Origin of the sequence: Burkholderia sp. AcTa6-5, from assembly GCF_017815075.1 — a bacterium.
Classification (GTDB): Bacteria; Pseudomonadota; Gammaproteobacteria; order Burkholderiales; family Burkholderiaceae; genus Burkholderia; species Burkholderia sola.
On record NZ_JAGIQE010000004.1, the window covers coordinates 169615 to 280937 of the forward strand.

The window sequence follows — 111323 nt, forward strand, 5'->3', positions numbered from 1 at the left end:
CGCCTGATGGCGTCGCTCGGTTCGATGCTGCTGTACTGGTATCACTTCTCGCACAACGGCAAGCGCATCGAGACGGAAACCGACGACGACTCGATCGGCGGCCACTTCCTGCACCTGTTGCACGGCAAGACGCCGTCGAAGTCGTGGGTCGAGGCGATGCACACGTCGCTGATCCTGTACGCGGAGCACGAATTCAACGCGTCGACGTTCACCGGTCGCGTGATCGCGGGCACGGGCTCGGACATCTACTCGGCGATCACCGGCGCGATCGGCGCGCTGCGCGGGCCGAAGCACGGCGGCGCGAACGAAGTCGCGTACGAGATCCAGAGCCGCTACAGCTCGCCGGACGACGCCGAAGCCGACATCCGCCGCCGCGTCGAGAACAAGGAAGTCGTGATCGGCTTCGGCCATCCGGTCTACACGATCTCCGATCCGCGCAACAAGGTGATCAAGGGCGTCGCGCACAAGCTGTCGAAGGAAGCGGGCGACACCAAGCTGTACAGCATCGCCGAGCGCCTGGAATCGGTGATGTGGGACGCGAAGAAGATGTTCCCGAACCTCGACTGGTTCAGCGCGGTGTCGTATCACATGATGGGCGTACCGACCGCGATGTTCACGCCGCTGTTCGTGATCTCGCGCACGTCGGGCTGGAGCGCGCACATCATCGAGCAGCGCATCGACAACAAGATCATCCGCCCGAGCGCGAACTACACCGGTCCGGAAGACCTGCAGTTCGTGCCGATCGAGAAGCGCTGATCGTCCGCCGCATGCGCCGGCGCCCGTGATGCGGGCGGCCGGCGCACGCGGCACGTCTTACCCCGAATTCCGCCCCACACCATGAATACCGCCAACCGCAAACCCCTGCCCGGCACGTCGCTGGACTATTTCGACGCGCGTGCCGCGGTCGACGCGATCGCGCCCGGCGCGTACGACACGCTGCCGTACACGTCGCGCGTGCTCGCCGAAAACCTCGTGCGCCGCTGCGATCCGGCGATCCTCGCCGATTCGCTGAAGCAGATCATCGAGCGCAAGCGCGAACGCGATTTCCCGTGGTTCCCGGCGCGCGTGGTGTGCCACGACATCCTCGGACAGACGGCGCTCGTCGATCTCGCGGGCCTGCGCGACGCGATCGCGGACGGCGGCGGCGACCCGGCGAAGGTGAACCCGGTCGTGCCCGTCCAGCTGATCGTCGACCACTCGCTCGCCGTCGAATGCGGCGGCTTCGATCCGGACGCATTCGCGAAGAACCGCGCGATCGAGGATCGCCGCAACGAGGATCGCTTCCACTTCATCGAGTGGACGAAGAAGGCGTTCGAGAACGTCGACGTGATCCCGCCGGGCAACGGCATCATGCACCAGATCAACCTCGAGAAGATGTCGCCGGTGATCCAGGTGCAGGATGGCGTAGCGTTCCCGGACACCTGCGTCGGCACCGACAGCCACACGCCGCACGTCGATGCGCTCGGCGTGATCGCGATCGGCGTCGGCGGGCTCGAAGCCGAGAACGTGATGCTCGGCCGTGCGTCGTGGATGCGCCTGCCCGACATCGTCGGCGTCGAGTTGACCGGCAAGCGCCAGCCCGGCATCACCGCGACCGACGTGGTGCTCGCATTGACCGAGTTCCTGCGCAAGGAGAAGGTGGTCGGCGCGTACCTGGAGTTCCGGGGCGTTGGCGCGGCGAGCCTCACGCTCGGCGATCGCGCGACGATCTCGAACATGGCGCCCGAATACGGCGCGACGGCCGCGATGTTCTTCATCGACGGCCAGACGACCGACTATCTGCGCCTCACCGGCCGCAGCGACGAGCAGGTGAAGCTGGTCGAGACCTACGCGAAGGCGGCGGGCCTGTGGGCCGATACGCTCGCCAATGCGCAATACGAGCGCACGCTGACGTTCGACCTGTCGAGCGTCGTGCGCAACATGGCCGGCCCGTCGAACCCGCACAAGCGGCTGCCGACGTCCGATCTCGCTGCGCGCGGGATCGCCGGCCAGTGGGAAGAGAAGCCGGGCGAGATGCCCGACGGCGCGGTGATCATCGCCGCGATCACGAGCTGCACGAACACCAGCAACCCGCGCAACGTGATTGCCGCCGCCTTGCTCGCCCGCAACGCGAACGCGAAGGGCCTGACGCGCAAGCCATGGGTGAAGAGTTCGCTCGCGCCCGGCTCGAAGGCGGTCGAGCTGTATCTGGAAGAAGCGAACCTGCTGCCGGAACTCGAGAAGCTCGGCTTCGGCATCGTCGCGTTCGCATGCACGACCTGCAACGGGATGTCGGGCGCGCTCGATCCGAAGATCCAGCGGGAGATCGTCGAGCGCGACCTGTACGCGACCGCCGTGCTGTCCGGCAACCGCAACTTCGACGGCCGCATTCACCCGTATGCGAAGCAGGCGTTCCTCGCGTCGCCGCCGCTCGTCGTCGCGTATGCGATCGCCGGCACGATCCGCTTCGACATCGAGAAGGACGTGCTGGGTCACGATCAGGACGGCAAGCCCGTCACGCTGAAGGACATCTGGCCGACCGACGAGGAGATCGATGCGATCGTCGCGTCGAGCGTGAAGCCCGAGCAGTTCCGGAAGGTCTACGAGCCGATGTTCGCGCGCAGCGCCGACGCAGGCGAGCGCGCGGCGCCGCTGTACGACTGGCGTGCGCAGAGCACGTATATCCGCCGCCCGCCGTACTGGGAAGGCGCGCTGGCCGGCGAGCGCACGTTGAAGGGCATGCGTCCGCTCGCGGTGCTCGGCGACAACATCACGACCGACCACCTGTCGCCGTCGAACGCGATTCTGCCGAACAGCGCGGCCGGCGAATACCTCGCGAAGATGGGCCTGCCGGAAGAAGACTTCAACTCGTACGCGACGCACCGGGGCGACCACCTGACCGCGCAGCGCGCGACCTTCGCGAACCCGACGCTGATCAACGAGATGGCGATCGTCGACGGCGCAGTGAAGAAGGGTTCGCTCGCGCGCGTCGAGCCGGAAGGCGAGGTCATGCGGATGTGGGAAGCGATCGAGACGTACATGAATCGCAAGCAGCCGCTGATCGTCGTGGCCGGCGCCGACTATGGCCAGGGCTCGTCGCGCGACTGGGCCGCGAAGGGCGTGCGGCTCGCGGGCGTCGAGGCGATCGCCGCCGAAGGTTTCGAGCGGATTCACCGCACGAACCTGATCGGGATGGGCGTGCTGCCGCTCGAGTTCAAGCCGGGCACCAACCGGACGACGCTCGGCATCGACGGCACCGAGACCTTCGACGTGGTCGGCGAGCGCACGCCCCGCGCCGACCTGACGCTCGTGATTCACCGCAGGAACGGCGAACGCGTCGAGGTGCCGATGACGTGCCGGCTCGATACGGCCGAGGAAGTGTCGATCTACGAAGCGGGTGGCGTGCTGCAGCGTTTCGCGCAGGACTTCCTCGAATCGTCGCAGGCCGCCTGACCGGCGCACATTGGGAACACAGACATGGCTCACATTCCTCAAATCAGGATTCCCGCGACCTACATGCGCGGCGGCACCAGCAAGGGCGTGTTCTTCCGGCTGCAGGACCTGCCGGATGCCGCGCAGACGCCGGGCGCCGCGCGCGACGCGCTGCTGCTGCGCGTGATCGGCAGCCCCGATCCGTACGGCAAGCAGATCGACGGGATGGGCGGCGCGACGTCGTCCACCAGCAAGACGGTGATCGTGTCGAAGAGCACGCGGCCCGGTCATGACGTCGACTACCTGTTCGGCCAGGTCGCGATCGACAAGGCGTTCGTCGACTGGACGGGCAACTGCGGCAACCTGTCGGCGGCGGTCGGCCCGTTCGCGATTGGCGGCGGGCTCGTCGATCCGGCGCGCGTGCCGCGCGACGGCGTCGCGACCGTGCGGATCTGGCAGGCGAACATCGGCAAGACGATCGTCGCGCACGTGCCGATCGTGAACGGCGCGGTGCAGGAGACGGGCGACTTCGAACTGGACGGCGTCACGTTCCCGGCCGCCGAAGTGCAGCTCGAATTCATGGACCCGGCCGCCGAGGAAGAAGGCGCGGGCGGCTCGATGTTCCCGACCGGCAACCTCGTCGACGATCTGGCCGTGCCGGGCATCGGCACGCTGAAGGCGACGATGATCAACGCGGGCATCCCGACCATCTTCGTCGACGCGGAAGCGATCGGCTATACGGGCACGGAATTGCAGGACGCGATCAACGGCGACCCGAAGGCGCTCGAGAAGTTCGAGACGATCCGCGCGCACGGCGCGCTGCGGATGGGCCTGATCGACACGCTCGACGAAATCGCGACGCGGCAGCACACGCCGAAGATCGCGTTCGTCGCGAAGCCGGCCGACTACGTCGCGTCGAGCGGCAAGCGCGTGAATGCGGGCGACGTCGACCTGCTGGTGCGAGCGATGTCGATGGGCAAGCTGCACCACGCGATGATGGGCACGGCGGCGGTCGCGATCGGCACGGCCGCGGCGATCCCGGGCACGCTCGTCAATCTCGCGGCGGGCGGCGGCGAACGCAATGCGGTGCGCTTCGGGCATCCGTCGGGCACGCTGCGCGTCGGCGCGCAAGCGCGGCGCGAGAACGGCGAATGGACCGTCACGAAGGCGATCATGAGCCGCAGCGCGCGCGTGCTGATGGAAGGGTGGGTGCGGGTGCCGGGCGACGCGTTCTGAGCGTCGTCGTCGGGATCGACGCGGATGCGGGCGGCTTCGGCCGCCCGCGTCGTTTTGGTCAGCCGTGCAGGAAACGGCGCAGCGCGTCGTGGCTCAGGCGGCGCGCCGTTTCCGAGACCCGCGCGCCGGGTACGAGGTCGAATCCGTGTACGCCGCCGGGCAGCACGTGCAGCTCGGTCGGCACGCCCGCGCGCAGCAGGCGCTGCGCGTAGTCGAGATTTTCGTCGAGGAACAGGTCGAGCGAGCCGACCGACAGGAACGTGGGCGGCAGGCCGTCGAGTCGCGTGGCGCGCGCGGCCGCCGCGTACGGCGACACGCCGTCGATGCCCGGCGCGTGACCGAGCAACGCGGTCCAGCCGAACCGGTTGTTGGCCGCATGCCAGATGAATTCGCCGGCATGCGGATGCGGCGTGCGCGTGCAGGTGCGATCGTCGAGCATCGGATAGATCAGGTGCTGGAACGCGAGCGGGAATTCGCCGCGGTCGCGGGCCAGCAGCGCCAGCGCGGCGGCGAGCCCGCCGCCCGCGCTTTCGCCCGCCGCGCCGATCCGCGCGGCGTCGATGCCGAGCGTGTCGGCGTGACGGAACACCCAGCCGAGCGCCGCGTAGCAGTCCTCGATCGCACCGGGAAACACGGTTTCCGGCGCGAGACGGTAGTCGACCGAGATCAGCGCGCAGCCGAGCTGCGTCACGAGCGACCGGTGCACCGCTTCGAGCTCCTTCGCCGCGCCGCGCACGTAGCCGCCGCCGTGCAGGTGGACGACCGCCGGCAGCGGGCGCGCATGGCCGTCGGGCAAATAGACGAGGACCGGGACGTCCGGCGCGCCGGCAGGACCGGGTACCGTGCGGCGTTCGAGCGTGCTGCCGGCCGGGTCGGGCGGCGGCAGCGGCAGCACGCGCTGGCGCGACTGTGCGAGGTTGTCGGCGCTGAGCGTGACGGTCGGCCAGGTCTCGAGCAGCGGGCGGATTTCGGGATCGACGAGAGGCAGGGTGTTCAACGCAGGGCTCCATCGTGGAAGTGGGCGGCGCGCCGCGGTCAGAGCACGCTGCGCGCGACGACCCAACGGTGCACCTCGGTCGGGCCTTCGAAGATGCGCATCAGCCGCGCTTCGCTGGCCATCTGCTGCAACGGCATTTCCTTCGTCATGCCCATCGCGCCGAGCGTCTGCATCGCATGATCGATGACGGTCGACGCCATTTCGGTCGCGAACACCTTGACCATCGAGATCTGCGTGCGTGCATCCTGCCCGGCATCCACGCGCGCGGCCGCTTCGTAGGTCATCAGGCGGCACGCATGGATCTGCGTGAGCGCGTCGGCGACCCACCACTGGACCGCTTGGCGCTCCGCGAGCGGCACGCCGAAGGTCGTGCGCTGTTTCGCATGGTCGCACAGCAGCGCGACCGCGCGCTCGGCGCGGCCGATGCACCATGCGGCCATCTCCAGCCGCCGGTTCGCGAGCCGGGCCTGCATCGGCGCGAAGCCGGCGCCTTCCCGGCCCAGCAATTGCGCGGCGGGAATGCGGCAGTCTTCCAGCACGATTTCGTAGGTCGACAGGCCGCCGATCATCGGGATCCGGCGCTCGATGACGAAGCCCGGCGTGTCGCGATCGACGATGAACGCCGACATGCCGCCGCGCTTGCCCTTGCTGCGATCGGTCAGCGCCATCACGATCGTCCAGTCGGCTTCGGCCGCATGGCTGATCCAGATCTTCCGGCCGTTCAGCACCCAGGTGTCGCCATCGCGCACGGCCATCGTCGACAGCGCGCCCGGATCGGAGCCGGCGCCCGGCTCGGAGATCGCCATTGCCGCGCGCGTGGCGCCGCGTGCGTACGGGTCGAGATAGCGCGCACGTTGCGCCGCGTCGGCCGCATCGCACAGCATCCGCAGGTTCGGCGAGTCGGGCGGCAGGATGTACGGGGTCACGGTCGTACCGATCGCTTCGTTCACGCCGACCATCGCGACGGCCGGCAGGTCCGAGCCGCCCGCGTCGAGCGGCGCGTCGAGTCCCCACAGGCCGAGTTGCCGCGAGCGCTCGTCGAGGTGCGCGCGCTCGTCGGCGAGCAGCCCGAAACGCTGGCCGTCGGCCTCGCGCGCCATCACCGCCGCTTCGAGCGGAATCAGTTCGTCCTTCACGAAACGTGCGACGAGGTCCCGGATCATCCGGTGTTCGAGTTCGAGGTCGAAATTCATGAGGGTGGGTCCGTACAGGGGGGAAGAAGGCGTGCCGTCAGCCGGCGTTCGCGCGCGCCGCCGCGCGGGCGCGCAGCGTGCCGAGCAACGCGAACGCGCCGGCCGCCAGCAGCGCGGCATTGAAATAGAGGCCGCCGCGCATCGACCCGGTGGCCGTGTTGAGCACGCCCATCAGGAACGGGCTCGCGAATCCGCCGATCGCGCCGGTCATCGTGATCGCCGCGATCGCGACCGCCATCGAGCGCTTCGGCAGCGCGAGCCCCGGCAGCACCCAGAACGCGGGCAGCGCCGCGGCGTGCGTGGCGACCGCGATGCACAGCGCGATCATCAGGTGCGACGTGCCGGCGCTGCTCGCGAGGCCGGCGAGGGCCGCCGCGCACGCGAGCATCGCGACGGCGCCGTGCTTGCGCCATTCGCGCCGGCGCTCGGTGCGCCAGCCCATCGCGAGCATGCCGACGATGCCGCACAGGTACGGCAGCGCGGACAGCAGCCCGATCTGCATCGCGCCATGCAGGCCGCCGCGATGCAGGATCACGGGCATCCAGAACACGAGCGCGTAGCCGGCGGCCGCGATTGCGAAATTGGCCGCGCACAGCAGCCAGAAATCGCGATGTGCGAGCAACGGCCGCGCCGCGTTCGCGGCCGGCGTACCGGCTTCGGCCTGCGCGTGCGCGGCGCGCAGCGCGGCCTTGTCGGCGTCAGACAGCCAGCGTGCGTCGTCCGGCCGGTCGTCGAGAAAGCGCAGCGCGACGAGGCCGAGCGCGCTGCTCGGCAGCCCTTCGACGACGAACAGCCATTGCCAGCCGCTCAGGCCGGCCACGCCGTCGAAGTACGACAGGATCGCGCCCGACACGGGGCCGGCGATCAGCCCCGCGAGGTACAGCGCGGTCATGAACAGCGCGAACGCCTTGGCGCGCTGCCGCGGCGGATACCACGCGCCGAGATAGAACAGGATGCCGGGGAAGAAGCCGGCCTCGAACACGCCCAGCAGAAAGCGGCACGCGTAGAACTGCGCGGGCGTCGCGACGAACATCGTCGCGGCCGAGCCGAGGCCCCACAGCACCATGATCCGGGCGATCGTCCGGCGCGCGCCGATCCGCGCGAGCCACGCGTTGCTCGGAATCTCGAACGCCATGTAGCCGATGAAGAAAATGCCCGCGCCGAGCCCGTAGACGGCGTCGGAGAAGTGCAGTTCGGCGGCCATCTGTGCGTGCGCGAAGCCGATGTTGATCCGGTCGATGAACGACAGCGTGTAGCAGAGGATCAGGAACGGCAGCAGCCGGCGCGAGATTCGGCGGTAGAGTGCCTGCGTCGCGCCATCGTCGACGGCGGCCGGGTGGATCGAAAGGGTCGGGGTCATGGGCACTCCGTCAGAAGCGGTGAGTGACGCCGAGCGCAAACACCTGCTCGGTGCCGCCCGGTTGCGGTTGCAGACCGGCGACGACGGTATTGCGGGCGTCGCCGCCGTTCTTCATGCAGAGATAGCGTGCGTAGAGCGATGTCCGCTTCGACAGCGGATGGTCGTAGCCGACGCCGAGCGCGGTCGCATCGTTCGCCGAACCCTTCACGTCGCGGCGCACCACCGACACGAGCACGCGATCGAGCGCGCCGACGTTGATCGACGCACCGACGCTCGCGGTCGAGAACGCGGGCAGGCGCGCCGCCGTGCCGACGCCATACAGGAACGCGGCGTACAGCTTGACGCGCGCGAACGCGTAGTTGGCCGCGAACACGTAGTGGCGGGTCGTCGACGGGGAGACGACGGGCGCCAGGTTGCCGGCCGACGTATCGCCCTGGAAGCCGGCGCCGACGTAGAGCCCGCCGATCCGGTACTGAAGCCCGGCGCCGTAGTTGCGTCCGGCTTGCGTCGAGAGTGCGTTCGGCGTCGGAAAGCCGTACGTGGCCATCACGCGCAGGCCGTTCCAGTCGGGACTCAGATACGACGCCGCCTGGTTGAAGCGCGGAATCGGCGGGGTCGTGTTGCTCGTGATCGTGTCGGTCGACGTTGCGAGCAGCGCGAGCGGCGACATCCGTTCGTTGAGTCCGAACGGATCGCCGTCGTACACGACGTAGAACGCGGGCGTGTATTGCCGGCCGAGCCGCAGGTCGCCGTAGCGCGTGTTCTGCAGCGATACATAGGCCTGCCGGTAGAACAGCGTGCCGCCCTGGAACGATCCGTCGGCCGGCGAGAAGCCGCTTTCGAGCACGAATTTCGTCGATGTGCCGCCGCCGAGATCCTCGACGCCCGTCAGGCCGAAGCGGCTCGTCGACGCGCCGCCGCCGCTTTGCCGCAGGGTCGACAGGCTGCCGATGCGATCGAATTCGACGTAGCCGTCGACGATCCCGTACAGCGTGACCGACGACGCGTGCGCCGACGTCGCGCATAGCACGCACGCGCCGACCAGGAATGCTTTCCGTTGCATGAAGGTGTCTCCGTCCATGTTTTTTGGGCGCGCCCGCGTTCTGGGAGCGGTGCGCGCGGGTGCTGCGGTGCGGCGCCGGGCTCAGCGGCCCTTGAACACCGGCTTGCGCTTCTCGAGAAACGCGCGGGCGCCCTCGATCCGGTCCTCGCTCGCGTAGACGTCAGGGCCGACGTCCAGCCGCAGCGCGGCGGCCACCGGCAGCCCCTGGCTGCGCGTCGCGGTTTCCTTGATGCGGCGGATCGTGAGCGGCGCGTTCGCGGCGATCGTCTGCGCCAGCTCGCGCACGGTGTCGTCGAGTGCGGCGCCGGGCACGACGCGGTTCAGCAGGCCGGCGCGCTGCGCTTCGTCTGCGTCGAAGCGGCGGCCCGTGAACAGCAGCTCCATCGCGATCGCGTGCGGCAACATGCGCGGCAGCAGCACGCTCGCGAAGTTCGCGCCCATGCCGACCCGCGCTTCGGGCAGCGCGAAGGTCGCGTGAGCGGCAGCGATCCGCAGGTCGCACGCGAGCGCGATTTCGCAGCCGCCGCCGATCGCGTAGCCGTTGATGGCCGCGATGGTCGGCTTGCGCAGCTCCAGGATCAGCTCGTGCACGTTGCGTGCGAGCCCGCGCATCGGCTGCATTCCGCGGATCTCGGGGTCGCCGAGATCGACGCCCGCGCTGAATGCGCGTTCGCCCGCGCCGCGGATCACGACGACGCGAATCGACGGGTTGTCGTCGAGCGTGACGAGCGCGTCGCACAGGCGGCGGATCGCGTCGGCGGACAGCGCATTGGCGACGTGTGGGCGATGGATCGTCAGCCACGCGATGCCGTCGGCGTCGTCGCGCAGGATAGACGGGGCATCGTCGCCCGCCGGTGAAGAAAAGCGCTGGGTGGTCATGACGCGCTCCCGGCCACGTCCGCCCGCATGTCGTGCAGCACGCCGGCCTGCCGCAGCGCGTCGCGGCGCGCCGCGTCGATCCCGAACGCGTCGAGCACGGCGTCGGTGTCGGCGGCAAACGGTTGGGGCGGCCGGCGTATCGAGCCGGGCGTGCGGGACAGTTTGGCGGGAATGCCCGCGCCGGTGTACGTATCGGTATCGACGAACATCGCGTTGCGCGCCGCCTGCGGATGGCCGAACGCATCGGCCACGGTGTTCACCGGCCCCGTCGCGACGCCGGCGTGCATCAGCCGCTCGACGACCTCGTCCGCCTGCAGTTCGGCAGTCAGCTGGCCGAGCAGCGTGTCGAGCGCTTCGCGATGCGCGACGCGCTGCGCATTGGTCGCGAAGCGCGGATCGCGCGCCAGTTCGGGCACGCCGAGCGCCTCGACGAGCCGCGCGAACGTGCGGTTGTTGCCGGCGCCGGTCGCGACCGGCTTGTCCTTGCACGGATAGACGCCGTACGGCGCGATCGCGCCGTACACGTTGCCGGTCGCGACGGGCACGTCGCCGGTCGCCATCCAGCTCGTGCTGACCGGATGCAGCATCGACAGCGCGGTGCTGAACAGGTCGATGTCGACGTGCTGTCCGAGGCCGGAGCGCGTCCGCTCGACCAGCGCGACCAGGATGGTGGAGACGGCGCTCAGGCCGGCCGCATGATCGACGACCGGAAACGGCACCTTGAGCGGCATGCCGCCCGGCTCGCCGTTGATCGACATGAAGCCGGCGAGGCCCTGCGCGACCGCGTCGTAGCCCGGAAACCGCGCGAGCGGGCCGTCGGTGCCGTAGCCGGAAATCGAGCAGTGGACGAGGCGCGGAAAGCGTGCGCGCAGGCAGTGTTCGTAGTCGATGCCCCAGCGTTCGAGCGTGCCCTGCTTGAAGTTGTCGATCAGCACGTCGGCCGTTTCGAGCACGCGCAACAGCACGTCGCGTCCGTCGGGATGCGACAGGTCGAGCGCGAGATTGCGCTTGTTGCGGTTGAGCCCCCAGTAGTAGCTGGAGATGCCGTTCGGCATCGCGGGCCCCCAGTCGCGCGTTTCGTCGCCCTGCGGCGGTTCGATCTTGATGACGTCCGCGCCGTGGTCGGCGAGCGTCTGCGCGCAGAACGGCCCCGCGTAGACGCGGCTCAGGTCCACCACGCGCACGCCTGCAAGTGCGCCTTCGTTGCTGCTGGTCATGACGATGTCTCCTTCGATGTGGATTCGACGGGCCGGCAGGCCGGCATGCGTCGGCTGCACGGCCGCGATGCGTCGCGGGTTCAGCCGCGCGCGGCGAACAGCGCGGTGACCGCCGCGCGATGCTCGGGGCTGGCGTGCGCGAACGCCTGGTACGACGCCGACAGGTCGAGCAGCGTGTCGAGGCTCGCGTGGCGGCCTTCGCGCAGCAGCCGCTTGGTCAGGCGCAACGCGGTGCCCGAATGACGGGCGATGCGGCCGGCCAGTTCCTGCGCATGCGCGAGGAGGTCGCCGTCGGGCACGACGCGCGACACGAGCCCGCAGCGCAGCGCGGCCTGCGCGTCCAGCGCATCGCCGGTGAACGACATTTCCGCGGCGACCGCGGCGCCGACGATCTGCGGCAGGAACCACGCGCCGCCGTCGCCCGGCACGAGGCCGAGCGCGATGAAACTCTCCGCGAAGCGCGCGCTGTCGGCGGCGATGCGGATGTCGCACATGCACGCGAGGTCGGTGCCGGCGCCGATGGCCGGGCCGTTGACCGCCGCGATGGCCGGCACTTCGAGATGCTGGAACGCGTGCGCGAGCCGCTGGATGCCGCGCCGATAGCCGGTCCGGATCGCGGCAGGGTCGTGCGGGCCCGATTCCATGAACGTGCGCATCGTCTTCACGTTGCCGCCCGACGAGAACGTCGTGCCGGCGCCGGTCAGGACCAGCACGCGGATCGATTCGTCGCGGTTCGCTTCGTCGCAGCAGTCGGTCAACGCGTCGATCGCATCGGTGTCCGAAATGGCGTTGCGGGTGTCGGGACGGTTCATCGTGACGGTCAGGATCGCGCCCTGCCGTTCACGGTTCAAAAAAGCTGCCATGGTGTCTCCGTGTATTCGGTGCCGCGGGACTTCACGCCGCGGCCCGAAGCCTAGTATCGTCACGACGGTCGGCGGCGGGAAATTCCGTTCCACATACGTGGAAGGCCCGTGCCGGTCTCTGCGGAGAAGGCGGGATGAGCGGAAACGTGGTCAAGAGCGCGGCGCGCGTGTTCGAGGTGCTGGAACTCTTCAGCACCTTGCAGCGGCCGCTGAGCGTGCGCGAGATCGCCACGCGCTGCGGGTATCCGGGATCGAGCGCGGCGGCGCTGCTGACCAGCATGAAGACGCTCGGCTACCTCGCATACGACGACTCGACCCACGCGTATGCGCCCACCGCGCGGCTCGTCAATCTCGGCGAAGCGCTGGTCGATTCGGCGGCCGGCAGCCGTCGGCACTGGCATGCCGTCGCGAAGCGGCTGGCGGCGCGCACGCACGAGGCGGTCGTGGTCGCGGTGCAGAGCGACCTGTACGTGCAGTACATCGATGCGGTCGAAGGCTCGCATTCGATTCCGGTGCAGTTCTATGCGCCGATCGGCACGCGTCGCGAGATCTGCATGTCGGGCCTTGGCTGGGCGCTGCTGAGCCTCCAGCCGGACAGCACGATCCGCCGGCTCGTGTCGCGCAGCATCCGCCGGATCGGGAAGTCGGGCAGGACGATCGACGAGGACGTCGTGCTCGACAAGGTCGAACAGACCCGCCGGCTCGGCTATTCGTATTCGGCGCATACCGTCACGCAGGGCGCCGCGATGATTTCGATGGTGATCGCGGACGGCTGGAACGGGCTGCCGCTTGCGATGGGCGTGGCCGGGCCCGTCGAGCGGATCGACCCGCATCGGGACGCGATCGTGCGCGCGATGCGGGCGGCGCTCGCCGAGCGTGCGTGCGACGTGGTCGGCTAGGGAACATTCCGCTGTTTGGAGAAATTCATTCGTGAGGCCAGCGCAAGCCCGTTATTAGCGTGAACAGGTCCTAACCGCGCGAAACCGGCGCGCGCAGGCATTCACATAGAATCGGGACGTTTCGCCGCTCCTGTCCCGACTGCATTTCAGCGAGGCCGCCATGCCATTAAACGCGCCGCTTTCCGGCATCCACGTCATCGAATTCGAAGGTCTCGGCCCCGGTCCGCTCGCGGGCTGGATGCTTGCCGGCATGGGCGCGCGCATCACGCTGGTCGCGCGCCCGTCCGGCCGCACCAGTGCGCCGGACGCGTTGCGGGCCCGCGACGGCGACCTGCTGCGCGAAGGCAAGACGATCGTCGAACTCGACCTGAAGGCGCCAGCCGGGCGTGACGCCGCGCTCGACCTGATCGCGCAAGCCGATGCGCTGATCGAGGGCTTGCGCCCCGGCGTGATGGAGCGGCTCGGCCTCGGGCCCGACGCTTGCGCACGCCGCAACCCGGCGCTCGTCTACGGGCGCATGACGGGCTGGGGCCAGCACGGCCCGCTCGCGGCCGCGGCGGGGCACGACCTGAACTACGTCGCGCTGACCGGGCTGCTGTCGCTGTCCGCGCCGCGCGACGGTCGGCCGGGCGTGCCGCCGACCGTCGTCGGCGATGCGGGCGGCGCGCTCGGGCTCGCGTTCGGGATCGTCTGCGCGTTGCTCGACGTGCGCGGCGGCGGGCCGGGGCGCGTGGTCGACGGCGCGATCGTCGACATCGTGTCGATGCTTGGTTCGCTCGCGCTGTGGGCACGCGCGAACGGGCAGCTCGACGGCGCGCAGCCGAGCCTGTTCCACGACGCGCCGTTCTACGACGTGTATCGCTGCGCGGACGGCGAATGCGTGACGATCGGCGCGCTCGAGCCGCCGTTCTATGCGCTGCTGGTCGAACGGCTCGGGCTGACCGACGTCGATCCCGCGTCGCAGTACGACCGGGCGCGCTGGCCCGCGCTGAAGGCGCGTTTCGCCGAGGTGTTCGCGCAGCAGCCGTCCGCGCACTGGCGCGCGCTGCTCGAAGGCACCGACGCGTGTTTCGCGCCGCTGCTGAGCGTGGCCGACGCGGCCGTGCATCCGCACAACGCGGCGCGCGGCATCTATCGGACGGATGAGCACGGGAACGTGCGGGCGCGGGTGGCGCCGCGGTTTTTGCCGTTGGTGGGGGATGACGCCGACTAGGGCCGTCTTTCAGGAGGCTGCTTCCGCTCCTCGACGGTCGAGTACCCAGCGCATCCGAGAACTAATTTTGATGCTAAATTTAGTATCAAATGAAGTGCAATCGACGCTCGATCGAAAAAGGAGCAGACATGCCCCACACCATTCTGGCGAGCGTGACGGCGAGCGTCTCGGAGCTGAAGCGGAATCCGATGGGAACCGTTGCCGCAGGCGAAGGTTTTCCGGTCGCGATCCTGAATCACAACGAACCCGCGTTCTACTGCATTCCCGCGAAGACGTGGGAGGCGATGGTCGAACGTTTGGAAGACATCGAAGCCAATGCGTTGGCCGATTCGCGCGCCAAGGAGAAGGTCGTCAAGGTCAAGCTGAATGACCTTTGAACTCGCCTTTCTCGAACCTGCATTGAAGGAGTGGAAGAAGCTCGATCGCACCGTGCGCGATCAATTCAAGGCCAGGCTCGCGGAGCGGCTGGAGCATCCCCGCATCCCGTCAGCCAAATTGCATGGCCACCCGGATCGCGACAAGATCAAGCTGCGTGGTGTCGGCTATCGCCTCGTCTACGAAGTGCGCGACGCGGAAGTCATCGTGCTGGTGGTCGCGGTGGGCCGCCGCGAGCGTGATGCGGTTTATCTGGCTGCGATGAAACGCTAGCGCGGCATCAACGCTCGGCCTCGGCAACTCACGCCGTTTCCGCCGGCGCATCCGGCATCTTGCCGTCGCCGACGCGGTTGATCGTGCCTTGCGCGATCGCGACGAGCCGTTCGTGGTCGCCGTCGATGACGAACACGTGGCACTGGCAGGTCGCCTGGTGCCGGCCCGCGTAGACGAGCTTCGCGCGGGCGACCAGCGTGCCGTTCACGGCCGGCCGCAGGTAGTTGATCTTGTATTCGGCGGTGATTACGCGCGGGCCGAGCACGAGCGCGCCGGCGAACGTCAGCGCGTTGTCCGCGAGATAGCTGATCACGCCGCCGTGCACGAAACCGTGCTGCTGCCGCAATTCCTCGCGCACCGGCAGACACAGCGACACTTCGTTGTCGCCGATATGCATCAGCTGCGTGCCCAGCAGCATGCTGAACGGCTGCGCGCGCAATGCGCCGCGCGCGTGGTCCGTGATGTCGGTCATTGAACGTCCTTGGAAATGAGTGCCCGCTTGCGCTGAACTCTAGGAAGGGGGCTCCGGATAAGCAAGGAAATTCGTCCGCGTTTCGTGCAAATCCCGGCGCGATGCGACGCGATTATTGTGCCGAATACCGAAGATCTCCGCGTTTGCGGGCGATTCGACGCGAATGCGCCAGCGAAGCGCGCGATTGGCCCGCGTTTCCGGCCGTTCCGCCTAAAGTCCGACGAAGAAATGCCGCTAATGCCGGGGCATTGCCTCATCGTCCGCTTTCCAGGAATCCCCCATGTTCGGAAAAATCAAGCTCGCGTCGGGTCTGCTCGGCGTGTTGACCGTGTTCTGTCTCTTCCTGTTCGCGATCGAAGCGCTCGGTTTCTGGACGCTCGCGTCGACGCGCAGCGGCGTCGACGATCTGTCGAACGTCGCGATCGCACAGGTCGACGCGGCCAGCCGGGCGACCGAGCAACTGCTCGACGCGCGCATCAACCTGTCGCGCGCCGGCACGCGGATGGTGCGCGGCGGGCCGAAGCCCGAAGACATCATCCGCCACGCCGGCGCATCGCTCGCGGAAGCGGACAAGGCGTTCGCCGTGCTGACGGCCGCGCAGCCGGTCGACGAGACCAACCGCGCGCGCGTCGCGGCGCTCACCGAGCGCTATCGCGCGCTGCGCGGCGCGTTGGGCGAACTCGTGCAGTTCCTCGACGCCGACAACATCCAGGCGTTCCTCGACCAGCCGACCCAGGGCTTCCAGGACGCGTACATCGCCGAGCTGCATCGCTTCACCGACTATGGCGGCACGTCGAGCCGCGCGGCGCTCGACACGATCGACGGCGGCATGCTGTGGTTCAAGTCGGTCGGCATCGTGCTGCTGGTGGCGATGCTCGCGGCGAGCGTCGCGATCTACGCGGCCGCGCGGCGCGCGGTCGTCGCGCCGCTGGAGCAGGCCGGCCGCCATTTCGAGCGGATCGCGCAGGGCCGTCTCGACGAAGCCGTGCAGGCGGGCGGCGTGTTCGAGATCGACCGGATGCTGCGCGGCCTCGCCACGATGCAGACGAGCATCGCGGGCACCGTGCGCACGGTGCGCCAGGCGTCCGACGCGATCCATCTCGGCGCCGGCGAGATCGCGGGCGGCAACGCCGACCTGTCGGCGCGCACGGGCACGCAGGCCGCGTCGCTCGAGGAAACCGCCGCAAGCATGGAGGAACTGACCGCGACTGTCCGCCAGAACACCGACAGCGCCCGCGCGGCGAGCGCGCTGGCCGACGCGGCGCTCGAAGCGACGAGCCACGGCGGCGGCGTGGTCGACAGCGTGATCGACCGGATGCGCGGCATCGCGCAGAGCTCGGGGCGCATCGCGGAGATCATCTCGGTGATCGACGGCATCGCGTTCCAGACCAACATCCTCGCGCTGAACGCGGCGGTCGAGGCCGCGCGGGCCGGCGAACAGGGGCGCGGCTTCGCGGTGGTCGCGGGCGAAGTGCGCTCGCTCGCGCAGCGCAGCGCGCAGTCGGCGAAGGAGATCAAGGCGCTGATCGAGGATTCGGTCGCGCAGATCAACGGCGGCGCGGCGCTCGTCGAGCGCGCCGGCGACGCGATGCGCACGGTGTCGGCGTCGATCACGCGCGTCGTGCAGACGATGTCGGAGATCACGGCGGCGTCGGTCGAGCAGAGCGTCGGGATCGAGCAGGTGAACCAGGCCGTCACGCAGATGGATCAGCTGACGCAGCAGAACGCGGCGCTGGTCGAGGAAGTCGCGGCGGCGGCCGCGTCGCTGAACGACCAGACCGCGCACCTGATGCAGGCGGTGTCGGTGTTCGAACTGGGCGACGGACGCGCCGCACGCGGCGATCGCGCGGCGCCGTCGTTCGCTGCGACGGGTTACGAACCGGCCGGCAGCGCCGCGTAGGCGGTCGCGAGGTGGTAGGGCGTCGTCGACGGCATGTCGGCGCGCGACACCTGCCCGTCGGCCGTCTTGCACTCGAACCAGCCGCGCGGATGCAGGAAGCGCGCGGCGAACCGCTCGATCTGACGTGCGAGCGGCGCGGAGGCCGGTGTGCCGCCGTGCGTCGCGAGCGCGCGCAGGTATTCGGTCTGCGCCCAGATCCGCTGCGTGCCGTCGATGCACGCGCCTTGCGCGTCGAGCGCCGCGCACACGCCGCCCGTCTGCGGATCGACGCCGTATTGCTCGGCGAACGCGAACGCGCGCGACAGCGCGGCGGGGAGCCCGGTCTGCGCGAGCCGCGCACCGGCCGCGTCGACCAGATAGAACCACTCGAACTGATGGCCGGGCTCGAAACGGTTGTCGGCCGCCCCGAGCGGCAGCTCGGCCACGCAGCCCGTTGCCGGGTCGACGAACGTGCGCTCGACGGCCTGCGCGGTGCGCGCGAGCGCATCGTCGAACGCGGTGTCGCCGAACGCATCGGCGGCCGCAAGCCACGCTTCGGTCAGGTGCATCAGCGGATTCTGCAGCGCGCCGCTGCCGGATGACGAGAAATCGGCGTGCCGTGCGGCATCGAGCAACGCGTCGCCGTGGCGCGGCGCGAAGCGGTCCTGGATCAGCGCGGCCGTTTCTTCTGCGACCGTACGCGCGGCGGCGTCGCCCGACGCCGCATGCCACGCGGCGCACGCAAATACGATGAATGCGTGCGTATAGAGGTCCTTGGTCGTATCGAGCGGCGCGCCCTGCGCGTCGACGCTGTAGATCCAGCCGCCGTGGCGCGCGTCGCGAAAGTGCCGGCACAGCGCGTCGAACAGCGTGGCCGCGTGCGCGGTGTCGCCGGCCTGCGCGAACACGAACAGTTGCCGGGCGCACGCCATTGCGCGATAACGGGTCACGGGCAGCGGCGCATGGGTGGCCGGATCGACGGCCTCGAACGGCAGTTGCAATGCTGGGTCGAACCCTGAACCCCGCCAGATCGGCAAGACGACGTGCGCGAAATGGTGGCGCAGTTGGGCGGCCTGGGCGGAAGCGGAGTCGGAAACGGGCATGACGGGGTTGAGCGCTTGGATCGAAACGTGTCGGCGCGGCCCGGAGAATCGGCGCGGCCGGGGCCAAGGATAAAACATTCCGCGCGGCCGGCACCAAAAAAAGGAGATAAATCGGATGCTCAGCAACCTGGAACTCGTGATGCGGCTCATTCTCGCGGCGGCGCTCGGCAGCGTCATCGGCGTCGAGCGCGAGCGCCTGTCGTGGGCGGCCGGCCTGCGCACGCACATGCTGGTGTGCGTCGGCTCGACGCTGATCATGATCGTGTCGGCGTTCGGTTTCGCCGACGTGCTCGGCACCAGCGACCACGTCGTGCTCGATCCGTCGCGGATCGCCGCGCAGGTCGTGTCGGGCATCGGCTTCCTCGGCGCGGGCTCGATCCTGCTGCGCGGCGAGATCGTGCGCGGGCTGACGACGGCCGCGAGCCTGTGGTCGGTCGCCGCGATCGGCCTCGCGGTGGGCGGCGGGCTCTATGTCGCGGCGATTTCGGCGACGATCATCATCCTGATCATCCTGGCCGGCATCAAGCCGCTGGAGCGGCGCTATTTCACGGTGCGCCAGCGGCGCCAGCTCGCGTTCACGGTGGCGAGCGGCACGCTGACGTTCGATTCGCTGCACGCGGCGCTCGGCCCCGACAGTGCGCGCGTGAAGCAGTTCATCGTGCAGCGTGCCGACGACACGGGCGAGCAGGACGAGGTGCGCATCGCGCTCGCGCGGGTGTCGGAAGGCGAATACAAGGCGATCTGCGCCAAGCTGCGTGCGCTGCCGGGCGTCACGCGGTTCGACGGCGGGAACGGGCTGGGGGGCGACGAATAGCGTGACTCGATTGCGTGACTCGGTTGCGGGGCGTGCGACAATGGCCGACCACCGATTCCGTTCGACATCCGGGTTCGCGCCTGCGGGCCCCGCTATCCGATTTCCATGACCGAATCCGTTTCCACGCCGCGCTCCCGTTCCCGTTCCGCCCGTTCGTCGGCCCGTTCCCGCCCGCGCGCGGCCGCTGCCGCAGGCAGCACGTCCGCCAGGGCGACGGCGCGATCCGGCAGCGCAGCGGCCGGCGACGCGCCGCGCGACGAACGGACGCTCGACCTGTTCGGCGATCCGGTGCTGGAGCCGGGCGAGCGCATGCCGGTTGCGGCGCGCGATGAAGCGAGCGTGGAAGCCGATGCGGCGGCCGGTGTCGACGACGGCCGACAGGCCACGTTGGACGGGTTCACCCCGTCTGCGGATGTGGATGCGGATGTGGCGACGCATGCGGAACCTGGAGGTGCGGCGCCGATGGATGTGGCGGCTAAGGTTGTTTCGACACCTGAACGCGACGTGGCCGCGAACGTCGACGGCGCATCGGCAGAGGGTCTTGCAACGAAGGCAGCCGATTTGCCTGCGGGCGATGGCGTCGTAACGCAGAGCGACGTGCCCGTGGTCGACGGCGCCGCGAACGCGGCGGCGAAGCTGCAAGCCGCAGACGGCGCTGCGATGCAGGCGGCGGAATCGCAAGCGGCAGAGGGCGAAGTCGCGAAGCCTGCCGTCGAGGCGGCGGGCGTCAAATCCCGCGAAGGGAAATCTTCCGGTGATGCCGCGAAGGAACGCCGTTCGTCTTCGGGCGGCAAGCGCCGGGCGGCTGCCGGCGCAAGCGAAGCGACGGCGACGCAGGCCGCACCGGTTCCGACGCGCATCGATTCGAAGCCGGAAGCGGCTGACTTGAACCCGCCGCCGGTCGTCGCTGCACGGGTCGAGCCGCAGACGCCGGCAGAGCCGTCCGAACCGGCGATCACCCCGCATTCCACGAAGCCCCGCGACACGACCCGGCATCCCGACGCTTCGCCGTCGCCGGTCACGCAGCCGATGGGCTCCGCCGCATCGTTCGTGACCAAGCCCTCATCGGAGCGTACGCAACCGCCCACGCCGGCCTTCGATCCGGACACGCACCTGCGCCCGCTGACCGACCGGATCGCCGCGCTGCAGTCCGACGTGGACGGCCTGACGCGCGCGGCCGATCGCGAGATGCGCCGCGTGAACCGCCTGCTGCTCGCGCTGGCCGTCGTCGTGCTGGCGGGGCTCGTCGCGCTGGTACTGCAAACGCGCCAGATCGCGCACCTGAAGCAGGACGTCGCCACCAAGCAGCAGCGGATCGATCGCCTCGCGGCCGATCTGTCGACGCAGCAGGCCACGCTGATGACGCTCGAGGAGCACCACGAAGCGCTTCTGTCGCAAGTCGACCGGCTTCAGCGCAACGCGAACCGCGAGGCGGCCGTCGGGAAGCGGGCTCACCGCGCGCGCTAATCGTTTCGACCCCATCCTGGAAGCCCGACGCAGCAAGGATCGCCATTCCGCGCTGGCGATCGGCTGTCGCGCGCCTGCGGCAAACCGGTGCAGCTCACTGGCAGAATTCAGGGAAAACCCTTAGAATGGAGGTCATCTAAGGGAAAACCCTAGCCACGTCTGTCAGGAGTCTCACATGAGCTTCATCTTCGCCCTGCTGCAAAAAATCGACGACCTGTTCGTCTCCCCGCACCTGCCGCTCGACGCCGAGTACTCGTACGCTGCGCGTCATGCGGAAGCCGAGCGCGTGCGTCGTGCGCACCTCGTGCCGATCGTCCTGTACCGTCGCTGATTCGCTGATTCGCTGATTCGCTGATTCGCTGATTCGGCGCGGCGTTCGCCGCACCTGCCTGCCCGTTCTCCACCGCCGCATCGCGCGCCGGTGCGACTGTCTCGCTACACTGGAAGTCCGATTCCGTTCACGGCGACCGGGCCATGTTGCAGATGCGGCCGATGACGGCCGGCGAATTCCGCGCGTACCGCACGCGAGCCATCGACGGCTACGCGAGCGATCTCGTTTCCTCCGGACAAAATGCTGTCGAAGACGCGGCCGATCGTGCGCGCGCCTGTTTCGACACGCTGCTGCCGGACGGCCTGCTGACCGCCGGCCAGACCCTCGTCACGCTCATCGACGGCGCCAGCGGCGACACGGTGGGCGACCTCTGGTACGCGATCGTCCCCGAAGGGCCGAACCGCACGCTGTTCATCTACGACCTCGACATCGTCCCGTCCCGGCGCCGCCAGGGCTGGGCCACGCGTGCGCTCGACGCACTCGACGCCGAGGCGCGCCGCTACGGCGTCACCGAGATCGGGCTGTCGGTGTTCAATCACAACGCGGCGGCGCGCGCGCTGTATCGCGCGTGCGGCTTCGTGCCGATCACCACGACGTTGATCAAACCGGTCGTGTCGGACTGAATCCGCCGGCCGGCGATGCGTCGTCACATGCGGCCGGTTCGGCACGCCGCGTCGCCGGCCAACGTCGGCATGCGTCCCTATCCGCCCTGTTGGTCGAGCGTCGACCGCCGAACGGCCCATCCGGCCATCCGCCATTCATCGTCCACCGCTCACCGCTCACCGCTCACCGCGCGCGGCCTTTCCATCTCCGCAGCAGCAACGCGTTGGTCACGACGCTGACGCTGGAAAACGCCATCGCCGCGCCCGCGATCACCGGGTTCAGCAAGCCGAGCGCCGCGAGCGGCACGCCGACCAGGTTGTAGACGAACGCCCAGAACAGGTTCTGCTGGATCTTGCGGTACGTGCGTTTGGAGATGTCGATCGCGTCGGCGACGAGCGCCGGGTCGCCGCGCATCAGCGTGATGCCGGCCGTGTGCATCGCGACGTCGGTGCCGGTCGCCATCGCGATGCCGACGTCCGCCGCGGCGAGCGCGGGCGCATCGTTGATCCCGTCGCCGACCATCGCGACGATCCCGCCGTGCGTGCGCTTCAGCTCGGCGACGACGCGCGCCTTGTCGTCGGGCAGCACCTGCGCATGCACTTCGCCGATGCCGAGCGCCGCCGCGACGGCGGCCGCGCTGCCGCGGTTGTCGCCCGTCACGAGTGCGCTCGCGACGCCGCGCGCCGACAGTGCCGCGATCGCGTCGCGGGCGCCCGGCTTCACGGTGTCGCCGAAGGCGATCAGCGCGAGCACCGCGCGCGGCGCGTCGGCGCGCATCAGCCACGAGATCGTGTTGCCGGCGCGCTCGAGTTCCGCCGCGCGGGCGTCGAGCGCCGGCGGCACCGCGATGCCGAGTTCGTCGCGCCAGCGCGTGCTGCCGAGCGCGAGCCGCTGCCCGCCGACGTGCGCCTCCACGCCGCGTCCGGCCACCGCGCGCGCATCGGTCGCGACGGCCGACTCCGCCGCGCCGACTTGTGCGGCCACGTCCGCTTCATGCGCGGCTACCACGGCCCGCGCGAGCGGATGGTCGCTCTGCCGCTGCACGGCCGCCGCGAGCGCGAGCGCCTCGCCGCGCGGCACGCCGACGGCGTCGAACGCGGTCACGGACGGTTTGCCTTCGGTCAGCGTACCGGTCTTGTCGAACGCGATCACGGTCGTGCGCTGCGCGAGTTCGAGCGCCTGCGCGTCCTTGATCAGCACGCCGTGCCGGGCCGCGACGCCCGTGCCGGCCATGATCGCGGCGGGCGTCGCGAGACCGAGCGCGCACGGGCACGCGATCACGAGCACCGCGACCGCGTTGAGGATCGCGGTTTCCATTCCCGCGCCGGCGATCAGCCAGCCGACCAGCGTCAGCACGGCGATGCCGAGGATCGCCGGCACGAACACTTCGCTGACGCGATCGACGAGCCGCTGGATCGGCGCCTTCTCGGCCTGCGCGGATTCGACGAGGCGGATGATGCGCGCGAGCGTCGTCTCCGCGCCGATCGCGGTGGTTTCGACGACGAGCGCGCCTTCGCCGTTGATCGAGCCGGCCGTGACCGCATCGCCGTCGTCTTTCGGCACGGGCAGGCTTTCGCCGGTGATCAGCGATTCGTCGATGTGGGAGCGGCCCGACACGATGCGGCCGTCGACGGGCACGCGCTCGCCGGGCCGGATGCTCACGTGCGTGCCGACGCGCACCTGCGACAGCGGCACGTCGCGTTCGACGCCATCCTCGACGACGCGCGCGCGGTCCGGCCGCAGCGCGTTCAGCGCGCGGATCGCCTCGGTGGTCTGGCGCTTCGCGCGCGATTCGAGCCACTTGCCGAAGCGCACGAGCGTGACGATGACGGCCGACGCCTCGAAATACAGATGGCCGGGATGCGCGGGATCGCGCAGCAACATCCACAGGCTCAGCCCGTACGCGGCCGACGTGCCGAGCGCGACGAGCAGGTCCATGTTGCCGGTGCGCGCCTTCACCGCATGCCAGGCCGCGCGGTAGAAGCGCGCGCCGAAGCCGAACTGCACGATCGACGCGAGCACGAGCTGGAGCCAGCCGGGCAGCATCAGGTCGATGCCGAACGGCGCGGCGAGCATCGGCGCGACGAGCGGCGCGCTCAGCATGGCGGCCCCGATCACGAGGTTGCGTTCGCGGATCGCTTCGCGGCGCTTGCGTGCGTCGGGGTCCTGCGCGGGGCCGGCCGGTCGTGCATCGGCGCCGGTCGATGCGCCGACGGGCGAGGTGGCGGGAAGCGATGCACGGTAGCCGGCCGTGGTGACTGCGGCGATCAACGTGGCGGCATCGAGTGCGCCGGCGCCGTGCACCGACGCCCGCTCGGTCGCGAGATTGACCGTCGCGCGCGCGACGCCCGGCACGGCGGCCAGCGCTTTTTCGACGCGGCCGGCGCAGGACGCGCAGGTCATGCCGCCGATGTCGAGTTCGATGTTCGCGGGCGCGGCGGCCGGGACGACGGTGTCCGACACAGCCGGCGTCGCGCCATAGCCGGCCTGCTTCACGGCGTCCGCCAATTGGGTGGCCGAAACGTCGGCCGATGCGTCGACCGTCGCGCGTTCGGTCGCGAGGTTGACCGATGCGCGCGTGACGCCCGGCACCTTCGCGAGCGCCTTTTCGACGCGTGACACGCATGACGCGCAGGTCATGCCGTCGATGTCGAGTTCGATCGTCGCGGTGGCAGCCGGCGCAGGCGGTGGCGCCGCGTGTGGCGCGTTCGCCGACGAAGGCGTGGCCGCGACTGTTTCGGTTACCGCTTCGCGCACGGTTGCGCGGTAGCCGGCCTCGCCGATCGCGTCGACGAGCCGGCCGGGCTCGACCGCTTCCTGCGCGGTAACCGTCGCCGCATGCGCGTCGAGATCGACCGCCGCATCGACGACGCCCGGCACGGCGGCCAGCGCGCGCTGCACGCGGCCCGTGCAACCGCCGCAATGCATGCCGTCGACGCTCAGCTCGATCGTTTGCAGCGCCGCGGAGGCGAGTGGTTCAGTCATGTCGGATTCCCCAAAAGCGCGGTTCGTGCCGCGGATGGTTCCAGTATCAACATTCCCATGATGGTAAGGTCAAGTACCGGCGACGATGCGGCGCAAGTCGATGCACACAGGGTGTCACAACACGGAAAAAGCGATCGCCCAGCTTCCAGACGGACAGTCGGTGCGCGCTGAGGACCAAGCTTGGCGCTCGCGAGGCGTTTACGGGCAACTGGCTGGGGTTGCCGGCGTTGTTCCGGATTTTTGCTGAATCCCGTGAAACGTTTCAGATTTTTTGACGGTTCAACTAGCGTTTTACCCGTTATTCGGCATATTGGGGGATGCCCTTAGGCGCTATGATACCGGCCTGACATCAGCGCCCACCGTTACGAAGCGTCACGAACGGTCATCCGGGCACGCTGGGGTGCCTTGCTTCGCCGTTCGCGAGACGAACAAGGCGTTGACTGAAAAGAACGATATTCGGCCAGTAATCGATGATTGAAAACCAGCGAGAATCAGTTTCTCTGCGACGCGCGTGCGCGTCGCTGGCCATTGCGGCGTTGCTTGCAGGCTGCGCGTCGCAACCGGACGCGATCCAGCGCAAGACCGGCTGGATGCGCGCGGAAGTCGCCGACTCCTATATCTATGCGTATCCGCTCGTGCTGATGGACGTCGCGAAGGAAGCGGCGACGGGCGGCGACGGCGCGCAACCGGGGCAGGCGCCGCTCAACACGCTGCGCCACGCGCAGGCGCTGCCGCCCGTCGGCGCGGTCAATCCGCCGCTGCCGGGCGTCGACACGCTCGACTCGACCGGCTGGCTCGACGTCGCCGCCGAACCCGTGATCGTCACGCTGCCCGACACGCGCGGCCGCTATTGGGACGCACGCGCACTCGACATGTGGACGAACGTGCTGTGGTCGTCGTCGAGCGTCGCGGCACGCGGTACGCGTGGCGCCGGGCGAGCGCAAACGATTGCCTTCGCCGCGAAGGGGTGGCAGGGCACGCTGCCGAAGGGCGTGGTGCGCGTCGACGTGCCGTCCGCCAATGCGTGGCTCGAAGTACGGCTGCAGACGAGCGGCGGGCGCGACCTGACGAACGTGAAGAAACTGCAGCGCGCGATCCGCGTGGTGCCGCTGTCGGTCTACACCGGTGCCGAGCGCGGCGCGTCGGTCGCGGTCCACGCGGGCAGCGCGCCGTCCGAAGCGGTGGGCGGCGGCACGCCGGCCGAGCAGGTGGCCGCGCTTGATCCGAAGGCGTTCTTCACGCGCTTCGCGCGGGCGCTGCAGGACAATCCGCCGCCGGCCGACGATGCGCACGCGCAGGAATCGCTCGGCGACATCGGCGTGACGGCCGGCTATCCGGTACTGTGGACGGGCGACCGTCTCACGGCCGCGACGGCCGGCGTGGCCGAGGCGCGCGCGCGGCTCGCGACGCCGCCGTCGAACCTGCTGAACGCGAACGGCTGGACCTGGATCGGCGATACGGCCGGCAAGTACGGCCAGGACTACGCGCTGCGCGCGTACGCGGCGTACACGCAGTTCGGCACCGCGACGCGCGACGACGAGACGCTCGCGGTCACCCGCGTCGACAGCGACGGTCATGCGCTGAACGGCGCGAACCGCTACGTGCTGCATTTCGCGCCGGGCGCGCTGCCGCCGGTACGCGCATTCTGGACGCTCACGCCGTACACGACCAACGGTGCGCTGCCCGACGTCGGATCGGCGCGGCGCTCCCTCGGCGATCGCGACCGGCTGCGCCGCAACCGCGACGGCTCGATCGACATCGTCGTATCGGCGTCGCCGGGCGGCACGCATGCGGCCAATTGGCTGCCGGCGCCGCGTACCGATTTCGCGCTCGCGTTGCGGCTGTACGCGCCGAAGCCGCAGGCGAGCGACGGGTCGTGGATGCCGCCCGTCGTCGTCCGGAAATGAACGGTTGACCGCCGCCGTTGTCCGACCGGCGGGCGCGGCGGCGCCCGACCGCCGTACCGTCACCTCCTGAGCCTATACTTTCGGGATAGCGTGCGCGGCCGCCCGGTTTGTCCGGTGCGGCCCGGCATCCATTCCCGAGGCATTCAAGCATGGCAAGCGCAGACAAAGAAACCCTACCCTCGACCCTCCATGCCCTCGGTGGCGTTGCACGCTCGCACCGGACCCGGCGTATCGGCATCGGCCTGCTGATCTTCGTCGTTTTGTTTGGATTGCTCGGCTTCTTCGCGGCGCCGCCGCTGATCCGCCATGTCGCCGAACAGCAGTTGAGCAAGCAGCTCGACCGGCCGGCCACGATCCAGCGCATCGCGCTCAACCCGTACACGCTCAACCTCGAAGCCGACGGCATCCATCTCGGCGAGCGCGGCGGCCAGGGCGACTTCATCGACATCGGCAAGCTCGTCGTGAGGCCGTCGTGGTCGTCGCTGTTTCGCGGCGCGCCGATCGTCAACGAGATCCGGCTCGACTCGCCGCGTTTTCACGTCGTCCGCTACGACGCGCAGCGCTTCAACTTCACCGACCTGATCGAGAAGTTCTCGTCGCCGTCGCCGACACCCGATAGCAAGCCGACGCAATTCTCGGTGTCGAACATCCAGGTCAACGACGGCCGGATCGATTTCGACGATCGCCTGCTGAACGAAAAGCACGTGGTCGACAACTGGACGCTCGGCATTCCGTACATCGCGACGCTGGCCTCGAAGACGGACATCTTCGTCGAGCCGAAGCTGCGCGCGCGCTTCGACGGCAGCCCGATCTCGATCGACGGCAGGACCAAGCCGTTCGCGCAGTCGCGCGAATCGGAGATCGCGCTGAAGTTCGACCGCCTCGACGTGCCGAAGCTGATCTCGTACGTGCCGGCGAAGCTGCCGGTGGCCGTGACGAGCGGGCTGCTGAGCAGCAACCTCACGGTCAATTTCGTGATGAGCGGCGAAACGCCCGCGCTGCGCGTGTCGGGCACCGTCGACCTGAACGACGCGAAGGTGACCGACCGCGCGTCCGCGCCGCTGTTCGCCGCGCGCGGCGTGCACGTCGCGGCGGCCGGGCTGGAACCGCTGCGCAACGCGATGCACTTCGACGAGATCCGGCTCGACCAGCCGGTGGTCGACCTGTCGCGCGACAAGCAGGGCGTGCTGAACGTCGAGAAGCTCGTCGCGCAACCGGCCGCCGCGCCGAAGGTCGAAGCCGGCAAGCCGGCCGCGTCGGCCGTCGCCGTTTCCGGAGCGTCCGCGGCGTCCGGCGCGACCGTCGCCGCGGCCAGCGGCGCCAGCGGTGCGAAGGCCGAAGGCGCCGCCGCGAAGGAAACGCCGCCGCTCGACCTGACGATCCGTCACGTCGCGATCGACGGCGGCACGATCAACGTCGACGACCGCGTGCCGGCGACGCCGACCGCGCTGTCGCTGACGAAGCTCGCCGCGACGCTCGACGGTTTCACGCTGCAGGGCAAGACGCCGGCAAAATACACGCTGTCGACGTCGCTGTCGCGCGGCGGCGACGTGAACGCCGAAGGCACGTTCAATCTCGCGGTGAAGCAGGCCGACACGAAGCTGACGGTCGCCGCGCTCGCGCTGCCGGCGCTGCAGCCGTACCTCGGCGAGGCGACGCGTGCGCGCGTGCTCGACGGCACGCTCGGCGCGACCGTCAACGCGAAAACCGACTGGGGCAAGACGCCGCTCGCCGCGGAAGTCGCGGACAGCACGGTGAGCCTGAAATCGCTGAAGATCGCCGCGCCGGACAACAAGGCGCCCGCGATCGTGCTGCCCGACGCGAGCGCGAAGATCGCGAAGGTCGACGTCGCCGCGCGCACCGCGGAAATCGCGAGCGTCGACGCGACTGGCCTCGCGCTCGACGTGAAGCGCCTGAAGGACGGCAAGATCGATCTCGCGGCGCTGGGCGAGCCCGCGCAGGCGGCCGTGCCGCCGCGTACGGTCGCGCGCAAGGCGCAGGCCGCCGCGCCGTCGTGGCACTACCGGATCGACGCGCTGAACGTGAAGGACGCGTCCGCGAACTTCACCGACCTGTCGACGCCGCGCCCGGTGAAGCTGGCGATCAAGCCGCTCGACCTGTCGGTGCAGAAGGTGAGCGACGACCTGACGAAGCCGCTGCCCGTGCAACTGAAGGCGACGCTGAACCGCAAGGGCTCGCTGAACGTGACGGGCGACGTGACCGCGCAGCCGCTGAAGCTCGGCCTGAAGATCAACGGCAACCGCCTCGACGCGGCCGCGTTCGAGCCGTACTTCGGCAGCGCGCTGAACGCGACGATCGCGAGCGCGCTGCTCAACGCGCAAGGCAACCTGACGTTCGCGCAGGTGAAGGACACGCCGCGCGCGACCTACCGCGGCGACGTCGCGCTGGTCGACGTGCGGATGCTCGACAAGGCGACGTCCGATCCGTTCGCCGGCTGGCGCTCGCTCGCGCTGTCGAACCTGAAGGCGAACTACGACGAGAAGGGCACCGACGTCGACGCCGCGCGCGTGACGTTCTCGAACTTCTACGGTCGCGTGCTGCTCGACGCGCAGGGCCGGCTGAACCTGAAGGACGTGGTCGCGAAGGAGACGGGCCCCGCGCAGTCGCTCACGCGCGACGCGAGCAAGGGCGAGCCGGTGCCGCTGTCGCCGGGCGTGACGCCGCCGGCCGCCGCGCAGGCCGCCTCGGCCGCGGCCGCGCAGCAGGCGTCCGTGCCGGCCGCCGCGTCGGCGACGGTGGTCGTGAAGGCCGCGCCGCAGCCGCAGAACCCGGTGCGGATGCACTTCGGCGAACTGGTGCTGCAGAACGGCCGCGTCACGTACACGGACAACTTCATCAAGCCGAACTACACGGCGAACCTCGTCGCGATCAAGGGCACGGTCGGCGCGTTCGGCACGGATTCGACGACGTCCGCGCCGGTCGACGTCGCCGCGAACCTCGCGGGCAACGGGCCGATCTCGATCAAGGGCACGGTGAACCCGCTGATCGAGAAGCCGGCGCTCGACCTCACGGCCACCGCGCACGACATCGAGCTGACCAACCTGACGCCGTATTCGGCGAAGTACGCGGGCTATCCGATCACGAAGGGCAAGCTCAACGTCGACCTGCACTACCAGCTCGCGAACGACCAACTGTCGGCGAACAACCACATCTTCATCGACCAGCTCACGTTCGGCGATCACGTCGAGAACGACACCGCGACGAAGCTGCCGGTGAAGCTCGCGATCTCGCTGCTGAAGAACACGCGCGGCCAGATCGACGTGAACCTGCCGGTGTCGGGTTCGCTGTCGAATCCGGAATTCAGCGTCGGCGGGCTGATCTGGCACGCGGTGCTGAACCTGATCGCGAAGGCGGTCACGTCGCCGTTCACGCTGCTCGCGAATGCGTTCGGCGGCAGCGGCGGCGAGGACCTCGGCTACGTCGAGTTCGCGCCGGGCTCGTACCAGTTGACCGACGCGCAGCAGAAGAAGCTCGACACCGTCGTGAAGATGCTGACCGAGAAGCCGTCGATCCGCCTCGACCTGATCGGCCGCGTCGATCCGGCGCAGGACACGCCGGGGCTGCGCGACGCGTACGTCGAGCGGCTGGTGCGCCAGCAGAAGCTGAAGGACGTGATCGGCCAGGGCGAGAGCGTCGATCCGATGTCGGTGAAGGTCGACAAGGCCGAATACTCGAAGTACCTGACGCGCGCGTACAAGGCCGCCGACTTCAAGAAGCCGCGCAACCTGGTCGGCCTGCAGAAGACGCTGCCCGATGCGGACATGAAGCAGGCGCTTGCCGATCACGCACCGGCCGACGACAACGCGCTGCGGGCGCTCGCGCAGCAGCGCGCGCAGGCCGTGCGTCAGTATCTCGACGGCAAGATCGACTCGAGCCGCATGTTCGTCGTTGCGCCGAAGCTCGACGCGAAGGGCATTTCGGACAAGGGCGCGACGACCCGCGTCGACTTCGGGCTGCAGTAAGCGTTACCACCATCCGTGATCCGCCGCCGCGCCCGCATCCGCCGGGCACGGCGGTTTTTTTCAGCGGCTGGCGACGGCCGGCTCGCGCTTGTCCAGCTCCTTCCTCGCGGCCAGCGGCAGACGCGCGTCGTCCCACTGCGTCAGCCATTCGACTTCCTTCGTGGTGAACACCGGTCCGTGGTTGCGCAACGCGTACTGCAGCGCGTCGACGACGTGATGGCGAATGATTTCGGGGGTACGTGCATCGTCCAGCACGAACCGGAGGGCTTCCAGGGTCGACATACTCGTGCTCCGGGTCAGGGAAAACCCTTTATGCCACGCCAATAGTCGCGGGCCAACCCGAAAAAAAATCCCGGCGCACGCGACGGCCGCGCATGGCGACCGCTTCGTTTCATTTGCGATTGGTTACGTTTGACAGAGAACAGAAAGCCCCGCTTCATCCGACCGCCGCACGATCCGGCGATATTTTGCGCGCCTGATGGCAAGTCACGTAGTTCAACATCAATCGGTGAGGTGGGGTGATGATTTCCAGGTTCATCAAGCAACGGAAAACGGCGGTGATGGTGGCGGCTGCGCTGGCGCTCCTCGGCGCGGGCGTGCATGCGGCGCAACCGGACGGCAACGGCCGCGCGAGCCGCGTCGTGAAGCACGTGCTGCTGCTCAGCATCGACGGGCTGCACGAACAGGATCTCGCGCGCTGCATCGGCGCGAATACGTGCCCGAACATCGCGGTGCTCGCGAAGAGCGGCGTGACCTACGCGAATGCGTACACGCCGGGGCTGTCGGATTCATTCCCGGGCCTCGCCGCGCTGGTGACGGGCGGCTCGCCGAAGACGGCCGGCCTGTTCTACGACGTGTCGTACGACCGCAACCTGTACGCGCCGAGCGATACGACGTGCTCGGGCAAGCAGGGCTGGAACGTCGTGTTCGACGAGACGACCGGCATCGACGCGCAGAACGGCGGTGCGCTCGTGCACCTCGACGGCGGCGGCGCGTTCAATCCGCAGGCAATCCCGCATGCGAAGGTCAACGGCCAGTGCGTGCCGGTCTATCCGCACAACTACGTGAAGACCAACACGGTGTTCGAGGCCGTGAAGGCCGGCGTGCCGAATGCGCGCACCGCGTGGGCCGACAAGCACGCGTGGGGCTACGACTGGCTGAACGGCCCGTCGGGCACCGGCGTCGACGACCTGATGCGTACCGAGATCAATTCGATCGACCCGGCGACGAACACCGCCTACACCGACGTCTATTCGCACACCGCCCGCTTCGACAACCTGCACGTGCAGGCGCTGATCCACCAGATCGGCGGCCGCGATTCGACCGGCACGAAGACCGCGCCGGTGCCGACGCTGTTCGGCGCGAACTTCCAGACGCTGAGCGTCGCGCAGAAGGCGCCGGTCGCAAAGGGCGGCGGCTATCTCGACGCCGACTTCACGCCGAACGGGCAGGTCGCGAATGCGATCACGTATGTCGACGACGCGATCGGCCACGTCGTCGCGGCGCTGAAGCAGGCGAACCTGTATACGTCGACGGCCGTGATCGTCACGTCGAAGCACGGCCAGTCGCCGAGCGATCATACGAAGCTCGTGAAGAACGGCGACACGCTGACGAAGCTGCTCGAAGCGAACGACTTCATCGACCCGAACGGCAACTTCGGCCAGAACAACACGACGACGGGCAACCTGAACGACGGATCGGGCCTGGTCGGCACGGGCTTCGTGCAGACGGACGACGTCGGGCTGATCTGGCTGCGCGACCGCGGCCAGCGCACGGCCGTCGTGCAGGCGCTGAAGGCGAATCTCGGCTGCAACGCGCCGGGGATCTGCGCGGACGGCCCGCAGGCGTACGTGCTGTACGGCGCGGCGCTGGCCGACCGCTTCGGCGATCCGGCCAACGGCCGCGCGCCGGACATCGTCGTCCAGCCGAATCCGGGCGTGATCTACACGTCCAGCACGAAGAAGGACGAGGAGCACGGCGGCAACGCGCCGGACGACAGCCACCTCGGCCTGCTCGTGTCGTATCCGGGCATTCGTCGTGCGCGCACGGTGAACGATCTCGTCGGCACGAAGCAGGTCGCGCCGACGATCCTCGCGCTGCTCGGCGCCGATCCGCGCCTGCTGCAGGCGGTCGTGGCCGAGAACACGCGCGTGCTGCCGGGGCTCGGTATCGGGCGTTGACGTTGCAGGCCGGATGCCGCCGGGGGCGGTGTCCGTCGGGCTAGGGGCGCGCGCAGCCATGCGACGGTGCGCGTCGCCTTACGCGCGCCCGGCCTCGTCCAGCATCCATTCCCTGAAGCGCCGCAACGCATCGCTCGTGTCGAGGCGCTCCGGCGCGTAGCACAGGTAGTGTCCCTGCGCGGCCACGTCGACCGGCGCGTCGAACGGCTCGACCAGCGTGCCCGCCGCGAGATTGTCGAGAATCAGGAAGCGCGGCACGAGCGCGATCCCGAGTCCGGCCTGTGCGGCCTGGATCAACACCGAATACTGCTCGAAGCGCGGCCCCGCCAGCGCGTTCATTTGCGCCGCGCGATGACGTTCCGCCCATGTGGACCACGCGATCTCCGCCTGCTCGTGCACGAGGCGCGGCGCCGCCGCCGCGTCGGCGGGCACACGCAGCGCATGCCGGTCGGCGAATTCGCGCGAGCAGACGGGCACGAAGGTCCGCCCGCCGAGATAGTCGCTTCGCACGCCCTCCCATCCACCGTCGCCGTAGCGGATCGCCGCGTCGAGCCCGAACGGAAACACGTCGCCGGGCGCGAGATGACGGCGAAAACTCAACGTGACGCCCGGCGCGGCGGCGAGAAAGCGCGTGAGGCGCGGCAACAGCCACTTCGTCGTAAACGTCGGCACGCTGGCGATCGTCAGCAGGTCGCTGTTCTCGCTGGCACTCAGCAGTTCGATCGACGCGTTGCCGATTTCGCGCAGCGGCCCGACGACGCGCGCGTGATAGACCTGACCGGCACGGGTAAGCGCGAGGCCGCGCCCCTCGCGCACGAACAGCTTCACGCCGAACAGCGCCTCGAGGTTCGCGATCTGCCGGCTGACCGCGCTTGGCGTCAGGCCCAGTTCGCGCGCCGCGTACGAGAAATTCAGGTACTTCGCGGACGTGGCGAAGGCATGCAGCTCAGCCACGTTCGGATACAGATGCTTCATCGCGAGCTGTTCCGTCCTTGCACAGATCGATGCGGGCTTTTTACGTTTTTTTCATGACGATGCCATGTCGAAACCGCACACTGCGCCGGCTTCGACAACGCATGCGGGCCCGGCCGGCGGGCGTTGCGCGAGGTTTTTCCCGATCGTCTGCGAGTGTCTTCATGTCTGAGTCAACCGCCCCGGCCATCGCCGACGGTATTCCGATTCGTCGTAACAAACCGGCCCGGCCGCCCGTCGGGCGCCTGCTGCTGCAGGCGCTGCTCGCGGTGTTCGGCCTCTACCTGCTGTTGCCGATCGCACTGCTGCTGATCGGCGCGGTGGGCGAATCGTGGACGAACACGTTGCTGCCCACCGGCGTCACCGGGCACTGGTTCGCCGACCTGGCCGCGAACCGGAGCTTCACGCGCGCGTTCGGCGTGAGCTTCATGGTGGCGCTCGCGTGCTGCGCGCTCAACGCGGTGATCGGCCTGCCGCTCGCGTATGCGCTCCATCATCGTGCGCAGGCCGGCGGCGGGTTCGCGACGCGCGTCGTGATGCTGATGCCGGTCGCCGTGCCGGCGCTGACGCTCGGCTTCGGCTACATCGCGATCTTCAGCGGCGACACGTTGCCGTGGCTCGGCACGTTGCCGCTGATGATCGCCGCCCACGCGGTGCTGACGCTGCCGTATCTGCTGCAGACGCTGCTCGGCGACCTGCGCCACCTCGGCCTCGCGCGGCTCGAGGCCTGCGCGGCGACGCTCGGTGCGACGCCGCTGCACCAGTTCGTCACGATCGTGGTGCCGAACCTGCGGCACAGCCTGTTCTCCGGCCTCGTGATGGTGGCCGCGCTGTCGATCGGCGAATTCCAGATTTCGAACCTGATCGCCGGCTTCCGCTACCGGAACTATCCGATCGTGCTGCTGCAGGCGTTCTACGGCGCGACGGGGATGGCGTGCGCGGCCACCGTCGTGCTGCTCGTGCTTGCCGTGCTCGCGACGCTGGTCTCCGTCGGTACCGTGCAACGTCTGAAGTGAGTCATCCATGAGCCTCGAATTCGAACACGTCAGCTTTCAGTATCCGGGCGCCCGTCATGGCGTCGACGACATCACGCTGTCGGCCGCGCAGGGCGAACTGCTCGCGGTGATGGGGCGCAGCGGGTCCGGCAAATCCACGCTGCTGCGGCTCGCGGCCGGGCTGCTCGACGGCTGGCGCGGCCGCATCGCGATCGGCGGCGACGACGTGGCCGGCGTGCCCGTGTGGCGGCGCGAAGTGGGGATGGTGTTCCAGCACTACGCGCTGTTTCCGAACCTGTCGGTCGTCGACAACGTCGCGTACGGGCTGCGGATGCGCGGCGTCGCGGCCGACGTGCGGCGCCGGCGCGCGCTGGACATGCTCGAGCGGGTCGGGTTGTCCGCGCATGCGACGCGCGGCATCGCGATGCTGTCCGGCGGACAGCAGCAACGCGTCGCGCTCGCGCGGGCGCTCGTGATCGAACCGAAGCTGCTGCTGCTCGACGAGCCGCTGGCGGCGCTCGATGCCGGCATCCGTCATCAGTTGCGCGACGAGATCCGTGCACTGCAGCGCGCCTGCGGCGCGACGACGTTGTTCGTCACGCACGACCAGGACGAAGCGTTGAGCATGGCCGACCGCGTCGCGATCGTCGACGGCGGCCGCGTGCTGCAGGCCGGCACGCCGCGCGACCTGTACGAGCGCCCGGCGACCGCGCAGGTCGCGCGCTTCGTCGGGCATTCGACGCTGCTGCGCGGCCGCGTGGTCGCGCAGGGCACCGTCGACGTGCGCTTCGCGACGCTGCGCGCGGAAACGGGCGAGCACCGGCCGGGTGCGGAAATCGAGGTGCTGGTGCGCCCCGAACACGTGCAGGCCGATCCGCCGGAACACAGCGCGAACCGCATCGACGGCCGTCGCGGGGACGTGCGCTATTTCGGCGCGACGCAGCGCTACGACTTCATTCCGGACGGCTCGGCCGACGTGCTGCTGTGCGAAGGGCGCGAGCCCGCCGCGCGCAGCATCGCGATCGACCCTTGCCATCTGCTCGTGCTGCCGACGTCGCCGGCCGCGCAATGACCTCTTTCGTTCAACGGAGATTCACGATGCTTGCAGGCTCCCTTTTTGTGAAGGCCATGCGCGCCCGCGTGCTGGCGCTGTGCGCGCTCGCGGCGCTTTCCTGCGCGGCGGCGCAGGCCGCGCCGCTGTATCCGGGCGAGGACGCGCTGTACGCGAAGGCGGCCGACGAAGGGCTCGTCGTGTCGTTCGACACGGGCCCCGAATGGGCGAACTGGAAGGCGCTGTTCGCCGAATTCCGCAAGCGCTACCCGAAGGTCGAGATCACGTACAACGACATCGGCTCGGCCGCGACCGTCGTCGCGCTCGACAAGTCGCGCCGCCGTCCGCAGGCCGATACCGCGTACTACTTCGCGGCGTCGGCGCTCGATGCCGCCGGCAAGGACGTCGTCGCGCCGTTCCGGCCGGTCAACTTCGACAAGCTGCCGGGCGTGTTCCGCGCGCCCGACGCCCGCTGGTTCGCCGTGCATTCGCTGAACATCGCGTTCCTCGTCAACCGGAAGCTCGTCAAGAACGTACCGCAGCGCTGGTCCGACCTGCTGAAGCCCGAGTACCGCAACGCGGTGGTCTATCTCGACCCGCGCTCGACCGGGCAGGGCCAGGTCGCGGTGTTCGCGGCCGCGTATGCGAACGGCGGCAGCGTCGAGAACCCGAAGCCGGGCGCCGACTTCTTCGGCAAGCTGAAGCAGGCCGGCAACGTGCTGCGCGTCGAGGGCACGACGCCGTACGCGAAGTTCGTGAAGGGCGAGATTCCGATCCTGATCGGCTACGAGAACGACGGCCTCAAGGCGAAGTACGCGGACGGCATGGGCGACGCGGCCGACGTCGTGATTCCGCAGGACGGCAGCGTGTCGGCGCCGTATGCGATGAGTCTCGTGAAGAACGGCCCGAATCCGTCCGCCGCGCAGCTCTGGCTCAACCTCGTGATGAGCGACGTCGGGCAGGCGCTGTTCGCGCAAGGCTATGTGCGCCCGGCGGTGCCGGGCACGCCGGTCGCGGCGGACGTCGCGGCGAAGCTGCCGAACGCGCCGCAGGTGCGCCCGCTCGATGTCGCGAAGGCGGCGGCGCGCAAGGCCGAGGTCGACCAGTTCTGGTCGCAGGCCACGCTCGGCCAGTAAGGGGCGCGGGATGCAGGCTTCCTTACCCGAGCGCGGCGTGCTGCGCCGTTTCGGCGCGCTGCCCGCGGCCGCATTGCTCGCGGTGTGCTTCGTGCTGCCGCTGGCCGCGCTCGTCGATGCGGCATGCGCGGGCGGTGGCCGCGCGTTCGCGGCGGTGTGGCGCGATCCGCTCGTCGCCGATGCGATCGCGCGCTCGCTGGCGCTGGCGGTGGGCGCCGGCACGCTGTCGGTCGCCGTCGGTGTGCCGGTCGCGTTCGCGCTCGCCGGACAGTCGCCGGCCCGTCGCCACTGGTCGCTCGCGCTGCTCGGCGTGCCGCTGGCGTTTTCCGGGCTGGTGATCGCGTACGGGTTCATCCTCGCATTCGGCCGCGCGGGCTTCGTGACCACGCTGCTGGCCGCGCTGGGCGCCGATCCGACCGTGGTCGGCGGCGCGATCTACACGATGCCGGGGCTCGCGGTCGCCTATGCGTACTACCTGATCCCGCGCGTCGCGCTGATGATCTACCCGACGCTCGCGAATCTCGACCGGCGGCCGCTCGAGGCGGCGCTGACGCTCGGCGCGCGGCCGTGGCGCGCATGGCTCGACGTCGCGTGGCGCGAGCTGTGGCCGTCGGTCGCGTCCGCGTGGTGCCTCGTGACTGCGATCGCGCTCGGCACGTACGGCACGGCGCTCGCGCTGGCCGGCACGCAGATCAACATCCTGCCGCTGCTGATGTATTTGAAGCTGTCGGACGGGCAAACCGATTTCTCGCAGGCGGCCGTGCTGTCGATCGTGCTGACGGCCATCTGTACCTGCGTTCTTGCACTGGGGGAAGGCCTTGTTCGGCAACGGCGTCATTGAAAGCGTGTGGTCCGAACCGGCGCGCGACGCGCTCGCGCGACTCGCGCAACGGCAACGCGGCATGCACCGGCACCGGATGCCGGTCGGCGTGATCGGCCCGCGCGACGCGACGGATGAACAGATGCGCGTCGCGGAACGGATCGCGCACGCGGTGGCGGCCACAGGTATCGCGCTCGTCGGCGGCGGCAAGCAGGGCGTGATGGAGGCCGCCGCGCGCGGTGCGCACGCGGCCGGCGGCTGCGCGATCGGGCTGTTGCCGGAAGACGATGCCGCGCTGGCGAATCCGTACCTGAGCGTCGCGCTGCCGACCGGGCTCGGCATCACGCGCAATGCGCTGGTTGCACGTGCGTCGGTGTGCCTGATCGCGGTCGGCGGCGGGCTCGGCACGCTGTCCGAAATCGCGCTCGGGTTGCAGTGGGGCAAGCCGGTGTTCACGATTTGCGGTGCGCCGCAGGTCGCGGGCGTCGAGTGCTTCGACGACGCGGACCGGCTCGTCACGCGTGTCGCGCAGTGGCTGGCCGATTCCGCGTAGCGCGGGGGCGTCGGCACGGGGCTTTGCCCGGCGAGCATCGTGCGCGGGCTTGAAACGGGGCGCGCAACCCGCCATATTGGCCGGGTATCACCCGTTCAACGACGTACCGAGAGGATCGTTCATGCGCCTTTTGCTTGCTCTGCTGCTCCCGTGGTTCCAGTTCTTCACGATCGGCCGCCCGATCGCCGGGATCATCTGCCTGCTCCTGCAACTCACGATCATCGGCTGGCTGCCGGCCGCGATCTGGTCGGTGTATGCGCTGAGCCAGTACAAGACCGATCGCAAGATCGAAGCGGCGTTGCGCGGGCGGGGGTAGACGCGCAGTGCGCGGTGGGGTGATTCAGCCGCGTGGTTCGTATTTCGGTAGAAATCTATATATTTCGTTCACATCGGCGATGTGATTTGTATGGATTTCTGCCCAAATGGCGGATTCGTGCGTTGTTCGGCTTGATGCAGCCGGCCGAAGCCGCAGCCATCCACGACAAAACGGCCGCCCGGTCCATCGTTCGACCGGGCGGCCGCTTTGCCTACTTCACCGCAAACAGCGTCAGGTTCATGAAGATCTTGAACGCATAGCCGAGCGTGACGGCGCCGATCACGCCGCCCGCCCACAGAACGACGAACCACATCCAGCCGCGCATCCGCGGCCGCGGCGCGCCGGGCTGGCCGGCGGTGGAATCAGTGGTGGTAGTAATGCTGGTCTTCATGGCGCACCTTGCCTCGGAATACCCAATAGCCCATCGTCGTGTAGGCGATGATGATCGGGAGGATAACCGCTGCGCCGACCAGCGTGAAGGTCTGGCTCGAACGCGGCGCCGCCGCTTCCCAGATCGTCATCGTCTGCGGAATCGCATACGGGAACAGCGTGACGAGCAGGCCGACGTAGCCGAGCAGCACCAGCGCCAGCGCGAGCACGAACGGCGTCATGTCGTGCCGGTCGCGCACCGCGCGCCGCATCCACGCCGCGCACGCGGCCACCAGGAACGGCACCGGCAGCAGGCGCCAGAACAACCCCGAATCGAACCAGCGCTGCGCGATGGCCGGATCCTGCAGCGGCGTCCACAGGCTGATCACCGCGATGAAGCCGAGCAGCACGACGGTCAGCGGCCACACGACGCGATGCAGGCGGCGCTGCAGGTCGCCTTCGGTCTTCGCGACGAGCCAGCAGCAGCCGAGCAGCGCGTAGGTCGCGATCAGGCCGAGGCCTGTCAGCAGGCTGAACGGCGTGAGCCAGTCGAACGCGCCGCCGGCGTACACGCCGTCCTTCACGTCGATGCCCTGCAGGAACGCGCCGAGCGCGATCCCCTGGAACAGCGTCGCGCCGGCCGAGCCGCCGATGAACGCGAGATCCCACAGCTGCTTCGTGCGCCGCGCCTTCGCGCGGATCTCGAACGACACGCCGCGGAAGATCAGGCACACCAGCATGAAGATCAGCGGCAGGTACAGCGCCGACAGCACGGTCGAATAGACGATCGGGAACACCGCGAACAGCCCGGCGCCGCCGAGCACGAGCCACGTCTCGTTGCCGTCCCATACGGGCGCGACCGTGTTCATCATCAGGTCGCGTTCCTGCTCGTCCGGGAAGAACGGGAAGACGATGCCGATGCCGAGGTCGAAGCCGTCGAGCACGACGTACATGAAAAGCCCCAATGCGATGATCGCGGCCCAGATTACGGTGACGTCCATAGGTTTTCTCGTTTGCGAATGGAGTGGACTCAGACGGTCTCGATCAGCTCGTCGACGGCCGACATCGGGCGGCGCGCGGTGTGATCGGGGCGCGTATCGGGTTTGTCGTCGTGCTTGACGTCGGGCAGTGCGGGGCCGGCCTTCATCAGCTTCAGCATGTAGTACACGCCGGTGCCGAACACGAGGAAGTACACGATCACGAACGTCATCATCGACAGGCTGACCTGCTGCACCGACAGCGGCGACACGGCCTGCGCGGTGCGCATCACGCCATACACGACCCACGGCTGGCGGCCGGCTTCGGTCGTCACCCAGCCCGCGAGCAGCGACACGAAACCGGTCGGGCCCATCACGAGCGCGAAGCGCTGGAACCACTTCGATTCATACAGGCGGCCGCGGCGGCGCAACAGCCAGGCGAGCGCGGCGAGGCCGATCATCGCGAAGCCGAGGCCGACCATGATCCGGAAGCTCCAGAACACGACCGTCGAATTCGGCCGGTCTTCCGGCGGGAAGTCCTTCAGCCCGCGGATCTCGCCGTCCCAGCTGTGCGTGAGGATCAGGCTGCCGAGGTGCGGCACCTTCACCGCGTAGCGGGTCGTTTCCGCCTGCATGTCCGGAATGCCGAACAGGTTCAGCGCGGTGCCGCCCTTTTCGGTTTCCCACAGCCCTTCGATCGCGGCGATCTTCGCGGGCTGGTGCTTCAGCGTGTTGATGCCGTGCTGGTCGCCGATCACGGCCTGCAGCGGCGCGAGCACCAGCAGCAGCCACAGCGCCATCGAGAACATCTTCTTCACGCCCTTGTCGCGGCGGCCCTTCAGCAGGTGCCACGCGCCCGTCGCGGCCACCACCAGCGCGGCGACGATGAACGCGGCGATCGCCATGTGGAACAGGCGGTACGGGAACGACGGGTTGAAGATGATCGCGAACCAGTCGGTCGGCACGACGCGGCCGTCGACGATCTCGAAGCCCTGCGGCGTCTGCATCCAGCTGTTCGACGCGAGGATCCAGAACGTCGAGATCAGCGTGCCGATCGCGACCATCAGCGTCGCGCCGAAGTGCGCGCGCGGGCTCACGCGGTTCCAGCCGAACAGCATGATGCCGAGGAAGCCGGCCTCGAGGAAGAACGCGGTCATGACCTCGTACATCAGCAGCGGGCCGGTGACGGCGCCGGCGAAGCTCGAGAAGCCCGACCAGTTGGTGCCGAACTGATAGCTCATCACGACGCCGGACACGACGCCCATCCCGAACGCGACCGCGAAGATCTTCGACCAGAACAGGCAGAGGGTTTTGTAGTACTGCTTGCCGGTCTTCAGCCAGCGATATTCGAGCACGGCGATGAAGCTGGCGAGGCCGATGCTCAGCGCCGGGAAGACGATGTGAAAGGAGACGGTGAACGCGAATTGCAGGCGGGCCAGATCGAGGGCCGAAAGTGCGGTGTCCATACCAGATGACCGAGGCTGACGATACCCGCCGGCGGGTGCCGGCGGCCCCCGGCGGACGGGCGTCGGGGTTGGCTGGAGTATGGGCTGCGATGTTGCACCGCGAAATGCGCCAACTCGTCGCAGATGTCCAGCCCGTCGTGCGTTGTTTCGCGATAAATCGTTGATTCGTATCAAGAAGGCCGTTCGCGGCGCATGCGGCCGCGGCGTGGCGGCCTGCCGCACGTGCGGCAATATGGCGCGTCGCGTCATCGGAACGATGTCGCGCGTGCGGCATCGCGGTGCGCGGCGACGGCCGGCAGGCGCCGCGCGAATTGCGTACACTCTCAGTCTCGTTTCGGCAGGGCCGGGCGCATCGGTTCCGGCTCGCGTTTACTCAGGGCACAGCGATGATCGATTTACGCAGCGATACCGTGACACGTCCGAGCCAGGCGATGCTGGCCGCCATGACCGCCGCCGAAACCGGCGACGACGTCTGGGGTGACGACCCGACCGTCCTGCGCCTGCAGGCGGTGACGGCCGAGCGGGCCGGCAAGGAAGCCGGCCTGTTCTTCCCGAGCGGCACGCAGAGCAACCTCGCCGCGCTGATGTCGCATTGCGAGCGCGGCGACGAGTACATCGTCGGCCAGCTCGCGCACACCTACAAGTACGAAGGCGGCGGCGCGGCCGTGCTCGGCAGCATTCAGCCGCAACCGATCGAGAACGCGCCGGACGGCACGCTGCCGCTCGCGAAGATCGCCGCGGCGATCAAGCCGCTCGACAATCACTTTGCCCGCACGCGCCTGCTCGCGCTCGAAAACACGATCGGCGGCCAGGTGTTGCCGGAAGGCTATGTGCAGGAAGCCGTCGCGTTCGCGCGCAGCCGCGGGCTCTCCACGCACCTCGACGGCGCGCGCGTGTGCAACGCGGCCGTCGCGTCGGGGCGCCCGATCGCCGAGCTGTGTGCGCCGTTCGACACCGTGTCGATCTGCTTCTCGAAAGGGCTCGGTGCGCCGGTCGGCTCGGTGCTGGTCGGCAGCCGTGCGCTGGTCGAGCGCGCGCAGCGCTGGCGCAAGGTGCTGGGCGGCGGGATGCGGCAGTCGGGCATTCTCGCGGCGGCGTGCCTGCATGCGCTCGATCACAACGTCGAGCGGCTCGCGGACGATCACGCGAATGCCGCGCATCTCGCGGCCGGCCTCGCCCGCATCGATTCGGTGAAGGTGCTGTCGCATGCGACGAACATGGTGTTCGCGCAATTCCCCGAAGCCGATTGCGCGCCGCTCGAAGCGTGGCTGAAGGAACGCGGGATCCTCACGCAGATGCTGTATGCGTCGCGCTTCGTCACGCATTGCGACGTGTCGCGCGCGGATATCGACACCTTTATCGGCGCGGTCGGCGCGTATTTCGCGCAGCGTCGCGCATAACGCGTTACGCGGAATGCGCCGGCCGGCGACGGGCCGGCGCGGCGTGGCATCACGCAACACACGAACGGGTGACGCGGCACGCGGTCGGTCGATCCTTGCCGTGCCGGCGGATTACGCCTGCCGCGGCATGTCGGCGGGCGGCGTGCCGTCGTGAAACAGCGACTTCAGTTGCGTGCGCAGTTCGGCGCTGTCGGTGTGCTGGTGCACCGAGACCGCATGCTGAACGGCGGCCTCCAGCAGTTCGTTGTCGGAGTCGGCGGAGATTGCGACCGAGCAATGCGTCGCGCTGGGAAACTCGCGGCAATCGATATAGCGGCGGGACATGATGTTCTCCTCACATGAAAGGGAACGGCCGGACCTGGATGAGCGGCCGCGCGGCGCGTTCGCGAGGCCGATGGGAAAAGTATAGGCGGCGCGGCCGACTTTCTCGTCGCCGTGCGTACCGCGCCGGCAGCGTCGCTCACCCGCGCGCCCGCCAGCGCATTACGGCAACGGCGCGAGCAGCCTGCGCGCCGCTTCGACCACCCGCGCGGACAGCGACGTCATCGTCGGCGACTGCACGGTCCACGCGTGCCAGTACAGCGTGACGTCGGTCGGATGCGCGGGCGCGAGATCGACGAGCCCCTGCGCATCGAGCGGCGCGGCGCCGATCAGCGGCTCCGGCACCATCGCGTAGCCGAGCCCGTGCCGCACCGCCGCGAAGTGCGAATGCGTGCCCGGCACGTAGTGGCACGGGTACGCGCCTTCGGGCAAGCCGAACTTCTCCTTCAGGAATGACGATTGGAGCGTGTCGCGCCGTGAATACGCGACGACGGGCGCGTGGCGCGCGCTCGTGCGGTTCAGCCCGCGCGGAAACCAGCGCACCGCGAACGCGGCGGCCGCGAGCAGCCGGTAGCGCATTGTGCCGAGCGGCGTCGCGATGCAGCCGCGCATCGGCTTCGGCTCGGTCGTCACGCAGCCGACCGCCATCCCGCTTTCGAGCAGCGCGAACGTGTGATCCTGATCCTCGACGATCAGTTCGAACAGGATCCGCTCGCCCGCGAGCACCGACGTCAGCGCCGGCAGGAACCATGTGCCGAGGCTGTCGGAGTTGAGTGCGATCGTCACGGAGATCGGCGATTCGCGGTCGGCCGCGAGCGTGCTTTGCAGGTCGGCCTGCAGCAGCGCGACGCGGCGCAGGTGCTGCAGCACGCGCTGCCCGGCCACCGTCGGGCGGCATGGCCGCGTGCGCAGCACGAGCGGCGTGCCGAGGCTCGCTTCCAGCGCGCGGACCCGCTGCGTGACGGCGGACGCGGTCACGTGCAGGCGCACGGCCGCCTGCTCGAAGCTGCCGGTGTCGGCGACGGCCAGCAGCGCGGCGGCCTGCTTCGGATCGATCGTCATCGACATGTCGGGGGCATTCCTGTGATCGGGGACGAGAACAGGCGGTAGTGTAAGGCAGCGTGCGCGGCCGTCCCGGCGCGGCGAATCGTCCCGCGGTGCGCGATTCGTCGACGGAATCGGTTGCCGCGTAGGGGACGCGCGGCGGCGCGGGCATTTTGTTCTACGCTGTATGAATGGGCGCGATGCCGCTCGCACGGCGGCGCTGTCGTCATGCCGGCGCCGGCGCCCGACGACGCCATGCAGCGTCCCGATCCGACTACACCCCCCTGAAGAACACGCGACGGAGCAATCGAGCCATGATCTTCCGGCAACTTTTCGACCCGCAATCGTCGACGTACACGTATCTGCTCGCCGACAGCGCTTCGCGCGAAGCGCTGCTGATCGATCCCGTGTTCGAGCAGGTGCGCCGCGACGCTGCACTGCTCGACGAACTCGGGCTGCGGCTCGTCGCGACCGTCGACACGCACGTGCATGCCGATCACGTGACGGGCGCGTGGCTGCTGAAGCAGCGCACGGGCAGCGCGATCGCGATCTCGGCCGCGAGCGGCGCGCAAGGCGCCGACCGCTACCTGAACGACGGCGAGCGCTGCGCGTTCGGCGCGCGCTACCTGACGGTGCGCGCGACGCCCGGCCACACGAGCGGCTGCGTCAGCCTCGTGCTCGACGACGAATCGATGGCGTTCACCGGCGATTGCCTGCTGATCCGCGGCACCGGCCGCACCGACTTCCAGCAGGGCGACCCGCGCGCGCTGTATCGCGCGGTGCACGGCCGGCTCTTCACGCTGCCGGCCACGTGCCTGTTGTATCCCGCGCACGACTATCGCGGGCTCACGGTGACGAGCGTCGGCGAGGAGCGGCGCTTCAACCCGCGCCTCGGCGGCGATCTCAGCGAAGACGATTTCGCCGGCTACATGCGCAACCTCGGGCTCGCGCATCCGCGCCAGATCGACGTCGCGGTGCCGGCGAACCTGCAATGCGGCGTCGCCGCGAACGCGCCCGATGCGCAGGCGGCCGCCGACTGGGCGCCGCTCGTCTACACGTTCGCCGGCTTCTGGGAAATCGATCCGCAATGGCTCGAGGATCATCTGCCGGCCGTGCAGGTCGTCGACGTGCGCGAACCGGACGAGTTCGCGGGCCCGCTCGGCCATCTGCCGGGCGCGACGCCGATCCCGCTCGGCGAACTGGCCGCGCGCACCGGCGAAGTCGCGCGCGACCGTCCGGTCGTGACCGTGTGCCGGGCCGGCGGCCGTTCCGCGCAGGCGACGGTGATCCTGAAGAAGGCCGGCATCGACGCGGTCGCGAATCTCGGCGGCGGGATGCTGCGCTGGCGCGCCGAAGGGCGCGTCGTGATGGACGGTCGCTCGTAGCGGCCCAGGCGGTCCGTCGAAAAAAATATCGGGCCGATGTCGAAACGGCCGGGCGCCGAGCGTCGTCAAGGTATCCGATCATGCGGCGCCGCCTGACGCGGCGCCGAAACCCCAGGAGCCTCCACGATGATGCCGACGCTTTACGCCCATCCGTTTTCGTCCTACTGCCAGAAAGTGCTGACCGCGCTGTACGAGAACGGCACGCCGTTCGAGTATCGCGTGCTCGCGCACGACGATCCGAAGCCGATGCAGGAACTGACCAGGCTGTGGCCGTTGAAGCGCTTCCCGGTGCTCGTCGATGCGGGCCGCACGGTGATCGAGGCGTCGATCATCATCGAGTATCTCGGCCTGAACCATCCGGGCCCCATGCGCCTGCTGCCCGACGATCCGCACGCCGCGCTCAAGGTGCGGACGATGGACCGCTTCTTCGACAACTACGTGGCGACGCCGCAGCAGAAGGTCGTGTTCGATGCGCTGCGGCCGGAAGCCGAGCGCGATGTGCGCGGGGTGGCCGACGCGCGCGCGATGCTCGACACGTCGTATGCGTGGCTCGACAAGACGATGGCCGATCGCGAATGGGCGGCCGGCGACCGTTTCAGCCTCGCCGATTGCGGCGCGGCGCCGTTCCTGTTCTATGCGGACTGGACGCACCGGATCGATCCGGCGTTCGCGAACGTGATCGCGTACCGCAAGCGTCTGCTCGCGCGGCCGTCGTTTGCGCGCGCGGTCGAGGAGGCGCGGCCGTATCGTTCGTTCTTTCCGCTCGGCGCGCCCGATCGCGACTGACGGGCGCGGCCGTCGCACGGCGTGCCGCGGCCGCGCATGGCCGGCAGCGCGCGCCGGGGCGACGGAACGACAGCAGCAGCGGCAGCATCGCGCGTCTGCCCGTCACATCGTGCGCGTGGCCGACTGCGCGAGCGTCAGCAGTTCGTCGAACTGCGTGATCAACTCGAAGCACAGCAGGAACGCGAGCGTATAGGCCGGCGCGGGGAAGCGCCGGATCATCTCCAGCACCTGCGGGGCGAAGCGCGCGCGGATCGCGTCGCGCGTCAGCAGCCACGCGATCGCGATGCCGATCGCGGCGCCCGCGATCAGATCGGTCGGATAGTGAAAGCCGAGATACGCGCGCGGCAGGCAAATGAACACGACCGAATACAGCAGCGCGACGATGCCGACGCGGCGCGCGATGATGAAGATGCCGGTTGCGATCGCCATCCACAGCATCGCGTGATCGCTCGGAAACGAACTCCAGGTCTGCAGCGTCGCCGCGCGCAACCCGGCCGACGGGAAGTGCAGGTGCAGGTCGGGGTTGTAGATCGGCCGCACGCGGAACGGCAGCACTTGCGCGAGCACGCGGCCGACGGCGAGCGCGATGAGCCCGCTCGCGATAGTGGCGACGACCAGCTCGCGTTGCCGCTCGCGGTTCGGGCCCGGCTGGAACCACAGCCAGCACAGCGCCGGAACGAGCACGAAGCCCTTGAACGTGTAGAGGCCTGCGATCACGCGGATCGCGTGATTCATCAACGGACCGAACGTCATGTGAGTGAGGAAGACCTGGATCGTCGTGTCGAAATTGTTCATGTCCTGTGCGACCCGGGCGAACGCGCAGCGCATGACAGGCGGCCGGCTGGATCGGAAAGCGCGCTCGCACGGAGCGCAACGGGGGGCAAGTATGTCACCCGATATTTCGAAGAAAATGCGAAAAAATACCGGGATTCCCCTGATAAAACGGGGTTCGGTGGAGGGGCCGGATGGGAGCGCGCCGGGTGGTGCGGCAGGGACGAATCGTCCGACGTTTGCGTGCGCGCGTGCACGGACGCCGGAAAAATATTTGGGTGAACTGGACAATTCGGTCAGTCGGCGCGGACCTTGCGCCGGATGAACGATTGCGGCGTTACAGCCGCGCGAATCTGCCGGGCGGCGCAGCGTCATGCGCGCGCCGATCAAAAAATAAAAAAAAGCGGGCAAGCCCCGTGGGCCTGCCCGCCGATGTTACGCGATGCCCGACTTCAGTTGCGCCACACCCGCACGGCGAGCGCGGCCAGCGACGTCACGACGGCCAGCGCGGTCACCGCGTTCCAGCCCAGTTGCGCGAGCAACAAACTGCCGATCGCGGCGCCGGCCGCCATCCCGATGAACATGCCGACGAACAGCACCGCATTGAGGCGGCTGCGCGACGCGGGATCGATCCGGTAGACGATCGACTGGTGCGCGATCAGCGTGGCCTGCACGCCGAGATCGAAGCCGATCGTCGCGACCGCGAGCAGCACGAGCTGCGCATGCGGCGACATCAGCGGCGCGGCGGCCATCGACGCGAACGACACCGTTGCGATGCCGATCCCGATCCGCGTCACGCGCTCGGGGCCGTGATGGTCGGCTAGGCGCCCGGCGATCGGCGCGGCCAGCGCGCCGGCGGCGCCCGCGAGGCCGAAGGCGCCGGCGGCCGCGCTACCGAGGTGGAACGGCGCGCCGTGCAGCATCACCGCGAGGGTCGACCAGAACGCGCTGAACCCGACGGCCAGCAGCCCCTGCGCGAGGGCGGCGCGGCGCAGTGCCGAATGCTCGCGCCACAGCGCGCCGAGCGAGCCGATCAGCGCGCGATACGGCAGCCGCGTGGTCGGCTCGAAGCGCGGCAACCCGCGTGCGGCCACGGCGCCGATCGCGGCGACGCTGGCGGCGGCGAGCGCGAACATCGCGCGCCAGCCGGCCGTCTCGGCGACGAATCCGGCCACGACGCGCGACAGCAGGATGCCGAGCAGCAACCCGGTCATCACCGTGCCGACGATGCGGCCGCGATGCATGTCGTGCGCGAGCGTCGCGGCGGCCGGCACGACGTCCTGCGCCATCGTCGCGGCGAGGCCGATCGCGAAGCTCGCCGCGAGCAGCAGCCCGAGCGACGGCGCGACGGCGGCCAGCAGCAACGCGGTGACCAGCGCCGCGGCCTTGATCACGATCACGCGGCGCCGGTCGAAGCGGTCGCCGAGCGGCGCGAGCAGCAGGATGCCGAGCGCATAGCCGAGCTGCGTGAGCGTCGGCACGAAGCCGATCGCCCGCGCCGACGCGCCGAGATCGGGCGCGAGCGCGCCGAGCATCGGCTGCGCGTAGTAGAGCGGGGCGACGCCGAGGCCGGCGGCGGCCGCGAGCAGCAGCACGAGCCGGCGATCGGGCATCGAATGAGCGGCCGGACGGGCCGGAGCGTGCGCCGGGCGGGGCGCGGCATCGAGACGGGTCGGGGTGGACATCGCGTACATCCTGGGTTGAAGAATGGGATGGACGCGAGTGTGGCGGTACGCGGCCGGCGACGGTAGTGCCGCCTGGCGCAGATTTGTTATACGCTCGACGAATGACCGAAAAATCTTCTCCCTCTCCCGCTGCTGGCGGGTCTCGGCGCATTCAGGCGGTGCCGGTGGACGGCGCCGGCTATCGTTTCGAGCTGATGGAAACCTTCGTGCGCATAGTCGAGGCCGGCAGCCTGTCGGCGGCCGCCGTGCAGTTGCACACGACGCAGCCGACCATCAGCCGGCGGCTGCAGGCGCTGGAAAATTCGCTCGGCATGCGGCTGCTGCAACGCACGACCCATACGATGCGGCTGACCGTCGACGGCGAGCGGTGCTTCAAGCAGGCGAAGGAGCTGCTGGCGAGCTGGGCGGCGTTCGAGGCCGATTTGCGCGGCGCGCAGGAGGAGCCGGACGGGCTGCTGCGCGTCGCGGTGCCGCACGCGTTCGGCCAGCAGCGTTTCGTTGCGCCGCTCGCGCAGTTCCTGCGCGACTACCCGCGCGTGTCGGTCGAGTGGCTGCTGCAGGACGAGGTGCGCGATTTCGTCGGCAGCGGCATCGATTGCGCGATCCAGGTCGGCGAACCGACCGATCCGGGCGTGGTCGCGATCCGGCTGACGAAGGTGCCGCGCTTCGTGGTCGCCGCGCCGTCCGTGCTGAGCGGCGCCGACGTGCCGGCCGATCCGGACGCGCTCGCCGCGCTGCCGTGGCTCGCGTTGCGCACGTACTACCGCACCGAACTCGCGCTGACGCATGCGACCACCGGAGACACGCGACGCATTCCGATCCGCCCGCGCATCACGACGGCGAACCTGTATGCGTTGCGCAGCGCGGCGCTGCTGGGCGTCGGCGCGTGCGTCGGATCGTCGTGGATGCTGGCCGACGATCTCGCGCGCGGCGATCTCGTGCACCTCGCGCCCGAATGGCAGGCCGCGGCGCTGCCCGTCTACCTGACTTATCCGCATGCGCAGTTCTATCCGTCGCGGCTCGTGCGGTTCGCCGCGATGATGCGGGAGGCTGTGCCGGCGCTCGTCGAAGGGCGCGACGGCTGAAGCGGGCGGCGCGGTGGCGGCGGCTCGCCGTCAGCCGCGCCGGATCCCTTCGGGCAGCGCGCTGATGCGGCGCACTTCGGGCGAATCGAGCCACGCGCGCGACGTCGCGCAGTCGACGAACATGTCGGTCGCGTCCTCGCCCCAGAACAGGTCGCCGTCGAGCGCGAAGGTCGGCACGCCGAACACGTTCTCGGCGATCGCGCGATCCGTGTTCGCGCGCAGCGCGTCCTTGACCGGCTGAGCCTCGACGGCCGTCACGCCTTCCGGAAAGCCGACCGCTTCGCACAGCGCGGCGAAGCCTGCGGGCGTCGACACGTCCTGGCCGTCGCGCCAGATATGCCGGAAGATCCGCCGGATCGCGTCGCGCGAGCTGCCCATCGCGATCGCGAGACGCAGCGGCTTGATCGGGTTGAACGGGTGCGCGGGCGGCATCCGGAACGCAATGCCCAGCTTATCCGCCCGGTATTGCGCATGCCGATAGGTGAACACGCGCTTGGCCGCGATTTCCGCCGGCGCTTTCTGGCCCCAGTGCGCGAGCAGCGCGCCGAGCACGATCGGCCGAGGCTCGAACGCGGCGGCGGGCGGCAACCGGTCGAACTGTTCCTGCTGCAGATAGGCGAACGGCGAAACGAAATCGAAATACCAGCTGGCGGTGCGCGCGGCGTTCATCGCGGGGGTCTCCTCGGGCGGGTCCGGTGGTCGGTTGCACGCATGGTGCGTCGCCTGAGAACGGCGCGCTGCGCGCATCGGCGGCCAGTGTCGCATGCGGCCGTCTTTCGCGCTGCCGTATCGCGTGCCGCGCGCAACCGGCTCCCTACGACCGGGCGTCGTCGTCCGCCGACGATGCGAGCCGCGCGAGACTGTCGCGCACGGCCGGCGCGTCGTAGCGCGCGCCCGCGCCGCCGAGTGCGACGGTCGCCTTTTGCGCGAGCGGCAGCAGCATCGCGAGCGCCGCCGTCATCGCCGGCGCGGCGGCGAGCCGCGACTTCGGGCCTGATACCGTCAGCGCACCGACGCATTCGCCGGCCGCGCCGAACACGGGCACGGAAGCCGACGCCGTTTCCGGGTCGCGCTCGCCGTACGACGCGGCCCACAGCTGTTCGCGCACGTCGTTCCAGCGGGCGTCCTGCGTGTCGGTGAAGGCCAGCAGCACCTTCCCGGATGCGCCCTGGCCGACCGGAAACTCCTCGCCGACGCGGATCGACACGCGTACCGCCCGTGCGGGCTCGACGCGATACAGCACGGAGCGCACGTCGCCCTGGCGCACATAGAACGATGCCGTTTCCCCGAGTTCGCGGCTCAGCGTCTCGAGCAGCGGCTCGATCACCGGGCCGACCCGGAACGAACGCTGGTACAGCGCGGCGAGCCGCTGCGGCTCGTGCCCGATCGCGTACTGGCCGTCGTCGAGCTTGCGCATGAAGCCGCCATGTTCGAGCGCCGCGAGCAGGCGCAGGATCGTGCTCTTGTACAGCCCGGTGCGGCGCGACAACTCGGCGAGCGACAGCCGGTCGTCGGTCTGGCCGAACGCACGGAGGATCGCGAACGCGCGGTCGAGCACCGCGACGCCGCTGGACGCCTCTTCCGTCGCCGGATCGGCTGCGTCGCCGGCGTGATCTGCTGGATTCCTGGGCACGGCCTGATTCCTTCGAATGATGGTCGGCGGACTATATCGTTCTATCTGACAGAACTCAAGTTCCAGAAAAACGCGATTCCACGGGTATACCCCCCTTATCGCCCATTCGACGCACGCTTAAAGTTCTGTCAAACAGAACTATGTTCTTTCAGATAGAACTATGGGGTATCGAATGAAGGTTTCAGAAAACTCGAAGGTGCTGGTCAGCGAGGTCGGCCCGCGCGACGGGCTGCAGAGCATCAAGACCGTGATGCCGACGGCCGCCAAGCTGCGCTGGATCACCGCGCTGGCCGCGGCCGGCCTGCGCGAGATCGAGGTCGGGTCGTTTGTGCCGGCCACGCTGTTGCCGCAGATGGCCGACGTGCGCGAAGTCGTCGCGCACGCGCTCGCGATTCCCGGGCTGCACGTCGCCGCGCTCGCGCCGAACCTGCGCGGCGCCGAGGGTGCGTTCGACGCGGGCGTGCACAAGCTGACGCTGCCGGTCTCGGTGACGCAAGCGCATTCGCTGGCCAACATCCGCAAGACGCCCGCGCAGATGATCGACGAGGTGCGCGCGATCGTCGCGCTGCGCGACGCGCGGTTTCCGTCGGTGCAGATCGAGGCCGGCGTGTCGGTGGCGTTCGGTTGCACGATTGCCGGCGCGGTCTCCGACGACGAGACGATCGCGATGGCCGTCGCGATGGCCGAATGCGGCGTCGACGAAATCGGCCTGTCCGACACCAGCGGTTATGCGAATCCCGCGCAGGTGCGCCGGCTGTTCACGCGGCTGCAACGCGAAGTCGGCGACAGGGCCGGCGGCGCGCATTTCCACAACACGCGCGGGCAGGGGCTCGCGAACGTCGTCGCGGCGCTCGACGTGGGCGTGACGACGATCGACGCGAGCCAAGGCGGCCTGGGCGGCTGCCCGTATGCGCCGGGCGCCACCGGCAACATCGTCACCGAGGACCTCGTGTTCCTGCTCGAAGCGATGGGCGTCGACACGGGCGTCGACGTCGACGCGCTGCTCGCCGCGCGCGCGATCCTGCATGCGGCGCTGCCGTCCGACGCGCTGTACGGCCACGTGCCGGACGCCGGGCTGCCGAAGGGCTTTCGCTATGCGGATGGCCGCGTGCCCTCGGCCGCGCAGCCGGAAGGATGCGTGGCGGGAGTCGCACGATGAACGATCGGCAACCGGTTGCCGCACTGCCGTACGCAGGCGTGCGCGTGATCGAGATGACGCACATGGTGATGGGCCCGACGTGCGGGATGCTGCTCGCGGATCTCGGCGCGGAAGTGATCAAGATCGAGCCGATCGCGGGCGACAGCACGCGGGCGCTGCGCGGGTCCGGCGCGGGCTTCTTCGGGATGTTCAACCGCAACAAGAAGAGCGTCGCGGTCGACGTGAAGGATCCGCGCGGGCTGGAGATCGTGCGGCGGCTCGTCGCGACGGCGGACGTCTTCAGCGAGAACTTCAAGAGCGGCACGATGGACCGGCTCGGGCTCGGCTACCCGCAGCTGGACGCGCTGAATCCGCGGCTCGTGTACGTGTCGCACAAGGGCTTCCTGCCGGGGCCGTACGAGCATCGCACCGCGCTCGACGAGGTCGTGCAGATGATGGGCGGCCTCGCGTACATGACGGGCCCCGAAGGGCGGCCGCTGCGTGCGGGCGCGAGCGTGAACGACATCATGGGCGGCATGTTCGGCGCGATTGGCGCGATGGCCGCGCTCGCGCAGCGCGAGCGCACGGGCCGCGGCCAGCAGGTGCAGAGTTCGCTGTTCGAGAACAACGTGTTTCTCGTCGCGCAGCACATGATGCAGTTCGCGGTGACGGGGCAGGCCGCGTCGCCGATGCCGAGCCGGATTTCCGCGTGGGCCGTCTACGACGTGTTCTCCGTCAAGGATGACGAACAGATTTTTCTCGCGGTCGTGTCGGATACGCAGTGGGCGCTGTTCTGCGATGCGTTCGGCCTCGCCGCGCTGAAGGACGACCCGCGCCTCGCGACCAACAACCTGCGTGTGCAGGCGCGCGAATGGCTGTTGCCGGAACTACGTTCGCGGCTCGCGCCGTACTCGGCCGCGGAGATCGGCGCGATCTTCGAATCGACCGGCCTGCCGTATGCGCCGATCACGAAGCCGCAGGACCTGTTCGACGATCCGCATCTGCTCGCCACGGGCGGCCTCGAAGCCGTGACGCTGCCAGCCGACGCGAGCAGCGCCGGGCGGCCGATCGACACGCGCACCGCGCTGCTGCCGCTGACGCTCGCGGGCGAACGCCTGCGGCTGCGCTCGGCGCCGCCTGCGCTCGGCCAGGACACGTGCGCGCTGCTCGGCGAGCTCGGCTACACGCCGGACGACGCGCGTGCGCTGATCGATGCCGGCGTCGTCGCGGGGCGGCACGGCGCGGACGTCGCCACGCACGGCGACGGACCGGGCGGTGCGCCGTCGGCGAACGAAGTGGCGAGCGCGTAGCGCAGCCGCGATTCATCGAACGAACAAAGGCGTCCCGGCCGCGCGCCGCGCGGCAGAGGATCGCCGCATCCACGGAGACAACCATGACATCCGCTTCCCCGGCGCTGGCCGCCGATCGCGACACCGACGCGTCGATCGAGCAACGCGCGGTGCGCAAGGCCGCGTGGCGCTTCATCCCGCTGCTCGCGCTCGCGTACTTCTTCAACTATCTGGATCGCACGAGCGTCGGGTTCGCCGCGCTCACGATGAACCGCGATCTCGGGCTGACGGCGACGCAGTTCGGCTGGGGCGCGGGGATCATGTTTGCCGGCTACTGCGTGTTCGAAGTGCCGAGCAATCTCGCGCTGTACCGCTTCGGCGCACGCCGCTGGCTCGCCCGCATCATGATCACGTGGGGGCTGATGGCGGCCGCGACCGCGCTCGCGACCGGGCCGACGAGTTTCTACGCAATCCGGCTGCTGCTCGGCATCGGCGAGGCTGGATTCTTTCCCGGCGTGATCTTCTTCCTCGCCGTGTGGTTTCCGGCGAGCTACCGCACGCGCGTGCTCGCGTGGTTCACCGTGTCGACGCCGCTGTCGTCGCTGATCGGCGGCCCGCTGTCGACGTGGCTGCTGCAGCTCGATGGCACGCTCGGGCTCGCCGGCTGGAAGTGGATGTTCATCGTCGAAGGGCTGCCCGCGTGCGCACTTGGTTTCCTTGTGCTGAAGCTGCTGTCCGATTCGCCGGCGAATGCCGCGTGGCTGTCGGACGACGAACGTGCCGCGCTGCAGCGCGCGTTCGAGCGCGACGGCGCGGCGGCCGGCCGCAAGAAGCGCTTCGGCGTCGCGCTGCGCGACGTGCGCGTGTACGTGCTCGCGCTGATCTCGTTCGGCTTCACGATGGGTTCGTACGGGATCGGCATCTGGTTGCCGCAAATGCTGAAGGCGCACGGGATGTCGACGATGCAGACCGGCTGGCTGTCCGCGGTGCCTTACTTCTTCGCCACGATCGCGCTGCTGTGGTGGGCGAAGCGGGTGGACCGTCGCGGCGGCCCGATCGCGAACCTGGCGATCGGCTTGTTCATCGGCGCGGTGGCGCTCGGCGTGTCGACGCATTTCCTGACGCTCGGGCCGGCGCTCGTCGGCATCACGCTCGCGCTGATCGGCACGATTGCCGGCCGCACGATCTTCTACACGCTGCCGTCTCGCTTCCTGTCCGGCCAGGCCGCGGCCGGCGGGCTGGCGCTGATCAATTCGATCGGCGCGCTCGGCGGCTTCGCGGGCCCCTATCTCGTCGGCTACCTGAAGGACAGCTTCGGCACCTTCACGGCCGGGATGCTCGGCCTCGCGATCGTGCTGGCGATCACGACGCTGCTCACGCTGTCGCTGTATGCATTCGACCGGAGCGAATGACATGACTTTTTCGATCACGCGGCGCCGGTTGATCGGCGCGGCCGCCGCATCGTTCGCGCTGCCTGCGTTTGCCGACACGGCGGCCCATGATGGAGCTTCACGCATGACGCAAAGCAACTACCTCGCGGTTCGTCCCGACTGGCTCGCGTCGGCGCTCGAACCCGCGCTCGAGCCCGACCTGCCGATCATCGATGCGCATCATCACTTCTATGAACGGCCGGGCTGGATCTACCTGCTCGACGACTATCTGCCGGACGCGCGCTCGGGTCACAACATCCAGGCGTCCGTCTACATGCAGGCGCAGACGCATTATCGCGATTCGGGCCCGGCCGAACTGAAGCCGGTGGGCGAGACGGCCTATGTCGCCGGCGTGACCGAGCCGCTTCAGCACGGCCCGGTGGCCGTCGCGAAGGGCATCGTCGGTCACGCGGACCTGCGGCTTGGCGAACGCGTGCGCGACGTGCTGGAAGCGCATGTCGAAGCCGGGCGCGGACGGTTTCGCGGCGTGCGGCACCTGAGCACGTGGGATGCCGATCCGACGCTCGCCAATCCGCTGTCGGCGGTGCCGCGCGGGCTGCTGCTCGATCCCGCGTACCGGGCCGGCGTCGCGCAGCTCGCGCCGCTCGGGCTGTCGTACGACGCGTGGCTGTTCTTCCCGCAGTTGCCCGAATTGTTCGAACTCGCGAAAGCGAACCCCGACACGCGGATCATCGTCAATCATTGCGGCGGCGTCGTGCGGATCGGCAGCTATGCGGACAAGCGACCGGAGGTGTTCGCGCGCTGGTCGGCGTCGATGCGCACGCTCGCGCAATTGCCGAACGTGTACGTGAAGGTCGGCGGCCTCGGGATGCGCATCAATGGGTTCGATTTCGAGAAAGGCGCGAAGCCGCCGTCGTCGACGCAGCTCGCCGACGCGTGGAAGCCGTGGATGATGACCTGCATCGACGCGTTCGGTCCCGGGCGCTGCATGTTCGAGGGCAATTTCCCGGTCGACAAGGGCTCGTATTCGTTCGTGAACGGCTGGAACGCGTTCAAGCGCCTGACCGCGCAGGCCGGCGCGGACGAGCGCGACGCGCTGTTTCGCGGCACGGTCACGCGCGCGTACCGGCTCGGCTGACGCGCATGCGCGGCGTCAACCGGCTTCCACCAGCGCCGCGAGCCGCGCCAGCGCCATCTGCCAGCCGGTCTCGTTGTCGGCGGCCGGCACGCCGGGCGGGACGCCGTCGTGCACCGCGTCCACGCGCGTGCCGCCCGCCTCGTCGGACAGCGTGATCGTGATCGTCATCGCGCCGCGCAGCATCGGGTCGTCGGTTTCGAATACATCGATCTCGACGATCCGCTCGTCGGGCACGAGCGTGACGAAGCGGCCGTGATAGGTGTCGGTGTGCGCGGTCGTCTTGCCGGCGCCGCCCGACGGCGCGTCGTAGCTCAGCGACACGCGCAGCGCGCCGCCTTCGCGCGTGTCGTACGCATGCACGCGGCACGTCATGCCGTCGGGCACTTTCCATTGCTCGACCGCGTGCGGGTCGAGCAGCGCGCGGTAGACCCGCCCGCGCGGCGCGTTCAGGTGCCGGCTGACCCGGGTCGAATGCGTGTGCGTGTGCAACATGTCGCCTCCCGCGAAGCGTGCGAGACGGTGCACGCCGGCGCCCGGCGTGTCGTCATGCTTCCTTCAGGAATCCTAGGCGCGGGCGCGGCGGCATGCAATGACCGCACGGGCAGCGGCGTTCAGCGCAGGGTGGCGGCGAACGCGTCGAGCTGCGTGATGCAGGTGTTCCAGCCCTCGAAAAAACCGAGCGCTTCGTGGCGCTCGCGCGTCGCGGCGTCGGGATGCATCACGCGCGCCTCGTAGCGGCTGCCCGCGTCGTCGTCGGCCATCGTGACGATCGCCGTGAAGCCCAGCCACGGCGTCTGCGGCCGCCAGCCGCCCGCGAGCATCGACGTGAACGCGATGCGCGATTCCGGCACGATGTCGAGGAAGCAGCCGGGGTTGTCGCTCGTGCCGCCGTCGGGGCCGCGCATGAACGTATGGAAAGCGCCGCCCGGCCGCAGGTCGAATGCGCGCACCTCGGTGGTCCATGGTTTCGGGCACCACCATTCCTTCAGCAGTTCCGGGTCGGTCCATGCGCGCCATAGCGCGTGGCGTGGTGCGCGCAGCGTGCGCGTGATGACGAGATCGTGGGCTTCAGCGGGGGCGACGTGGTTGGCTGACATCTTGCTCCTCCTGGTGACGGCGTTCGACGAATTCGACGAGACGATCGGATCGCGCTTCCCACTGTGCGCGCTGCGCGGCGAGCCATGCCTCGGCCTCGGTCAGCCGGCTGCCGACCAGCGCGCAGGTGCGCGAGCGGCCGGTTTTCCGGGTCTCCACGAGGCCGCTGCGCTCGAGCACGGCGACATGCTTCATGAACGACGGTAGCGCCATGTCGAACGGCGCGGCCAGCGCGGAGACGGTCCGCTCGCCATGGCCGAGCGCGCTGACGATCGCGCAGCGCGTCGGATCGGCGAGCGCATGGAACACGTCGCTGATGTGGAGGGGAAGGTTATCCATTCGGCTAAGTGTAGGCGATGTCGACGCCGGTGCAACGACAATTTTCGTCGCGTACGATGATGGGGCGGTAACACGCGCCGACCGCGTGCCGCGTTGTCGGATACCTGCCGTCGTGGTGCGCGCCTCGACACCTGGCCGGCGTTCGTTCCGATCCCGCCCCATGCCGAACCCGCGCGTGCGGCCCACCTGACTACCTGACTACCGGAGATGGCATGACCGAACCTGTTACCGTCCGCCGCGTCGGCGCGAGCGAAGCGATGGCCTGTGTCGATGCGCTGGCCGACGTGCTGATCGATTGCGTCGAAGGCGGCGCATCCGTCAGCTTCATGCTGCCGATCGAGCGGTCGACCGCCGTCGCGTTCTGGACGCGCGTGGCCGAAGGCGTCGCGAACGACGAGCGCATCCTGCTCGTCGCCGAGGACGGGGCCGGGCGGATCGTCGGCACCGTGCAGGTCGTGACCGCGCAGCCCGAGAACCAGCCGCATCGCGCGGATATCGCGAAGATGCTCGTGTCGCGGCACGCGCGCCGGCAGGGCGTCGCCGCGCGCCTGATGGCCGCGGCCGACGCGGCCGCGCGCGACGCCGGCAAGACCGTGCTCGTGCTCGACACGGTGACGGGCGGCGACGCCGAACGGCTGTACGAACGGGCCGGCTGGCAGCGCGTCGGCATCGTGCCGAACTACGCGCTGATGCCCGACGGCGCGCTGTGCGCGACGACGTATTTCCACAAGCAGCTCGCGTAACGGCATCCCCCAAACCGCTGCCTCGATGAAACGCTCCTATGTCGCTTTCGCCCTCACGGGCCTGCTGGTCGCGCTGCCGATTGCCGCGTATGCGCTCGTCAAGCCGCTGCGCGTCGTCGCGCCCGCGCTGATTCCCGGCGTGTCGTGCCCGAGCGCCGACATCTGCACGGACGATGCCGCGAAGCTCGACGACGCACGGCAGCTCTATCGCGACGGCTACGCGCGCGCGGCCGCGGCCGTCGGCGCGTTCCAGGCTTCGCCGCGCGTCGTGTTCTGCTCGACGCGCGCGTGCGCCGATGCGTTCGGCCTCGGCTCGCGCGCAGCGCTGGCGCTCGGCGATTTCGGCGTGGCGATCGCACCGCGCGGCTGGCAGACCTACTTTCTCGCGCACGAGCTGATCCATCACCGGCAGGCGGAAGTGCTCGGCAACGTCGCGGTCGTGACGAAGCCGCGCTGGCTGATCGAAGGAATGGCGTATGCGCTCAGCGACGATCCGCGTCATCCGCTCGCGCAACCGTTCGAATCCTGGCGCACGCAGTTCGCCGCGTGGAATGCGGCGCGCGGCGCGCAGCCGCTGTGGGACGCCGCGCGGGTGGTGGAATAGCGGGAATGACGGCAATGACGATCGCGCGCGACCGGCCCCGCCATGCCGCTACGCCGGCACGGTCGGATCGTCCGGCTGCCCCACGAGCGTGCGCCGCCCCGCGTCGAGAATCTCGTCGGCCAGCGCCGGATCGGTGCCGGCAATCGCGCGCGACAGCACGAGCGCGCCGATCATCTGGCTGAAGACGGCGAGCGCGTCGCGGCGCGCGTCTGCCGAGCCTTCGGCGGCCAACGTCCGCTCCAGCCGGTCGAGATAGCCGGCGACGCCGCGCGTGTAGCAGGCGCGCGCCGCGTCGGTCAGCCGCGGCGCATCGCCCGCGAACCCCGACAGCGGGCAGCCGCCTTCGACGTTGTCGCGATGCGCGGTCGACAGGTAGGCCGTCACTTGCTTCGCGACGCTGCCGGCACTCGGCGAATCTGCGCGGTCCTGCATGGCTTTCTCCATCACCGCGGCGACCAGCGCATTTTTCGATTTGAAATGGTTGTAGAAGCCGCCCTGCGTGAAGCCGGCGTCCTTCATCAGTTCCGTCAGCCCGACGGCCTCGACGCCGCGCATGCGAAACAGCCGCTCGGCGGCCGCGACGATCGCGTTGCGGTTTTCCGCGGCCTGTTGTCTCGAGACGCCCATCGATCCCTCCCTCTTTCCCGCAATTGCGTCGATTGAAAAACACAATGGTGATCACCATTGACGTGCCGACCTCGCGCTGGCACCATGCTTCGCAAAGACGATGGTGATCGACATTGAGATTCAAGTGTAGCCGACTTCGCGGACGAAGCGAAGCAACCCGGCGCAGCATGGATCGAAGTCGGTCGGCGTCCAGGGTGCGGCGAGGCGCGGGCGGCGGGACGGCCCGGCTGGCGGCACCGGCGGTGCAACGGTTCGGTACGCGATGGCAGCGTGGTTTTTCACCGGATTCCGGGCGTGTGGCGAACCGGCGCGCACGGGATTCAATCTCCGAAAGGAAGGGTCATGAAGATCGAAGGTGCAGTCGTTTTCATCACGGGCGCGAACCGCGGGCTTGGCCTCGAGTTCGCGAAGCAGGCGCTCGAGCGGGGTGCGCGCAAGGTCTATGCGGGCGCACGCGATCCGGCCAGCGTGACGCTGCCGGGCGTCGTGCCCGTGAAGCTCGACGTGACCGATCCGGCGGCGGTCGCGGCGGCCGCCGAGGCGGCGCGAGACGTCACGCTGCTGATCAACAACGCCGGCATCGCGCGGCTCGGCAGCCTGACCGACGACGGCGCGGTCGATGCATTGCGCGCACACCTGGAGACCAACGTGTTCGGGATGCTGGCGATGTCGCGCGCATTCGCGGGAACGCTCGCGGCCCACGGCGGCGGCGCGATCCTGAACATCCTGTCGGTCGCGAGCTGGACGAACCGGCCGATCCTGTCGGCCTACGGCGTATCGAAATCGGCCGCATGGGCGCTGACCAACGGGCTGCGCCATTCGCTGCGCGAGCAGCGCACGCGGGTGATCGGGCTGCATGCCGGCTTCATCGATACCGACCTGACGGCCGGCCTCGACGTGCCGAAAGCGACGCCGGCCGACGTCGTGCGCCAGGCGTACGACGCCATCGAGGCAGGGGCGGAGGAAGTGTCGACCGACGAGTTCACGCGGCAGGTGAAGGCCACGCTGTCGTCGGGCGTCTATCTGGAAGAACCGGCGCCGCGTTGACGCCGCCGGCAGGGCGAACCCGCCGCCGCGCCGTGCGCGCGGCGGCGGATCGACCCGTCAGACCGTCGTGTCGATGATGCCCGGGATCTTCACGTCCGGGTTCACGTCCGCGTCATAGTCGACGCCGGCGATCTCGAAGCCGAACAGGCGCAGGAACTCGGTCTTGTAGCCCGCGAAGTCGGTCATCTCGTACAGGTTCTCGTTCGTCACCTTGTCCCACATCGCGACGACCTTCGCCTGCACCTGCGGATCGAGCTCCTTGTAGTCCGCGCGCAGGCGGCCTTCTGCGTCGACGTGCGGCGTCGCGCCGTACAGGCTGTCCTTCAGGAGCCCGTACACCTGCTCGATGCAGCCTTCGTGCGTGCCCGTTTCCTTCATCACCTTGAACAGCAGCGACAGGTACAGCGGCATCATCGGGATCGCCGAGCTGGCCTGCGTGACGACGGCCTTCAGCACCGACACGCGCGCATCGCCGCCGTGCGCGGCCAGCTTGTCGCGGATCGACAGCACCTTCTTGTCGAGATCCTTCTTCGCTTCGCCGATCGAGCCGTTCCAGTAGATGTCGTGCGTGATCTGCTCGCCGAGGTACGTGAACGCGGTGGTCTTCGCGCCGTCGGCCAGCACGCCGGCGTCGGCCAGCGCGTCGATCCACATCTGCCAGTCCTCGCCGCCCATCACCGCGACGGTGCCGTCGATCTCTTCCTGCGTCGCCGGCTCGAGCGACACTTCGCGGATCACTTCCTTGTCGGTGTCGAGCCCGCGGAACGTGACGGCCTTGCCGACCGGCTTGAGCGTCGAGCTGATGGTTTCGCCCGTCTTCGGGTGCGTGCGGCGCGGCGCGGCGAGGCTGTAGACGACCAGGTCGACCTTGCCGAGATCCTGCTTGATGGTGTCGATCGTGACCTGCTTGACCTTGTCGGAGAATGCGTCGCCGTTGATGCTGCGCGCATACAGCCCCTTTTCGGCGGCGAATTTCTCGAACGCGGCGCTGTTGTACCAGCCGGCCGTGCCGGGCTTCGTTTCGCTGCCGGCGCGCTCGAAGAACACGCCGAGCGTGTCCGCGCCCGAGCCGAATGCGGCCGAGATCCGGGCGGCGAGGCCGTAGCCGGTCGACGCGCCGATCACGAGCACCTTTTTCGGGCCGTTGGCGATCGGGCCGTGCGAAGTCACGTAATCGATCTGTTCCTTGACGTTGGCTTCGCAGCCGACCGGATGAGTCGTCACGCAGATGAAGCCACGCACGCGCGGTTTGATGATCATGGGAGAACCTCTAGTCAGAAAGGCGGGGACGGCCTGAAATCGGAAAAATCCCGCGCATTGTAAAGGAAGCGGCCGATCGCGGGCGGGCACGGACGGCAGGCGTCGGATCGCCCGGTTACTTCTCTCTTGACAGAAATAACTGAAAAAACTAAATTCCCCACCATGGAACTCACGCCGATTGCCGAACGATTCATTCTCCACTGGGGCGAAATGGGCTCGCGGTGGGGCGTCAACCGTACTGTGTCGCAGATTCACGCGCTGCTCTACCTGGCCGGACGGCCGGTTGCGGCCGACGAGATCGCCGAGACGCTCAACGTCGCACGCTCCAACGTCAGCACGAGTCTGAAGGAGCTGCAGGCGTGGCGGCTCGCGAAGGTCGTGCACGTGCTGGGCGATCGCCGCGACCACTTCGAGACGTCGACCGACATCTGGGAGTTGTTCAAGCTGATCGTCGAAGGGCGACGGCAGCGCGAGATCGAGCCGACGCTCACGGTGCTGCGCGATTGCCTGACGAATCCGGACATCGCGAACGAGAGCCGGGAGACCGAGCAGCGCATTCGCGACACGCTGCAGTTCGTCGAGACGCTCACGACCTGGTCCGACGAAATGCTGCGGCTCAAGCCCGATACGCTGATGAAGGCGCTCGGCATCGGCGCGAAGATCAGCCAGACGGTCAGGCGCAAGCCGTCGAAGTAAGCGGTAACGGCAGAGCGGGCACGCAGCCCGCTTTTTTCGAGGTTGTTATTTCTGTCTGTACAGAAATAACTGTAAATAGAGGATGAGCATGAACGCAGTCTTGCCGTCTACCTCCCCGCCCGATCGCACCGGCGCACGCGGCATGACCGTGCTCGTCTGCGGCGCGAACGGCTTCATCGGGCAGGCGCTGTGCGCGCGGCTCGAAGCCGGCGGGCATCGCGTGTTGCGGGGCGTGCGCCGCGCGGCCGGCCCGCACGACGTCGCGATCGACTTCGCGCAGGACGTCGATCCGCAAGCGTGGCTCGCACGGCTGAAGGGCGTCGACGTGGTGATCAACGCGGTCGGCATGCTGGCCGATCGACGCGGCGCGACGCTCGATGCCGTGCATCGCGCCGCGCCGTGCGCGCTCTTTACCGCGTGCTGCCTGGCCGGCGTGCGGCGCGTGATCCAGATCTCGGCGCTCGGCGTCGAACGCGGCGATACGCGGTACTTCGCGAGCAAGCGTGTAGCCGACCGTTTCCTTCAGACGCTGCCGATCGACTTCCGCATCGTGCGCCCCGCGCTCGTCTACGGGGCGGCCGGCGCGTCCGCGCGGTTTTTCCGGATGCTCGCGAGCCTGCCTGTGCACATGTTGCCGGCGGGCGGCCATCAACGGCTGCGCCCGGTGCATGTCGACGATCTCGCCGAAGTCGTGGCGCGGCTCGTCGTACAGCCGGGCGATTCGCGGGCGGCCGAGAGCCGGGTGATCGACGTGGTCGGCAGCGACGAAGTCGAATACCGCGAGATGCTGGCCGGCTACCGCGCCGCGCTCGGATTTCCGCCGGCGGCCCGCGTGACGCTGCCGGGCCCGCTGGTCGGCGCGGCGGCCGCACTGCTCGGCACGCTGCCGGGGGCGATGCTGACGCGCGACACGTGGGCGATGCTGCGCGGCGGCAACACCGGCGACCCGACGGCCGTCACGGCTGTGCTGGGCCGGCCGCCGCGCGGCCTCGGCAGCTTCATCGGCGCGGAAGCCGGCGCATTGCGCCGCGACGCGCTCGCGATGTGGCGGCGCCCGGTGCTGGTGGGCGCGCTCGCGATCGTGTGGATCTGGACGGCGATCGCGAGCGCGTTCATCCATCCGCTGCACGCGAGCCTCGCGCTGCTGGCGCCTGCGCACCTGACGGGCCTGCCCGCGCTGATTGCGCTTTACGCGGCCAGCGCGCTGGATTTCGCGTTCGGCATCGCGACCGTCGTCGCGCCGTCGCGGCGCCTGTGGGCCGCGCAGGCGGCGCTGATCGTCGCGTATTCGGCGGTCATCGCGGTCACGATGCCGGGCCTGCTGGCCGAACCGTTCGGCCCCGTGCTCAAGAACGTGCCGATCCTCGCCATCCTGTTGATCCTCTATTCAGAAGAAGAACACGCATGAATACCTATCTCGTCATCAAGGCGCTTCATATCCTGTCTTCGGTGCTGCTGGTCGGCACGGGGTTCGGCACCGCGTTCTACCTGTTCTTCGCGAACCGCACGCGGTCGGTGCCCGCGATCGCGGCCGTGTCGCGGCTCGTCGTGCGCGCGGACTGGTGGTTCACGACGCCGGCCGTGATCTTCCAGCCGGCGTCCGGGCTGTGGCTCGCGCACACGGCCGGCTGGCCGTGGCATACGCCGTGGCTGCTCGCGTCGATCGTGCTGTATGCGGTCGCCGGTGTGTGCTGGCTGCCGGTCGTGTGGCTGCAGCTCGAACTTGCATCGATGGCGAAGCTCGCGCACGCGAACGGCGATGCCGCGTTGCCCGAGCGCTACTGGCGCTATGCGAAGCGCTGGGAACTGCTCGGCTATCCGGCGTTCTTCGCGATGCTGACCGTGTATTTCCTGATGGTGGTCAAGCCGATGTAAGTCTGTCGCCGTCGCGTGGGGGCGGCGGCGTACGCGGGACAGCAGTCAATCGATCGATTCATGATGCTTGCAATAACAAGCAGGAGTGCGAAGCATGGGATCAAGTGAAATGGTTCTCCACTTCGATGGGCGATGTCCGCTCACCCCGCGCCGCATCGTCGTGCGCTGGATGTACGCAGCCGCGATCGCGCACCTGCTGGTCGGCGCAGCCATTCCGTGGATCGCCGGCGCATCTTGGCTCGACGCGTATCACCGCGACATCGAGTGGCATTTCTGGACGGGAGCCGCGCCCGAAGCCGCGCGCGCCCAGCAGGTCTGGTGGATGTCGCTGCTCGGCGCGACGGTGCAGTGCGCGTCGGTCTGGATGCTCGCGCTCGTCCATCTCGGCAACCGGCTGCGGAAACGGGAAGTGTGGGGCTGGCTGCTGGCTGGCCTGTCGATCTGGGCGCCGCAGGACATGCTGTTGTCGTGGCAGGCGCAGGTGTGGAGTCACGTGGCGATCGACGTTGCCGCACTCGTCGCGATGGTGCCGCCGCTCGTCTGGCTTTGGAGGAGGGATACCGCATGAACACGTTGCCTGCTTTCGACTGGGCGCTCAACCTGCTGATCGTGCAGGGCGCGATGGGCGCATTCGATACGCTTTATCACCACGAACTCACGCAGGACCTGCCGCACAGCCCGCGCGCGCGGCTCGAGCTGGCGATTCATGCGGTGCGATCCGTGCTGTACGGCCTCGTGTTCGCGTCGATTGCGAACGTCGCGTTTCACGGCGCGTGGGTCGCGGCGCTCGCGACGGTCGTGTTCGTCGAAGTGGTGCTGACGTTGTGGGATTTCGTCGTCGAGGACCAGAGCCGCAAGCTGCCGGCGACCGAGCGTGTGCTGCACACGCTGCTGGCCGTCAACGGCGGCGCGCTGTTCGGAATGGTCGCGATGCAGCTCGCCGTGTGGGCGCACGCGCCCACCGCGCTGCACGCGATCGACGTCGGCTGGCGTGGCTGGTTGCTCAGCCTGTTCGCCGTCGGCGTGACGCTGTCGGGCGTGCGCGACGGGATCGCAGCATACCGCATCGCGCCACGCGCGCCGGCCGCCAACCCGTTCGCCGGGCAGCGGCCGGGCAACGTACTCGTTACCGGCGGGACCGGCTTCATCGGCGAAACGCTCGTGAACCAGTTGCTCGATGCCGGGCATACGGTCACGTTGCTGGCACGCGATCCGTTGCGCGCGGCTTACCTGTTTCAAGGCCGCGTGCGCAGCGTGACGTCCGTCGACCAGTTGCAGCCGCACGAGCGCTTCGACACGGTGATCAATCTCGCCGGCGCGCCGGTGCTGGGCGCACGCTGGAGCAAGCGCCGGCGGGCGCTGCTGCTCGCCAGCCGCGTCGGCGTCACGCAGGCGCTGATGCGCTGGGTGGAAACCGCCGTGGTCAAGCCGCGCACGTGGATCCAGGCGTCCGCGATCGGCTACTACGGCGTGCGGCCGGGCGACGAACGGCTCGACGAGGGCAGCAGTACCGGCGCCGGCTTCATGTCCGAGCTGTGCCGGCAGTGGGAGGCGGCCGTGCAACCGCTCGAGCGCCACGGCGTGCGCGCGGTGGTGCTGCGGCTGGGCATCGTGTTCGGCCCGGGCGGCGCGTTGCGCCCGATGCTGCTGCCGCATTACGTCGGGCTGGGCGGCCGATTCGGCGACGGCGCGCAGGTGATGAGCTGGATTCACCGCGACGACGTGCTGCGGATCGTCGCGCGAGCGATGACCAACGCGGCCATGCATGGCGTCTACAACGCGGTCGCACCGGTGCCGCTGACCCAGCGCGCGTTCGTGCGGGTCGTGACGAAGGTGCTGCGCCGTCCGGCGTTCCTGCACGTGCCGGCCGCGCCGCTGCGCGCCGCGATGGGCGAGATGGCCGAGCTGCTGCTGGACGGGCAGCGCGTGGTGCCGGCACGGCTGCATCAGGACGGATTCATGTTCCGGTTCCCGACGGCCGAGCACGCGCTGCGCGACCTGACGAACCGGCCGCACACCGATTTCGCGCCCGCGGTCTGCCGTTTCCCGCGAGGTCGTGTATAAATTCGGCGTGAACGCGTTCGGCGTGTGCCGTGCGCGCCGAACGCTCCGCACCCGACCTCACAAGGAGACTGCATGCTGCACGTCCTCGGCAAGATTCCGTCCATCAACGTCCGCAAGGTGCTGTGGTTGTGCACCGAACTGAACCTGCCGTTCGAACAGGAAGACTGGGGCGCGGGCTTCCGCACGACCCACGATCCGGCCTATCTCGCGCTGAATCCGAACGCGCTCGTGCCCGTCATCAAGGATGACGATTTCGTGCTGTGGGAATCGAACACGATCATCCGCTACCTCGCGAACCGCTACGGCGGCGATGCGCTGTATCCGGCCGAGCCGCAGGCGCGTGCGCGCGTCGACCAGTGGATCGACTGGCAGGGCTCGGACCTGAACCGCTCGTGGGTCGGCGCATTCCTCGGCCTCGTGCGCAAGTCGCCCGACCATCAGGATCCGGACGCTATCGCACGGTCGATCGCGGGCTGGACGACGCACATGCGCGTGCTGAACGCGCAGCTCGACAAGACCGGCGCGTACGTGGCCGGCAACACGTTCACGCTCGCGGATATCCCGATCGGTTTGTCGGTGAACCGCTGGTTCGGCACGCCGTTCGAGCATCCGGACCTGCCGGCGGTGTCGCGCTACATCGAACGCCTCGCGACGCGCGAAGGGTTCAAGCAGTACGGCGGCAGCGCGAATCCGTAATGCAGCGCGGATAGCGCGTGAAGCGGCGGCGTCGTCACGGCCGCCGCCGTAGCGCGCGCGGCGGGCAAGCGCCCGTCGTCACGCACCGGGGGCCGGCACCGCGTCGAGCACGCGCGCGAGAAACGCCTCGTGATTCCACGCGGCTTCCGGCCGCGACAGCCCGAGCCGCACGATCACCAGCTCGCGGCTCGGCACCACGCTCACGAACTGACCTTCATGGCCGACCGCATGAAACGCGTCGACCGGCATCGCGCGCGCATGCGGATCGCGATCGTTGAACGGCTCCGGCACCTTCACCCACAGCTGCGCGCCGAATTCCTGCCGCGTCGACTGCGGCGTCGCGCGCGTCAGGTAATGCACCCAACCTTCCGGCAGCAGCCGCTGCCCGTTCCACACGCCGTCCTGCAGCAGAAGCTGACCGAAGCGCGCCCAGTCGCGTGCGCTCGCATACAGGTACGACGCGCTGACGAGCGTGCCGGACGCATCGGGCTCGAACACCGCGCTGCGCATCCCGAGCGGCGCGAACAGTGCGCGGCGCGGAAACGCGAGGTAGTCGGCGTCGCTGCCGCCCAGCGCTTCGCGCATCACGCGCGCGACGATCGCGCTCGTGCCGCTCGAGTACGACCACTGTGCGCCGGGCGTCGCGGCAAGCGGCTTCGCCGACGCGAACCGCGCGGTATCGGGCTGCGTGAACAGCATCACCGCGACGTCGGACAGCGGGTCGTCGTAGTCCTCGTTGAATTGCAGGCCGCTCGTCATCCGCAGCAGTTCGTCTAGCGTGATGGCCGCGCGCGGATCGCCGCTGCCGCGCCATTCGGGCAGCAGCGCCGACGTGTCCGGCGACAGCTTGTGCCGCGCGACCAGCGTGCCGACCAGCGCGGCGGTCACGGTTTTCGTCATCGACCAGCCGGGCAGCGGCGTGTCGGCCGTGAAGCCGCGCGCATAGCGTTCGGCGATCACCTGGCCGCGCCACATCACGACGACCGCGCGCGTGCGCCGCGGCCGCGCCGGATCGGGTTCGTCGAACGCGCGGTCGAGCGCGGTCTGCAGCTTGCGTGCGTCGATGCCGGCGGGCGGCATGGCCGGTGCGGGTGGGTCGGGCGGCGCGACCGGCGGATCGGGGAGGGGCGGCAACGCGGCCGGCAAGGTGGCCGCCGCCGCACCGGTCGGGGCCCCGAGTGCGAGCGTGCAGCCGAGCCCGGGTCGGAAGTCGGCTTCGCGTTCGGCGAAGCCGGCGAAGGTCGCCATCGCACGATGATGGTCGGGATCGAGCGACGGGCGTACCAGTTTCAGCAGCGGATGGACGCCGGCCATGATGTCGACGTCGATCACGGACGCGGCCGGGCGGCCCGACACGAATACGCCCGAGCACAGCGCCTTGGCCGCATAGCCGGTTGCGATCGGCGCGAGCCGGGACAGCATGTAGCCGGTGTAGCCGATAGCGGCCACGAGGGCGAGCGCGACACCGCGCAGAATCAGCTTCTTGAGGGGGATCGTCATGCGCGAGCGTCCTCGGTGGCGTGCCGGCCGGCAACGATCCGGCAGTGTCGCAGGTTCGGGCGATGCGTTGCAATCGCGGCCGCGTGACGCGTGACGACGATCGCATGCAGTCACGTCGCCGGCCGCTCGACAATTCGGCGCGCGTCGTGCGAGTTGATATCGGGCCGGCCGTCGGCCGATAATCGTCCGGCATTGCTGTCCCAGTCCCACTGTCCAATCGAGATCGGAAAACGCCATGTCCTACGACAACAACAACCCGTTCGCCAAAATCCTGCGCGGCGAACTGCCGTGCGTGAAGGTCGCCGAAGACGACGCGACGCTCGCGATCATGGATCTGATGCCGCAGGCCGACGGTCACGTGCTCGTGATCCCGAAGGAGCCGGCCGCGCAGATCTTCGAGCTGTCCGGCGACGCGGCCGCGGCCGGCATCCGGATGGCGCAGCGCGTCGCGGCGGCGGTGCGCGCGGCGCTCGAGCCGGACGGCGTGTTCATCGGCCAGTTCAACGGCGCGGCAGCCGGCCAGACGGTCCCGCATGTGCATTTCCACGTGATTCCGCGCTGGGAAGGCGCGGAGCTGCGGATGCACGCGCGGGACATCGCCGACGCCGCGACGCTCGAAGCGCTCGCGCAGCGCATTCGTGCCCGCTTCGTGTAACAACCCGTCCGCACCCGGCGCGGCGGCCGTCCACCGGCCGGCCGCTGCGCCGCCAGAGCCTGTTTCAGCGGTCACACCAGGTAACACGTGTAACCGCCCGGGAAACTCGGCCGGCCGGGCCCGGCGCTAGACTCCGCGCATTGTTTCATCGAGCGACAGGAGGGGCGGATCGCCTCTTCGTGCCGGCCGTCGCGTGGTGCGGCGACACGCGGCGGCGCGGTCTTCGCGAGATGCCGTTCGTCTTTCGCGCCGGGAACCGAGCCATGTCCAGACTTCTCATCACGCTTGCCCTGATCGGCGGCCTGTCCGGCTGCTATGTCGCGCCGCCGTACGGCTACGCGCCCGCGCCGGCCTACTACGGCTATGCCCCCGCGTATTACGCGCCGCCCGTCACCGTCGGCATCGGCGGCCACTTCCACATCCGCTGATCCGTCGCAGCACGCCGGCCGCGGCCATACCGGCCCGGTCGGCTGCCGTTGGCCGGACGATGCCCGCGCGTTCGCGCGCGGCATCACGGTGCTGCACGGCGCGCGGGCTGCGCGGTTCCTATACTTCACAGGAATGCGTATCCCCGCGAGGCCGTCATGACAGCCACCCCCAAGGTCATCGTTCTGTCGAGCCTGTCCACGCTCGTCTATCTCGGGCTCGCCGTGCTCGGCATCGGCGGGTTCGCTGCATTCTTCTCGCATCCCCAGCTGACCGTCGTCGCGCTCGCGACGCTCGCGATGGCCGTCACCGCGCTGTTCACCGAAGGCAACCTGAGCAGCGGCGAGCGCGAGCGTCGCGACAACCGCTGGGTGCTCGCGGCGTTCGCGGTGAGCGGCTTCCTGCTCGCGTACCTGCCCGCGCTGACCGACCGGCTCGACGTCTGGATGTTCGGCGGCGACACGGTGCGCTGGATCGGCGTCGCGCTGTACCTCGCGGGCGGCGTGCTGCGGATGTGGCCCGTGTTCGTGCTCGGCAAGCGCTTCAGCGGGCTCGTCGCGATCCAGCCGGGCCATACGCTCGTGACCGGCGGCATCTACAGCCGCATCCGCAATCCCAGCTATCTGGGCCTGGTCGTCAATTCGTTCGGCTGGGCGCTGGCGTTCCGCTCGGGCGTCGGCGTGCTGCTGGTCGTGCTGACGTTCGTGCCGCTCGTCGCGCGGATCCGCTCGGAAGAGGCATTGCTGCGTTCGCAATTCGGCGCCGAGTACGACGCGTACTGCGCGCGGACGTGGCGGTTGCTGCCCGGCGTGTACTGACCCTCTTCATCTTCTCCCTGACCGTCGTTCGGAGGCCCACGCCGCGGCATGTGCAGATGTGTTGCCACGTGTGTCTCGAATGTGCGGCCGCTTGCATCACCGGCCTGTCGCGATGCGGGGCCAGAACCGTGCCCAAGCCAATGCCGGCAAGGGTTTCAGCCGGATTCGGCGGGCGCGTTTATCGTCTGTTATTCGTAAACAACTTGTTACCACAATGTCCACGGCAGGAATGCGGGACCGGTGCTATTCTTCGCCGCAAGCTCGTTGAAATGAATTGGTCCGCGGTTCGGCACAATGCCTGCCCCGACGTCGATCGATTCAGATCGTCGTACCGAGCGGACCTCGATAACCAGAATTGCGAACAAGGAAGAATACGGGAATGTGGAAGAAAATCGCCCCCGCTCTCGTCGTCGCCGCGTTGACCGGCGCGACTGCACTGCCGGCAATGGCCGGTGACTTGAACAACGCGCTCGGCGGCGCGCTCGGCGGGGTTGCCGGCGCAGCGGTCGGCGGCGCGGTCGGCGGCAGCACGGGCTCCGTCATCGGCGGCGCGATCGGCGGCGGCGCCGGCGGCGCGGTGACGTCGAACCGTCGCGAGCGCACCGGCGCGATCATCGGCGGCGCCCTCGGCGGCGGCGCGGGTACCGCGGCAGGCAACGCGATGGGCGGCCGCACGGGCGGCCTGCTGGGCGCGGCCGTCGGCGGCGGCGCCGGCGCGGCACTCGGCGGCAACATGTCGCGCAGCTCGTACGATCGCGATCACGGCGACCGCGGCTACCATCGCCGCAAGCATCGCCACCACCGCGACTGGGACTGATCGCCGCTGGCGCGGCCCGGTGCGCGACCCGCGCACCGGCGCGCCGACGGCGTCGGCATCCCGACGCGAGCCTCAGCCCGGCGCGCTGCCGGGCCGCTTCGCCGGCCACGCCGGCGATTCTCCTCCGGCTTCATCAGCCGCTGCCATGTGCCCGATCGACGGGCCGGCAATTCTCCTTCCGCTGTTTTCTCCGTTTCTCGACGACACCCGTTGCCGCGTCCGAATGTGCGCGGGCAGGGTCGGTCGAATGCCGTCCACTTTTCCTTTGACACGTCGGCTCGTTCTGACCTGACCGTATCTCGCGGCCCTGCCGCAGCGGTCCGCTGCCGCGCACGTTTCGACTGCGTTCGATCCGCGTAACGGGATGCATCGAGACCGGCGCTTTGCACGCTGCGTTGTCGTGCACGGACCCATCGCGCGAGCGTTCGCAACCGTCAGGATTTCCCCGATAGCCGGCGCGCCCCGCAACGCTTCCCCACCGCGCATCGCGGGCGCCGGTGGGTAGTGCGAAATCGAATGCATGTCATCGCAACATTTAATTGGTCGATCGAGATCGACTTCGCTATCGTCGGCGATGCTCGCGTACCGAGTCGAACCGTGCCGCCATCCGCGCCTCGCTGCATGATCGCGAGGGCCGCGGCCTGACCGCCGGCCCGACCATCCGGGCCGCCGCGTCCGCTCGACGGACGGACCCGATGCGAAGCCTGGCCGACCGACCGAAGGCGCATGCGCTTTCAAGCCACCCCGGCAACGACGTCCCGCCGTCGTCTGCGCGTTTCACGCGCAGGCGAACCGCCCGACGCCGTTTGCGCCCGGGGCCGGACCAACCCATTGCCTGGATGCACTATGTCTAAGACAACGTATTACGCGCCGCATGGCGGCCACCCGCCGCAGACGGATCTGCTGACCGATCGCGCGATGTTCACCGAGGCGTACGCGGTGATCCCGAAGGGAGTGATGCGCGACATCGTCACGAGCTGGCTGCCGTTCTGGACCCACACGCGCCTGTGGGTGATCGCGCGCCCGCTGTCGGGTTTCGCGGAAACCTTCTCGCAGTACATCGTCGAAGTGAATCCGGGCGGCGGCAGCGACAAGCCCGAGCAGGACAAGCACGCCGAAGCCGTGCTGTTCGTCGTCGAAGGCGAAGCGGAGCTGACGCTGCAGGGCAAGCAGCACACGCTGAAACCGGGTGGTTACGCATTCATTCCGCCGGGCGCGGACTGGACGCTGCACAACGTCAGCGATGCCGCGGTGCGTTTTCACTGGATCCGCAAGCACTATCAAGTGGTCGACGGCATTCCGCTGCCGGACGCGTTCGTGACGAACGAGCAGGACGTCGAGCCGATTCCGATGCCGGGCACCAACGGCGCATGGGTGACGACGCGCTTCGTCGACATGAGCGACATGCGTCACGACATGCACGTGAACATCGTGACGTTCGAGCCGGGCGGCGTGATTCCGTTCGCCGAAACGCACGTGATGGAGCACGGCCTGTACGTGCTGGAAGGCAAGGCCGTTTATCGGCTGAACCAGGACTGGGTCGAGGTGGAAGCCGGCGACTTCATGTGGCTGCGCGCGTTCTGCCCGCAGGCATGCTATTCGGGCGGGCCTGGGCGGTTCCGTTATCTGCTGTACAAGGATGTGAACCGTCACATGAATCTGACGCTGAACCCGGCGCGCTGAAGGCGCGGCGCAGGTCGGATATGAAAGCCCGTCGGTGTTTGCCGGCGGGTTTTTTTTCGCGTTCAGCGTAGGGTCAGACAGTCAGCGGATAGGCTGTCCGACAACCCGAGCCCACACTGCCCGAAGGCGTCGCGCGCGGTCTTCGAAGAGATATGACGCCGCAAGCGCCAAGAGACCTGAAATCGCACCCGTCACGATGTGCTCGACATAGGGGATGCGGTAATGACTCGTGTGCGAGTAGGCGTCGCCCAACGTCGTCAGGACGCCAACGATCAGCGCATTGCCGTATCGATGCGCGTAGAGTTTCGAGGCGGGCGTGAAAGTCAGAAGTATCGCCAGGAGCCCGGTCAGCAGACCCGTATGAAAGGCGATAGTCCAGTGGGTAACGCTCATGACGTTTCCCCAGCTCCCGGGCATGCAGGTCATGCACGCGCCGGTCGGCTGCCAGAAGCGCTGGATAAACAGTCGGACGCGGTGCTTCCACTCGGTTGACATGATGCGTTTCCATCAATGCCGTCGTCACGGCCGTTGCCACTATACGTAGATGGGTCGGCGGTGCGCCGTAGAGGCCGGGTAATCACCTCGATATCGGGGAATACTACTCCACGATCAGACGGCCGCGGTTTCGAACGAGCCCGGAGTTCAGCGCTTGCGTCTATCTGTGCGGCACCGTCCGTCCGGTGGTCTTCGCCGCTTCCCCGCAGACATTCGCGATGGGCTGTTTTCATGGTCGACGCGTATCGCTACAGCTCGAGCGCAGCCGCCGCAAGCATCGCAACCTGCAGCCGCGTATCGGCCGGCTGCTCGTCCTCCATCAACCACACCGCCGACAGCCCGGCCCACGCGAGTATCCACTTCAACAACCGTCCCCGTTCGAGCCGCGCCGCATCGGCCACGACCACGACACGCCGTTCGAAACGCACCGGATCGACCGCGATCTCATGCGCAGGATTGCAGAACAGATTCGCATAATCGAACGCGTGCTCGCCGCGCAGTCCTTTCGGGTCGATCGCGCGCCAGCCGCGATCGCCGAAATGAAGCATGTTGTCATGGTGAATGTCGCCGTGCAGCACGACTTCGTCGACGGATGGCCCGGCCAGCAACTGACGAGCGACCGCCGCCGAACGGCGCAGCGTATCATTGTCGGCATCGCTCGACAGCAACGCATAGAACCAGTCATGCAGCGGCACGACCTGCGGCACCTGCGGCGCACGATGCGCGTGCAGCCGCGCGACGACGTCGCACGCGATGCGCATCGTGTCGTCATCGTGGCCCGCGGCCGACAACACGGCGAGCGTCGGCGTCGGCTGCGCGCGTTCGAGCAGGATCGCGTCGCCGTCGTGCTGCCACACTTGCGCAGCGCCTTGCCCGTTCCACCACGCCATTAGCGCATTTCCACGCCGCTCTTCGTCGCAAGTGGCGACTTTCAGCATCGCGGGCCGCGCATGCCAGACGACCGGCAGCAGGCCGCCGCTTGCGGTCAGGATCGGGCCGCCGTCGGGGACGAGGCTCCACAGGTCGAGGTATCGATCGAACATCCGACGATGGTACAAGCGAACCGGCTCGCGTGCCCGGCGCACTCGACCGCAACGACATGCCGCAAACCCCGCATACACGGTGCGAGCAGACCCCAAAGCGTTTTCCTAAACAAAATTTAGCCAGCCAAACTTTGGCTAAAGAATGTTCCGGTTTCACGCCATCCCTTCGACAATGCGCGCCTTTCGTGACCGATCGGCGCGTGTCTCGCGCCGGCCGTCGCGGCACTGAAGAAGGAGCCCGACATGACCGACCCCACCGCCAATCCGCCTCCGCCGCCCGCGCCGCCCTCCACACCGCCGCGCCGCCGCCGCGTATGGCGCACGCTCGCGGGCGCGCTGCTCGGCCTGACGCTCGCATGCGCGGGCATCGGCGCCTGGACGATCGATCGCATCTGGACGCAGCTGCCGTCCGTCGAGCACCTGGCCGTCTATCGTCCCGCGCTGCCGCTGCGGATCTTCTCGCGCGACGGCGACCTGCTGGCCGAATACGGCGTCGAGCGGCGCGAGTTCGTGCCGCTCGAACGCATCCCGCCGCTGATGCGGCACGCGCTGCTCGCGGCCGAGGACGCAAAGTTCTACGAGCACGGCCCGGTCGATGTCGGCGGCCTCGCGCGCGCAACGTTCGCGAACGTCGTGACCGGCCAGCCGGGGCAGGGCGGCAGCACGATCACGATGCAGGTCGCGCGCAACTTCTACCTGACGCGCGACAAGGTGCTGAGCCGCAAGCTCGCCGAGATCCTGATGGCGGCCAAGCTCGAACGCGCATACAGCAAGAACAAGCTGCTCGAGCTGTACATGAACGAGATCTATCTGGGCGAGCGCGCATACGGCTTCGCGGCCGCCGCGCACGTGTACTTCGGCAAGCCGCTCGACGCGTTGAGCGCGGGCGAAGCGGCCGTGCTCGCCGGGCTGCCGAAGGCGCCGTCCGCGTTCAACCCGGTCGTCAATCCGGCGCGCGCGACCGCGCGGCGCAACTACGTGCTCGGCCGGATGCATGCGCTCGGCCAGCTCGACGATGCGGCGTATCGCGCGGCCGTCGACGCGCCGATCGCGCTGGCGACCACGCCGCCGCCCGGCATCATCGCGGCGCCGTACGTCGCCGAGCGGGCGCGCCGGATGATGGTCGAGCGGTTTCATGACGACGCGTACACGCTCGGCCTCGACGTGACGACGACGATCTCGATGCGCGACCAGCGCGCCGCCGAGGCCGCGCTCGAGCGCACGCTGAGCCGCCAGTCGCGCGCGACACGCGATGCGCGCAACGGCCTCGAAGGCGCGCTCGTGTCGCTCGATGCGGCCACCGGCGACATGCTCGCGCTGGTCGGCGGCGCGGATTTCAATCGCAACGTGTTCGACCATGCGCTGCAGGCGTATCGGCAGCCGGGGTCGAGCTTCAAGCCGTTCGTCTATTCGGCGGCGCTGGAGAAGGGCTACTTCCCCGGCGTGCTCGTCGACGATACGCAGCGCACGCTCACACACGCGGAAACCGGCGCGCGGCCGTGGCGCCCGCGCAATTTCGCGAACAACTACGAGGGTTTCATCCCGGTGCGGAGAGGGCTCATGCGCTCGAAGAACCTCGTCGCGGTCAGCCTGATGCAGGCCACCGATGCGCGCTACGTGCAGCAGCACGCGGTGCGCTTCGGTTTCGATGCGCAGCGCAATCCGGCGTCGCTGCCGCTCGCGCTCGGCGCGGGCGCCGTGACGCCGCTCGAACTCGCGAGCGCGTACAGCGTGTTCGCGAACGGCGGCACGCGGATGGAGCCGCGCCTGATCCTGTCGGTGAAGCAGCGTCACGGCGGCGCGATGTACGAGGCGACCGTGCCGGCGGGCGAGCGGGTCGTGTCGGCGCGCAATGCGTTCGTGATGGACAGCATGCTGCGCGACGTCGTGCGTGCCGGCACCGCGCGCGGCGCGCTGGCGCTCAGGCGTGACGACGCGGCCGGCAAGACGGGCACGTCGAACGGATCGAAGGACGTATGGTTCGCCGGCTATTCGTCGGGCATCGTCGCGGTCGCGTGGCTCGGCTACGACACGCCGCGCCCGATGGGGCGCGCGACCGGCGCGACGCTTGCGCTACCGGTCTGGCTCGACTACATGAAGACGGCCGTCGACGGGCGCACGCCGGTCGATGCGACGCCGCCGCAGGACGTCGCGCTGGTCGACGGCGATTTCGTCTACGCCGAATACACGCGCGGCACGTGCACGGCCGACGTGCCGGCGTATATCCGCAGCCGCTTTGCGTGCGGCGGCGCGGCGGCCGTCGATGCGCCGGATGCATCGGCCGACCACGGCCAGCGCGACGAACCGATGCCGGCCGCCGTCGATGCGGCCGAGCGCGAACGCGTGCTCGACCTGTTCCGGACCGACGACTGACGCGCGCGATGCATACGCTCTATCTGATTGCGATCGTCGCAGAAGCGATGTCGGGGGCGCTGATGGGCATGCGTCGCGGGATGGACCGCTTCGGGCTTGCGCTCGTCGGCGCGGTGACGGCGCTCGGCGGCGGCACCGTGCGCGACGTGCTGCTCGGCCACTATCCGCTCGGCTGGATCGCGCATCCCGAATACCTGGTGATCACGCTCGTCGCGGCGACCGTCGCGTCATGGGCCGCGCGGCACGTCGCGCGGATGAAGACGCTGTTCGTCACCGTCGACGCGATCGGCCTTGCGGCGTTCACGATCATCGGCTGCGACATCGGCGCATCGACCGGCACGGCACCGATCATCGTCGTGCTGGCCGGCGCGATCACGGGCGTGTGCGGCGGGATGCTGCGCGATTTACTCTGCAACGAGATGCCGCTGATCCTGCGCGAGGAACTGTATGCGAGCGTCGCGTTCGCCACGGGCGCGCTGTATGTCGGGATGCAGCATGTCGACATCGATGCGGGATTCGCGACGCTCGTCGCGCTGGCCGCCGGCTTCTCGATGCGGATGCTCGCGGTGCGGCTCGGCTGGAAGATGCGGACCTTCGGCGCGGCGGACGTCGAGCATTGAGCGTTCGTGCTCATGCTTGCCGTGCCGGCGTTCAGTCCGGCTGCATGACCTGAAAGACGTTCCCTTCCGGATCGACGCCGTCATACATTCGGAACGGGAAGCCATCGTAGCGCTTGGGATCGCGCACGGTCACGCCATCTCGGGCGAGCCGGTCGCGATGCGCGTCGAGATCGGCGTCGATCCTGAATACGAGTTTCACGTTGCTGGTGGTTGCGTGCGCGTTCGTGTTTGCGAATGCGGCCGCATCACGGAACGCCGGCCCGGCCCGATGCAGCGCGAGTTCGATCGCACCTGCGTCGAGCACGACCCATTCGACGTCGATTTCCTCGATGACGGGCAATGCGAAACATCGTTGGTAGAACGCCTTCAGCAACGCGACGTCGCGGACGTACAGGATGATGCGGGTCATCGGAAGCGGCACGGAGGTTTCCTCGAAACGGGCAGACGAACAATCTCGAGCGAACGCCGCCGCTGACGGCGGCGCACGACGCTACGATCAGGGGACACACGCCCGCGTTACGCGGGCACCATCACCGGCGGCGTCCCGTCGCCGGTTTCCACCATCTTCACCGCGAAGCCGTAGCACCGCGCGATATGGGCCGGCGTCATCACGTCGCGCGGCGCACCCTGCGCGACGATCGTGCCGTCGGCGAGCATCGCGATCGTATCCGCGTGCCGCGCAGCGAGGTTCGGATCGTGGACGATCGCGAGCACGCCGAGCTGCCATTCGCGCGCGACGGCGCGCACGGTATCGAGCAGCCGGTGCTGGTGCGCGAGATCGAGTGCGGCGGTCGGTTCATCGAGCAGCAGGTAACGCGGGCCGGTTTCCGGTGCGTCGCGGTCCGGCCACAGCTGCGCGAGGACGCGGGCGAACTGCACGCGCGCGAGTTCGCCGCCCGACAGCGTCGTGACGTCGCGGCCGACGAGCGCGTCGGCGCCCGCGCGTTCGAGCGCGCGCCACGCGATGTCGCGATCGCGATGCGCAATGACGTGGCGGGCGCCGCTGCGCCGCGCATGCGGATAGCGGCCGAGCAGCACGATTTCGTCGACGCTGAACGGGAACGCGGGCTGCGCGGCCTGCGGCAGCACCGCGCGCAGGCATGCGAGCCGCGGCGCGTCGATGCGCGCGAGCGGCTCGCCGTTCAGCGTGACGTCGCCCGTCACGCGCACGCCGTTCGGCGCGACGCTGCCGGTCAGCTCGCCGGCGAAGGTTTTCAGCAGCGTGCTCTTGCCCGCGCCGTTGCGGCCGAGCAGCGCGGTCACGCGGCCGGGTTCGATCGACAGCGACAGGTTGCGCAGGATCGTGTCGTGCCGGCGCGCGACGTCGAGGTGGTGGGCAGTCAGCATGGTCGTCGTGAAGAAGGGATTAGCCGCCGAGCGCGCCGCGGTTCTTCCACAGCAGCGCGAGGAAGAACGGCGCGCCGAGCAGCGCGGTCAGCACGCCGAGCGGAATGTCGGCGGGCGCGGCGACCGTGCGCGCGGCGAGATCGGCCGCGAGCGTCAGCAACGCGCCGAGCAACGCGGCGCCGGGCAGCACGATGCGCTGGTCGGGGCCGCACGCGAGGCGCACGCAATGCGGCGCGACGAGCCCGATGAAGCCGATGATGCCCGCGCACGACACGAGCGCGCCGACCGCGAGCGCAACCGCGACGAGCACGCGTCGCTTCAGTTGCTGCACGGGCACGCCGAGATGCAGCGCTTCGGTTTCGCCGAGCTGCAGCGCGTTCAGCGCATCGCGTTCGCGCGCGAGCAGCACGCAGCCGAGCGCCACGCACGGCGCGACGGCCGCGAGCGTCGACCATTGCGCGCCGCCGAGGCTGCCGAGGCTCCAGAAGGTCAGCGAGCGCAACTGCGCGTCGTCGGCGACGAACGTGAGCAGCCCGATCGCCGCGCCGGCCAGTGCATTGATCGCGATGCCGGCGAGCAGCAGCAGCGGCAGCGCGAGCCGGCCGCGCGACGCGGCCAGCCGGTAGACGAGCGCCGCGACCGTGAGGCCGCCCGCGAACGCGGCAACCGGCAGCGCGGCCGCGCTCGCGTGCGCGGCGAAGAGCGCGGGGCCGAGCACGATCAGCGTGGTCGCGCCGAGCGCGGCGCCGCTCGACACGCCGACGAGCCCCGGATCGGCGAGCGGATTGCGGAACAGCGCCTGCATCGCGGCGCCGGTCGCGCCGAAGCCGCCGCCGACCAGCAGCGCGAGCACGACGCGCGGCGCGCGGATGTCGAGCAGCACCGCGCGCGCCTGCTGCGCGGCCGCGTCGCCGCTCAGCGCGGCCCAGGCTTGCGCCAGCGGAATGCGGTACGCGCCGACGCACAGCGCGACGACGGACATCGCGCCCACCAGAACGGCGAGCGCGGCGAGGACGAACGGCGCGAAGCGGCGCGACGTGCCGAGGCGCGCGGCGCCGGCGCGCGAGGCGGGCGACGGCGCGTTGAAGGGCGAAGCGTGAGCGGGCATCGGGTCGGTCCGGAATCAGGCGAGCGCATCCGACAGGCGTCGATGCAGGGTCGTGACGGCGAGCGGCAGGCGCGGGCCGAAGCCGAGCAGGAACAGTGCGTCGAGCGACACGACGCGCCGCGCGCGGCCGGCCGGCGTCGCGCCGAAGCCGGGCGTCGCGAGCAGCGCGGCGTGGCCACCGACGGCGGCCAGCCCTTCGTCGGAGATCAGCACGACGTCGGGCGCGGCCGCCGCGAGCGCCTCGGTCGTCAGCGGCTTGTAGTGCTCGAAGCCCTGCATCGCGTTGCGCGCGCCCGCGTAGCCGATCATCGCGTCGGCGGCCGTGCGCTGGCCCGCGACGAGCGCCTGGGTGCCGGTATGGTTCAGCACGAACAGCACGCGCGGCGGCTGCGCGCCGCCGGGCACGCGCGCGGCGACTGCATCGCGCGCGGCCTGCCAGTCGCGATCGAAGCGCCGCAGCAGCGCGGTGCCGGCATCGCGCACGTCGAGCGCCTGCGCGACACCGGTGATCTTCGCGCGTACCGATTCGACGTCGTGGCGCTCATCGAACGTCGTCACCGTGACGCCGGCGCTTTTCACCTGCGCGATCGCCGTCGGCGGGCCGGCTTCCGCCGAGGCCAGCACGAGATCGGGCCGCAGCGACAGCAGCCCTTCGGCCGACAGCGCACGCTGGTAGCCGACTTTCGGCAAGTGCTTCGCGGCGTCGGGATACGTGCAGGTCGTGTCGGCGCCGACGAGCCGGTAACGCGGCGTCTCGGCACCGCCGAGCGCGAACGCGGTTTCCGCGAGCGCGCCGCCGATCACGATCACGCGTTTCGGCGCGGCCGCCGCGACCTGGGCGAGCACGCCGCCGGGCACTGTGCCCGCGAGCGCGCCGGCCGCCGCGCCGGCCAGCAGCGACCGGCGGCGCGGGTCGAACGGTCGCGCGCTCACCGTGCGGCTCCGCGTGCGGCGGCCGGCAGCGTCGCGACGAGCGCGCGCCAGTCGTCGCGCTCGACCTTGCCGGGCTTGCGCTCGCCGAACAGCAGCGCGACGTGGTCGCCCTGCCGGTCGAACAGCTCGAGCGACGTGACGATGCCGTCGCTCGTCGGCTTCTTCACGACCCATGCGGCGGCGATCAGGTCCTCGCGGACATGCAGGTTGAAGCCCGGATCGAGGACGTTGATCCACGCGCCGACCTCGCGCACGTTCGCGACGGGGCCCGTATGGATCTGGATCATTCCCGCATTGCCGACGAACACCATGATCGGCTGGCCGCTTTGCGCCGCGTGTTCGAGCACGTGGCGCAACGCATGCGCGGTTTCGACCGGATACGCGTAGTGCGGATCGGCGAGGCGCAGCGCCTGCATGCGGCTCACGCCGAAGCGCTGCGTGATGCCGAAGAACTGGTGCGTATCGGTCATCGCGTCCCATGCGGCGCGAAAGCCCGCGACGTCGATCTCGCTATCGGCGCGCTCGGGCATTTTCGGCGCGGCGGGCGCGACCGCGAGGCCCGGCTCCTGCGACTGCGCGCGCCAGTGTTCGACGAACGCGTCGTACGCGGCGTGATCGCTGTGCGCGCGCAGATAGACCTTGTGGATCGCATGGCCCTGCGCATCGAAGAACTGCAGGCTCTTCAGCGGGCCGTGCGCAGTCTCGTCGCGCACCGCGAACGCCGACACCCAGTGACGATAGAAGATGCGCAGGTCGATGTCGCCGAGCGCGAGGCCGACCGGGCCGTCGTGGCTCATCTGCGCGTATTCGCCGTCCTTTTCGTGGACGGCCGTGTCGTTGCGCGTCAGCGCCATCACGCGGCCGAGGCGCGGCATTTCCTCGAACATCGCCGGAAAGCGCGCGTCGAGCCGCACGACGTGCTCGCCGACGAACGCGGCGAGCGCCTCGCCTTCGCTGACGCCGAGCGCCTGCGCGACGTCGCGGTTGCGCAGCTGGCGCTCGGTCTTGAGCTTGACGAACGCGTCGCGCAGCGCGGCGGCCGCGCGGGCCGGCGTGGCCGATTGACCGGGAAGGGCGGATTGCATCATGTCGGACTCCTTCGAGTAACGGTTGGGATGGGCGCGCGGGCGACGCGCATCAGAAATCCACTTTCATGCTGACGGCGACGGTGCGGCCGGGCGACGAATACGCGTCGAGCACCTGCGCGTCGGACGCGAGGCCGCGCACGTCCGACCAGTTCCAGTACTTGCGGTCGAACAGGTTGCGGATGCCGATGGTCGCGCTCACGTGCTTGTTGAAACGGTAGCCGCCGCGCAGGTCGACGACGAATGAAGACGGTGGCGCGAAGCACGACGTTCTCGCCCCCGGGCATGCGTTCGCCGGGATGTCCTTGTCGCGTTTGGCGGCCTGGAACAGCAGGTCGGTCTGCACGAACCAGCGTTCGCTTGGTTCGTACCGCACGCCGAACACGGCCGAGAACGGATTGATCGTGTCGAGCGGCTGGCTGGCCGCGCCGTTGTCCTGCGTCGAGCCCTTCGTGAACGCCATTGCCGTCTTCAGCGTGATGCCGTTCGGCATCACCCATTCGGCGCGGCCTTCGAGGCCGTGGATGCGCGCGTCGGCGAAGTTCACGTACTGGAACACGAACGGGTCGACCGGCCGGCCGCTGCCGGCGATCGTCGTGCGCGAGATGAAGTTGCGGTAGCGGCCGGTGAACGCGGCTGCGCTGTAGCGCACGACGCCGTAGCCGGTGCCGGCCTTGCCGCGCAGGCCGGCTTCGAACGTGTCGCTGGTTTCGGGCTTCAGGTTCGGATTGCCGATCGACGTGTAGCCGTACACCGGGTTCGAGAAGCTGCTGTTCACCTGGTCGGGCGTCGGCGCACGGAAGCCATGCGCGTACTGCACGTACGGAATGACCGCGGGCGTGATCTCGTAGAGCACGGCGACGCGCGGCGACAGTTCGTTCGCGCTCGTCGACACGGCCTTGCCGGTGAACAGCGGATCGTTTGCGGTCGGACTCAGCCGGTACGTGTCGAAGCGCAGGCCCGGCGTGACGAGCAGGCGGCCGTAACCGATCTGGTCCTGCACGAACGCGCCGAACAGCGTGTAGTCGGTGTCGGGGAACGCCTTGTTCGGAAACGCTTCGCCGACGCCCGGCACCGTGCCGTCGCGCAGGTTCGTCACGCGCGAGACGCTGCCGTCCACGCCGTAGAGCAGCTTGTGCGCGAGCGGGCCGGTCGCGAAGCCGCTTTCGGCGAACGCGGTGCCGCCGAACGTGCGTTCCTTGTACTGGTTGTCGCGCGAACGCGAAGCCGCCCGGCCGCGCGTCTCGAACGCGTACTGGTCCTGCTTCGCGTCCTGGTAGTAGAACTGCACGTGCGCGGTCTGGAACCAGCGGAACGTGTCGTCGCGGAAGTCGTAGTCGACGCTGAAGCGATTGCGCTCGAGCCGGTCGTAGGTCGTGAGGCCGAGCGTGGTCGGCGGGCTGATCGCCGACAGCACGTCGGTGCTCACGCGCCGCTGCACCGTTTCGGCGGTGAACTTGATCGTGTCGCGCGCGGTGGGCGTCAGCACGAGCTTGCCGAGCAGCGATTCCGAATAGACGTCCTGCGGGTTCGACGTCGTGCGCAGCGTGCTCGCCGAATTGTTGCTGCCGCGCGTGTCGACCTCGTGGCCGCGCCGGCCGTCGGCGATGATCATCCCCTGGATGCGATCGTTGCCGCCCGCGGCCGACACGGTCGCGCCGATGCTGCGGTCGGTCGAGTCGTAGCTCGGCCGGAACGAGAAGTAGTAGGGCTTTCCGTAGATCGACAGCAGGTCGCGCGGGTCCTTCGTGATGAAGTTCACCGCGCCGGTCAGGCCGTCGCTGCCGTACAGCGCCGACGCCGGCCCGCGCAGGATCTCGATGCGCTTGAGCGTGTCGAGATCGGCGTAGTCGCCGCGGCCCGCTTCGAGCGGACCGAACGAAAACGCGTTCGGCAGGCGGATGCCGTCTTCCATCAGCAGCACGCGATTGCCTTCGAGGCCGCGGATGTTGATGCTCGAATCGCCGTCGCGGCCGCCGCCGAGCGCGGCGCTGCCCGGCCGGTACGCGGTGCGGCGCACCGTGATGCCCGGCTCGTAGCGCAGCGCGTCCTTGATGTTGGTGACCTGCCGTTCTTCGAGATCCTCGTCGGTGATCACCGACACGGACGCCGCCGTGCGGCTCGCCGCAGTGGCGGTGCGGGTGGCCGTGACGGTGACGGGATCGAGCAGCGCCGCATCGCCGCGCGCGGACGCGGCGGCGGTCAGGACGGCGGAAGGCGGGTTGGCGCCTTGCGGCGACGAATCGGCGTGAGCCGGGGCAGCGGACAGGCCGAACGCGCCGAACAGCGCGGCACAGATCGGCCGCCGCGCCAGCGTATAGCAATGCACAGGTGGTCTCCCATTGACGATAACAAGCCCGAAGGCTGGCTGGGCGACGCGTTCACCTGGCTGGCCCGTTTGCGCGCGACAGGCGGCAAACGGCGATTTGAAAGGCAACTGACAACCTTGTCAGTGTAAATGAGAATTGTTATCAATACAAGAACGCAAAGCGGCTCATGCGAGTGAGCACTTGCATGCACGGCTCGGGCGAGCCGTGGCGCAAAATTTGAGAGAAACAGGCGCTAAGCCAGCGCTTCGATGCGAATCAGCAGGTTGCGCGCATGCGCGATGAACGCGTCGTGCGTCGCACGATCGCTGTGGCTTTCGATGCCGGCCTGTTCGGCGAACGCGATCTGTTCGGTGTAGAGCTCGACGAGCGCGCGACGTGTGTCAGGGGGAAGCGCGCGGATCATCGACACGATCAGCAGTTCCTGCGCGCGAAGCATGCCGGACAGCGATTGAGCGTTCATGCTGGCCTCCTCGGACGATGCGGCGGCGAGCCGCTCTTTCCATACTAGGCGGTTGGCGTCCGCCGTGGAGGCGAGATGCGTGTGGAGCGGCGCATGGCACGCGATTCGACGGGCAGGCCGCGCACACCGACGCTCGCCGCGGGCGTGCGGCAAGCGCGAATCGAAGCGTGCACGAATGGAGTGGAATCAGCCGGCGGCGGTGGCGGACTGCGCATCGCGCACGACCTGCGCGACGCGTTCGACGAACGCGGCGTCGACGCTCGACAGCGCTTCGCGCTTGCCGTCGGGCATCTCGACCATCAGCCGATACGTGATGTCCTGCGTGGCCCACGCGAGATAGCCGACGACGACGAGCATCACGCCGACCACCAGCGCGGCGCTCGATGCGCCGATGCCGCCCGCGACGGCGACGGCCGCGCCGATCAGCGAGATCAGCGACGGCACGAGACGGTTCTTTGGAATCTTGACGACATCGACCTGGCGGATGTCACGCAGTGCGAATACCTGCCCGGCGGCCGACAGGCCGTTGCGCGTGACCATGACGCCACGTTCGTTGAATGCGTTTTCCATCGTGTGTGACGTGGACGAAAACGCGCAGCGTAGCAGGTTTCGTTGCCGCGTCAAACGAGACCGACTGCCGCACGATGCGTGCGGCGCGGCCGGCGGACGGGAAGCGGGTGAAATGGAAACGCGTTCAGAACTGCAGCCGGCCGTCGCCGTAAAGCCGGCCCGGCACGTGCGACGCGACGACCTCGGCGATCTCTTCGTCGGTCGATTCGGCCGGCACGATCTGGCGCCGCGCGGGTGCATCGAGATGCATCGTCCACTCGACGAGACGATACGGACGGCCCCATGGCCGCTGCATTTCCACCGAGACGCGGCAGCTCTGGACCGGCAGCGAGTGTTGGCACGTCAGAATCGCGTGCAGATGGCTGAAAACGGTATCTTCGATCATCGTGGCCTCCGATCCTGTCTTGTGGGCAGTTGATGGCGGTGCCGTAGGGAGTCTCAAAAAAAAAGCCGCCGATGCTCAGGCGGCCAACAGGGGGGGTGAGAGCATCGTCTCAGCCCAGAATTAAGCGAAACTTAAAAGCGCATAAAAAAGCGCCCCGCGTGGAGCGGGGCGCTGCGTGCCGTCCTGATCCGCGCGTGACGCGGACAGTTAAGCGGATGCTTTAGAACTTGTGACGGATACCGACGCGAGCAGCCAGCTGGTTCGACGAACCGTTGCCCGACGTGTTGAAGTAGCTCGTGCTCGAACCGATCTGCGCCTGCACGTTGTTGCCCGATGCCTTCTGGTAGATGACCAGGCCGTACACGTCCGTACGCTTGCTCAGTGCGTAGTCGAGGCCCACGTTGCCCTGGTTCCAGTGCGCCGAGCTGCCGCTTTGCGTCGCGTTCGTGTACGTGTAGCCCGCTGCCGCCGACAGCGCCGGCGTGAACGCATACTTCACGCCTGCTTCGTATGCGTTGTAGAACGTGCCCGATGCGCCTGCCGCGATCGGGGTGAACTGCGTGCGCGTCCACAGCAGCCATGCCGTTGCCGGGCCGAAGACATAGCGGCCGCCGACGCCGTACGTGCGCAGGTCGCGGATGTTCGTCAGCGCGATGTTCGCGATCGACGTCGAGAAGGCCGGCGTCGACTGGCTCGGGAAGCGGATGTCCGTGTACGCGGCGCCGAGCGAGAACGGGCCGTTCGCGTAGTTCAGGCCGAAGCTGTAGGCGCGCGACGAACCGGCCGTCGTCGTGGTGCCCGTCGTCGTCGACGGTGCGCCGGCGAAGTCGGTCGAGTTCGAGAAGCCGTACAACGCGCCGAACGTGAAGCCGGCGTAGTTCGCGCTCTGGAACTTCACCGCGTTGTTGATGCGGCTCGACGTCAGCTGGTCGATGTCGTTCACGTGGTAAGCGTAGTTACCCGCGACCGTGTTGCCGCCGGTCGAGTAGTTCGAGCCGAGGATGTCGGTCGAGAACGAGTACTGGCGGCCGAACGTGACCGTGCCGTATTGCGCCTGGCTCAGGCCGACGTAAGCCTGGCGACCGAAGATCGCGCCGCCTTGGCCGATCGTGCCGTTACCGCTGTTGAAGCCGTTTTCGAGCACGAAGATCGCCTTCAGGCCGCCACCGAGGTCTTCGGTGCCGCGCAGGCCCCAACGGCTGCCCTGGGCCACGCCGTCGTCGTACTTGAACAGCTTGCTGCTGCCGCCGTTGGCGGTCTTGCTGTGGTTCACGTAGCTGATACCGGCATCGATGACGCCGTACAGGGTCACGCTGCTTTGTGCGTGCGCCGTGCCGGCCGTTGCTGCGAGGGCGGCGATGGTCAACAGTTTCTTGTTCAAAGGATTCTCCGAGCGAATGAATGGCGTGTCCAGTTGCGGTTCCGGCGCTCTCTATGGAGCGCTTTCACGGACCGGCGCAACTTTATCGGCGGGCCACGTAATGAATATGACAGCGACTGTCATATGACGAATCTGTGGTGCCGATGCGACACCGAATTCTGCCCGGGTTGTATAGCGGGGGTTATACCGATTTCGGCTGAGATTCGATTCCGAACCGGAATATGCACATGAAATAAGCTTGGTTTGCCGCGTCCGCGCCCCATGCCACGATCCGTGCTCCAACAAACGACACGGGACAAGAGGACACCCCATGCGACGTTCGATTCTGACCGGCCTCGGCGCACTCGCCGCCGCGCTGGCATTCGCCGCGCCCGGCGCGCACGCCGACTCCCAAACGCTGAAGATCGGCACGATGAGCGGCCCCGACGCGCAGATCTGGACCGAGGTGACGAAAGTCGCCGCGCGCGAAGGCCTCGCGATCAAGGTCATCGAATTCAACGACTACGTGCAGCCGAACGCGGCGCTCGATTCCGGCGATCTCGACGCGAACGGTTTCCAGCACCAGCCGTTCCTCGACAGCCAGATCAAGCAGCGCGGATACAAGATCGTCAACGTGGGGCTCACCTATACCGCGCCGATGGGCTTCTATTCGAAGAAGCTCAAGTCGCTGAAGGATTTGCCGGCGGGCGCGAAGGTCGGGATCCAGAACGATCCGTCGAACGGCAACCGTGCGCTGTTGCTGCTGCAGAAGTACGGGGTGATCAAGCTGAAGCCGGGCGTCGGCGCGAACGGCGTGAACGCGACGCCGCTCGACATTGCCGAGAACCCGAAGAAGATCAAGATCGTCGAGCTTGATTCCGCGCAACTGCCGCGCGCGCTGCCCGACCTCGACGCCGCGTCGATCAACACCGACTACGCAGTGAAGGCCGGGCTCACGCCGGTGAAGGATGCGATCGCGATCGAGGATCTGCGCGGGCCGTACGCGAACCTGATCGCGGTGCGCGCGCAGGACAAGGACAAGCCGTGGGTGAAGAAGCTCGTCGCGGCCTATGAATCGGACGACGTGCGCAAGTTCATCGACCAGAAGTTTGGCGGCGCGATCGTGCCGGCGTTCTGAACGTCCTTCGCGCGCAGCGCGCGGCGGCGCAGCATCGGCTGCCGACGCCGGCTCCGGAAAGCAAATCGCCCGCGCAAGCGGGCGATTTCGTTTGATGCGGCCGATGGCGTGCGATGCGCGCCGCGGCCCGGCGCGCGGGCCGCGCTCAGGCTCAGGCCGACAGCAGCGAACCGGTACGGATCGCGGTCGCGCCGGCGATGCGCGCGACTTCCATGCCGGCCGTCGCGAAGCGCACGACCTGGCGCGCGTACAGCACGCCCGACACGCTGCTCTTCAGCGTGACGACGCGATCGGTCAGCGGATCGACGATGTCGGCCACGGCCTGGCCGGCCTCGATCATCGCGCCGACCGGCGTGCGGAACACGATCACGCCCGACACGGGCGCGACGAGCGGATCGGTGCCCGCGAGCGGCGTGGCCGGATGCGCGAGCGGCGGCAGCGGCGCCGGCGTGCCTTCGACGATGCCGCGCTCGGTCAGGTAGTCGACGATCGCCTGCGCGTCCTTTTCCGCGAACTCGTACGACACGTCGCGTTCGCTGCGCAGTTCCACCGTGACGGAAATCGCGCCGTTCGGGATCGGGAAGCGGTCGCCGAAGCGGTTGCGCAGATCCGACCAGCAGAAGCTGTGGATTTCGTCGAACGGGTTGCCGACCGAATTCAGCGCGAGCAGCGACGCCTTGGCATCGAGATAGCGCGCCAGCGGCTCGACGTCCGCCCACAGATCGGGATTCGTGTAGAGGTGCATCACCGCATCGCTGTCGCAATGCAGGTCGAGCACGATATCGGCGTCGAACGACAGCTTCTGCAGCGCAAGACGCTGCGAGTCGAGTTCGGTGCGCGGCTTCTGTTCATCGAGCGCTTCGCGCATCGCCGCGCGTACGACGGCGAGATTGCGCTGCGCGTCGTTCGTGAGGCGGCTTTCGACATGCGGCAGCACGAGCGCCGCGAGATCGTGGAAATTGCGGTTGAAGTTCTGCATCGAGCCGAGCTCGAAGCGGCCGAGGTGATCGCCGAACACGTGTTGCGACAGGCCGATCGGATTGGGCACGGGCACGATGACGACTTCGCCTTGCAGCTTGCCGGCCGTCTCCAGCGCGGCGATCTTGCGACGCAGCAGCGTGGCGACCAGCATGCCGGGCAGCTCGTCCGCGTGCAGCGACGACTGGATGTAGACCTTCTTGCCGCCGCGCGGGCCGTAGTGGAAGCTGGTGATCTGGCGTTCGGTGCCGACGGCGGGGGAAATCAGCGGATGGGTCTGCGTTTGCATGATGAGGGGAGTGCGGCGCAGCCGCGAATGATCCGTGTGCGTGGAAGATCGATTGTACGTTGCCTTCCTCGCCGCCATCAAACCGGTGCCGGAGCGTTCGGTTTTCCGTTGAGAATCATCGGGTTGGCGCAGAAAAAATAACGCTGCCCGCGCCGCGCGCAAAAAAAACGGGCTCCTCGCGGAGCCCGTTCCCGTCGCGCCGAATCGCGCGTCGTTCGGCCGGATTACTTGCCGTAGACGTCGAAATCGAAGTACTTCTTCGCGATCTTGTCGTACGTGCCGTCCTTGCGCATGCCGGCGATCGCGCCGTCGATCTTCGTCTTCAGGTCGGTGTCTTCCTTGCGCAGGCCGATACCGGCGCCATTGCCGAGCGTCTTCGGATCGTCGAGGTCCTTGCCGGCGAAGTCGAAGTTCGCGCCGCGCGGCGTCTTCAGGAAGCCGATCTCGGCTTGCACCGCGTCCTGCAGCGCGCCGTCCAGACGGCCGGAGATCAGGTCGGCGTAGACCTGGTCCTGGTTCTGGTAAGGCACGACGTTCACGCCCTTCGACGCCCAGTACGTCTTCGCGTAGGTTTCCTGGATCGTGCCCTGCTCGACGCCGACCGACTTGCCCTTCAGCGATTCGGCCGTCGGCTGCAGGTTCGCGCCCTTCTTCGTGACGAGGCGCGTCGGCGTGTTGAACAGCTTCGACGAGAACGCGATCTGCTCGGCGCGCGCCGGCGTCATCGACATCGACGACAGCACGCCGTCGAACTTGCGGGCTTTCAGCGCCGGGATCATCCCGTCGAAGTCGTTTTCGATCCACACGCACTTCGCGTTGATGCGGCGGCAGATCTCGTTGCCGAGATCCACGTCGAAGCCGACGACCTTGCCGTCGGCGCCTTTCGATTCGAAAGGCGGGTAGCTTGCGTCGACGCCGAACCGCACGGTCGACCAGTCCTTCGCGTATGCACTGCCGGCCGATACGGCGAGCAGGGCCACGGTCACTGCCGCAAGAATCTTTTTCACTCGGTGACTCCTCGTTTTGTTCGATGGGTGCGCGGTTGTGCCGCGCCGTAAGCCTTCGGCCCGCCGCGGCTTCGCGTCGGACAGTCCGTTTCGCCCGCCCGATGGGGGCGCGCGACGTGCGGAAGATTATCAAGACAAAATACCGGCGGGGCGCCTAGGACAAGCCCCGATACCGGGCCCGGCGGCGGCGCGTCGGACGCACCGCCGTTTCACACACAGGAACGATTCAGCCGAGCGTTTCGTTGACCGCGCGCTGCAGGCAGGTGGCGAAGTGCGACACGGCCGGCGTGGGCAGCAGGTCGCGCCGCGCGATGATCGACAGGTCGAAGCGCGGCATGCTTTCGTCGAGTTCGGCCGTGCGGATGCCGAGCGGCGCGACCATCGCGGCAAGCGGGCGCGTGAAGCAGCCGATCACGTCCGAGCGCGCGACGAGCCCGAGCGTCACCGCGAACGACATCGGCGAGCGCAGCAAACGTTTCGGCAGCGGCAGCCCGTGCGCCTCGAACATCCCGACCATCACGCTGTGCGGAAACTGCTCGGCGCCGACGGTGACGATCCACTCGGCGTCGAGCAGTTCCTCTAACCGGCGCGCGTGCGCGAGCGGGTGGCCGTCGCGCATCACGATCGTGAATTCGGTCGACAGCAGCGGCAATTGCGTGAAATCGCGGTCGAGCGCGGGCACATGGTGCATCGCAGCGATGTCGAGCGTGCCGTTGCGCAACTGCGCGAGCGCGTCCGGCACCGTCACTTCCTCCAGATGCAGGCTCACGTTCGGCATCGACCGGCGAAACGCCGTCACCGCGTGCGGCAACGCGGTCAGCGCGATCGACGGCATCGTGCCGACCGCGACGCGGCCCGACATCTCGCCTTTCACCTGTTCGACGGCTTCGACCGTGCGGCGGACGTCGCCGAGCAACTGCTCGGCGCGCGGCAGCAGCGCCTCGCCGCAGGCGGTCAGTTCGACGCCGCGCACGCTGCGCACGAGCAGCTCCGCGTTGAGCGCCGTTTCGAGCTCGCGGATCGTGTGCGTGATCGCCGGCTGCGTGACGCCGAGCTCGCGCGCGGCGGCGCGCAGGCTCTTCAGATGCGCGGCGGAGACGAACGCCTGGAGCTGCGCGATGTTCAGGGGATTGCGGATGCGGGTCATCGGTCGGGTCCGGTTGGCGCGAAAGGGGGCGGCGGGTTCAGGCGGCGAGCCCGATGAAGGTCACGCATCGGCGCGTGTGCGGAACGCCTGCCGATAGCGCTGCGGCGACGTGCCGACGATGCGCGAGAAGCGCTCGCGAAACGCGCTGACCGAGCCGAACCCGGCTTCCGTCGCCACATGTTCGATCGACAGTTCGGTCACCTCCAGCAACTGCTGCGCATGCCTGACGCGCGCGGTCTGCAGCCATTGCCCGGGCGACGTGCCCGTCTGCTCCTGGAAGCGCCGCGTCAGCGTGCGCACGCTCGTCGATGCCTTGCGCGCGATCGCGTCGAGCGTCAGCGGCTGGCGCAGGTTCGCGTTCAGCCAGTCCATCAGGTCGTGCAGCCCGTCGCCGCCGGCCGGCCATTCGGGCGCGATGAACTGCGCCTGGCCGCCTTCGCGCACGCGCGGCGCCACCGCGTTGCGGGCCGCGTCGACGGCGACGGCCGCGCCGTAGTCGGCCTGGATCATGTGCAGGCACAGATCGAGGCCGGCCGCCGCGCCGGCCGAGGTCAGGATCCGGCCGTTGTCGACGAACAGCACGTTCGGGTCGACGTCGACGGTCGGATAGCGGCGCGCGAGTTCGGCGGCCGCGAGCCAATGCGTCGTCGCGCGCAGGCCGTCGAGCAGCCCGGCTTCCGCGAGTACGAACGCGCCGCTGCAGATCGACGCGATCCGGCGCCCGCGCGTGGCCGCCGCGCGCAGCGCGTCGAGCACGCGGCGCGACGTCGGCGCGAGCGGCACCGACGTGCCGGGCACCATGATCGTATCGGCGTCGGCCAGCGCGTCGAGGCGAAACGGCGGGCGCAGCTCGAACAGGTCGCCGCCGACGCGCGGCTGTTCGCTGCACACGCGTACGCGGTACGCCTGTTCGACATGGGGGGCGCGCACGCGCACGAACGTGTCGCAGGCGACGCCCAGATCGAACGGAACGACATCGGGCAAGGCAAGAACGGCGACCGTGTGCATGGCGTTGCGGCCGTGGCCAGAATCCGTTGAAAGATGTCATTCTAGCCAATGGCTCGGGCCGGCACCACACGCGACAATCGCGGCGGACCACCTGGAGCCCTGCCGATGAAACAAGACGATCGCAACGCGTTGCGGAACCTGCAATACCTGTCGCTGCTGGAGGCGACCACGCTCGTCGCGCTGGTCTGCGTGGCCGTGCCGCTCAAGCATCTGGCCGGCTACCCGGTCGCGGTGTCGATCATGGGCCCGGTTCACGGCATCGCGTTCGCGATGTACGTGTGGGCGGTAGTCGTCACCGCATCGAGCGGGCTGTGGAGCAAGGGCGAGGTCGCGCGGCTCGTGCTGTCGGCCGTCGTGCCGTTCGCGGGGCTCGCGAGCGCCGGCTGGATCGCGCGCAGGCGGCACGCGCAATGATCTACCTGGTGCTGAAGGCCGTGCATCTGGCGGCCGTCGTCACGTTCGTCGGCGGGTTGTTGTTGTCGTCTGTCGCGGTCCGGATCGCGAACCTCGCCGTGCATCGCGCGGTGCGGCGCTGGGATCGCACGGTGACGGCGCCCGCGCTCGCGATCGTCTGGATCGCCGGCATCGCGCTCGCGCTGAGCGGTCACTGGTTCGGCGCCGCGTGGCTGTCGGTGAAGCTCGCGCTCGTCGTCGCGCTGTCGGTGCTGCACGGGATCCTGGCCGGCACGCTGCGGCGCATGGCGCGCGACGATCTCGTCGTCGTGCCGGCGCCGTGGCTCGGGCACGCGGCGGGCGCGGTGATCGTCGGGATGGCGCTCGTCGTCGGGCTGGCCGTGATCAAGCCGTTCTGACGCGGCGCGTTCAGGCGAGCGCCATCTCGACCGCTGCCAGCGTGCGGCGCCGGATCCAGCCGCTGCCCACTCGGATCGCGAGCCAGTACGGCGTGAACAGCCAGCGCGTGCGCGCGCTCGGGCAATGGACGAAGGTTTCGGTGCGCAGGATGTGCGCGCCCGACGCGAGCCCGACGACCTCGAACCGGAGCACCAGCTTCGCGTCGCGCGGGTCGTCGTGCCGCACGAACGCGTCGGCATCGGCGACGGCGCGCACGTCGGGCGTCGGGCGCCAGAAGCGTCCGACGAGGCCGAGCGACAGCGACGTGTCGTCGCGATGGAGCGGCGTGAACGTGTCGAAGCCGAAACGCGCGCGTTCGGGGCGGGCCCGCGCGTGGCGCAGCGCGCCGGCGACGGCTGCCGGGAATTCTCGCATCGTCAGCAGCGTGTCGATGACGGGATCGGCGCGCATGTCGAGCGAGGCGACGACATCGATGATGGATGCGGGCGGCGCGTCGATCGGCTGCGATTCATGCACTTCGTGGAAGCCGAACGACGGAATGAACGGCGGCTTGCGCGCCGAGGCCCGGGTGGTCGATTCGGAGACGATGCCAAGTGGGTTCATCGCGACTCCTGAAGGGGCAAAACGCGATCGTAGCACCGCGCGCGAATGAGCGTCGCGACGTTTTCGCGCAGTGCGTCGCGCTGCGTCGCACCGATAAAAAAAGCCTGGAAACTCGCGTTCCCAGGCTCGAGGCCATCAACGACGATGGTGGAGGAGACGGTATCGTCCCGATGCGCGCCGCCCTTCTGCAGGCGACGTCGCGCATGTGTCGCGCTCAGATCGCCCAGCCGCCGAGATAGAACGTGACGAGCACGGCCGCGATCAGCACGGTGCCGACGTTGAGCTTGCGGAATTCGCCGCTGGCGACGCGGCCGATCACGAGCGTCGAGAAGCCGAGCATGATGCCCGTCACGATGTTCGCGGTCAGCACGATGAACACCGCGCACACGAGGCCCGACATCGCGTCGACCATGTCGTCCATGTGCAGCTTGCTCACGCTGCCGAGCATCAGCAGGCCGACGTACATCAGCGCCGGTGCGGTCGCATACGACGGCACGAGGCCCGCGAGCGGCGAGAAGAACATCACGACGAGGAACAGCAGGCCGACCACCGCGGCCGCGAGGCCCGTCTTCGCGCCGGCGGCCACGCCGACGCTCGACTCGATGTAGGCCGCCGCCGGCGCGCCGCCGAGGAAGCCGGAGAAGATCGAGCTGATCGAATCGGCGGTCAGCGCGCGGCCGCCGTTGATGATGCGGCCGTTCGCGTCGAGCTGGCCGGCCTGGCCCGCGACCGCGCGGATCGTGCCGGTCGCGTCGAACACGGCGGTCATCACCAGCGCGAGCACGCTCGGCAGCACGGCCATCGACAGCGCGCCCTTGATGTCCATCGCGCCGATCAGCGACGCGTGGCCCGGTGCGCTCAGCGACGGCAGCGCGAAGATGCCGCGGTATTTCACGCCCGGATCGAAGATCAGCCCGAATACCGAGATCGCGATCACGACGAGCAGGATGCCGCCCGGCACGCGACGTTTTTCGAGGCCGAAGATCGCGGCGAGCCCGACGACCGACATGATGACCGGGAACGCGGTGATCTGGCCGAGCGACACCGGCAGGCCGGCGCCCGGGTTCTTGATCACGAGGCCCACGTCGTTCGACGCGATCAGCAGCAGGAACAGCCCGATGCCGATCCCCGTGCCGTGGGCGACGCCCGCGGGCAGGTTGCGCAGGATCCACGAACGCACGCCGGTGATCGAGATGCCGGTGAACACGAGACCCATCAGGAACACGGCGCCGAGCGCGACCGTCGGAGGCAGCCCCTTGCCGAGCACGAGCCCGAACGCGGTGAACGCGGTCAGCGAGATCGCGCAGCCGATCGCGATCGGCAGCTTCGCCCACAGGCCCATCAGCAGCGAGCCGAACGCGGTGGTGAGACAGACCGCGACGAACACGGCGCTCGTGTCGAAGCCGGCCTTGCCGAACATGCCGGGCACGACGAACACGGAATAGACCATCGCGAGGAAGGTGGTCACGCCGGCAATGATCTCGCGGCGTTGCGTGCTGCCGCGCGACGAAATGCCGAAGTACCGGTCGATGGCGCCGTTGGCGCCCAAGCCGGTTTCTTCCGCGCCGACGCCGACCGTCGGCTGCACCGGGGTATCACTCATGAGCTTGCTCCTTTATCAGCATGCTGAAACGGCTCGCAGCGAACCGTCGTCAGGGTGTCTCGTATCTGGTTGGATTGATCGGCAACGTCGCGGGGACGCATGACGCGCGGTGCGTGTCGTGACGGGCGAATCGAAACGATCGCGAGGGTGTCGCGTCGGACGACGCATGGTGTGGTCGACCCCGTCGCGTGTGCTTTGCCGTAGCGAAGGTTAGGCGAGCGGCCCATCACGTCCCATCGGGGGAAGAGCATGCAGCGCATGTCGCAGCGCTTATATCGGCGTGCAACGGGGCTCCGTCGCGCCGACACGCGTGTATACGCCTAGTTCGAATCCGTTAAGGCGACTATTTGAATGCAGGGTCGGCGGGCGGGGGGCATTGGACGTTACGAATGGCTTTCAAGGTGGCCCGGGAGGCCGGCGCGCGTGCATGGTTTCCGTCCCGATGCGGGCTTCAACTGCGCGCGAGATGCGCGAGATACGCGCAGAACATGTCGGCCATCGCGTCCGAGTACGCGTCGATTTCCGCGGGCGTGCGCGCGGTTTCGGAGAACGCCTTGCCGCCCGTCGTGAGCGTCGTCAGGATCAGTTCGCACGCGAGCGCATGGGTGGCGTCGGGCACGTCGGGCAGCGCTTCGCGGATGAACGCGCTGAACGCCCGGTTGCCCTCGGCCTTCACGTCCTGCGCCTCGGGGGCGTCGCGATAGAGCGGAGCGGCATCGTCGAGCGCGGTCCGCATCGGCGCCTCGTCGCATTCCGAACGGATGAACGCGTGGACGGCAGTGCGCACCCGCTCGGGCGGCGTCTTCTGCGTGTCCTGCAGGATTGCGCACAGCATGTCGTGCGTCTGCCGCCACTCGTCGTGCTGGAGCCGGAACAGCACGGACGCCTTGTTCGGGAAGTACTGGTACAGCGAGCCGACGCTCACGCCGGCCCGCTCGGCGACGCGCGCCATCGTGAAGCGCTGCGCGCCTTCGCTCGCCAAAACCTGAATAGCCGCCTGCAGGACGTCCTCGACGAGGCGGGTCGAGCGCGCCTGCCGAGGCTGCTTGCGCGTGGCGATCGGGGCGTTTCGGCGGTCGGTCATGAGCGGTTTGCCAATGCGAATAGTAAAACCTGAATAGTTCGTCATATTCTAGTCGGGTGCACTGACGCACTCAACCCGATACGGAGATATCGCATGACCACCCTGATGCTCGACCCGCTGGCTTCGCTGCTGGCGCGCCTGTTCGACGAAGCCGACGCGTCGTCGCCCGCGACGAGCCCGGCCTTCGCCAACGTATCGCGCGACGAGCAAGCGCGGCTGATGCGCAGCAAGACGGACTACGCCGATCTGTATGCGCGCCTGAAGGACTACCCGCTTCCCGTGTCGCGCGAGACGGGTATGTTGCTGTACATGCTCGCGCGCAGCGGCGGCGCGAAGGCAATCGTCGAATTCGGCACGTCGTTCGGCATCTCGACGCTGCATCTCGCGGCCGCGCTGCGCGACAACGGCGGCGGCCGGCTGATCACGAGCGAGTTCGAGCCGTCGAAGGTCGTGCGCGCGCAGGCCAACCTGGCGGCGGCCGGCTTGGCCGATCTCGTGGAGATTCGCGAAGGCGATGCGCTGCGCACGCTGGCCGCCGATCTTCCGGATTCGGTCGACCTGCTGCTGCTCGACGGGGCGAAGGCGCTGTATCCGGAGATTCTCGCGCTGGTCGAGCCGCGGCTCAGGGCGGGCGCGTTCGTCGTGGCCGACAACGCGGAATACAGCCCCGACTACCTTGCTTACGTGCGCGCGCCGGAACACGGCTACCTGTCGGTGCCGTTCGGCGGCGACGTCGAATTGTCGATGCGGCTGCGCTGACCGGACGGAGCGAGGGTGTCGACGATTTCACGCGTCCCCGCATCAAATATAGGAAAACTGATTAAGCGGAAGCGGGGCGAAAGGTGACGGGATGATCCCCGTCGCTGCGACGCCGTGCGCGTCACTTCAGGAACACATAGCGCGCGAAGTACGGGAAGCGGCCGACCGCATGCTCGGTCGTGCACGTCGCGGCCGGCGGCGTGCCGCCCGCCGTGTCGAGCCGCTGCACGAAGCGCACGCCGGCGAGCGTGCCGGTTGCGGCCGGCGTCGCCGCGAGCAGCAGTTGCGGAATGCTGGCCGGGCTGGCGCTCGGCACTTCCGCGAGCTTCTTGCCGGTAATGCGGCTGCCGTCGAGCGCTTCCCACGACGGTCCCGCGCCGTGCCGGACGACGAGCGTGCCGCCGGCATCGAACAGCAGCGCTTCGGGGTGCTGGAATGTCCACGCGAGCCGGTGTTCGGCATCGTATTCGCACGTGTAGACCTGCAAGCCGCTCGCGGTGGTCGTCAGCGCCGGCGTGGCCGGCGCTGGCGCCGTGAGGCCGGCAGCCTCGTTGGCGTGCGAAGGCGCGGTAAAGGCCGCGAGGGAAAAACCGGCCGCAAGGGCCAGCAGCATGTCGCGTGTCGGGGAGCGGCTTGGCATGACGGGGCGTCCTTTCAGGTCGGGTGACGGTCGTATGGCGTCGATCCCGTCAACGTTAGACGCCGATCGCCCAGGCCGCAACTCGGAAATGACGATCGCGGCGATAGTCGCCGCGATTGCCGGAGGGCGGATGCGCGATCAGCGGATCGCGACCGGGTTGATATTGACCTGCGTGGAGCCGACGTACAGCGGCTGGCCGAGCACGAACAGGAATTCCCATGCCTTGTCGCGCACCAGCGCGCGGCTGTCGATCAGCTCCAGGTTGTAGATGCCGCGCTTCGCGAGCATGTACTGGTTGACCGGGAATTCGTCCTGCGTATGCGGATTCGGATAGACCTCCGACGCCCACGTGTCGCCGCCGAACGCGACGATCCCCTGATCGGCCAGCCACTTCGCGGCTTCCATGCCGATGCCGGGCTCGACGGCGAGGAACTGCTTGTCGTCCTTGCCGACCAGCTCGAGCCAGCCGGTGTTGAACAGCACGACGTCGCCCTTGCGCAGCGTCAGCCGCTGCTTCTTCAGCACGGCCTGGATATCGGCGACCGTGAACTCGGTGCCGCCCGGCACGATCGGCTTGCCGTAGTGGGCGGTCATGTCGAGCACGACGCCGCGCGTGACGATCGGCGGCACCTTCTCGACGCCGAGCTTCTTCACGCCGTCGACGGTCACGAAATCGGCCGCGCGGTTGCCGTTGTAGTACACGTTGTCGATGCCGATGTGGCCGATGCCGTTCAACTGCGTGCCGACGCCGGTCCATGCGTTGACGAGTTCGTCGTTGAACGTGAACTTGTTCGGGCCGAGGCTCTTGCCGGCCTGCTGGCCGACCTGCACGTTGTACAGCCGGAAGCTGCGGTGGCGGTACGCCGGCAGGTTCTTGTCCACCGGCACGGCCAGCGGATAGGTCTTGCCGGCTTTCACGAGGCCGACCGCCTGCTTGACGACGTCGGGCGTCAGCAGGTTGGCCGCGCCGATTTCGTCATCGGCGCCATAGACGGACGGATACCAGCCGGCCGCCGCCGCCTCGGACGGGGCGGCGTGGGCCGCTTGCGCGGCCGCGAACGGCAGGATCGCGGCGAGCGCGAGCCGGGCGAGCGTCGCTTTCATTCGAGACTCCTGTCGATCGTTATGCCGCGGCTTGCGCGAGCGTCGGGTAGTCGGTCAGGCCGTGGGCGCCGCCGCCGAACAGCGTGTTGCGGTCGTGCGGCGCGAGCGCGGCGCCGGTGCGCAGCCGCTCGGGCAAGTCGGGATTCGCGACGAACGGGCGGCCGAATGCGACGAGGTCGGCCCAGCCGGCGGCGATCGCCTCGCGCGCGCGCTCGGCGGTGTATGCGCCGGCATAGATCAGCACGCCCGGGAACGCGGCGCGCAGTTGCTGCTTGAAGGCGACCGGCATCAGCGGCGCGTCGTCCCAGTCGGCTTCCGCGATGTGCAGGTAGCCGACGCCGAGTTCGCCGAGCAGCTTCGCGGCGGCGAGGTAGGTCGTTTCCGGATCGTCGTCGACGCAGCCGTTCAGCGTGGTCAGCGGCGCGAGGCGGATGCCGACGCGCGATGCGTCGCCGGTCCCGTCGATCAGCGCCTGCGTGACTTCGCGCAGGAAGCGCAGCCGGTTCTCCAGCGAGCCGCCGTATGCGTCGGTGCGCGTGTTCGCGTTCGAATCGATGAACTGGTTCACGAGGTAGCCGTTCGCGCCGTGCAGCTCGACGCCGTCGAAGCCGGCTTCGATCGCGTGGCGGGCGGCGGTGCGGTACTGGTCGACGATCTCGCGGATCTCGTCGATCGACAGCGCGCGCGGCTCGGACGCCTGCACGAAGCCCGGCGTGCTGCCGTCCTCGCCGGCGATGAACACGTTCACGCCCTTCGCCTGGAGCGGCGACGACGACACGGGTTGCGCGCCGCCGAGCAGGCTCGTGTGGCTCAGCCGGCCGACGTGCCACAGCTGCGCGAAGATGCGGCCGTGCGCGGCATGCACGGCGTCCGTCACCTTGCGCCAGCCGGCGACCTGCGACGGCGTGTGGATGCCGGGCGTCCATGCGTAGCCCTTGCCGAGCGGCGCAATGTAGGTGCCTTCGCTGACGATCAGGCCCGCACTCGCGCGCTGCGCGTAATACGCGGCCATCAGTTCGTTGGCTTCGTCGCCGGGCTGGCTCGCGCGCGAGCGCGTCATCGGCGGCATCACGATGCGGTTCGGCAGCGTCAGCGCGCCGAGTCGCAGCGGTTGGAAAAGCGGGTCCTGGGTCATGGTGGATTCCTGTCGGTGCCGCGGCCGGCGGGCCGCGGACGGGTCATGTCGGATGAAGGCGGCGTGTGCTCAGTCCCACTTCGGCGCGAGGCCGTCCGGGTCGACTTCGCGGCCGTTGCGCTCGAGCGCGGCGATCTGCGCCATGTCTTCGCCGGTCAGGCGCAGCGTCTGCGCGAGCAGGTTGCTCGCGAGGTTCTCGCGCTTGGTCGACGACGGAATCACCGAGTAGCCGAGCTGCAGCGCCCAGGCGAGCGCGACCTGGGCCGGCGTCGCGTCGTGACGCTGCGCGATCGCGCCGAGCACCGGGTCGCCGAGCACCTTGCCGTACGCGAGCGTCATGTACGACGTCACGTGAATGCCTTCGGCGTTCAGGAACTCGACCAGCTTGCGGTTCTGCAGGTACGGGCTCAGTTCGATCTGGTTCGTCGCGATCGCGTCCTTGCCGACGGCCGCGATCGCTTCCTTCGTCAGTTCGATGTTGAAGTTCGAGATGCCGATCTGGCGCGTGAGGCCCTTCGCCTTCGCGTCCGCCAGCGCGGTCATGAACGCGTCGATCGACACGCCGTTGCCCGGCGCCGGCCAGTGGATCAGCGTCAGGTCGACGACGTCGGTGCGCAGCTTGCGCAGGCTTTCCTCGAGGCTGGCCGCCAGTTTTTCCGGCGCGTAGTTGTCGACCCAGATCTTCGTCGTGAGGAACAGGTCTTCGCGGCGCACGCCCGACGCGGCGATCGCTTCGCCGACTTCTGCTTCGTTGCCGTAGATCTGCGCGGTGTCGATCGCGCGGTAGCCGACTTCGAGGCCGTTGCGGACCGAGTCGATGACGACCTGGCCTTGCAGGCGGAACGTACCGAGGCCGAATGCGGGAATCTTGCTCATCATGTGCTCCTGAAAGAGGGGGAACGATTGCGGTATGGAAGTCATTCTGGCGCGTGAGACTGATGAGATAAACGCGCTCATCAGTCAAAAATATTTGATTTAAAGTCAAATATAGGTCGCGCCATGGGCGTCCGGACCGTGGTCGCCGCTTATGCGGCGCGCGTCTGCGGCGTCGTGTTCGGATGGAACGCGGGCAGCACGTCCGATGCGATTTCGGCCATCGTCTCGTCGAGCGGCCGCCGGTTGCGGCGGAAATGCAGGCCGATGTGCTGCACGCCCGCGTCGCGCATCGCCGCGAGTTCTTCCGTCAGCGCGATGCGCCCCGCGCGGGCGCCGAAGCGGTGCCGCTGCAGCGGTTCGTGCGGATCTTCCGCGAGGTCGAGATGGATGAAGCTCACGTACGGCTTGTCGCCGGCCACTGCGTGCCAGTTCGCGGCGCGCTGCAGGTGATCGGCCGGCGTGCCCGGATACGCGAGGCAGCCGTCCATGTGTTCGCCGATCCACGCAGGCGTCTGCTGTGCGAGGCCCGCGACGAGCAGCGGCACCGGCGAACGGGCGGCGGGCAGCACTTCCAGGCCGGGCGGCAAGTGTCCGCGCGCGCCGTCGCGCAGCAGCGCGATCTGGTCGCGGAAGTTTTCGCCGCGCGTGGCGAAGTCGCGGCCGAACAGCGGATATTCGACCGGCCGGTCGCCGCTCGCGACGCCGAGCAGCAGGCGACCGCCGCTCAGTTCCTGGATCGTCGCGGCCGATTTCAGCGTCAGCAGCGGTTCGCGCAGCGGCAGCACGACGGCCGCGGTACCGAGCAGGATGTCGTGCGTGATTCCGGCGAGGTAGCCGAGATACGAGAACGTTTCGAACACCTGCGCGGCATCGCCGAACGACGGGTCGTACACCGGCACGTCGCGCACCCAGAGCGCGCGAAAGCCGAGCGTGTCGGCCAGTTGCGCGAGCTCCGCGTGGATGTCGAGGTCGGGCACGCCGGGGTGGCGGCCGTCATGCCGGCGTTTCGCGTTGCCGGACGGGGTCCAGTCGTTGTCGAGCGGCAGTTCGATGCCGATGCTGAAGCCGCCGGCGGCGAGCGTGTCGAGTGAAGTGGACATGGTCGGGCTCCGTTCAGATCGCGCGCAGGCTGCCGTCGAGCCGGTAGAAATCGAGCGACGGCGCGGTGAAGAACGAGCGCGACGTGCCCGCGGCGAAGTCGTCGATATGCACGACGGTGGCGCGATCGGCTTCCTGCCACGAGATCGCGTAGGTGTCGTCGGCGATGGGCTGCCACGTATAGGCCACTTCACCCTTCGCGCCCGCGTACGGGCCTTCGGTGATCTCGTAGCGCATGTGGAGGCCGTCTTCGTCGTACGCGTTGAGCGCGGTGAGGCCGTCGTAACGGACTTCGAAAATCTTGCCGGCGAACGGCGGACGTTGGGTCGATGCGTTCATGCGGGTGGCTCCTGCAAAAGGATGACGTTCAATGGGCGAGTTCGACGGGTTCGGCCGTGCGTTCCGGCAGGCCCTGACGGCTGTCGAGACGGCCGCTCAGCGCGGTGAGCGCAAACGCGCCGAGCGTGACGACGGCGGCGATCCACGGCGTGTGGCCGAGGCCGACGTTCGCGACGATCAGGCCGCTTAGCGACGATCCGCCGGCCACGCCGAGGTTGAAGGCGGCGATGTTGAAGCCCGACGCGACGTCGGTGGCGTCCGGCGCGAAGTGGCGCGCCTGCTTGACGACGTACACCTGCAGCCCCGGCACGTTGCCGAACGCCACGGCGCCCCACGCGAGCATCGTCAGCACCGCGAGCCATTTCACGTGGATCGTGAAGGTCAGCGCGAGCAGCACGATCGCGAGCAGCAGGAAGATCCGCTTGAGCGCCTTCACCGGGCCGACGGCGTCCGCGAGCTTGCCGCCCCACACGTTGCCGATCGCGACCGACACGCCGTAGCCGACGAGCACGAGGCTGACCTGCGACGGCGTGAAGCCGGCGATCTGTTCGAGCAGCGGCGCCATGTACGTGAACGCGATCAGCGAGCCGCCGTAGCCGACCGCCGTCATCGCATAGACGAGGAGCAGGCGCGGCTGGGCCAGCACGCGCAGCTGGCGGGCGAGCGGCGCGGGCGGCGTTTGCGGCAGCCCGCGCGGCACGAACGCGACCGCGCCGAGGAACGCGACGAGGCCGAACAGCGCGACGATCAGGAACGTCGCGCGCCAGCCGAAGTGCTGGCCGATGAAGGTGCCGAGCGGAATGCCGGCGACGAACGCGACGGTCATCCCGCTGAACATCGTCGCGATCGCGCTGGCGGCCTTGTCCTTCGGCACGAGCGTGGTCGCGATGATCGAGCCGACCGAGAAGAACACGCCGTGCGCGAGGCCGGTGAGCACGCGCGCGACGATCAGCGATTCGTAGCCCGGCGCCTGCCACGCGACGAGGTTGCCGACGGTGAAGAGCGCCATCAGCCCGGCGAGCAGCGCCTTGCGCGGCACGCGGCCGGTGAGCGCGGTGAGGAGCGGCGCGCCGATGGCCACGCTCAGCGCGTACAGGCTGACGAGCAGGCCGGCGGACGGCAGGCTGACGCCGAGGTCGGCGCCGATCGTCGGGATCAGCCCGACGATCACGAATTCGGTGGTGCCGATGGCAAAGGCGCTGATGGTCAGCGCAAGCAACGCGAGTGGCATGACGGGATCCGGGTTTCAGTAGGAATGGATCGCAGTGTGCCGGCTTTACTTTTGCGGAAAAACTGGTCTATAAACCAAATTGTTTTGATTTCAAATCAACAATGAAGATCACTCTCGACGAACTCCAGGCCTTTGCCACCGTGGTCGACACCGGTTCGATCACGGCCGCCGCCCAGCAGCTCGACCTCACCGTGTCGGCGACGAGCCGCACGCTCGCGCGGCTCGAGGAAAAGCTGAAGACCACGCTGCTGCGCCGGACCACGCGCCGGCTCGAACTGACCGAGGAAGGGCGCGCGTTCCTGCAGGATGCGCGCGCGATCATCGAATCGGTCGAGAACGCGGAAGAGCAGATGCTCGCGCGGCGCGAGATGCCGTCCGGGCGCCTGCGCGTCGACGCCGCGACGCCGTTCATGCTGCACGTGATCGTGCCGCTCGTGCGCGGCTACCGCGAGCGCTTCCCGAAGGTCGAGCTGGAGCTGAACAGCAACGAGGGCATCATCGACCTGCTGGAGCGGCGCACCGACGTCGCGATCCGGATCGGCCGGCTGAAGGATTCGACGCTGCACAGCCGGCGGATCGGCAACAGCCGGGTGCGCATCCTCGCCAGCGCCGACTACATCGAAGCGCACGGGCAGCCGCGCAAGGTCGAGGATCTGCCGAAGCACACGCTGCTCGGCTTCACGCAGCCCGAATCGTTGAACGTATGGCCGATCCTTGGCGCGGACGGCGAGCCCTGCCGAATCGAGCCCGACGTCTGGTCGTCGAGCGGCGAGACGCTGCGGCAGCTCGCGCTGGCGGGCACGGGGGTCGTGTGCCTGTCGGATTTCGTGACCGCGCAGGATCGCGAAGCGGGGCGGCTGGTGCAGGTGCTTGCGCGCCAGACGCTCGACGTCAGGCAGCCGATTCACGCGGTGTACTACCGCAATACCGCGATCTCGTCGCGGATCGCGTCGTTCGTCGACTACCTGATCGAGGTGCTGGGCGGTGGCAGCGGCGGCGATGCGCCGGCGCGGCGCAAGGCCGCGTGGATGGAGTCGCAGTAGCGACGCGGCGCTGCCTTTCCGAGTTCGGCGTGCCGCGCGGCGGCACGCCGTCGTGCGGCGATTACGCCTCTTCGGCCCAGGACATTCCGTCGCGCGCGAGCAGCGCCGACGAAGCAGCGGGCCCGAACGTGCCGGCCGTGTACAGGCGCGGCCGGTCGCCGAGCTGCTTCCAGCCGTCGAGGATCGGCTCGACCCACGACCAGGCGGCTTCGAGTTCGTCGCGGCGCATGAAGTGCGTGAGGCGGCCGCGGATCACGTCGATCAGCAGCCGTTCGTACGCTTCCGCGCGCCGTTCCGGAATCGCCTGCTGCAGGTCGAGGTTCAGGCTCACCGGCACCATGTTCATTCCGCTGCCCGGCTCTTTCGCGAGCATCTGCAACTGGATCGACTCTTCCGGCTGAAGCTGGATCACGAGACGGTTGCCGTAATTGCGCGGGCCGGTCGGGATGATCGAGAACGGCATGTCCGCGAACTCGATCACGATTTCCGACTGGCGGCGCTGCAGCCGCTTGCCGGTGCGCAGGAAGAACGGCACGTTCGCCCAGCGCCAGTTGTTGATGTGCGCGCGCAGCGCGACGAAGGTTTCCGCACGGCTGTCCGCCGGCACGTTGTCTTCCTCGAGATAGCCCTTGACCGGTTGGCCGTCGACCGCGCCGGCCGTGTACTGGCCGCGCACCGTGTCGCGCGCGACGTCCGACAGCGACATCGGCCGCAGCGAGCGCAGCACCTTCAGCTTCTCGTCGCGCACCGCGTCCGGGTCGAGCGACACGGGCGGCTCCATCGCGACGATGCACAGCAACTGCAGCAGGTGGTTCTGCACCATGTCGCGCAGCGCGCCGGTATGGTCGTAGAAGCCCGCGCGGCTGCCGACGCCGACCGTTTCCGCGACCGTGATCTGCACGCTGCGGATGTTCGGCGCCTGCCACAGCGGCCCGAAGATCGGGTTGCCGAAGCGCAGCACCATCAGGTTCTGCACGGTTTCCTTGCCGAGATAGTGGTCGATCCGGTAGATCTGCGATTCTTCGAAGTGCTTGCCGACCGCGTTATTGATCGCCTTCGCGGACGCGAGATCGTGGCCCAGCGGCTTTTCGAGGACGACGCGCGAGTGCGCGTCGACGAGGTGCGCGGCCGACAGGTTGTCGCAGATCGTCGTGAACAGCTCCGGCGACGTCGACAGGTAGAACACGCGGATCGCGTCGCCACGCGCCGCTTCGGCGAGCCGCAGGTAGTCGTCCGGCGCGTTCACGTCGATCAGCACGTACTTGAACAGGTCGAGGAAGCGGCTCCACGCGTCGGCGTCGAACGCCTTCTCGTCGATGAACGGGCGCGACTGCTCGTCCATGAACTTGCGATAGCCGTCGATGCCCCAGTCGCGGCGGCCGACGGCGATGATGCGCGTCTCGGGCGGAAGATTGCAGTGCAGGTGCGCCATGTACAGCGCGGGCAACAGCTTGCGGGCGGCCAGGTCGCCGCCGCCGCCGAAGATGATCATGTCGACGGGCCGGTCGGCCGCCGTCTGGGAAGGCTGATTCGTCATGGGAGGTTCGCGGTTTGAAACGGTGAACGTGAAACGAACGTCGAGGGCAATCGGGCGCCGGATGGCCGGCGCCGGTACGGCAAAACGCAATAGTGCACCGTTTTGATGGTTTGCGTGTGCGTTCCCCCGGATGTAACAGGGCTTGCGTTCTCGCTGATGGCTCGATTATGATTGAGCGCTCACTCATTAAAGGAATCGAACGTGGCCCGACCGCGCAGTCCCGACAAGCACGAAGCCATCCTCGCCGCGGCCGCGCGCGCGCTCGCCGAGGACGGCGCGACCGCGACGACCGCGCGCATCGCGCGGCTGGCCGGCGTGGCGGAAGGCACGGTGTTCACCTATTTCGACACCAAGGATGCGTTGCTGAACGCGCTGTACGTGAGCCTGAAGGCCGACATGCGCGAAGCGATGATGACCGGGTTTCCGGAACACGCGCCGGCCGAGCAGGCGGTACGGCATGCGTGGAACGGCTATGTGTCGTGGGGCGTCGCGAATCCGGACGGCCGGCGCGCGCTGCAGCAGCTCGGCGTGAGCGGGCGCATCGACGACCCGCATCGCGCGGCCGGCGCCGAAGGCTTCGGCGCGATCCGTGCGCTGCTGCGCGAACAGGTCGCCGCGTCGGGCGCGCTGAACCGCGACGAAGCGCATGCGTTCTGCTCGGCGTTGTTTACGTCGATCGCGGAAACGGCGATGGAATCGATCGCACGCGATCCGGCGCGAGCCGATGCGTACCAGGAAGCCGGCTTTCGCGCGTTGTGGGCCGTGTTGCACGCGGTGTGAGTCAGGCACGGCCGTCGGGCGGCGCGTGCCGCGACGACCGGCACGGAGTTTCAGGCCGGGCGATGCAGGTCATGAAGGATCGGTTCATCGTCCATATTAATGAGTGAGTAATCATTCATTTTCATCGTTTCACCACGATCAAGGAGTGGAAAATGTCGAAAGTCTGGTTGGTAACAGGGGCCGCACGCGGCCTGGGACGCGCGATTTCGGAAGCCGTGCTGGCGGCGGGCGACCGACTGGTGGCCGGCGCACGCGACCCGGCGCAACTGGCCGATCTGGCCGAACGGTATGGCGACCGGTTGCTGCCGGTCGCGCTCGACGTCACCGACGAAGCGGCGGCAGAGCAGGCCGTCTCGGCGGCACGCGCCGCATTCGGCCGCATCGACGTGCTGGTGAACAACGCGGGCTACGGCCATACGGCGCCGTTCGAGCAGATGGGCGCCGACGTGTTCCGCGACCAGATCGAAACGAACCTGTTCGGCGTGATCAATCTCACGCGCGCGGTGCTGCCGACGATGCGCGCACAACGCGCGGGGCGCATCTTCCAGGTATCGTCGGTCGGCGGGCGCACGTCGACGCCCGGGTTGTCCGCGTATCAGGCCGCGAAGTGGGCGGTCGGCGGATTCAGCGACGTGCTCGCGAAGGAAGTCGCGCCGTTCGGCGTGCGCGTGTGCACGCTCGAACCGGGCGGGATGCGGACCGAATGGGCCGCGCAGGCGAAGCGCGACGTCGACGATCTGCTGCCCGACTATCAGCCGTCGGTCGGCAAGATTCTCGAGTTGCTCGGTGCGTATGGCGGCCACGAGGTCGGCGATCCCGCGCGGATCGCGGCGTTGATCGTCGACCTGTCGCGCCGCGACGACGTGCCGCTGCGCCTGCTGCTCGGCGGCGATGCGCTGTTCGTCTGCGAGCAGGCGGAACGGCAGCGCGCGGAAGAGGCGGCGCGCTGGCGGGACGCCACGCTGTCCACGCAGTTTCCGGACGCGAAGCTGCCGGACGGACTGGAGGCGCTCAAGGCGATCGAGTAAGGGCGGCCGCTGTCGCGGGCGGCGCGTCGATCGCGTCGACCGCGTCGCTCCCGCAAGCCGGGTCGCGTGCCGGCGCGATCGATTTCGCCGGCGGCCCGGCGCGCAAAACGCCGCGTGGGTCCGCATCGCAACGCCGGCTTTCGCCCGACCATTCGCGAAACGAGAACGATCAATTCTCCTCAGCGGGGATTCTGTCGCAACCGCCGAGTTTCTAGACTTGCCTCAAGCGATGAGACCTGCTCGTCGCACCTCCAAAAGGACACAGTCATGAAGCTCTACGTTCATCCGCTTTCCGGTCACTCGCACCGCGCCCGCCTGCTCATCTCGCTGCTCGGCATCGAGCATGAACTGGTCGAAGTCGACCTGGCCGCCGGCGCGCACAAGTCGCCTGAATTTCTGGCGCTGAACCGCTTCGGTCAGGTGCCGGTGCTGGTCGACGGGGACACCGTGATCGCCGATTCGAATGCCATCCTCGTGTATCTCGCCCGCACGTCGGGCAACAGCGACTTCCTCCCGCAATCGCCCGTGCAGGAAGCCGCCGTGCAGCGCTGGTTGTCGGTCGCGGCCGGCGAGATCGCATTCGGGCCGGCCGCCGCGCGGCTCATCACGGTCTTCGGTGCGAAGTTCAATGCCGACGAAGTGATCGCCCGCGCGCATCGCATCCTCGCGCTCATCGACGCCGAACTCGCGGGGCGCGACTTCATCGTCGGGCCGAAGCCCACCATCGCCGACGTCGCGTTGTACGGCTACGTTGCGCGTGCACCCGAAGGCAATGTGGACCTGTCCGGCTATTCGAACGTCTCGGCGTGGCTGCGCCGCATCGAAGCGTTGCCGGGTTTCGTCGAGTTTGTGAAGACGCCGGTCGGGCTCGCGGCCGCTGCGTGATCGAGGTCGGCCCGTCGCCCGTGCGGTGACGGAGGCGACGCCGGGCGCGTCAACGCGCGCTGAAAGCGTCATGTGCAGGTTCCGTCGAGGAGACACATCGTGAGCACGGTATCGAATGAAGCGAACTCGCCGTGGCATCGGGGCGAACTCGAGCTGCAGGAAAAAACAGGCGTGATGCAGAAGATGGACAGCGTGGGACGGCGCTTCGTCAGGGATCACATGCCCGACCAGCATCGCGCGTTCTTCGCACAGTTGCCTTTCGTCGTCGTCGGTGCGGTGGCCGACGACGCAGACGTATGGGCGACCTTCGCATTCGGCCAGCCCGGCTTCATGCAGTCGCCGAACGACAAGCGCCTGCGCATCGACACCGTGTTCGATCCGAACGATCCGGCTGCCAGTGGCACGCACGACGGCGCGGCGATCGGCCTGCTCGGCATCGAACTGCATACGCGGCGTCGCAATCGCCTGAACGGCATGATCCGTCGCGGCGAGACGCGCGCATTCGATCTCGACGTCGTGCAGAGCTTCGGCAACTGCCCGCAATACATCCAGTTGCGCGATTTCGCGTTCGTACGCGAACCCGATACGTTCTCGGAAATCGCACCGGAGGAAAGCGATCGTCTCGACGATCGCGCCCGCGCGATCATCGCGGCTGCCGACACGCTGTTCGTTGCGTCCTACGTCGGCGACGGCGCCGAGCGTCAGGTCGACGTTTCGCATCGCGGCGGCAAGGCGGGGTTCGTGCGCGTCGGCGACGACGGCGTGCTGACGATCCCGGATTTCGCCGGCAACCTGTTCTTCGCGACACTGGGCAATTTTCGGGTCAATCCGCGCGCGGGCATCGTGTTCGCCGACTTCGAAACCGGCGACGTGTTGCAGATGACCGGCGAAGCCGAAGTCGACCTCGATTCACCGGAGATTGCCGCATTTCAGGGCGCGGAGCGACTGTGGCGCTTCAAGCCGCGCCGCGTCGTTTATCGCGCCGGCGCATTGCCGTTGCGCTGGACGTTCCGGGCGGAAGGCTGGTCGCCCAACTCGCTGATGACGGGGAGCTGGGACGAGGCCGCGAGCCGCCTGAGCGCCGCCGAACTGGCACGGGCGTGGCGTCCGTTCAGGGTCGCGAAAATCACCGACGAGAGCACGCTGATTCGCTCGTTCCAGCTCGACCCTGCGGACGGCGCCGGCTTGGTGCCGCACCTGGCGGGCCAGCACGTGCCGATTCGCGTGAATCTGTCGGAGGGCGGCGATCCGCTCATCCGCACCTATACGTTGTCGAGCGCGCCGTCGGACGGTGTGTATCGCATCAGCGTGAAGCGGGAAGGGCGCGTGTCGTCGCATCTGCATGACGGGGTGCAGGTCGGTGACCGCATCGAAGTGCGAGCGCCCGCCGGGCAATTCACGATCGATGCGCTCGAGCGCCGTCCCGCCGTATTGCTGGCGGCCGGTGTCGGGGTGACGCCGATGCTGGCGATGTTGCGTCACATCGTCTACGAAGGCGCGCGCAAGCGCGGCACGCGCAAGACCTGGTTCTTTCACGCGGCACGCTCCGTGAAGGAGCGCGCGTTCGGCGACGAGATCGGCCAGCTCGCGTCGGCGGCGAACGGCGCGGTGAACGTGGTGCGCGTGCTGTCGGACGCGACCGGCGCGCGCGAGGGCGACGAATTCGACGTCGTCGGCCGCATCGATGCGAACCTGCTGCGCGCGACGCTGCCGTTCGACG

The 111323-nt window shown here is 68.7% G+C and carries 107 protein-coding genes and 1 pseudogene (2 of these 108 only partly in view); 54 read left to right on the plus strand and 54 right to left on the minus strand.

Going from position 1 to position 111323, the window contains the following annotated elements; translation table 11 throughout:
• The 3 genes from prpC to prpF all read left to right on the plus strand — a co-directional run.
• Positions 1-756 carry the 3' portion of a 2-methylcitrate synthase gene (gene prpC / locus J8I33_RS07730; protein ID WP_006480321.1) on the plus strand. The gene continues 417 nt to the left of window position 1, outside the view, so 756 of the gene's 1173 nt are visible here — the last part of the coding sequence; the start codon falls outside the window, past its left edge; the stop codon is at positions 754-756.
• Between the two features lie 81 nt (positions 757-837).
• Positions 838-3432, plus strand: coding sequence for a Fe/S-dependent 2-methylisocitrate dehydratase AcnD (acnD, locus tag J8I33_RS07735; RefSeq protein WP_209934296.1), 2595 nt, complete (start codon positions 838-840; stop codon positions 3430-3432).
• A gap of 24 nt (positions 3433-3456) precedes the next feature.
• Positions 3457-4647 carry a 2-methylaconitate cis-trans isomerase PrpF gene (prpF, locus tag J8I33_RS07740; RefSeq protein ID WP_175973829.1) on the plus strand — a complete coding sequence of 397 codons (1191 nt, stop codon included), beginning with the start codon at positions 3457-3459 and terminating at the stop codon, positions 4645-4647.
• Between the two features lie 58 nt (positions 4648-4705).
• Here prpF and J8I33_RS07745 read toward each other — a convergent pair whose 3' ends face one another.
• The 7 genes from J8I33_RS07745 to J8I33_RS07775 form a co-directional block, all read right to left on the minus strand.
• Positions 4706-5644, minus strand: a complete 939-nt coding sequence (locus tag J8I33_RS07745) for an alpha/beta hydrolase (protein ID WP_209934301.1) — start codon at positions 5642-5644, stop codon at positions 4706-4708.
• Positions 5645-5682: 38 nt separating this feature from the next.
• The gene (locus J8I33_RS07750) at positions 5683-6837 is read right to left on the minus strand and encodes an acyl-CoA dehydrogenase (RefSeq protein WP_209934309.1); all 1155 of its coding nucleotides are present in this window, start codon (positions 6835-6837) and stop codon (positions 5683-5685) included.
• Between the two features lie 37 nt (positions 6838-6874).
• Positions 6875-8197 (minus strand): MFS transporter, encoded by a 1323-nt coding sequence (locus J8I33_RS07755; RefSeq protein ID WP_209934314.1) that lies wholly within the window; start codon positions 8195-8197, stop codon positions 6875-6877.
• 10 nt (positions 8198-8207) lie between these two features.
• Positions 8208-9260, minus strand: a complete 1053-nt coding sequence (locus J8I33_RS07760; RefSeq protein WP_209925018.1) for a porin — start codon at positions 9258-9260, stop codon at positions 8208-8210.
• Positions 9261-9341: 81 nt separating this feature from the next.
• On the minus strand, positions 9342-10139 hold the full coding sequence (locus tag J8I33_RS07765; protein WP_209925019.1) for an enoyl-CoA hydratase-related protein: 798 nt from the start codon (positions 10137-10139) through the stop codon (positions 9342-9344).
• Positions 10136-11356: a CoA transferase gene (locus J8I33_RS07770; RefSeq protein WP_209934316.1), complete on the minus strand. Its 1221-nt coding sequence runs from the start codon at positions 11354-11356 to the stop codon at positions 10136-10138. Before J8I33_RS07770 ends, J8I33_RS07765 begins: the two co-directional genes overlap by 4 nt.
• Positions 11357-11436: 80 nt before the next feature.
• On the minus strand, positions 11437-12219 hold the full coding sequence (locus J8I33_RS07775) for a crotonase/enoyl-CoA hydratase family protein (protein WP_209934318.1): 783 nt from the start codon (positions 12217-12219) through the stop codon (positions 11437-11439).
• A gap of 134 nt (positions 12220-12353) precedes the next feature.
• Between J8I33_RS07775 and J8I33_RS07780 the strand changes: the two genes are divergently transcribed.
• The 4 genes from J8I33_RS07780 to J8I33_RS07795 all read left to right on the plus strand — a co-directional run bounded on the left by J8I33_RS07780 (position 12354) and on the right by J8I33_RS07795 (position 14979).
• Positions 12354-13118 carry a helix-turn-helix domain-containing protein gene (locus J8I33_RS07780; protein WP_050013340.1) on the plus strand — a complete coding sequence of 255 codons (765 nt, stop codon included), beginning with the start codon at positions 12354-12356 and terminating at the stop codon, positions 13116-13118.
• Between the two features lie 160 nt (positions 13119-13278).
• A complete protein-coding gene (locus tag J8I33_RS07785) occupies positions 13279-14331 on the plus strand; it encodes a CaiB/BaiF CoA-transferase family protein (protein ID WP_209934325.1) in 1053 nt (350 codons plus the stop codon).
• Between the two features lie 128 nt (positions 14332-14459).
• Entirely contained in the window at positions 14460-14708 is a 249-nt protein-coding gene (locus J8I33_RS07790) for a type II toxin-antitoxin system Phd/YefM family antitoxin (RefSeq protein WP_209934332.1), read from the plus strand.
• Positions 14698-14979, plus strand: a complete 282-nt coding sequence (locus J8I33_RS07795) for a type II toxin-antitoxin system RelE/ParE family toxin (protein ID WP_050018268.1) — start codon at positions 14698-14700, stop codon at positions 14977-14979. Before J8I33_RS07790 ends, J8I33_RS07795 begins: the two co-directional genes overlap by 11 nt.
• Positions 14980-15007: 28 nt before the next feature.
• Here the strand turns inward: J8I33_RS07795 and J8I33_RS07800 are convergent, their stop codons facing one another.
• On the minus strand, positions 15008-15451 hold the full coding sequence (locus J8I33_RS07800; protein WP_050018269.1) for a PaaI family thioesterase: 444 nt from the start codon (positions 15449-15451) through the stop codon (positions 15008-15010).
• A gap of 280 nt (positions 15452-15731) precedes the next feature.
• Between J8I33_RS07800 and J8I33_RS07805 the strand changes: the two genes are divergently transcribed.
• The gene (locus J8I33_RS07805; RefSeq protein WP_209934335.1) at positions 15732-17351 is read left to right on the plus strand and encodes a methyl-accepting chemotaxis protein; all 1620 of its coding nucleotides are present in this window, start codon (positions 15732-15734) and stop codon (positions 17349-17351) included.
• Here J8I33_RS07805 and J8I33_RS07810 read toward each other — a convergent pair.
• Positions 17324-18433, minus strand: coding sequence for an AGE family epimerase/isomerase (locus tag J8I33_RS07810; protein ID WP_209934338.1), 1110 nt, complete (start codon positions 18431-18433; stop codon positions 17324-17326). The genes J8I33_RS07805 and J8I33_RS07810 overlap by 28 nt on opposite strands.
• A 115-nt stretch (positions 18434-18548) precedes the next feature.
• Here J8I33_RS07810 and J8I33_RS07815 point away from each other — a divergent pair, with 115 nt between their 5' ends.
• The 4 genes from J8I33_RS07815 to J8I33_RS07830 all read left to right on the plus strand — a co-directional run bounded on the left by J8I33_RS07815 (position 18549) and on the right by J8I33_RS07830 (position 21668).
• A complete protein-coding gene (locus tag J8I33_RS07815; protein WP_209934345.1) occupies positions 18549-19247 on the plus strand; it encodes an MgtC/SapB family protein in 699 nt (232 codons plus the stop codon).
• Positions 19248-19352: 105 nt separating this feature from the next.
• On the plus strand, positions 19353-20714 hold the full coding sequence (locus J8I33_RS07820) for a flagellar hook-length control protein FliK (RefSeq protein ID WP_209934364.1): 1362 nt from the start codon (positions 19353-19355) through the stop codon (positions 20712-20714).
• Between the two features lie 175 nt (positions 20715-20889).
• The gene (locus J8I33_RS07825) at positions 20890-21045 is read left to right on the plus strand and encodes a hypothetical protein (RefSeq protein WP_162838117.1); all 156 of its coding nucleotides are present in this window, start codon (positions 20890-20892) and stop codon (positions 21043-21045) included.
• 143 nt (positions 21046-21188) lie between these two features.
• Positions 21189-21668 (plus strand): GNAT family N-acetyltransferase, encoded by a 480-nt coding sequence (locus J8I33_RS07830; RefSeq protein WP_089489872.1) that lies wholly within the window; start codon positions 21189-21191, stop codon positions 21666-21668.
• A gap of 163 nt (positions 21669-21831) precedes the next feature.
• Here J8I33_RS07830 and J8I33_RS07835 read toward each other — a convergent pair whose 3' ends face one another.
• Positions 21832-24633, minus strand: a complete 2802-nt coding sequence (locus J8I33_RS07835) for a heavy metal translocating P-type ATPase (protein WP_209934368.1) — start codon at positions 24631-24633, stop codon at positions 21832-21834.
• A gap of 470 nt (positions 24634-25103) precedes the next feature.
• Here J8I33_RS07835 and J8I33_RS07840 point away from each other — a divergent pair, with 470 nt between their 5' ends.
• The gene (locus J8I33_RS07840; RefSeq protein WP_209934370.1) at positions 25104-26540 is read left to right on the plus strand and encodes a DUF1254 domain-containing protein; all 1437 of its coding nucleotides are present in this window, start codon (positions 25104-25106) and stop codon (positions 26538-26540) included.
• Positions 26541-26689: 149 nt separating this feature from the next.
• Complete coding sequence (locus J8I33_RS07845) at positions 26690-30523, plus strand: DUF748 domain-containing protein (RefSeq protein WP_209934372.1); 3834 nt, start codon at positions 26690-26692, stop codon at positions 30521-30523.
• 60 nt (positions 30524-30583) lie between these two features.
• On the opposite strand, the gene J8I33_RS07850 is transcribed toward J8I33_RS07845, so the two are convergent.
• Entirely contained in the window at positions 30584-30805 is a 222-nt protein-coding gene (locus J8I33_RS07850) for a hypothetical protein (protein ID WP_050012198.1), read from the minus strand.
• 239 nt (positions 30806-31044) lie between these two features.
• Between J8I33_RS07850 and J8I33_RS07855 the strand changes: the two genes are divergently transcribed.
• Positions 31045-32703: an alkaline phosphatase family protein gene (locus tag J8I33_RS07855; protein ID WP_209934375.1), complete on the plus strand. Its 1659-nt coding sequence runs from the start codon at positions 31045-31047 to the stop codon at positions 32701-32703.
• 78 nt (positions 32704-32781) lie between these two features.
• Here J8I33_RS07855 and J8I33_RS07860 read toward each other — a convergent pair whose 3' ends face one another.
• On the minus strand, positions 32782-33678 hold the full coding sequence (locus J8I33_RS07860) for a LysR substrate-binding domain-containing protein (protein ID WP_209934381.1): 897 nt from the start codon (positions 33676-33678) through the stop codon (positions 32782-32784).
• A 161-nt stretch (positions 33679-33839) separates the two neighbouring features.
• On the opposite strand from J8I33_RS07860, the gene J8I33_RS07865 reads away from it, so the two are divergent.
• The 6 genes from J8I33_RS07865 to J8I33_RS07890 all read left to right on the plus strand — a co-directional run bounded on the left by J8I33_RS07865 (position 33840) and on the right by J8I33_RS07890 (position 38546).
• Entirely contained in the window at positions 33840-34691 is an 852-nt protein-coding gene (locus tag J8I33_RS07865) for an ABC transporter permease subunit (protein WP_209934388.1), read from the plus strand.
• A gap of 7 nt (positions 34692-34698) precedes the next feature.
• Positions 34699-35742: an ABC transporter ATP-binding protein gene (locus J8I33_RS07870; RefSeq protein WP_209934394.1), complete on the plus strand. Its 1044-nt coding sequence runs from the start codon at positions 34699-34701 to the stop codon at positions 35740-35742.
• A 26-nt stretch (positions 35743-35768) separates the two neighbouring features.
• The gene (locus J8I33_RS07875) at positions 35769-36857 is read left to right on the plus strand and encodes an extracellular solute-binding protein (RefSeq protein WP_050012194.1); all 1089 of its coding nucleotides are present in this window, start codon (positions 35769-35771) and stop codon (positions 36855-36857) included.
• Positions 36858-36867: 10 nt separating this feature from the next.
• Positions 36868-37698, plus strand: coding sequence for an ABC transporter permease subunit (locus J8I33_RS07880; RefSeq protein ID WP_050012193.1), 831 nt, complete (start codon positions 36868-36870; stop codon positions 37696-37698).
• Positions 37699-37759: 61 nt separating this feature from the next.
• On the plus strand, positions 37760-38230 hold the full coding sequence (locus tag J8I33_RS07885; RefSeq protein ID WP_245171681.1) for a TIGR00725 family protein: 471 nt from the start codon (positions 37760-37762) through the stop codon (positions 38228-38230).
• 121 nt (positions 38231-38351) lie between these two features.
• A complete protein-coding gene (locus tag J8I33_RS07890) occupies positions 38352-38546 on the plus strand; it encodes a YqaE/Pmp3 family membrane protein (RefSeq protein WP_034206306.1) in 195 nt (64 codons plus the stop codon).
• A 211-nt stretch (positions 38547-38757) separates the two neighbouring features.
• Here J8I33_RS07890 and J8I33_RS07895 read toward each other — a convergent pair whose 3' ends face one another.
• From J8I33_RS07895 to J8I33_RS07905, 3 genes are read right to left on the minus strand one after another with little or no spacing between them, the layout of a single operon-like run.
• The gene (locus J8I33_RS07895; RefSeq protein WP_050012191.1) at positions 38758-38937 is read right to left on the minus strand and encodes a hypothetical protein; all 180 of its coding nucleotides are present in this window, start codon (positions 38935-38937) and stop codon (positions 38758-38760) included.
• Positions 38909-39916, minus strand: coding sequence for a cytochrome d ubiquinol oxidase subunit II (gene cydB, locus J8I33_RS07900; RefSeq protein ID WP_209925034.1), 1008 nt, complete (start codon positions 39914-39916; stop codon positions 38909-38911). Before cydB ends, J8I33_RS07895 begins: the two co-directional genes overlap by 29 nt.
• Before the next feature lie 29 nt (positions 39917-39945).
• Positions 39946-41358, minus strand: coding sequence for a cytochrome ubiquinol oxidase subunit I (locus J8I33_RS07905; protein ID WP_069231751.1), 1413 nt, complete (start codon positions 41356-41358; stop codon positions 39946-39948).
• Between the two features lie 386 nt (positions 41359-41744).
• Between J8I33_RS07905 and ltaE the strand changes: the two genes are divergently transcribed.
• The gene (gene ltaE, locus J8I33_RS07910) at positions 41745-42758 is read left to right on the plus strand and encodes a low-specificity L-threonine aldolase (RefSeq protein ID WP_209934408.1); all 1014 of its coding nucleotides are present in this window, start codon (positions 41745-41747) and stop codon (positions 42756-42758) included.
• Between the two features lie 111 nt (positions 42759-42869).
• On the opposite strand, the gene J8I33_RS07915 is transcribed toward ltaE, so the two are convergent.
• Both J8I33_RS07915 and J8I33_RS07920 read right to left on the minus strand, forming a co-directional pair.
• Positions 42870-43082, minus strand: coding sequence for a DUF1059 domain-containing protein (locus J8I33_RS07915; RefSeq protein ID WP_034205979.1), 213 nt, complete (start codon positions 43080-43082; stop codon positions 42870-42872).
• A 159-nt stretch (positions 43083-43241) separates the two neighbouring features.
• Positions 43242-44147 (minus strand): HTH-type transcriptional regulator ArgP, encoded by a 906-nt coding sequence (locus tag J8I33_RS07920; RefSeq protein WP_209934414.1) that lies wholly within the window; start codon positions 44145-44147, stop codon positions 43242-43244.
• Positions 44148-44437: 290 nt separating this feature from the next.
• Here J8I33_RS07920 and J8I33_RS07925 point away from each other — a divergent pair, with 290 nt between their 5' ends.
• Both J8I33_RS07925 and J8I33_RS07930 read left to right on the plus strand, forming a co-directional pair.
• Positions 44438-45508, plus strand: a complete 1071-nt coding sequence (locus tag J8I33_RS07925; protein ID WP_209925035.1) for an MBL fold metallo-hydrolase — start codon at positions 44438-44440, stop codon at positions 45506-45508.
• A gap of 126 nt (positions 45509-45634) precedes the next feature.
• Positions 45635-46294 carry a glutathione S-transferase family protein gene (locus J8I33_RS07930; RefSeq protein ID WP_209934420.1) on the plus strand — a complete coding sequence of 220 codons (660 nt, stop codon included), beginning with the start codon at positions 45635-45637 and terminating at the stop codon, positions 46292-46294.
• Between the two features lie 102 nt (positions 46295-46396).
• Here the strand turns inward: J8I33_RS07930 and J8I33_RS07935 are convergent, their stop codons facing one another.
• Both J8I33_RS07935 and J8I33_RS07940 read right to left on the minus strand, forming a co-directional pair.
• A complete protein-coding gene (locus J8I33_RS07935; protein ID WP_050012184.1) occupies positions 46397-47089 on the minus strand; it encodes a phosphatase PAP2 family protein in 693 nt (230 codons plus the stop codon).
• A gap of 428 nt (positions 47090-47517) precedes the next feature.
• The gene (locus J8I33_RS07940) at positions 47518-48750 is read right to left on the minus strand and encodes an MFS transporter (RefSeq protein ID WP_209934424.1); all 1233 of its coding nucleotides are present in this window, start codon (positions 48748-48750) and stop codon (positions 47518-47520) included.
• Between the two features lie 101 nt (positions 48751-48851).
• On the opposite strand from J8I33_RS07940, the gene J8I33_RS07945 reads away from it, so the two are divergent.
• Positions 48852-49835, plus strand: coding sequence for a LysR family transcriptional regulator (locus J8I33_RS07945; protein ID WP_080334160.1), 984 nt, complete (start codon positions 48852-48854; stop codon positions 49833-49835).
• A 30-nt stretch (positions 49836-49865) separates the two neighbouring features.
• Here J8I33_RS07945 and J8I33_RS07950 read toward each other — a convergent pair whose 3' ends face one another.
• Both J8I33_RS07950 and J8I33_RS07955 read right to left on the minus strand, forming a co-directional pair.
• Entirely contained in the window at positions 49866-50504 is a 639-nt protein-coding gene (locus tag J8I33_RS07950; RefSeq protein ID WP_089489866.1) for a 2-hydroxychromene-2-carboxylate isomerase, read from the minus strand.
• A 145-nt stretch (positions 50505-50649) separates the two neighbouring features.
• Positions 50650-51468, minus strand: a complete 819-nt coding sequence (locus tag J8I33_RS07955) for an IclR family transcriptional regulator (RefSeq protein ID WP_209925040.1) — start codon at positions 51466-51468, stop codon at positions 50650-50652.
• A gap of 172 nt (positions 51469-51640) precedes the next feature.
• Between J8I33_RS07955 and J8I33_RS07960 the strand changes: the two genes are divergently transcribed.
• The 4 genes from J8I33_RS07960 (at position 51641) to J8I33_RS07975 (ending at position 56424) form a co-directional block, all read left to right on the plus strand.
• The gene (locus J8I33_RS07960) at positions 51641-52627 is read left to right on the plus strand and encodes a hydroxymethylglutaryl-CoA lyase (RefSeq protein ID WP_089489865.1); all 987 of its coding nucleotides are present in this window, start codon (positions 51641-51643) and stop codon (positions 52625-52627) included.
• A complete protein-coding gene (locus J8I33_RS07965; protein WP_209925041.1) occupies positions 52624-53916 on the plus strand; it encodes a CaiB/BaiF CoA-transferase family protein in 1293 nt (430 codons plus the stop codon). The genes J8I33_RS07960 and J8I33_RS07965 overlap by 4 nt, the downstream gene beginning before the upstream one ends.
• 83 nt (positions 53917-53999) lie before the next feature.
• Positions 54000-55307, plus strand: a complete 1308-nt coding sequence (locus J8I33_RS07970) for an MFS transporter (RefSeq protein ID WP_050012177.1) — start codon at positions 54000-54002, stop codon at positions 55305-55307.
• Between the two features lies 1 nt (position 55308).
• Positions 55309-56424, plus strand: a complete 1116-nt coding sequence (locus tag J8I33_RS07975; RefSeq protein ID WP_209934429.1) for an amidohydrolase family protein — start codon at positions 55309-55311, stop codon at positions 56422-56424.
• A 15-nt stretch (positions 56425-56439) separates the two neighbouring features.
• Here J8I33_RS07975 and J8I33_RS07980 read toward each other — a convergent pair whose 3' ends face one another.
• The 3 genes from J8I33_RS07980 to J8I33_RS07990 form a co-directional block, all read right to left on the minus strand.
• The gene (locus J8I33_RS07980; protein ID WP_050012440.1) at positions 56440-56916 is read right to left on the minus strand and encodes an SRPBCC family protein; all 477 of its coding nucleotides are present in this window, start codon (positions 56914-56916) and stop codon (positions 56440-56442) included.
• Positions 56917-57035: 119 nt separating this feature from the next.
• Entirely contained in the window at positions 57036-57521 is a 486-nt protein-coding gene (locus J8I33_RS07985) for an SRPBCC family protein (protein WP_209934436.1), read from the minus strand.
• Positions 57493-57858, minus strand: a complete 366-nt coding sequence (locus tag J8I33_RS07990) for a metalloregulator ArsR/SmtB family transcription factor (protein WP_124555265.1) — start codon at positions 57856-57858, stop codon at positions 57493-57495. The genes J8I33_RS07985 and J8I33_RS07990 overlap by 29 nt, the downstream gene beginning before the upstream one ends.
• 212 nt (positions 57859-58070) lie before the next feature.
• On the opposite strand from J8I33_RS07990, the gene J8I33_RS07995 reads away from it, so the two are divergent.
• Together J8I33_RS07995 and J8I33_RS08000 are read left to right on the plus strand one after the other, a co-directional pair.
• A complete protein-coding gene (locus tag J8I33_RS07995; protein ID WP_124594343.1) occupies positions 58071-58601 on the plus strand; it encodes a GNAT family N-acetyltransferase in 531 nt (176 codons plus the stop codon).
• A 25-nt stretch (positions 58602-58626) separates the two neighbouring features.
• The gene (locus tag J8I33_RS08000) at positions 58627-59205 is read left to right on the plus strand and encodes a hypothetical protein (protein ID WP_209934443.1); all 579 of its coding nucleotides are present in this window, start codon (positions 58627-58629) and stop codon (positions 59203-59205) included.
• A 48-nt stretch (positions 59206-59253) separates the two neighbouring features.
• On the opposite strand, the gene J8I33_RS08005 is transcribed toward J8I33_RS08000, so the two are convergent.
• On the minus strand, positions 59254-59832 hold the full coding sequence (locus J8I33_RS08005) for a TetR family transcriptional regulator (RefSeq protein WP_209934451.1): 579 nt from the start codon (positions 59830-59832) through the stop codon (positions 59254-59256).
• Positions 59833-60174: 342 nt separating this feature from the next.
• On the opposite strand from J8I33_RS08005, the gene J8I33_RS08010 reads away from it, so the two are divergent.
• Positions 60175-60879 (plus strand): SDR family oxidoreductase, encoded by a 705-nt coding sequence (locus tag J8I33_RS08010; RefSeq protein WP_089489858.1) that lies wholly within the window; start codon positions 60175-60177, stop codon positions 60877-60879.
• A 57-nt stretch (positions 60880-60936) separates the two neighbouring features.
• Here the strand turns inward: J8I33_RS08010 and fabV are convergent, their stop codons facing one another.
• Positions 60937-62139 carry an enoyl-ACP reductase FabV gene (gene fabV / locus J8I33_RS08015; protein WP_089437238.1) on the minus strand — a complete coding sequence of 401 codons (1203 nt, stop codon included), beginning with the start codon at positions 62137-62139 and terminating at the stop codon, positions 60937-60939.
• Between the two features lie 162 nt (positions 62140-62301).
• Between fabV and J8I33_RS08020 the strand changes: the two genes are divergently transcribed.
• From J8I33_RS08020 to J8I33_RS08045, 6 genes and pseudogenes are all read left to right on the plus strand, one after another.
• The gene (locus J8I33_RS08020; protein ID WP_050012168.1) at positions 62302-62835 is read left to right on the plus strand and encodes a MarR family transcriptional regulator; all 534 of its coding nucleotides are present in this window, start codon (positions 62302-62304) and stop codon (positions 62833-62835) included.
• An 88-nt stretch (positions 62836-62923) separates the two neighbouring features.
• Positions 62924-64243, plus strand: coding sequence for an SDR family oxidoreductase (locus tag J8I33_RS08025; protein ID WP_209934457.1), 1320 nt, complete (start codon positions 62924-62926; stop codon positions 64241-64243).
• Positions 64240-64710: a DUF2269 domain-containing protein gene (locus J8I33_RS08030; protein WP_089489857.1), complete on the plus strand. Its 471-nt coding sequence runs from the start codon at positions 64240-64242 to the stop codon at positions 64708-64710. Before J8I33_RS08025 ends, J8I33_RS08030 begins: the two co-directional genes overlap by 4 nt.
• A 145-nt stretch (positions 64711-64855) precedes the next feature.
• Positions 64856-65278 (plus strand): annotated as a pseudogene (locus J8I33_RS08035) (DUF393 domain-containing protein); the annotation flags it as partial.
• The gene (locus tag J8I33_RS08040; RefSeq protein ID WP_209934464.1) at positions 65275-66774 is read left to right on the plus strand and encodes a TIGR01777 family oxidoreductase; all 1500 of its coding nucleotides are present in this window, start codon (positions 65275-65277) and stop codon (positions 66772-66774) included. The pseudogene J8I33_RS08035 and the gene J8I33_RS08040, both read left to right, overlap by 4 nt.
• Before the next feature lie 72 nt (positions 66775-66846).
• On the plus strand, positions 66847-67470 hold the full coding sequence (locus J8I33_RS08045) for a glutathione S-transferase (protein ID WP_050012163.1): 624 nt from the start codon (positions 66847-66849) through the stop codon (positions 67468-67470).
• A 78-nt stretch (positions 67471-67548) separates the two neighbouring features.
• On the opposite strand, the gene J8I33_RS08050 is transcribed toward J8I33_RS08045, so the two are convergent.
• On the minus strand, positions 67549-68970 hold the full coding sequence (locus tag J8I33_RS08050) for a serine hydrolase (protein ID WP_209934471.1): 1422 nt from the start codon (positions 68968-68970) through the stop codon (positions 67549-67551).
• A 235-nt stretch (positions 68971-69205) separates the two neighbouring features.
• Between J8I33_RS08050 and J8I33_RS08055 the strand changes: the two genes are divergently transcribed.
• The 5 genes from J8I33_RS08055 to J8I33_RS08075 all read left to right on the plus strand — a co-directional run bounded on the left by J8I33_RS08055 (position 69206) and on the right by J8I33_RS08075 (position 73369).
• The gene (locus tag J8I33_RS08055; protein WP_050012161.1) at positions 69206-69625 is read left to right on the plus strand and encodes an HIT domain-containing protein; all 420 of its coding nucleotides are present in this window, start codon (positions 69206-69208) and stop codon (positions 69623-69625) included.
• A 263-nt stretch (positions 69626-69888) separates the two neighbouring features.
• Complete coding sequence (locus J8I33_RS08060; protein ID WP_162838116.1) at positions 69889-70053, plus strand: hypothetical protein; 165 nt, start codon at positions 69889-69891, stop codon at positions 70051-70053.
• A gap of 156 nt (positions 70054-70209) precedes the next feature.
• Positions 70210-70869, plus strand: a complete 660-nt coding sequence (locus J8I33_RS08065) for an isoprenylcysteine carboxylmethyltransferase family protein (protein ID WP_209934477.1) — start codon at positions 70210-70212, stop codon at positions 70867-70869.
• Between the two features lie 379 nt (positions 70870-71248).
• The gene (locus J8I33_RS08070) at positions 71249-71686 is read left to right on the plus strand and encodes a hypothetical protein (RefSeq protein ID WP_050012159.1); all 438 of its coding nucleotides are present in this window, start codon (positions 71249-71251) and stop codon (positions 71684-71686) included.
• Between the two features lie 846 nt (positions 71687-72532).
• On the plus strand, positions 72533-73369 hold the full coding sequence (locus J8I33_RS08075) for a bifunctional allantoicase/(S)-ureidoglycine aminohydrolase (protein ID WP_050012158.1): 837 nt from the start codon (positions 72533-72535) through the stop codon (positions 73367-73369).
• 81 nt (positions 73370-73450) lie between these two features.
• On the opposite strand, the gene J8I33_RS08080 is transcribed toward J8I33_RS08075, so the two are convergent.
• Positions 73451-73864 carry a hypothetical protein gene (locus J8I33_RS08080; protein WP_209934482.1) on the minus strand — a complete coding sequence of 138 codons (414 nt, stop codon included), beginning with the start codon at positions 73862-73864 and terminating at the stop codon, positions 73451-73453.
• A 248-nt stretch (positions 73865-74112) separates the two neighbouring features.
• A complete protein-coding gene (locus tag J8I33_RS08085; RefSeq protein WP_209934486.1) occupies positions 74113-74907 on the minus strand; it encodes an aminoglycoside phosphotransferase family protein in 795 nt (264 codons plus the stop codon).
• 243 nt (positions 74908-75150) lie between these two features.
• Between J8I33_RS08085 and J8I33_RS08090 the strand changes: the two genes are divergently transcribed.
• Positions 75151-77280: a PBP1A family penicillin-binding protein gene (locus J8I33_RS08090; RefSeq protein ID WP_124594351.1), complete on the plus strand. Its 2130-nt coding sequence runs from the start codon at positions 75151-75153 to the stop codon at positions 77278-77280.
• A gap of 8 nt (positions 77281-77288) precedes the next feature.
• On the plus strand, positions 77289-77900 hold the full coding sequence (locus J8I33_RS08095; RefSeq protein WP_050012154.1) for a trimeric intracellular cation channel family protein: 612 nt from the start codon (positions 77289-77291) through the stop codon (positions 77898-77900).
• Between the two features lie 31 nt (positions 77901-77931).
• Here J8I33_RS08095 and J8I33_RS08100 read toward each other — a convergent pair whose 3' ends face one another.
• The 10 genes from J8I33_RS08100 to J8I33_RS08145 form a co-directional block, all read right to left on the minus strand.
• Entirely contained in the window at positions 77932-78321 is a 390-nt protein-coding gene (locus J8I33_RS08100; RefSeq protein ID WP_209934493.1) for a VOC family protein, read from the minus strand.
• 95 nt (positions 78322-78416) lie between these two features.
• Positions 78417-79247 carry a heme ABC transporter ATP-binding protein gene (locus J8I33_RS08105; protein WP_209934500.1) on the minus strand — a complete coding sequence of 277 codons (831 nt, stop codon included), beginning with the start codon at positions 79245-79247 and terminating at the stop codon, positions 78417-78419.
• A 19-nt stretch (positions 79248-79266) separates the two neighbouring features.
• The gene (locus tag J8I33_RS08110) at positions 79267-80355 is read right to left on the minus strand and encodes an iron ABC transporter permease (protein WP_209934504.1); all 1089 of its coding nucleotides are present in this window, start codon (positions 80353-80355) and stop codon (positions 79267-79269) included.
• Positions 80356-80370: 15 nt separating this feature from the next.
• Positions 80371-81288 carry a helical backbone metal receptor gene (locus tag J8I33_RS08115; protein ID WP_209934508.1) on the minus strand — a complete coding sequence of 306 codons (918 nt, stop codon included), beginning with the start codon at positions 81286-81288 and terminating at the stop codon, positions 80371-80373.
• Positions 81285-82376: a ChuX/HutX family heme-like substrate-binding protein gene (locus J8I33_RS08120; RefSeq protein WP_209934514.1), complete on the minus strand. Its 1092-nt coding sequence runs from the start codon at positions 82374-82376 to the stop codon at positions 81285-81287. Before J8I33_RS08120 ends, J8I33_RS08115 begins: the two co-directional genes overlap by 4 nt.
• Positions 82377-82425: 49 nt before the next feature.
• Positions 82426-84702, minus strand: a complete 2277-nt coding sequence (locus J8I33_RS08125) for a TonB-dependent hemoglobin/transferrin/lactoferrin family receptor (RefSeq protein WP_209934521.1) — start codon at positions 84700-84702, stop codon at positions 82426-82428.
• Positions 84703-84935: 233 nt separating this feature from the next.
• Positions 84936-85163 carry a hypothetical protein gene (locus J8I33_RS08130; protein WP_012339294.1) on the minus strand — a complete coding sequence of 76 codons (228 nt, stop codon included), beginning with the start codon at positions 85161-85163 and terminating at the stop codon, positions 84936-84938.
• A gap of 186 nt (positions 85164-85349) precedes the next feature.
• Entirely contained in the window at positions 85350-85733 is a 384-nt protein-coding gene (locus J8I33_RS08135) for a DUF6232 family protein (RefSeq protein ID WP_050012148.1), read from the minus strand.
• A 124-nt stretch (positions 85734-85857) separates the two neighbouring features.
• Entirely contained in the window at positions 85858-86118 is a 261-nt protein-coding gene (locus tag J8I33_RS08140; RefSeq protein ID WP_011548992.1) for a DUF2866 domain-containing protein, read from the minus strand.
• Between the two features lie 220 nt (positions 86119-86338).
• Positions 86339-87499, minus strand: a complete 1161-nt coding sequence (locus tag J8I33_RS08145; RefSeq protein ID WP_050012147.1) for a porin — start codon at positions 87497-87499, stop codon at positions 86339-86341.
• Between the two features lie 310 nt (positions 87500-87809).
• On the opposite strand from J8I33_RS08145, the gene J8I33_RS08150 reads away from it, so the two are divergent.
• Positions 87810-88616, plus strand: coding sequence for a MetQ/NlpA family lipoprotein (locus J8I33_RS08150; RefSeq protein ID WP_124594358.1), 807 nt, complete (start codon positions 87810-87812; stop codon positions 88614-88616).
• Positions 88617-88767: 151 nt separating this feature from the next.
• Here the strand turns inward: J8I33_RS08150 and J8I33_RS08155 are convergent, their stop codons facing one another.
• The 4 genes from J8I33_RS08155 to J8I33_RS08170 all read right to left on the minus strand — a co-directional run bounded on the left by J8I33_RS08155 (position 88768) and on the right by J8I33_RS08170 (position 93045).
• Positions 88768-89883 carry a succinylglutamate desuccinylase/aspartoacylase family protein gene (locus J8I33_RS08155; protein WP_050012145.1) on the minus strand — a complete coding sequence of 372 codons (1116 nt, stop codon included), beginning with the start codon at positions 89881-89883 and terminating at the stop codon, positions 88768-88770.
• A 224-nt stretch (positions 89884-90107) separates the two neighbouring features.
• Complete coding sequence (locus J8I33_RS08160) at positions 90108-90890, minus strand: ABC transporter substrate-binding protein (protein WP_050012144.1); 783 nt, start codon at positions 90888-90890, stop codon at positions 90108-90110.
• Positions 90891-91116: 226 nt separating this feature from the next.
• Positions 91117-92037, minus strand: coding sequence for a LysR substrate-binding domain-containing protein (locus J8I33_RS08165; protein WP_050012143.1), 921 nt, complete (start codon positions 92035-92037; stop codon positions 91117-91119).
• A 60-nt stretch (positions 92038-92097) separates the two neighbouring features.
• The gene (locus J8I33_RS08170; RefSeq protein WP_209934526.1) at positions 92098-93045 is read right to left on the minus strand and encodes a helix-turn-helix domain-containing protein; all 948 of its coding nucleotides are present in this window, start codon (positions 93043-93045) and stop codon (positions 92098-92100) included.
• A gap of 105 nt (positions 93046-93150) precedes the next feature.
• Here J8I33_RS08170 and J8I33_RS08175 point away from each other — a divergent pair, with 105 nt between their 5' ends.
• Positions 93151-93459 (plus strand): DUF3817 domain-containing protein, encoded by a 309-nt coding sequence (locus tag J8I33_RS08175; RefSeq protein ID WP_050012141.1) that lies wholly within the window; start codon positions 93151-93153, stop codon positions 93457-93459.
• The gene (locus J8I33_RS08180) at positions 93456-93857 is read left to right on the plus strand and encodes a CopD family protein (protein WP_050012140.1); all 402 of its coding nucleotides are present in this window, start codon (positions 93456-93458) and stop codon (positions 93855-93857) included. Before J8I33_RS08175 ends, J8I33_RS08180 begins: the two co-directional genes overlap by 4 nt.
• Positions 93858-93867: 10 nt before the next feature.
• On the opposite strand, the gene J8I33_RS08185 is transcribed toward J8I33_RS08180, so the two are convergent.
• The 3 genes from J8I33_RS08185 to J8I33_RS08195 form a co-directional block, all read right to left on the minus strand.
• A complete protein-coding gene (locus J8I33_RS08185; RefSeq protein ID WP_209925059.1) occupies positions 93868-94461 on the minus strand; it encodes a hypothetical protein in 594 nt (197 codons plus the stop codon).
• Positions 94462-94675: 214 nt separating this feature from the next.
• Positions 94676-96064 carry an NCS2 family permease gene (locus J8I33_RS08190; protein ID WP_124638899.1) on the minus strand — a complete coding sequence of 463 codons (1389 nt, stop codon included), beginning with the start codon at positions 96062-96064 and terminating at the stop codon, positions 94676-94678.
• 451 nt (positions 96065-96515) lie between these two features.
• Complete coding sequence (locus J8I33_RS08195) at positions 96516-97193, minus strand: TetR family transcriptional regulator (RefSeq protein WP_124594359.1); 678 nt, start codon at positions 97191-97193, stop codon at positions 96516-96518.
• Between the two features lie 48 nt (positions 97194-97241).
• Here J8I33_RS08195 and J8I33_RS08200 point away from each other — a divergent pair, with 48 nt between their 5' ends.
• The gene (locus J8I33_RS08200) at positions 97242-97907 is read left to right on the plus strand and encodes an O-methyltransferase (protein ID WP_124555285.1); all 666 of its coding nucleotides are present in this window, start codon (positions 97242-97244) and stop codon (positions 97905-97907) included.
• A 121-nt stretch (positions 97908-98028) separates the two neighbouring features.
• On the opposite strand, the gene J8I33_RS08205 is transcribed toward J8I33_RS08200, so the two are convergent.
• The 7 genes from J8I33_RS08205 to J8I33_RS08235 form a co-directional block, all read right to left on the minus strand.
• Complete coding sequence (locus tag J8I33_RS08205) at positions 98029-98547, minus strand: DUF3455 domain-containing protein (RefSeq protein ID WP_209925061.1); 519 nt, start codon at positions 98545-98547, stop codon at positions 98029-98031.
• 138 nt (positions 98548-98685) lie between these two features.
• Positions 98686-99651 carry a cyclase family protein gene (locus tag J8I33_RS08210; protein ID WP_124594362.1) on the minus strand — a complete coding sequence of 322 codons (966 nt, stop codon included), beginning with the start codon at positions 99649-99651 and terminating at the stop codon, positions 98686-98688.
• Between the two features lie 19 nt (positions 99652-99670).
• A complete protein-coding gene (locus J8I33_RS08215) occupies positions 99671-100786 on the minus strand; it encodes an alkene reductase (RefSeq protein ID WP_069621571.1) in 1116 nt (371 codons plus the stop codon).
• Positions 100787-100855: 69 nt separating this feature from the next.
• A complete protein-coding gene (gene dkgB, locus J8I33_RS08220) occupies positions 100856-101662 on the minus strand; it encodes a 2,5-didehydrogluconate reductase DkgB (protein ID WP_050012132.1) in 807 nt (268 codons plus the stop codon).
• Between the two features lie 149 nt (positions 101663-101811).
• On the minus strand, positions 101812-102762 hold the full coding sequence (locus J8I33_RS08225; RefSeq protein WP_050012131.1) for an LLM class oxidoreductase: 951 nt from the start codon (positions 102760-102762) through the stop codon (positions 101812-101814).
• A gap of 13 nt (positions 102763-102775) precedes the next feature.
• On the minus strand, positions 102776-103099 hold the full coding sequence (locus tag J8I33_RS08230; protein ID WP_209934529.1) for an adenylate cyclase: 324 nt from the start codon (positions 103097-103099) through the stop codon (positions 102776-102778).
• A gap of 28 nt (positions 103100-103127) precedes the next feature.
• The gene (locus J8I33_RS08235; protein ID WP_209934533.1) at positions 103128-104330 is read right to left on the minus strand and encodes an MFS transporter; all 1203 of its coding nucleotides are present in this window, start codon (positions 104328-104330) and stop codon (positions 103128-103130) included.
• 101 nt (positions 104331-104431) lie between these two features.
• Between J8I33_RS08235 and J8I33_RS08240 the strand changes: the two genes are divergently transcribed.
• Positions 104432-105373 (plus strand): LysR family transcriptional regulator, encoded by a 942-nt coding sequence (locus J8I33_RS08240; protein ID WP_209934541.1) that lies wholly within the window; start codon positions 104432-104434, stop codon positions 105371-105373.
• Between the two features lie 61 nt (positions 105374-105434).
• Here the strand turns inward: J8I33_RS08240 and zwf are convergent, their stop codons facing one another.
• A complete protein-coding gene (gene zwf / locus J8I33_RS08245; RefSeq protein ID WP_050012127.1) occupies positions 105435-106910 on the minus strand; it encodes a glucose-6-phosphate dehydrogenase in 1476 nt (491 codons plus the stop codon).
• A 201-nt stretch (positions 106911-107111) separates the two neighbouring features.
• On the opposite strand from zwf, the gene J8I33_RS08250 reads away from it, so the two are divergent.
• The 4 genes from J8I33_RS08250 to J8I33_RS08265 all read left to right on the plus strand — a co-directional run.
• Positions 107112-107690, plus strand: coding sequence for a TetR/AcrR family transcriptional regulator (locus J8I33_RS08250; RefSeq protein WP_124555291.1), 579 nt, complete (start codon positions 107112-107114; stop codon positions 107688-107690).
• A 152-nt stretch (positions 107691-107842) separates the two neighbouring features.
• A complete protein-coding gene (locus tag J8I33_RS08255) occupies positions 107843-108718 on the plus strand; it encodes an SDR family NAD(P)-dependent oxidoreductase (RefSeq protein ID WP_124638893.1) in 876 nt (291 codons plus the stop codon).
• A 267-nt stretch (positions 108719-108985) separates the two neighbouring features.
• Positions 108986-109603, plus strand: a complete 618-nt coding sequence (locus J8I33_RS08260) for a glutathione S-transferase (protein WP_050012124.1) — start codon at positions 108986-108988, stop codon at positions 109601-109603.
• Between the two features lie 99 nt (positions 109604-109702).
• On the plus strand, positions 109703-111323 hold the 5' portion of the coding sequence (locus J8I33_RS08265; protein ID WP_209934545.1) for a pyridoxamine 5'-phosphate oxidase family protein. 449 nt of this gene lie beyond the right edge of the window; only the first 1621 of its 2070 coding nucleotides appear in the window; the start codon lies at positions 109703-109705; its stop codon lies off the right edge, out of view.

What these genes read in the sequence shown, in the direction of transcription:
- zwf (WP_050012127.1), bottom strand. Translation starts at nt 106,910, where the DNA reads ATGACGAATCAGCCTTCCCAGACGGCGGCCGACCGGCCCGTCGACATG.
- J8I33_RS08140 (WP_011548992.1), bottom strand. Translation starts at nt 86,118, where the DNA reads ATGATCGAAGATACCGTTTTCAGCCATCTGCACGCGATTCTGACGTGC.
- J8I33_RS08070 (WP_050012159.1), top strand. Translation starts at nt 71,249, where the DNA reads ATGTGGAAGAAAATCGCCCCCGCTCTCGTCGTCGCCGCGTTGACCGGC.
- J8I33_RS08095 (WP_050012154.1), top strand. Translation starts at nt 77,289, where the DNA reads ATGCATACGCTCTATCTGATTGCGATCGTCGCAGAAGCGATGTCGGGG.
- J8I33_RS08120 (WP_209934514.1), bottom strand. Translation starts at nt 82,376, where the DNA reads ATGATGCAATCCGCCCTTCCCGGTCAATCGGCCACGCCGGCCCGCGCG.
- J8I33_RS07795 (WP_050018268.1), top strand. Translation starts at nt 14,698, where the DNA reads ATGACCTTTGAACTCGCCTTTCTCGAACCTGCATTGAAGGAGTGGAAG.
- J8I33_RS07950 (WP_089489866.1), bottom strand. Translation starts at nt 50,504, where the DNA reads ATGAACGCCGCGCGCACCGCCAGCTGGTATTTCGATTTCGTTTCGCCG.
- acnD (WP_209934296.1), top strand. Translation starts at nt 838, where the DNA reads ATGAATACCGCCAACCGCAAACCCCTGCCCGGCACGTCGCTGGACTAT.
- J8I33_RS07930 (WP_209934420.1), top strand. Translation starts at nt 45,635, where the DNA reads ATGATGCCGACGCTTTACGCCCATCCGTTTTCGTCCTACTGCCAGAAA.
- J8I33_RS07835 (WP_209934368.1), bottom strand. Translation starts at nt 24,633, where the DNA reads ATGACTGAACCACTCGCCTCCGCGGCGCTGCAAACGATCGAGCTGAGC.
- J8I33_RS07880 (WP_050012193.1), top strand. Translation starts at nt 36,868, where the DNA reads ATGCAGGCTTCCTTACCCGAGCGCGGCGTGCTGCGCCGTTTCGGCGCG.
- J8I33_RS07890 (WP_034206306.1), top strand. Translation starts at nt 38,352, where the DNA reads ATGCGCCTTTTGCTTGCTCTGCTGCTCCCGTGGTTCCAGTTCTTCACG.
- J8I33_RS08170 (WP_209934526.1), bottom strand. Translation starts at nt 93,045, where the DNA reads ATGCACACGGTCGCCGTTCTTGCCTTGCCCGATGTCGTTCCGTTCGAT.
- J8I33_RS08110 (WP_209934504.1), bottom strand. Translation starts at nt 80,355, where the DNA reads ATGCCCGCTCACGCTTCGCCCTTCAACGCGCCGTCGCCCGCCTCGCGC.
- J8I33_RS07990 (WP_124555265.1), bottom strand. Translation starts at nt 57,858, where the DNA reads ATGGATAACCTTCCCCTCCACATCAGCGACGTGTTCCATGCGCTCGCC.
- J8I33_RS07925 (WP_209925035.1), top strand. Translation starts at nt 44,438, where the DNA reads ATGATCTTCCGGCAACTTTTCGACCCGCAATCGTCGACGTACACGTAT.
- J8I33_RS08260 (WP_050012124.1), top strand. Translation starts at nt 108,986, where the DNA reads ATGAAGCTCTACGTTCATCCGCTTTCCGGTCACTCGCACCGCGCCCGC.
- prpF (WP_175973829.1), top strand. Translation starts at nt 3,457, where the DNA reads ATGGCTCACATTCCTCAAATCAGGATTCCCGCGACCTACATGCGCGGC.
- J8I33_RS08200 (WP_124555285.1), top strand. Translation starts at nt 97,242, where the DNA reads ATGACCACCCTGATGCTCGACCCGCTGGCTTCGCTGCTGGCGCGCCTG.
- J8I33_RS08190 (WP_124638899.1), bottom strand. Translation starts at nt 96,064, where the DNA reads ATGAGTGATACCCCGGTGCAGCCGACGGTCGGCGTCGGCGCGGAAGAA.
- J8I33_RS08240 (WP_209934541.1), top strand. Translation starts at nt 104,432, where the DNA reads ATGAAGATCACTCTCGACGAACTCCAGGCCTTTGCCACCGTGGTCGAC.
- J8I33_RS07960 (WP_089489865.1), top strand. Translation starts at nt 51,641, where the DNA reads ATGAAGGTTTCAGAAAACTCGAAGGTGCTGGTCAGCGAGGTCGGCCCG.
- fabV (WP_089437238.1), bottom strand. Translation starts at nt 62,139, where the DNA reads ATGATCATCAAACCGCGCGTGCGTGGCTTCATCTGCGTGACGACTCAT.
- J8I33_RS08085 (WP_209934486.1), bottom strand. Translation starts at nt 74,907, where the DNA reads ATGTTCGATCGATACCTCGACCTGTGGAGCCTCGTCCCCGACGGCGGC.
- J8I33_RS07940 (WP_209934424.1), bottom strand. Translation starts at nt 48,750, where the DNA reads ATGTCCACCCCGACCCGTCTCGATGCCGCGCCCCGCCCGGCGCACGCT.
- J8I33_RS07780 (WP_050013340.1), top strand. Translation starts at nt 12,354, where the DNA reads ATGAGCGGAAACGTGGTCAAGAGCGCGGCGCGCGTGTTCGAGGTGCTG.
- J8I33_RS07775 (WP_209934318.1), bottom strand. Translation starts at nt 12,219, where the DNA reads ATGGCAGCTTTTTTGAACCGTGAACGGCAGGGCGCGATCCTGACCGTC.
- J8I33_RS07865 (WP_209934388.1), top strand. Translation starts at nt 33,840, where the DNA reads ATGTCTGAGTCAACCGCCCCGGCCATCGCCGACGGTATTCCGATTCGT.
- ltaE (WP_209934408.1), top strand. Translation starts at nt 41,745, where the DNA reads ATGATCGATTTACGCAGCGATACCGTGACACGTCCGAGCCAGGCGATG.
- J8I33_RS07995 (WP_124594343.1), top strand. Translation starts at nt 58,071, where the DNA reads ATGACCGAACCTGTTACCGTCCGCCGCGTCGGCGCGAGCGAAGCGATG.
- J8I33_RS07980 (WP_050012440.1), bottom strand. Translation starts at nt 56,916, where the DNA reads ATGTTGCACACGCACACGCATTCGACCCGGGTCAGCCGGCACCTGAAC.
- J8I33_RS08205 (WP_209925061.1), bottom strand. Translation starts at nt 98,547, where the DNA reads ATGCCAAGCCGCTCCCCGACACGCGACATGCTGCTGGCCCTTGCGGCC.
- J8I33_RS08080 (WP_209934482.1), bottom strand. Translation starts at nt 73,864, where the DNA reads ATGTCAACCGAGTGGAAGCACCGCGTCCGACTGTTTATCCAGCGCTTC.
- J8I33_RS07810 (WP_209934338.1), bottom strand. Translation starts at nt 18,433, where the DNA reads ATGCCCGTTTCCGACTCCGCTTCCGCCCAGGCCGCCCAACTGCGCCAC.
- J8I33_RS08000 (WP_209934443.1), top strand. Translation starts at nt 58,627, where the DNA reads ATGAAACGCTCCTATGTCGCTTTCGCCCTCACGGGCCTGCTGGTCGCG.
- J8I33_RS08225 (WP_050012131.1), bottom strand. Translation starts at nt 102,762, where the DNA reads ATGTCCACTTCACTCGACACGCTCGCCGCCGGCGGCTTCAGCATCGGC.
- J8I33_RS07790 (WP_209934332.1), top strand. Translation starts at nt 14,460, where the DNA reads ATGCCCCACACCATTCTGGCGAGCGTGACGGCGAGCGTCTCGGAGCTG.
- J8I33_RS08060 (WP_162838116.1), top strand. Translation starts at nt 69,889, where the DNA reads ATGTCCAGACTTCTCATCACGCTTGCCCTGATCGGCGGCCTGTCCGGC.
- J8I33_RS08180 (WP_050012140.1), top strand. Translation starts at nt 93,456, where the DNA reads ATGATCTACCTGGTGCTGAAGGCCGTGCATCTGGCGGCCGTCGTCACG.
- J8I33_RS08040 (WP_209934464.1), top strand. Translation starts at nt 65,275, where the DNA reads ATGAACACGTTGCCTGCTTTCGACTGGGCGCTCAACCTGCTGATCGTG.
- J8I33_RS08050 (WP_209934471.1), bottom strand. Translation starts at nt 68,970, where the DNA reads ATGACGATCCCCCTCAAGAAGCTGATTCTGCGCGGTGTCGCGCTCGCC.
- J8I33_RS07855 (WP_209934375.1), top strand. Translation starts at nt 31,045, where the DNA reads ATGATTTCCAGGTTCATCAAGCAACGGAAAACGGCGGTGATGGTGGCG.
- J8I33_RS07805 (WP_209934335.1), top strand. Translation starts at nt 15,732, where the DNA reads ATGTTCGGAAAAATCAAGCTCGCGTCGGGTCTGCTCGGCGTGTTGACC.
- J8I33_RS08090 (WP_124594351.1), top strand. Translation starts at nt 75,151, where the DNA reads ATGACCGACCCCACCGCCAATCCGCCTCCGCCGCCCGCGCCGCCCTCC.
- J8I33_RS08150 (WP_124594358.1), top strand. Translation starts at nt 87,810, where the DNA reads ATGCGACGTTCGATTCTGACCGGCCTCGGCGCACTCGCCGCCGCGCTG.
- J8I33_RS07825 (WP_162838117.1), top strand. Translation starts at nt 20,890, where the DNA reads ATGAGCTTCATCTTCGCCCTGCTGCAAAAAATCGACGACCTGTTCGTC.
- J8I33_RS07885 (WP_245171681.1), top strand. Translation starts at nt 37,760, where the DNA reads ATGCACCGGCACCGGATGCCGGTCGGCGTGATCGGCCCGCGCGACGCG.
- J8I33_RS07785 (WP_209934325.1), top strand. Translation starts at nt 13,279, where the DNA reads ATGCCATTAAACGCGCCGCTTTCCGGCATCCACGTCATCGAATTCGAA.
- J8I33_RS07970 (WP_050012177.1), top strand. Translation starts at nt 54,000, where the DNA reads ATGACATCCGCTTCCCCGGCGCTGGCCGCCGATCGCGACACCGACGCG.
- J8I33_RS07895 (WP_050012191.1), bottom strand. Translation starts at nt 38,937, where the DNA reads ATGAAGACCAGCATTACTACCACCACTGATTCCACCGCCGGCCAGCCC.
- J8I33_RS07905 (WP_069231751.1), bottom strand. Translation starts at nt 41,358, where the DNA reads ATGGACACCGCACTTTCGGCCCTCGATCTGGCCCGCCTGCAATTCGCG.
- J8I33_RS08025 (WP_209934457.1), top strand. Translation starts at nt 62,924, where the DNA reads ATGAACGCAGTCTTGCCGTCTACCTCCCCGCCCGATCGCACCGGCGCA.
- J8I33_RS08210 (WP_124594362.1), bottom strand. Translation starts at nt 99,651, where the DNA reads ATGAAAGCGACGCTCGCCCGGCTCGCGCTCGCCGCGATCCTGCCGTTC.
- J8I33_RS07830 (WP_089489872.1), top strand. Translation starts at nt 21,189, where the DNA reads ATGTTGCAGATGCGGCCGATGACGGCCGGCGAATTCCGCGCGTACCGC.
- J8I33_RS08175 (WP_050012141.1), top strand. Translation starts at nt 93,151, where the DNA reads ATGAAACAAGACGATCGCAACGCGTTGCGGAACCTGCAATACCTGTCG.
- cydB (WP_209925034.1), bottom strand. Translation starts at nt 39,916, where the DNA reads ATGGACGTCACCGTAATCTGGGCCGCGATCATCGCATTGGGGCTTTTC.
- J8I33_RS08020 (WP_050012168.1), top strand. Translation starts at nt 62,302, where the DNA reads ATGGAACTCACGCCGATTGCCGAACGATTCATTCTCCACTGGGGCGAA.
- J8I33_RS07875 (WP_050012194.1), top strand. Translation starts at nt 35,769, where the DNA reads ATGCTTGCAGGCTCCCTTTTTGTGAAGGCCATGCGCGCCCGCGTGCTG.
- J8I33_RS08075 (WP_050012158.1), top strand. Translation starts at nt 72,533, where the DNA reads ATGTCTAAGACAACGTATTACGCGCCGCATGGCGGCCACCCGCCGCAG.
- J8I33_RS07750 (WP_209934309.1), bottom strand. Translation starts at nt 6,837, where the DNA reads ATGAATTTCGACCTCGAACTCGAACACCGGATGATCCGGGACCTCGTC.
- J8I33_RS08215 (WP_069621571.1), bottom strand. Translation starts at nt 100,786, where the DNA reads ATGACCCAGGACCCGCTTTTCCAACCGCTGCGACTCGGCGCGCTGACG.
- J8I33_RS08030 (WP_089489857.1), top strand. Translation starts at nt 64,240, where the DNA reads ATGAATACCTATCTCGTCATCAAGGCGCTTCATATCCTGTCTTCGGTG.
- J8I33_RS07965 (WP_209925041.1), top strand. Translation starts at nt 52,624, where the DNA reads ATGAACGATCGGCAACCGGTTGCCGCACTGCCGTACGCAGGCGTGCGC.
- J8I33_RS07755 (WP_209934314.1), bottom strand. Translation starts at nt 8,197, where the DNA reads ATGACCCCGACCCTTTCGATCCACCCGGCCGCCGTCGACGATGGCGCG.
- J8I33_RS07760 (WP_209925018.1), bottom strand. Translation starts at nt 9,260, where the DNA reads ATGCAACGGAAAGCATTCCTGGTCGGCGCGTGCGTGCTATGCGCGACG.
- J8I33_RS07840 (WP_209934370.1), top strand. Translation starts at nt 25,104, where the DNA reads ATGATTGAAAACCAGCGAGAATCAGTTTCTCTGCGACGCGCGTGCGCG.
- J8I33_RS07860 (WP_209934381.1), bottom strand. Translation starts at nt 33,678, where the DNA reads ATGAAGCATCTGTATCCGAACGTGGCTGAGCTGCATGCCTTCGCCACG.
- J8I33_RS08130 (WP_012339294.1), bottom strand. Translation starts at nt 85,163, where the DNA reads ATGAACGCTCAATCGCTGTCCGGCATGCTTCGCGCGCAGGAACTGCTG.
- J8I33_RS08195 (WP_124594359.1), bottom strand. Translation starts at nt 97,193, where the DNA reads ATGACGAACTATTCAGGTTTTACTATTCGCATTGGCAAACCGCTCATG.
- J8I33_RS08105 (WP_209934500.1), bottom strand. Translation starts at nt 79,247, where the DNA reads ATGCTGACTGCCCACCACCTCGACGTCGCGCGCCGGCACGACACGATC.
- J8I33_RS07770 (WP_209934316.1), bottom strand. Translation starts at nt 11,356, where the DNA reads ATGACCAGCAGCAACGAAGGCGCACTTGCAGGCGTGCGCGTGGTGGAC.
- J8I33_RS07975 (WP_209934429.1), top strand. Translation starts at nt 55,309, where the DNA reads ATGACTTTTTCGATCACGCGGCGCCGGTTGATCGGCGCGGCCGCCGCA.
- J8I33_RS07920 (WP_209934414.1), bottom strand. Translation starts at nt 44,147, where the DNA reads ATGTCGATGACGATCGATCCGAAGCAGGCCGCCGCGCTGCTGGCCGTC.
- J8I33_RS08165 (WP_050012143.1), bottom strand. Translation starts at nt 92,037, where the DNA reads ATGACCCGCATCCGCAATCCCCTGAACATCGCGCAGCTCCAGGCGTTC.
- J8I33_RS07800 (WP_050018269.1), bottom strand. Translation starts at nt 15,451, where the DNA reads ATGACCGACATCACGGACCACGCGCGCGGCGCATTGCGCGCGCAGCCG.
- J8I33_RS08045 (WP_050012163.1), top strand. Translation starts at nt 66,847, where the DNA reads ATGCTGCACGTCCTCGGCAAGATTCCGTCCATCAACGTCCGCAAGGTG.
- J8I33_RS07765 (WP_209925019.1), bottom strand. Translation starts at nt 10,139, where the DNA reads ATGACCACCCAGCGCTTTTCTTCACCGGCGGGCGACGATGCCCCGTCT.
- J8I33_RS08010 (WP_089489858.1), top strand. Translation starts at nt 60,175, where the DNA reads ATGAAGATCGAAGGTGCAGTCGTTTTCATCACGGGCGCGAACCGCGGG.
- J8I33_RS08055 (WP_050012161.1), top strand. Translation starts at nt 69,206, where the DNA reads ATGTCCTACGACAACAACAACCCGTTCGCCAAAATCCTGCGCGGCGAA.
- J8I33_RS08065 (WP_209934477.1), top strand. Translation starts at nt 70,210, where the DNA reads ATGACAGCCACCCCCAAGGTCATCGTTCTGTCGAGCCTGTCCACGCTC.
- J8I33_RS08230 (WP_209934529.1), bottom strand. Translation starts at nt 103,099, where the DNA reads ATGAACGCATCGACCCAACGTCCGCCGTTCGCCGGCAAGATTTTCGAA.
- J8I33_RS08135 (WP_050012148.1), bottom strand. Translation starts at nt 85,733, where the DNA reads ATGGAAAACGCATTCAACGAACGTGGCGTCATGGTCACGCGCAACGGC.
- J8I33_RS08155 (WP_050012145.1), bottom strand. Translation starts at nt 89,883, where the DNA reads ATGCAAACGCAGACCCATCCGCTGATTTCCCCCGCCGTCGGCACCGAA.
- J8I33_RS07815 (WP_209934345.1), top strand. Translation starts at nt 18,549, where the DNA reads ATGCTCAGCAACCTGGAACTCGTGATGCGGCTCATTCTCGCGGCGGCG.
- J8I33_RS07915 (WP_034205979.1), bottom strand. Translation starts at nt 43,082, where the DNA reads ATGTCCCGCCGCTATATCGATTGCCGCGAGTTTCCCAGCGCGACGCAT.
- J8I33_RS08005 (WP_209934451.1), bottom strand. Translation starts at nt 59,832, where the DNA reads ATGGGCGTCTCGAGACAACAGGCCGCGGAAAACCGCAACGCGATCGTC.
- J8I33_RS07935 (WP_050012184.1), bottom strand. Translation starts at nt 47,089, where the DNA reads ATGAACAATTTCGACACGACGATCCAGGTCTTCCTCACTCACATGACG.
- J8I33_RS07845 (WP_209934372.1), top strand. Translation starts at nt 26,690, where the DNA reads ATGGCAAGCGCAGACAAAGAAACCCTACCCTCGACCCTCCATGCCCTC.
- dkgB (WP_050012132.1), bottom strand. Translation starts at nt 101,662, where the DNA reads ATGAGCAAGATTCCCGCATTCGGCCTCGGTACGTTCCGCCTGCAAGGC.
- J8I33_RS07945 (WP_080334160.1), top strand. Translation starts at nt 48,852, where the DNA reads ATGACCGAAAAATCTTCTCCCTCTCCCGCTGCTGGCGGGTCTCGGCGC.
- J8I33_RS08255 (WP_124638893.1), top strand. Translation starts at nt 107,843, where the DNA reads ATGTCGAAAGTCTGGTTGGTAACAGGGGCCGCACGCGGCCTGGGACGC.
- J8I33_RS07850 (WP_050012198.1), bottom strand. Translation starts at nt 30,805, where the DNA reads ATGTCGACCCTGGAAGCCCTCCGGTTCGTGCTGGACGATGCACGTACC.
- J8I33_RS08185 (WP_209925059.1), bottom strand. Translation starts at nt 94,461, where the DNA reads ATGAACCCACTTGGCATCGTCTCCGAATCGACCACCCGGGCCTCGGCG.
- J8I33_RS07820 (WP_209934364.1), top strand. Translation starts at nt 19,353, where the DNA reads ATGACCGAATCCGTTTCCACGCCGCGCTCCCGTTCCCGTTCCGCCCGT.
- J8I33_RS08235 (WP_209934533.1), bottom strand. Translation starts at nt 104,330, where the DNA reads ATGCCACTCGCGTTGCTTGCGCTGACCATCAGCGCCTTTGCCATCGGC.
- J8I33_RS07985 (WP_209934436.1), bottom strand. Translation starts at nt 57,521, where the DNA reads ATGTCAGCCAACCACGTCGCCCCCGCTGAAGCCCACGATCTCGTCATC.
- J8I33_RS07870 (WP_209934394.1), top strand. Translation starts at nt 34,699, where the DNA reads ATGAGCCTCGAATTCGAACACGTCAGCTTTCAGTATCCGGGCGCCCGT.